The sequence below is a fragment of the Streptomyces sp. NPDC055025 genome, assembly GCF_053608565.1.
The window spans coordinates 1-113141 of record NZ_JBSGVS010000008.1 but is presented as its reverse complement, the minus strand read 5'-3'; the positions used below and the strand labels follow the sequence as shown (position 1 = coordinate 113141).

Below are 113141 nucleotides of genomic sequence, written 5' to 3'. Positions count from 1 at the left end.
CGCGATTACGGCCACGGTGTGCATGGCGAGAGGCTAGGGCAGGAACGGCTCACGGCCAAGGGCGCCGGAGCGGGGACGATGCGGGGGGCGTGTCCGTACCATGCCCGCCGTGCGGGGATGTGCGCCGGTGAGCGCCCATGGGTGCCGGTACCGCACCGGTGCCGCGCCTATGCCGTGCCGGTGCCGTATCTGTGCCGCGGGGACACGGTGTCCGCTTTCCCATGGCTTGCGGCTCCTGGCGAGAATCCGTTGAAACCTGGCACTCAAGCCACTACTGGACGGCGGAACCCGCGCCTAACGTCGGGCACGGCTTCCCGCGCGGTGGGCCTCCGCACCTCCTTCCGGTGCCGTCGCCCACCGCATGCCGCCCCAGCCGCACGCCTGAGAAAGCACCCACCTGTGACGAAATTCCTGCTCGCCGTTCATGTCCTGGCCGCGATCGTCGCGATCGGACCGGTCACCGTGGCCGCCAGTATGTTTCCGCCGACCGTCCGCCGGGCGCTGGCCGAGCCCGGCGACCGGCAGGCGGTGGCATGGGTGCGTCTGCTGCACCGGATCTGCCGCGTCTACGCCGTCATCGGTCTGGCGGTGCCCGTCTTCGGGTTCGCCACCGCGAGTTCGATGGGTGTGCTCGGGGACGCCTGGCTGATCGTCTCGATCGTTCTGACCGCGCTCGCGGCCATCGCCCTCGGCGCGCTCGTACTGCCCCGCCAGGAAGCCCTGTTGACCGAAATCGAGGCGATCGAGGCGACGGCGACAGAGCCAGCGACAGAGCCAGCGACGGTGCCGGCGACAGGCCATGACACCCCGGCTCCCGCGCCGGCCTCGCCCACGGGGCCCGCGGACCCCGCCCCCGAGCCGCCGGGACGCCGGGCGACCGCGCGACTGGCCATGGCCACCGGGATCTTCAATCTCCTCTGGGCCACCGTGACGGTCCTCATGATCATCCGCCCCGGCTCCACGACGGGCGCCTGACACACACCCGCCCTCGGTTCCCGAACGCCACCCGGGCCTCCGGGTGGCGTTCCCGTGCCCGGGAATCCGCGCGGCCTCCCTTCGCCCGCGATGCCCCGTCGGGCCAAAAGTCCTTCATGGCACGGTTCTTGATGTGGGGTCATTGCCAAGTCATTGCATGGCCATGTCATGTCGATGACATGGCCTCAGACCATCTTGTCGGCGCCCCCCACCCTCCGCGATCGTTCTGGCACAGGCGGTGCAGGAATCACTCGCACCGCCTCACGCATACATCCGTATGCGTCCCCCACATTTGCGCACGCACCCCCGCGCACACGTTGAGGAGGACCCCTCACATGGCAAGGATGCGTACCACCAGGACGCGGATCGCCGCCGCGATCACCGCGACCGCGGCGGTCACGGCTCTCGCGGCCGTCTCCGTTCCCGCCCAGGCGGCCCCCGCGGTCGGCACCGTCGTCGGCGCCGACTCCAAGGACGCCGTCCAGGGCAGCTACATCGTCACTCTGAAGGAGACGGCCGGTCTCAAGTCCGCCTCGGCCGCGGGCCGGAGCGTCGTGGCCGAGTACGGCGGTACGGTCGAGCGTACGTACACGGCGGCCCTCAACGGCTACGCCGCGAACCTCTCGCCCGAGCAGGCGCGGAGACTGGCGGCCGACCCCGCCGTGGACAAGGTCTTCCAGAACCGCACGGTGCGCGCGTTCGCCACCCAGACCAACCCGCCGTCCTGGGGCCTGGACCGTATCGACCAGACGGCGCTGCCGCTCGACCGGCAGTACACCTACCCCGACACGGCCGGTCAGGGCGCGACCGTCTACGTCATCGACACCGGGGTCCGGATCACCCACCAGGACTTCGGCGGGCGGGCCTCGTACGGTTACGACGCCGTCGACGGTGACAACACCGCGCAGGACGGCAACGGCCACGGCACCCATGTCGCCGCCACCGCCGCGGGCACCGCGTACGGTGTGGCCAAGAAGGCCAAGATCGTGGCCGTCCGCGTGCTCAACAACTCGGGCTCCGGCACGACCGCCCAGGTCGTCGCGGGCATCGACTGGGTGACCCGGAACCACTCGGGTCCCTCCGTCGCGAACGTGTCCCTGGGCGGTGGCCCCGACGCCGCGCTCGACACCGCGGTGCAGAACTCCATCAACAGCGGTGTGACGTACGCGATCGCCGCCGGTAATTCCGGAGCCAACGCGCAGAACTACTCGCCGGCCCGTGTCGCCGCCGCCATCACCGTGGGCGCGACGACCAGCACCGACGCCCGCGCCAGCTACTCCAACTACGGCGCGCGCGTCGACCTGTTCGCTCCCGGCAGCTCCATCACCAGCGCCTGGAACACCTCGGACACGGCGACCAACACCATCAACGGCACCTCGATGGCCACTCCCCATGTGGCCGGAGCGGTGGCCGTCTATCTCACGGGCCACCCCACCGCGACCCCGGCGCAGGTCTCCACGGCCCTGGTGAACGGCGCCTCGTCGAACGTCGTGACCAATCCCGGCAGCGGCTCGCCCAACAAGCTCCTGAAGATAGTCCCGTAACGGACCGTCGCAGATCGTAACGGACTGTCGAGAAGCCGACAGCGCCGGCGCCCGTCGCCATCCAGGCGGCGGGCGCCCCGCGTTCGGCGGACCGTGCGGCCGTATACACGCGCGGAACACATCCGCGCGGACCGATCCGACCCGGACCGGCCCCCGCGGCGACCGGACAGGACCGGACCTTCAGCCCCGGTATGTCTCCAGCAGCCGCAGCCACACCTCGCTGATCGTGGGATACGACGGGACCGCGTGCCACAGACGGCTGATCGGGACCTCCCCGACGACCGCGACGGTGGCCGAGTGGAGCAGCTCGCCCACCCCCGGTCCCGCGAACGTCACACCGCGGAGGATCTCACGGTCGAGATCGACGATCATGCGCGCGCGGCCCCGGTAACCGTCCACGAAGAGCGACGCGCCCGCCACATTGCCGATCTCGTAGTCGACGGCCCGCACCCGGTGGCCCGCCCGCTCGGCCTCGGCGAGGGTAAGACCGACCGCCCCGATCTCCGGGTCGGTGAAGACGACCTGCGGAACGGCGCCGTGGTCGGCGGTGGCGGCGTACGGGCCCCAGGGCGCCGGGTCCGGTACGGCCGAGTCCCGGGCCCTGGCCGCGATGGCGGCGCCGGCGATACGGGCCTGGTACTTGCCCTGGTGGGTCAGGAGGGCGCGGCGGTTGACATCGCCGACCGCGTAGAGCCAGTCGCTCCCCTCGACCAGACAGCTGTCGTCCACGGTCAGCCAGGAACCGGGCTCAAGACCCACCGACTCCATACCGATGTCGTCCGTGCGCGGTGCCCGGCCGGTGGCGAAGAGGACCTCGTCGGCCTCGATCCGCTCGCCGCCCGCCAGCACGACCGTCACCGGGCCGGTACCGCCGTCGCGCTCGACCGCGGCGACCGAGACCCCCGTACGGATCTTGGCGCCCGCCTCGGTCAGCGCGTCGACCACCAGCTCACCGGCGAACGGTTCCATCCTCGGCAGCACTCCGTCGCCGCGCACCAGCACGGTGACCTCCGAGCCGAGCGCCCGCCACGCGGTGGCCATCTCCACGCCCACCACTCCCCCGCCGACGACCACCAGCCGCTCCGGGACCCGCTGGGAGCTGGTCGCCTCACGGCTGGTCCAGGGGTTGGCACCGGGGAGTCCGGGCAGGTCGGGCAGCAGGGCACGGCTGCCCACGCACACGGCGACGGCATGGCGGGCGGTCAGCACCCGCCGCTCGCCGTCGGGGCCGGTGACCACGACCCTCTTCTCGCCGGCCAGCCGGCCGTGCCCGCGTACGACGGTCGCTCCCACGCCTTCGAGCCATGCGACCTGGCCGTCGTCCTTCCAGTTCGAGGTGAACTCATCGCGGCGGGCCAGCACCGCGGGCACGTCCAGCGGGCCGTCCACTTCCTGGCTCAGCCCCGGCATCGCGCGCGCCTCGGCACGCAGGATCACCGGGCGCAGCAGCGCCTTGCTGGGCATACACGCCCAGTACGAACACTCGCCGCCGACCAGTTCGCTCTCCACGACCGCCGTGCTCAGTCCGGCGGCCCTGGCACGGTCGGCGACGTTCTCCCCGACCGGTCCCGCACCCAGCACCACCACGTCATATTCCATCGCTTCCGTCATGGGGTCAGTCTGGTGCGACGGTCGCCGCATGGCCACACGATCTTCGGGCAGGGGCCAAGGAATACCGCGATACCGCCGACGGTTGTCGCATGCGGCTGCCCACCGGAGAGCAGGAAGAGGTAACAGGACATGGCCACTGTGGAACTCACCAAGGACAACTTCGACCGGACGGTGTCGGAGAACGACTTCATCCTGATCGACTTCTGGGCCTCCTGGTGCGGACCGTGCCGCCAGTTCGCCCCGGTGTACGAGAAGGCCTCGGAGCGTCATGACGACCTCGTGTTCGCCAAGGTCGACACGGAGGCACAGCAGGAGCTCGCCGCCGCCTTCGACATCCGCTCGATCCCGACGCTGATGATCGTCCGCGACAATGTCGCGGTGTTCGCCCAGCCCGGCGCGCTGCCGGAGACCGCCCTGGAGGATGTGATCGGCCAGGCCCGCGCGCTGGACATGGACGAGGTGCGCAAGTCGGTCGCGGAGGCCGAGGCGAAGGCCAAGAACACCGAGAGCGCCTAGGTTCCGTCCGGTTCGCGCCGTACGGGCGTCTTGCACAGGCCGAGAACACGTGGCGCCGGGGGGATTCGTCGGCCCAAGCCCCCGGCGGTACGGGCCGGTTCGGCCGGACCGGTGCGGCCACGCGTGCGGTGGTGACGTGGTGAGTACGCGTCAGCACGCTGGGCGGACGCGTCTGTTCCGTCCTCAGGGCCCCGGGACGGCGATCACCCGGACCGACATCCCGTAGTCCAGTTCCGCGCCGTCGACCAGCAGCGCTTCCACCGTCAGGGTCTCCGGGTCGATGTCCGCCACCATGCCGTTGCCCGCGTACCTCGGATAGCCCGAGGCCCCTGTGTCACCGGTCGCCTCCACGACCGCCGAGCGCAGGGCGTTCGCCGCGCTGGGCGGGCCTTCGCCGGCCTCCGTGAACTCGGCGACCAGAAAGATCTCGAAGCGCTGCGGCACGGTGCTCATGCAGCCGACGCTAACCACCCCGCGACGGCACCGCATGTCGCCGCTGTCCGCCGCCCCCCGTCAGCCGTGCTCCGGTCCCCGCGCGCCCCGGCTCCGAGCCCCGGGCCCCGGGCTCAGGTGGACTCGCGGTGGACGGCCCGCGCCCCCATCAGATCGTGGCGCTCCGGCTCGCCGTCCGGGTCGCGGACGACCCGGTGCACGAGTTCGGCCAGCCGCTGTCCCGTCACCATGTCGATACGCACGGTGGAGAGCCGGGGCCGCAGCAGTCTGCCGAGCAGCAGATCGTCCGCACCGATCACGGCCGTCTCCTCGGGGACGCCGATCCCCTCGTCCTGGAGCGCCCGCATCAGGAGCATCGCGTACTCGTCGTTGTACGCGAAGACGGCGTCCAGGCCGAGTGCGCGCCAGCGGGCGGCGAGGGCCGCCGCCGACTCCTCCTCGTACGCGAGCGGCAGCGGCTCGATCCGGGCGCCGGTGCCTTCGGCGGCCGTACGGGCCCCCGCGAGGCGCGGGTCCGCGAACAGATCCAGGCCGGGTTCCTCCGGCATCACCACACCGATCCGGGCCCGGCCGCGCCCGAGGAGATGGGCCACCGCCGTGCTCCCGATCCCACGCTGGTCCATGACCAGCGCGTGCGCGCCGGCGACCCGGTGGGGACCGAGTGTGATCACGGCTCGCGCACCGGACCGTTTGAGCAGGTCCACGCCCTGCGGGGTCAGGGCGATCTCACCGAGCGAGACGACGGCGACGGGCCGCAGCTCGGCCCAGGCGCGGGCCGCCGTGTCCCCGTCCATGCCGAGACTGCCGTACTGCACCACGGTGTAGCCGAGCCGCCGCAGAGCCCACTGGAGCTCGTTGAAGAAGGCGCTGTACAGGGGCCCGACGGGGACATGGGCCGCGGGCAGCAGCACGATCCCGGTGTGCCCGGCGCGCAGACTGCGGGCCGCCGCGTGCGGTACGTACCCCAGCCGCTCCGCGGCCTCGCGCACCTTGCGACGGGTGGGCTCGCTGATCCGGACGGCCGAGGTGTTGTTGAGCACGTACGAGACGGTGGCACGGGAGACACCGGCCAGCCGTGCCACATCGGCGCTGGTCGGGACCGGGCGTTCGACCGGGACGGGACGTTCGGCGGAGTGTGCGGCGGACTGCTCGGGAAACGGGCTCATAGCTCCCGGTATCTTTCCAGACACCGCGCGGCAGGGTCCCCCGGATGCCCTCACCCGGCCCCGGCCGCCGGGGCGCCGCACGGACGTTCTAACGTCGTGCGGATGACGACCTTCTCCGACGCCTCCGGCGAACTTCCCGGCCGTGCCGGTCCCACCGCCACCACCGAGGCCGATCCACGTGCCGTGGGTCCGGTCCGCACCTCGTACGCCCCCGAGCACGACGGCGACCCGGACCCCGGCGAGATCGTCTGGACCTGGGTGCCCTATGAGGAGAACGACGGGCGGGGCAAGGACCGGCCGGTGCTGGTGGTGGCCCGTGAGGCGGCGGGCACGCTGCTCGCCGTCCAGCTCTCCAGCAAGCGCCATGACCGCGACCGCGAGTGGGTGCCGATCGGGGTGGGACCGTGGGACCGCGCGGGGCGCGAGTCCTGGGTGGATGTCGACCGGGTGCTGCGGGTCCATGAGCGGGGTATGCGGCGGGAGGCGTGCGCCCTGGACCGGGGGCGGTTCAATCTGGTCGTGAACCGGCTCAGGGAACGCTACGGCTGGAGCTGACACCGTTCGCACGGCGGCGGAGGAGGGATCTACGCGAACGCTCGCCGGAAGGCCCCCAGTGTGGTCGCTCCCGCCGTCCGGTCGAGCACCGCGAAGACCACCTCGTCGAAGCGGTCCGCGAACCGGCCGTCCCCGGTGAGCGGCGCGCGGAACGCCTCCGCGACCGCCGCCGGGTCGTTGCGGAAGACACCGCAGCCCCAGGCGCCCAGCACCAGCCGCCGGTAACCGCGCTCCGCCGCCGTCTCCAGCACACGCTCCGCACGGGAGGCGAGCGCGGCCGGTATCCGGTGGGCCTGCTCGGGCGCACGCCGCGCGATCACCCCCGCGTTCGGCGCGGCCGAGGTCAGAAAGCCCACGTGGTACGGCGTGCCGAGCAGCCGGCCCCGGTCGTCGCGGAAGACCGGCACACCCGGTGAGTGGATCACACGGTCGCTGTAGAAGGGGCTGCGGTCGGCGCGGTGGTGGGCGTAGAACCCGGGCACGCGCAGCAGTGTGGTGTAGAGGGCGGAGGCCCGGCAGAGCGCCTCCTCCTGGGCCTGTGCCCCGTTGAGATAGCCTCCGCCGGGATTGCGGGCCGAGGAGAAGTTCAGCACGGCCACCGGACCCGTTCCCGCCGCCGTCAGCCGTTCCGCCGCCTTGAGGCTGCTCTCACCGGTCACCTCGACCGCCGCCGTCACCCGGTTCACCGTACGACCCGCCGTGAGGCCGGTACGACCCGCCTCGGGACCGGCCGTTCGTCCCGCCGCCGACATGGCCGCCGCGGCCGGAACCGCGACCCCGACCGGTCCGGGGCCGTACATCCGCGTGCCCTTGAGCGAGGCGTCGAGTGCCGCGCGAATCACCACGTCACGGCCGTCCGGGGCACGGTACTTCCCCATTCGGACGATCTCCTCGGTTTCTTTCGCGATGCCCCGCAGCCGTGCGCTCATACGGCGAATCGTGAGTGGACGATCTCATCCGGGGCAACAGGTTTTCTGGCGAAACACCGGCCCCAGGGGCACTCTTGTGCGAAGCGGTGAGAGGGGCTTTAGGTTGGACGAAGCGCTCCGCCCCGAACCCGGGGTGGAGTGCGGTCCGGGGCCTGTCCTTTGGACCAGGCTGGATCAGGGAGCGGGGTCTGGTGCCGTGGATCGCAAGGCGGAGGAAGGAGCCCACGCGGAGCGTAGGCGACCGACGACAACACGGCGAGGCGCGGCACCGAGGCACGCGAGCCCAGCAGGGTCCGAAAGACAGGCCACAGGTCTTCGACAGGAGGATCCGGCCATGCCACCCGACAGTTTCAGCGACGAGGGACCAGCGATCGGCGAGGACGACGCCGAGGAGTTGCTGCGCGGCATCTGTTTCAAGACCGGCCCGCCCCGCACCGTGGGCGTGGAACTGGAATGGCTCGTGCACGATCTGCACAGCCCCGAACAGCCCGTCCCGGTCCGCCGGCTCAGGGAAGCCCTCGACGGACTGCGCACCTTGCGTCTCAGCTCGGCACTCACCTTCGAACCGGGCGGCCAGCTCGAACTGAGCTCGGCGCCCGCCGGGTCACTGATGGAGTGCGTCACCTCCACCGCCCAGGATCTGGCCCTCGTACGGTCGGCGCTCCGTACGGCGGGACTCGCTCTCGCGGGTCTCGGACAGGACCCCTGGCACTCTCCCGACCGGCTGCTGCGCGCCCCGCGCTATGACGCCATGGAGATCTATCTCGACCGGATCGGTCCGGCCGGCCGCGCCATGATGCGGACGACCGCCTCCGTCCAGGTCTGTCTGGACGCGGGCCACGAGGAGCCGGGCCCGCTCGGCTACGGCCGGCGCTGGCAACTCGCCCATCTGCTGGGCGCGGTGCTGGTCGCCGCGTTCGCGAACTCCCCGATGCGCGAGCGCAGGCCGACCGGCTGGCGCTCCACCCGGCAGGCGCTGTGGGCTCAGCTCGACCCCGCCCGTACCACCGCGCCGTCCGCGCGGCACGAGCCGCGCGCGGGCTGGGCCGCGCTCGCCCTGGACGCCCCGGTGATGTGCATCCGGGCGCCCAAGGGCCCCTGGACGGTGCCGGAGGGGCTGACCTTCCGCAACTGGATCCGCTCAGGGGCGCCCCGGCCGCCGGTCCGCGCCGATCTCGACTACCACCTCACGACGCTCTTCCCGCCGGTCCGGCCGCGCGGCCATCTGGAACTGCGGATGATCGACCAGCAGCCGGGCGAGGACGGCTGGCTGGTGCCGCTCGCCGTCACCACCGCGCTGTTCGACGATCCCGAGGCGTCGGAGACCGCCTACCGCACCGTCAAGTCCCTCGCGGAGACGGCGGGCTCGCTGCCCGCGCCACGCAATCTGCTCTGGGTCAACGCCGCGCGGTACGGCCTGGCCGACCCCGAGCTGCATCTCGCCGCGATGGCCTGCTTCGCCGTCGCGCGGGAAGCGCTGCCGCGCATCGGTGCCACTCCCGCCGTGCAGCAGGCCGTCGCCGACTTCTACGAACGCTATGTGGTGCCCGGCCGGTGTCCCGCCGACGAGCTGCGCGCCTCTCTGAACGGGAAGGACCCCAGGACATGACCGACTCAGCGGAAACCGTCGGGATACCGGTGGAACGGCTGCGGCAGCGGGCCGTCGACGCCCTGACGACCGCCCGGGACCGTACCGCGCTGCTGACCTCGTGCGTCGACGACCACGATCTGACCGCGCAGCACTCCCCGTTGATGTCGCCGCTGGTCTGGGATCTGGCGCACATCGGCAACCAGGAGGAGCAGTGGCTGCTGCGGACCGTCGCGGGCCGCGCGGCGATCCGCCCCGAGATCGACTCGGTGTACGACGCCTTCGAGCATCCCCGCGCGGCGCGGCCCACACTTCCGCTGCTGCCGCCCGCCGAGGCGCGGGCGTACGCGTCGGACGTACGGGGCCGGGTCCTGGACGTCATCGAGCGCACCCCGTTGCACGGCGGTCCGCTGCTGGACGCCGGCTTCGCGTTCGGCATGATCGCCCAGCACGAGCAGCAGCACGACGAGACCATGCTCATCACCCATCAGCTGCGCCGTGGGCCGGCCGCGCTGACCGCGCCCCCGCCGCCCGCCGGGGACATGACGGGGCTGCCCGCCGAGGTGCTCGTCCCCGCGGGGCCTTTCACGATGGGCACCTCCGCCGAGCCCTGGTCGCTGGACAACGAGCGGCCGGCCCATCAGCGGCTCGTGCCCGCGTTCTTCATCGACACCGTTCCGGTGACCAATAGCGCCTATCTCCACTTCATCGAGGACGGCGGATACACCGGCGAACGCTGGTGGGCGCCGGAGGGATGGGCCCAGATCCAGGAGCACGGCATCGGCGCCCCGCTCTTCTGGCGGCACGAGGGCGGGCAGTGGCTGCGCCGGCGCTTCGGTGTGGTGGAGCCGGTCCCGCTGGACGAGCCGGTGCTCCATGTGAGCTGGTACGAGGCCGATGCGTACGCCCGCTGGGCGGGGCGGCGGCTGCCGAGCGAGGAGGAGTGGGAGAAGGCCGCCCGGCACGATCCCGTCTCCGGGCGGTCGCTGCGGTATCCGTGGGGCGACGAGGAGGCCACCCCGGAGCGGGCCAATCTCGGGCAGCGCCATCTGCGCCCGGCGCCCGCGGGCAGCTATCCGCGGGGCGCGTCGCCGCTCGGTGTACGGCAGTTGATCGGTGATGTCTGGGAGTGGACGTCGAGCGACTTCCTGCCCTATCCGGGCTTCGCCGCCTTCCCGTACCGCGAGTACTCGGAGGTGTTCTTCGGCGGTGCGCACAAGGTGCTGCGGGGCGGGTCGTTCGCGGTGGACCCGGTCGCCTGCCGGGGCACGTTCCGCAACTGGGACCTGCCGGTGCGGCGCCAGATCTTCTCCGGCTTCCGCACCGCCCGTACGGCCGGGGCCGACGTGACCGCGGGTACCCCGGGGAGATCCTGATGTGCCGTCAGATCGCTTACCTGGGACCGCCGGTGGCGCTCGGCGAGGTGCTTGTGGCCCCTCCGCACGGGCTCTACCGGCAGTCCTGGGCGCCGCGCCACCAGCGGTACGGGACCGTCAACGCCGATGGTTTCGGGGTGGGCTGGTACGCCGAGGGCGATCCGGTCCCGGCCCGCTACCGGCGCGCCCTGCCGATCTGGGCCGACCCGGGCTTCACCGATCTGGCCCGGGTGGTCCGTACCGGCGCCCTGCTCGCCGCGGTACGTGACGCGACGGTGCCGAGCGCCGACGGCGAGGCCGCGGCGGCGCCGTTCGCCGACGGGCCGTGGCTGTTCGGCCACAACGGCTCGGTCGGCGGCTGGCCGGACAGTGTCGCGGCGACGGCGGCGGCCCTGTCCCTGACCGAGCTGCTCTCCCTGCCGGCCCGCAGCGACTCCGCGCTGCTGTGGGCGCTGGTGCTGCACCGGCTGCGGGCCGGGGACGAGCTCGGCCAGGCGCTGGCCGACACCGTTCACGAGATCGCGACGGCGGCCCCCGCGTCCCGGCTGAACCTGCTGCTCACCGACGGCGCCCGGATAGCGGCGACCACCTGGGGCGACACCCTCTGGTACCGCACCGGACCCGGCGACCGCACGGTGGTGGCGTCGGAGCCCTACGACGACGATCCGCGCTGGCGCGCGGTCCCCGACCGCACCCTGCTGGTGGCGACCCGCGCCGATGTTCTGCTCACCCCCCTCAAGGAGCCACCCGCGTGAGCCCGTTCGAACTGACCCGCACCCTGCCCGAGGACGCCACCGGCGCCGCGTTGCGCGCCGATGTGCTCCAGGGGCTGACCCGTACCCCCAAGACGCTGCCGCCCAAGTGGTTCTACGACACCCGGGGCAGCGAACTGTTCGAGGAGATCACCCGGCTCCCCGAGTACTACCCGACCCGCGCCGAGCGGGAGATCCTGCTGGCGCGCGGGCCCGCGATCGCGGCGGAGACCGGGGCGCGCACCCTGGTCGAGCTGGGATCGGGATCGTCCGACAAGACGCGTCATCTGCTCGACGAGCTGACCGCGCTCCAGCTCTACGTCCCGGTCGATGTGAGCGAGAGCGCGCTGAGCGGGGCCGCGCGGTCGCTGCTCACCGAGCGGCCCGCACTCCGGGTGCACGCGCTGATCGCCGACTTCACGGCCGGGCTGACCCTGCCGGAGACGCCCGGTCCCCGGCTGGTCGCGTTCCTCGGCGGCACGATCGGCAATCTGCTGCCCGCCGAGCGCGCGGCGTTCCTGACATCGGTCCGCGCGCTGCTGGCGCCGGGCGACACGCTGCTGCTCGGCACGGATCTGGTCAAGGACGAGTCCGTACTGGTCAGGGCGTACGACGACGCGGCAGGGGTGACAGCCGCGTTCAACAGGAACGTCCTCTCCGTCATCGACCGGGAGCTGGGCGCGGACTTCGACCCGCGCGACTTCGGCCATGTGGCGCTCTGGGACGCCGAGAACGAGTGGATCGAGATGCGGCTGCGGGCCCGCCGGGCCCTGACCGTGAAAATCCCGGAACTGGATCTGGTGGTGCATTTCGAGGCCGGTGAGGAGGTACGGACCGAGGTGTCGGCGAAGTTCCGTCAGGACGGGGTACGGACGGAGCTCTCGGCCGCCGGGATGGAGCTGACACGCTGGTGGACCGATGAGGCGGGGCGCTTCGCGCTCTCGCTCGCGACGGCGGTCTGAGCGGCGGCGGACAGCGCGCGGCGGTCGGTGTGGCGTCCGGCGGGGATCACCGGCAGGACCGTGATCTCCGCCGTCAGCCCGCCGGCCGTCACCACCCGCCACAGCGAGACCCCCAGCGAGTCGTTCCCGATGAAGGCCGGCGCACCGGACGGCTCCCCGCCGGGACCCCGGTAGGTGAGCCGTACGGGCCGGACATCGGCGTGCGCGTCCAGCGCGGCCTGGAAGACGGCGGTGGTGAACCGGCCGTGGTCCTGGCCGCACCAGGTGCAGCCCTCGGGAAAGACGACCACCCGGGAGCCCTCGCGCATGGCCGTGGCCAGGGTCCGTACGGTGCCGGGCAGCGCCCGCAGCCGCTCGCGCTCCACGAAGACCGTGCCGCCCTGGGTCGCCATCGCGCCCAGGACCGGCCAGCCCCGTATCTCGCTCTTGGCCAGATTCCGCCCGGGGAAGACGGCGGCTATCAGCGGGATGTCCAGCCAGGAGATGTGGTTGGAGACGACCAGGAATCCGCTGCCGCGCGGGGGCGCCGGCTCGCCCACCACGCGCACGCGCAGACCGAAGCTCCGGACCACCGCCCCCGCCCAGAGCCGGGTCAGCCGGTCCCGGTGCGCCCCGCGCAGCAGCGAGACGAGCGGGGTGAGCAGCACCCCCGCCAGCACGAGGGGAATCCCCACCAGCAGCCGGGCGATCCCGGTGAGCGGGCCGGCGAGGGGTCCGCTGTGGGTGGCGCACTCCGGCGAGACGCAGGGCGCGGTGGGCAGCCAGACACTCATGCCGAGGGAACGAGAGAGAGGAAGTGCTTCAGATAGCGCGGGTTGGTGCGCTTCATCGACAGCAGGACATAGAGGTCCGCGCAGTCGAAGTCCGGGTCGTGCGCGGGCGCGCCGCAGACCCAGGCACCGAGCCGCAGATAGCCGCGGAGCAGGGGCGGCAGCTCGGCGGCGGAGGCGGCCTCGGCCTCGGAGGCCGGCGTCCAGAGCCGGTGCGGGGTGACCCAGTACTCCTCGGGCGCGAGGTGCTTGGCCTTCACGGTGCTCCAGGTGGAGGCGGCCAGGGCGCCGCCGTCCCCGAGCGGGATCGAGCAGCAGCCCGCGAGCCAGTTGTGGCCCGAGGTGGTCATATAGCGGGCGAGTCCGGCCCAGATCAGGGCGATGACGCCGCCGGTGCGGTGCAGGGGGTGGACGCAGGAGCGGCCGACCTCGACCAGGTCGTCCCGGATCGGGCCCAGCCTGGAGAGGTCGAACTCGCTGTCGGAGTAGATCCGTCCCGCGGCCCTGGCGCGCTCGGGCGGCAGCAGCCGGTAGGTGCCGACCACCTCGCCGGTGATCTCCTCACGTACCAGCAGATGGTCGCAGTACGCGTCGAACTCGTCGATGTCCAGGCCGGGCTCGGGGCCGTCGAGCCGGGCGCCGAGTTCTCCCGCGAAGACGAGATGGCGCAGCCGCTGCGCGGCCCGTACGTCCTCCTGGTTACGGGCGAGGGAGACCACATAGCGCGTCTCGGTGTCGGCGTGAGCGGGAACGCCGACGGGCGAGGGAGCGGGAGCGGTCGTGAGCGGTGCTGGTGCGATGGCGGACATGGCTGTCTCCTGTGCCGGTGGGGAAGGCGGCTGCCGGAGTCCGTCGCTCGCGCGGCGGGTCCGGCACCTTGTTTCTTCCTTGACCGGCTGGATTTGACATGACCACACGGCGGAGTGCGGATGTGAGACGGTTGAATGGCCGGGACCGGGGCGCACACCGGAGTGTCTCGTTCCGGGTCCTGTTCCGGCCGCGTGGACGCCACCACGTAACCTATCGGCACTGTCCCGCGACGGAGAAACCGGTGAATGCCCCGGCGAGGAGCCGTGCGGGGCCGGGGCCGGACGGGCCGGGTTCAGCCGGAGACCAGCGCGGCGGTGATGTGCTCGGAGGCCGCCCTCGCGGACTCCTCCGGGTCCTGGCCCTCCAGGACGGCCGTCATATAGGGCTTGATCGGGTTGTCCGCCTCGACACTCGCCCACTGCGGGGAGTTGGGGGTGGCCCGGCCCCTGGCGGCCCCCACGGCCATCGCGGCCGTACCCTCGTCGCCGTCGATGACACCGGCGAGCGTCACCTTGTTCGGCACATAGCTCATGGTTCTCGCGAGATCCGTCTGCCACTTCCGGCCCGCCAGCGCCTTGACGACCTCGACGGCGGCCGAGTGGTGGCTGGAGTTCTTCGGGACGATCAGATCGGAGCCGCCGGTGAAGACGCGCCCCGGTCTGTCGGACGTCTTGCCCGGTATCGGGAAGAAGCCGAGCTTGCCCTCCAGCTCCGGGTTCTGCTCCTGGATGAGCCGCGCCGAGCTGGGGGTGGAGATGATCTGGGCGACATCGCCCTTGGCGAAGACCTCCGCCTGCGGGGGCTTGGCCTCGTCGGAGTTCTTCGGTCCTTCGCCCAGCGACTGGAGGTCCTTGTAGAAGGACATGCCTCTGAGCGCGGCGGGCGAGTCGAGCGTGCCCTGCCACTCACCGCCCGCCTCGACGGCCAGTTCGCCGCCCTCGTCCCAGATGAACCCGGCGAGGGTGTACCAGTCCTGGCCCGCGAGATAGATGCCCTGGTTGCCACCGCGGTTGAGCTCCTCGGTGTCCGCGAGCCATGCCTCACGGGTCTTGGGCACCTCGTCGATCCCGGCGAGCGCGAACAGCTCCTTGTTGTAGATCACGACGCGGTTGGCCGCGTACCACGGGATACCGAACTGCGCGCCGTTGATGCTGCCCGGCTCGGCGAGACCCGGCAGCCACTCCGCGCTGCCCAGGTCCCGTACGGACTCCAGGGTGAGATCACGCAGATTCCCGCTCTCCGCGTACTGGGCGACCTGGGTGTTGCCGACCTCGATCACATCCGGGGCGTCCTCGTCGTCCAGCGCGGTCAGCACCTTCTCACCGATCCCGGTCCACTCCTGGATCCTGATGTCCAGCTCGACGGAGGGGTGTTCGTCCTCGTAGTCGGTCACGAAGCGGTCGAGGAAGGCGTCCGAGACGCTGTCCTTCATCAGCCAGACGGTCACCGTGGTGGAGCCTCCGCCTCCGCCCGGCATCATTCCGCAGCCGCCGAGCACGACACAGGAGACAAGAGCCACGGAACAGGGAAGACAGCGGTTCTTCACGTAGGTCAACCTTCTGGCTTAACGGCACGAAAGGGAGCCCGGCGTGGGGGGAGCGAACAGCGTTCGCACGGGTGTGTGGGATTTTGGTATGGACCAAGGGGAGGGTCAAGTCCCGCAAGGGGACGGAGAGGAACGGGCGCCTGAACGGCGCCCGTTCCTCCGATGATCCGGGCCGGTCACTGACCGCCGGGCACCGTGTCCTCGAAGGTGGTGCCCGCCGCCCGGTAGGCGTTGACCTTCGCGCCGACCTGGGCCGGGGTCAGCACCTGGTCCTTGACATGCAGGACGTAGTCGACCTTCTGGTCGTACGCCCGCGGTGTGGTGCTCGGCTGCCCCGCCAGATCGATCAGCCACTGGTTGAAGTTGATCGACATGGGGCGCTCGGGCAGATAGCGGGCGTCGTGCGTGCCGAAGGTCTGCCCGTCGACGTAGTAGGTGATCGCGTTGTTGTCGATGGTGACCACGAGGTCGTGCCAGCCCGCGTAGCTGATCCGGGATTCGGAGTGCTGGTTGACGGCCTCCCAGGGATCGGGCCGGTAGGTCTCCCACGAGGTGGTGTAGAGGATGTTGGCGGGCTCGCCCCAGCCGCCGTTGGGCAGATACTCGAAGTCGTACTCGGCGTAGTCGTCCGCCATCGGGGCCTTGAGGTCGTTGATGGTGAAGAACGTCTGTACGAGACGGTCACCGTCCGGGCCCGACTTCGGGGTGTCGGAGAACCTCACCCGGGCCGCGTAGGTGCCGTTCCTGAACTTCATCGCCTTGGTGAGGACCTCGGTCTGCTCGGTCGTACCGCTCGTGCCGGCGGTGGACGTCTCCAGATTCATGATCGAGTTCGTCCCCTCCTTGGCGAAGGTGACGTTCTCGGGTGCCCAGGCCGCCCCCGGCACCCCCGGTCCGCCGGAGTTCGCGCGCACGCTCCAGCCATGGGAACCGATCGCGGGATCGGTGTGCGAGGTGTAGTCGAAGTCGTCGAAGAGCGCGGCACCGCCGGTGGGCGGGTCGGTCGGGGGGTCGGTGGGCGGGTTCGTCGGGCCGCCCGGGTCGTTGCCCTCCGGGGCCGTTCCCCAGACGAGCGTGCCGCCCACCGTGGCGGTGGTCTTCGTCCAGTCGCCGTAGGCGGTCTGCGAGGGGCCGAAGGAGTAGTCGTCGCTCTGGTTGAGCGAGGCCCAGTTGGAGCGGTAGAAGCGGAGCTGGAGGTCGCCGGTGTCGGCGCCGGGGGCCAGGGAGCCCGCGCCCGCGGTGAAGCCGATCTCCAGATAGCGGTCGGCGGTGGCGGTCGGACGGGCGAGGGTGCCGAAGGTGCCGGTGATATTGGCGCACCCCTTCACCGCCCAGGAACAGGCGAAGGTGTACGAGGCGCCCGCGTCGGCCTTGAAGTAGTAGCGGACCTTGACCGTGCCGAGGGAGACGGCGGAGCCCGAGGTGTTGACCACCTTGAACCAGGGCTCGGCCTGGTCGGAACCGGTGGAACTCTGACGGTACTGGACCTTCAGCGACGGGTCGGCGGCGGCGGCCGGCAGCGCGGTGAGCGCGGCGCAGCCGAGTCCGGCCGCCAGGCCCATGGCGACGGCGGTCCGCATCCCCGCGCGGCGGGCGCGGCGCACGGTGTCCGCCGGTGAGGTGGTGTCCGCCGGGGCGGCGGTGTTCATCGGGGCGGCGGTGTTCATCGGCGCGGTGCTGGCTGTCGGCGCGGTGGTGTCCGCCGGGGGTGTGGGGCTCGTCGGCGCGGGGGCGTTCTCCTGTGTGGTCATCGACCGGTTTCCTCTCCTGGTGGGGGGCCGAGCGGGGAGTGCTGCGGAAGGCCGTGCGAGGGGTCGTGCGGAGGACGGCTCGGCACACGGAGCGCGTCGAGCCGGGTTCGGTGGTGGATCAGCCGCCGCTGGAAGCCCGGCCAGTCCCGGTGCGCGGACCAGGCGGTCTCGGCGAGCGCGCAGAGCCGGGGGAACGCCAGATACTCGGCGTGCGCGGCGGTGGGCACGTACTCGCTCCAGAGCTGTGCCTGGGTGCCCAGGACCCGGGCGGCGGCGTCCGGTTCCCACGCGGCGGGCGCGGGTTCCAGGTCGTACACATCACGCAGGGACACCACACCGCCCGGCTGGCCGGGCGGCTCGTCGGGACCGTCGCTCTGCGGGTAGTCGAGATAGGTCGAGCGGTACGGAGCCATGATCACGTCCTGGCCCCGGCGGGCGGCGGTGAGTCCGTGCTCGGCGGTCCGCCACGGCACGGCGGTGAACCCGACGGGCAGATCGCTCCCGGACTCGGTCCAGCCCAGCGGCCGCCGGCCGTTCTCGGTGAGGAAGGCGCCGACGCGTCCCATGAACCAGCCGTGCAGCGCCTCGGGGCCGGAGAGCCCCTCGTCCGCGGCCCGCCGGCGCGCGTCGGGCGAGCGCTCCCACTCGGTGGTGGGGCACTCCTCGCCGCCCACATGCACATGCGGCGAGGGAAAGGTCTCCATGACCTCGTCCAGTACGGTGCGGCAGAAGTCGAGCACCTGGTCATGGACGCCGAGGACGTTCTCGCACACGCCCCAGCGGTCCCACACGGTGAGTCCGCGCGAGGGCACATTGCCGAGTTCGGGGTACGCGGCGAGCGCCGCCCGCGCGTGACCGGGCATCTCGATCTCCGGTACGACGGTGACGCCGCGGGCCGCGGCGTAGGCGACCAGACCGCTCAGCTCCTGGCGGGTGTAGGCGCCGCCGTGCGGTTCCCCGCCCACCTCGGTGAGCTTCGGATAGGCGGCGACGGGCATCCGCCAGCCCTGGTCGTCGGTGAGATGGAGATGCAGCACATTGAGCTTGTGCAGGGCGAGCAGATCGGTGAACCGGCGCAGGAAGGAGACCGGCCGGAAGCGCCGGGCCACATCGAGCATGGCGCCGCGCCAGGCGAACCGCGGTACGTCCGTGATCTGTACGCACGGCAGCGCCCAGTCCGTACCGCGCGCCGCCTCGTGCGACAGCGCCCCCGGCGGCAGCAGCTGACGGATCGTCTGGACACCGCGCAGCAGGCCCGCCCGGCCGCCGGCGCGCAGCAGTACGGCGTCGGTGCCGATGGTCAGTCCGTACCCCTCGTCGCCCAGTCCGCCGAGGGCGGGATCGAGGACGAAGACGATCCTGCCGTCGTCGGCGCCCGGCAGCGGCAGGCCGGTGGCGGGGGCGAGCAGTGTACGGAGCAGGGCGGCGGCGTCCTGGGCGCCGCCGGGGGCCGCGCGTACCGCGGTGTGTTCGTCGAGTGTGAACCGTCCGGGAAGCGGGGTCAGTTGGGAAGGCCGTGGAATGAGCTGGAGTCCGGCGCGGTGTACCGCGGTCATGGGGGGTTGGTCTCCTATCCCTTGACGGCGCCGCTGGTCATCCCGGAGGCGACCCGTCCCTGAAGGACGAGGAAGAGCACCAGAACGGGCAGGGCGAAGAGAGTGGAGGCGGCCATGGTGGCGCCCCAGTCGGTGCCGAAGACATTGGAGAACGAGGACAGCCAGACGGGGAGGGTGCGGTCGTCCTGGTTCTTGATGATCAGCATGTTGGCGAAGGCGAACTCGTTCCAGGCCGTGATGAATCCGAAGAGCGAGGTGGCGAGCAGTCCGGGGGCGAGCAGCGGCAGGGTGATCCGGCGGAAGGCGACCGCGCGGGTGCAGCCGTCGACCTGGGCCGCCTCCTCCAGTTCGACGGGGATGGCGGTGAGGAAGCCGCGCAGGGTCACGATGGTGAAGGGCAGCGTGATCATGAAGTAGATCAGGGTGAGCATCGACAGCTTGTCGAGCATGCCGGTGTCACGGGCGATGACATACATCGGGATCAGCAGCGCCTCCCAGGGCGCCACCTGCGCGATGAAGACCATGAGGATGAATCCCCTGCGGCCCTTCCAGCGCAGCCGGGCCACGGCGAACGCGGCGCCGAGGGCGACGACCAGCGCGAGCAGCACACACCCGGCCGTGACGGCGAGGCTGTTGCGCCAGAAGAGCCAGAACCCGTCCGCCTGGACGGCCTTGGTGAAGTGGTCGAGGGTGAGCGACGTCGGCAGGAACAGCGGGGTCTCGGACTGGATGTCCCGGGTCGGCTTGAAGGCGGTCAGCACCATCCAGTAGACGGGGAAGACGGAGAGGACGAAGACCACCAGCGCGGCGGCGTGCAGCGGTATCCGGCGTATCCGGGCGCGGCGCGCGGCGCCGCCTGCCACGGGACTCACAGTTCGGCCTCCTGCCGGAACATCTGACGGAAGTAGACGACCAGCACCGCGACGAGCAGCAGCACGGTGATGGTGGACGCCGCCGCTCCCAGGTCGTAGCGGTGCAGGGACTGGGCGGTCCGGTAGGCGTAGACGGGCAGCGTGGTGGTCGCGTCGCCGGGGCCGCCCTTGCTGATCGCCCAGATCTGGGCGAAGCACCGGAAGACCCAGATGACTTCGAGACAGAGCACCAGCGCGAAGAGCGGCCGCAGCACGGGCAGGGTGACGGAGCGGAAGATACGGGCCGCGCCCGCGCCGTCGATCCGCGCCGACTCGTACAGTTCGGCGGGGACGGTGAGCAGCGCGGCGTGCAGGGTGATGGCGGCGAACGGCACGGACTGCCAGACGACGAGCAGGACCAGGATGACAAAGGTGGCGGTGCCGTCCGCGAACCAGGAGTAGTCCTCGTACGACTCGAATCCGAGCGTGACGAGCAGCCAGTTGACCACTCCGAGCCGGGACGAGAACAGCCACTGGAAGACCGTGGTGGTGGCGATGACCGGGCTGGCCCAGGCGAGCACCAGACCGCTCATCACCAGCAGCCGCGTCCGCCGGCCGAGGTGCTGGAGCATCAGCGCGACCAGCGTGGCCAGCACCATGATCAGGACGACATTGACCGCGGTCCACCAGAAGGTCCGCCGTACGACCTCCCAGAACACGGTGTCGTCCAGGATCTCCCGGTAGTTGGCGAGGCCGGCGAACGGTGCCCCGCCCCGGATGAGTTCGCCCATCCCATAGGTCTGGAGCGAGATGACCAGATTGCGCACGAGCGGATAGACGAGCAGATACGCGGTGCCGAGCACGGTGGGCGCGATCAGCAGATACGGCCACAGGGCCCTGGGTATCCGGCCTGCTCCGGGTGCCCGGCGGGGCCCGGCTGCCGCGCTCATGAGCCGAGCGTCTTGGTGATGCTGTCGGACGCTTCCTTCGCGGCCTTCGCGGGATCGGCTCCGGTGAGCACCGCGGTCATGTACTGCTTGATCGGGTTGGTGGCCTCGACGGCGGCCCACCGCGGTGAGTTGGGGGTCGCCCGGCCCCGCGCGGCGCCCGCGGCCATCGCGGCGGTGCCCTCGCTGCCCTTCACCGCGCCCGCGAGCGAGGTCCTGTTGGGGACATAGCTCATGGTCTTCGCCATGTCGGTCTGCCAGGTGTCGCCCGCGAGCGCCTTGATCACCTGGTAGGCCGCGTCCTGATGGGCGGAGGCCTCCGGGACGATCAGATCGGAGCCGCCGGTGAATACCGCGCCCGGTTCGCCCGCCGTCCTGCCCGGCACGGGGAAGAAGCCGATCTTTCCCTTCAGCGCGGGGTTGGTCTCCTCGATGATCTTCGCTCCGCCGGGTACGGAGATGATCTGGGCGACATCGCCCTTGGCGAAGACCTCCGCCTGCGGGGGCTTGGCCTCGTCGGAGTCCTTGGGTCCCTTCCCGAGGGCCTGGAGGCGCCGGTAGAAGTCCATCCCGGCGAGCGCCTCGGGGGTGTCCAGCGCGCCCTTCCAGTCATCGCCGGACCGGACGGCGAGATCGCCGCCCCCGTCCCAGATGAAGCCGGCCAGGGTGTACCAGTTCTGGCCCGGCAGATAGATGCCCTGGACACCGCCCTTGTCGAGCTTCGCCGTGTCCGCGAGCCAGTCGTCCTGGGTGGCGGGCGGCGAGGTGATACCGGCCTGGGCGAAGTGGTCCTTGTGGTAGAGGACGACCCGGTTGGCCGCGTACCAGGGGATTCCGTACTGCTTGCCGTCGATCCTTCCCGGTTCCGCGAGCCCCGGCAGCCAGTCGGCGCCGGACAGGTCCTCCGTACGGCCGGTGAGATCCTTGACCCCGCCGCTGGCGGCGTACTGGGCGACCTGGGTGTTGCCGACCTCGATGACATCGGGGGCGTCGGTGGAGGCGAGGGCCGCGGTGACCTTCTCGCCGATGCCGTCCCACTCCTGGATCTGGATGTCCAGGGCGATGTCCTCGTGCCGCCGCTCGAAGTCCTCGGAGAACCGGGTGAGGAAGTCCTCGGTGACGCTGTCCTTCATGATCCAGACAGTGAGCTTCTCCGGTCCGTCGGCGCTGCCGGAGGAGGAGCCGCACGCACTGACGGCCAGGGTCGCCGCGAGTGCCGCGGCGCCGGCGATGAAGCGGATCTTCACGGGCCACCTCGATAAGGGTTTTACCAATTGGTCAACTGGTAAGGTGTGTGCCCAGAAGGTGGCATGGACCAATGGTGGCGTCAACCCCCCGGAAATTACTGCCTGGAAGGCACCGCGCAGAGACCGCACCGGGTACCGCCCGGGGTGAACATGCCCTCCACTGGTTACGATTGTGTTTACCAGTTTCCCCGGCGGGCCGGTTGACCAGTCGGAGTCACGGGACGGAAGCACGAGGGACGGAAGAGGTCATGCCCATGGGGAGCGGCTCGTCGGGTGCCGTACTCAAACGTGAACGCGTACGGGAGTATCTGCTCGGCCTGATCGAGGCGGGCCGCGCGGGCGACGCGATCCCTTCCGAGCGCACCCTCTGCGCCGAACTCGGCGTCTCCCGCCCGACCCTGCGCACCGCGGTGGACGAACTCGTCGCCACCGGGCAGCTCGTCCGCGAACACGGCCGCGGCATGTTCGTCGCACCCGCGAAGATCACCCAGGAACTCACCCCGGAGGACACGGCGTTCGTCGTCCCCCGGGCCTCCGGCACCTGGTCGAGCACCATCCTGGAGCGCACCACGTTCCGGGCCGGCGCCCGGATCGGCCGCAAGCTGCGGGTCTCCCCCGCCGCGGAGCTGATCTACATCGCCCGGCTGCGGCTGGTGGACGGCTCACCCATCGCCATCGAGCATCTGCACATCCCCGCCGAGCTCGCCCCCGGCCTCACCCCGCAGGAGCTGGAGTCGGGCGAGCTGTACGACCATCTGCGGGAGCATCACCAGCTCTATGTCCACGAGGCCACCCAGTCCATCGAACCGACGGTGGTCAGCGAGTCCGAGGCAGCGGTGCTGCGGGTCCCGGTGCTCTCCCCCGCCCTGCTCATCGAACGCCTCACCCTCGACACCTCGGGCCGTCCCGTCGAGTACGTCCACTCCCTCTACCGGGGCGACCGCTACCGGATCGTCTCCCGGCTGGCCCTGGGCACCCGGCCGCCCCACCCCCGCCCCGACGGCCACCATCCGGGCATCCCCCCGGGGGACTTCGCCCACGACGGCATCATCACCTCGTCCACGACCGGTGATGCATACTGACCGCAGCCTCCGACGGCTCATCCGACGGCTCAGCGGGAGGGCCCGTGCGCGACACCCGTTCCCCCCACCCGGTGCTCAAGCGGGAGCGGGTACGGGACCATCTGCTCGGGCTGGTCGACACCCGCCGGCCGGGCGACGCGATTCCGTCCGAGCGCACGCTCTGCGCCGAGCTGGGTGTGTCGAGGCCCACGCTGCGGACGGCGGTGGACGAACTCGTCGCCACCGGACTGCTGGTCCGCGAACACGGCCGCGGCATGTTCGTCGCACCCGCGAAGATCACCCAGGAACTGGGCCCTGTCCGGCCGATCTTCGTGGGCCCGGAACGCCTGGCACGGCACCTCGCCGCGTTGTCGGAGTCGTCCAAGTACGTCCAGTACGAGGACGATCCTCCGCCTTGCGATGCACCGCACCAGCCGCCCCGGGCTGATCCACGAAGATCCGCCGGACAGGACCTGGTCGCCGAGGACCGCTCCGCCGTGGCGCCCCGGGCGCCGGGCGTGTGGTCGGCCCGGGTGCTGGAGTTCCGTACGGTCGGCGCCGGGGCCCGGGTGGGGCGCAGGCTGGGGCTCTCCCCCGCCGCCGAGGTCGTCCATGTGGCCCGGCTGCGGTTCGTGGACGGCGGGGCCGTCGCCCTGGAGTATCTGCATCTGCCCGCCGAGCTCGTCCCGGGGCTGACACCGGCGCGGATGGAGTCGGGGTTCTACGCGTATCTGCGCGAGGAGCGCCGGATCACCCTGACCGAGGCCGTGCAGTCGATCGAGCCGACGGTACTGAGCGAGGACGAGGCCGAGCTGCTCGGGGTACCGGTATTCTCACCCGCGCTGCTGTTCGACCGGATCACCTCGGACGCGTCGGGCCGTCCCGTGGAGTATGTGCGCTCGCTGTACCGGGGCGACCGCTACCGGATCGTCTCCCGGCTGGCCCTGGGCACCGCGGCGGAGGACCGGCCCGCGCCGGACGCCTCGCGGAGCGCCGCGTGGTGGGGCACGGTGGAGTGACAGCCGCGGCACCCGCGGCGCCTGACACGACCGTACGCACGCGTGACACGACCCTATGGACGCGTGACACGACGTACGGACACGTGGCGCGGCGTACGAGTGAGGAGAGCGAGCCCATGTCCCACCACACCCACCACACCTACCGGGTCACCGAGATCGTCGGCACGTCCCACGAGGGAATCGACGACGCCATTCGCAATGGTGTCAACCGCGCGGCCGAGACCCTGCGCGGTCTCGACTGGTTCGAGATGACGGAGGTCCGCGGCCATATCGTCGACGGTGACATCGAGCACTTCCAGGTCGGGCTGAAGGTCGGGTTCCGTCTCGAGGACGGGTGAGCGGGTGCCGGACGGACGGCCGGTCAGTCCCCTTCCGCCGCCTCCTCCTCGCGTCGGCTCCCCTCGTGTCAGGTCCGTCCCTCACTCCCCTGGGCGTCCTTGAGCGCCTGTGACGTACTGGCCCAGCGGGCGCGTACGACCCGGAAACCCGCGCGTTCGGCCGCGGCGCAGACCAGTTCGTCGTCGTCCACCAGCATCCGGATCCCGCGGTTCGCGCTCAGCCGGCGCAGGATCTCCAGCTTGGTCGTACGGGCGGGCCTGCGGTCGCCGTCACGGCGCATCCAGATCCGGCCCTCGGGCAGAGCGTGCTCGGTCAGCCAGGCCGCGGTGTCCGCGCGGCAGCGCTCGGGCCGGCCGGTCAGATACATGACCTCGCACTCCTCGGCCGCCTTCAGCGCCAGCCGTACGCCCTCGGCCAGGGGCGTGTCCTGCCCGGCCGCGGCGAAGAACCCGGACCAGTCGCGGGGCGCGCGCTCCAGGAAGTGCTGGCGGTGGCCGGTCTCGGCGAGGGTTCCGTCCAGATCGAAGACGGCCAGTGGCCTGCTGCTGCGGGGCATGGAGGTCAGCCTATGGTCCCGGGGAATCCTGGCGCGGGCAGGGCGTTGAAAGCTGTGTGAGCACCGCAGCGGGCATTCCGTTCTCCGTACTCGACCGCTCCCGTACCCGGCAGGGCCAGGACGGGCCGACGGCACTGCGCGACACCGTGCGGTTCGCGCGGCGGATCGAGGCGCTCGGCTACCACCGGTTCTGGGTCTCCGAGCACCACAGTGTGCCGGGGGTCGCCGGTTCCGCGCCGACCGTGCTCGCGGCGGCCGTCGCCGCCGCGACCTCGACGGTCCGGGTCGGCACCGGCGGTGTGATGCTCCCCAATCATCAGCCGCTGGTCGTCGCCGAGCAGTTCGGGGTGCTGGAGTCGCTCTTTCCCGGCCGGATCGACATGGGGCTCGGCCGTTCCGTGGGATTCACCGACGGGATACGCGCGGCGCTGGGCCGGGACAAACGGGACGCCGAGGACTTCCCAGGGCAGCTCGCCGAGCTGCTCGGCTACTTCACCGGGACCCAGACCGCCCACCCTCAGGTCCATGCCCGCCCCGCCGAGGGACTGCGGGTGCCCGCGTTCGTCCTGGCCACCGGGAAGGGTGCGCGGGTCGCGGCCGGGGCCGGGCTGCCGCTGGTCATCGCGGCGGTACGGGGCGAGGACGCGATGCTGCGGGCGATCGACGAGTACCGCCGCGACTTCCGCCCGTCCCTCTGGGGCGAACGCCCCTATGTGGTGCTCTCCGGCACGGTCGCGGTCGCGGCCACCACCGAGGAGGCCCGCCGGCTGCTCCTTCCTGAGGCCTGGTCCACGGTGTACTCCCGTACCCGCGGGGTCTTCCCGCCGCTGGTCCCCGTGGACACCGTCCTCGCCACCGCCATGACCGACCGGGAGCGCACCCTGTTCGAGGACGCGTCCCGCGGCCAGCTCCACGGCACGGCGGACGAGGTGGCGGCCGGTCTGGAGAAACTGATCGCGCGCAGCGCCGCCGACGAGTTCCTGGTCACCACGAGCACCTTTGACACCGGGGCCCTTGTGGACTCGTACGAGCGACTGGCGGCCCTGCTGGGGCTCGGGAGCACCGGCACGTGAGGCCCCGCGCGATCGGGTAACGTCGTCGGACCACGCCGACGGTGTTTCCGGCGTCGCGTCAACTGTTCATCGCGGGGGCCTCATTGCACAGGAAAGCGGGAGTCCGGGACACACCCACGGTCAAGGTGCTGTCGATCGGGGTGGGCTCTTTCGACGACGGGGTGGACTGGGACGATCTGGGCTTCGTACGCACACGCGTCGACGACATCAAGGCGGCGTTCGAGCGCTTCGGCGCGGAGGTCGAGGACCATGCCGACCCGACCGAGGAGGAGACCGAGGCCCTGCTGCGGTCCTGGATCATCTCACCCCGGAAACCCGACGCCGATGTGGTCGTCGTCCATCTCATCGGGCACGGCCGTACGGACCGTGCCGGACGGCTGCTCTTCATCCCCCGGGACGGGCGCGAGGTCGACCTGGACCGGTGGATCGCGACCGCGCAGCGCGAGGCCGACCGCGGCGCCCATGCCCAGCGGGTCGTGTTCCTGGTGGACACCTGTGACGCGGGCACCGCGACGGGGCGGCAGTCGCTGACGGATCTCGGTACGGAGCGCGGTGTCTGGTCGCTGGGCGCGGCCGTCAGCGGCTCGCCCACGGAACGTGGCCGCTTCAGCGGATGGATCGCGACGGGGCTGCTGCGGCTCTGGGACAAGGACTTCGCGCTGGAGGCGGACTCACTGGACTTCGCGGAGTTCGTCCGTGAGGTGCTCCAGGTGGTCAGGGCCGAGAGCGACTGGCGCGTCTCGGCCGGGTTCAGTGTGGAACAGGGCGACGGGGAGTGGCCGTTCCTGCCGAACCCCAAGACGTTACGGCTCTCGCAGGAGCAGATCGAGGAGAAGCGGGGGTCGTTCTGGTATGTGACCGGCCAGGATCTCGGCACCCAGATCGCGGCCGGCGAGGAGATCGGTGACGCGGACTACTTCCTGGACCGTGCCTCGGGGCGCGGACTGATCCCCGTCGGCAGGACGTCCGGCTTCTTCTCCGGCCAGGCCGAGCCGCTGGCGGCGTTCCGGAAGTGGCTGGCGGACGACAGCGGTCCACTGCTGATCGTCACGGGAGCGGCGGGCTCGGGGAAGTCGGGGCTGCTGGGCCTGGTCGTCTGCGCGGCCCATCCGCAGCTGCGCCAGCGCTTCCGGCAGGTGTGGGAGAAGGCCGGCGGCGATCTTCCGGAGTCGGCGGACATCATCGCTCTGCATGCCCGGCAGCGGACGGCGCGTCAGGTGACCGAGATGATCGTGTCGCAGGCGGCCCTCGCCCCACCCACGTCCGACGAGCGGGAAGAGGACACCGGGAACGAGGACCGGGAGGAGCGGAACCGCCCGAGCGGCACCCGCTGGACGAGCTCCCTGCTCCGTACGGCCCTGGCCGAGGAGGGGAAGCGGCGGCTGATCGTCATCGACGCGGTGGACGAGAGCACCCAGCCCGACGCGGTGATGGAGCTGATCGCGACCCTGGTCACCCCGTCCGGGGACGACGAGCACCCCGCACTGCCCTGCCGCGTCCTGATCGGCAGCCGCCGTGAGGCGATGGAAGCACTGCCGACCGCGGCGGAGGACCCGTCCCCCGCCGTCCTGCTCGATCTGGACAAGGCCGAGCACACCGTCGTCGAGCGGGACATCCGCCGGTACATCGTCGCGCTGCTGCGGGCGAGCGAGCCCTATGCCACGGGAGCCGCGGCGGGGTATGTGGAGACGATCGCCACCATCGCGGCCAGACGCATCACCGGGCAGCGGCCCCCGGGCGCCTCCTGGGGACCCTTCCTGCTGGCGGGGATGTTCGTGCACTACCTGGTCACCCTGGCGACCCCGCCCCAGAACAAGGCCGACGCGGAAGCCCACGCGTCACGTGCGGCAGGGGATCTTCCGACGATCCTCGAAGCCGTACTGACCGCCCGTGGCGAGGACTTCCCGCTGCTGCGGCCGGTGCTGGCCGCACTGGCCCGGTCCAAGGGCGACGGTATGCCGCTGACGGTCCTGCGCCGGTGCGTGGAGGCGTTCCGTACCGGTGCCCCCGGCACCGGTACGGACGCCGACTTCGCCAAAACCCTCCGCGAGGCCTCGCCCTTCCTGCGGACCGCCAGGGATCCGTCGAGCAAGGTGGCGCTCTACCGGCTCTTCCACCAGGGGCTGACGGACTATCTCCGGGCTCATCCGCGCACCGGTCTGGAACTCGTCGGGGCGGCGGAGAGCACGGCGCTCGAAGGGGAGGTGCTGAACGCGGTCGTCGCGCCGTACACGGGCGCCGCCGAGGGCGAGGATCTGTGGGCGGAGGCGGAGCCCTATGTGCTGCGCCACGCGCTGGAGCATGTCATGGAGGCGGAAGCCCCCCGGCACGCCGAGGCGTTCTTCACGGATCCCTACTTCCTGGTCCGCTTCGACCCGCGGCAGGATCTTCGCGCGCTGGATCTGACCGGCTCGGCGCGCGCGGCCGAGTACCGCCGGCTGCTCGCCATGTCGTGGGCGGCTCATACGCGCTTCACCGCCGCCGCCGACCGGGCGGCGGTGCTGGCCTATGACGCGCACCGGCTGAACCTGCCGGAGCGGCAGGTGGAGTTCGCCGCGGTCGGCCGTTCTCCCTCCGTCTACCGGCACAGCGCCGGCCATCCGGTGATCTGGGCCAGGGGAGGACGTGTCGACACCAGCGCCCGGCTCATCGAGGGCACCGGCGGGATGGTGCAGGACGTGGTGTTCTCCCCCGATGGCGAACTGCTCGCGGCGGCCACGAACCAGGGCGTGGAAATCCGGGACACCAAGGCCTGGCGGCTCGTCACACGCCACTTCGGGAACACCGAGGGCTGGGTCTCCGCCGTCGCCTTCGCTCCCGACGGCAAGCGGCTCGCCTTCAACACAGCCGAGGACGGACAGTGTCTCCGGCTCTGGGACGTGACGGAGCGTGCCCTGCTGGGAGAAGCGTGGCCCGCCCACGGCAAGCGGGTGAACAGCGTGGCCTTCTCCCCCGACGGCCGGCTGCTCGCGGCCGGGAGCGATGACGGCCGGATCTCCGTCTGGGACGTCGATACGGCGCCTCCCGTCGAGATCGCCAGGCTGGAGCACGGAAAAGAGGTACGGGATGTGCTGTTCAGCCCGGACGGGCGGCTCATGGCATCGGCCGGTCGCAACGGACTGGCGCTCTGGGGCACGGACGACTGGCGGAACAAGAAGTGGCTGACGGGCAAGTGGACCAGCGGCGCGGCCTTCTCACCGGACGGATCGCTCCTCGTCGCGCTCAACTCCTCAGGGGACATCGAGTGGTGGTCCTGTGCGACGGAGGAACTGGTGCACACGGTGCCGACCGGCGATGTCGCCGTGTTCGGAGCCCTGTCCTTCTCCCCCGACGGCACGCGCCTCGTCGTCGGCGCGGGCGGTGTGTCCAGTTCCCTGGCCGTGCTCGACGTGACATCGAGGGAGATCGTCCGCCGTCTCCAAGGGCACGGCAGCTATATCCAGAGCGTCACATTCCACCCGGCTTCACCACTCCAGTTCGTGAGCTGCGGCGAGTTCTCCGGCAGCCTGCGCCTGTGGAAAGGGTTCGAGCAGGCCCCCGCGACGGAACCGCTGGCCCACTACGACCGGAAGCTCGTGGCCTGCTCCCCCGACGGCCGGCTGCTCGCCGTCGCGAACAACGACGAGCGGGTGCTCGCTCTGTACGACCCGGCCGGCGGAGAGGCCCTCCCCGGTGTACCGCTGGGACGGCACAAAGTGGCCCAGGTACTCGGATTCTCTCCCGGCGGTGATCTCCTGGTGATGCTCAGCGAGAAGAAGAACCTCCTCGTGGTACGTACCGGAGCGCTCACGCCCCCGGTGATCGAGACCGTACCGATCGGAGAATCGCAGGGGGTGGTGCAGAACTGTGCCTTCTCCCCCGACGGGGGACTGATCGCTCTGGTGATCACCCAGGGGCGCGGCGGGCTCGACCGCAACGCCTCGGTGATCCAGGTCTGGGAGACCCGGGGGCTGCGGCTCACCGGCCGCATTCCGCTTCCCGGACAGCCCGACGGCTTCAGTTTCACCGGCCCCAGCCGTCTGTTCGTCTCCCTCGACGGCGCCATGGCCGTATACGACTGCTCCGGACCCGATGAGGAACCCGTATGACCCGCGTCCTCGGTTTTCACGGCGTACGCAACTACAAGGCCGCCGACACCACCTTCAGACGGGGCGGCGCGCGGCTGACGGCCGACTGGCTGGAGGCCCTCGGGCCCGCCGGGGCGGGGCTCGACCTCCAGCACGCCTACTACGCCGACCTCCTGCGCGACGAGCGCCAGGGCGGCGAGCCGACCGAGGACGAGCTGGCACTCGTCGGCGACTGGGCGGCGGCCTGGGGCGTGGAGCTCGACGGAGTCCAGGGCCGGGCGACCGGCTGGCTGCGCTGGGTGTGCGGACAGATCGCCCAGCGCACCGGTGAACGGCCCGCCGTCGTCGAGCGGACCGTCAAGCTCTTCTTCCCCGAGGTCACCCGCTACTTCGCCACGGGCCGTACGGAGGTGCGCAAGCGGGTACGGGAGGCCCTGCTGCGCCATCGGCCCGAGATCGTCGTCGCGCACTCGCTGGGCAGCGTCGTCGCCTACGAGGCCCTGCACGAGATCGGCACGGAGCTGGAGGTGAGGCTGCTGCTCACCCTCGGGTCCCCGCTGGCGCTGCCGAACGCGGTCTTCCACCGGCTCGCCCCGGGGCTGAGTGAGGGCCGGGGCTCGCGGCCCGCCGGGGTCGGGCGATGGGTGGACATCGCCGACACCGGGGACTTCGTGGCCGTTCCCAAGGGCGAGCTGGCCCGGCTCTTCTCCGGGGTGGAGCAGCGGCCCGACATCACCATCGCGCCCCTGTGGCCGCACTACGCCCACGACTATCTGCGCCATCCCGACGTAGGGCACGTCCTCACGAGCGCTCGCTAGATCCTGTCCGGACAGGGTCTAGATCCTGTCCGCACAGGAACCTAGCGCGCCACTTTCCGCGTGGCGCGCAGCCATTCCTTGTTCATCGCGGCGATCGACGGGAGCGGGATGCCCTTCGGGCAGGCCGTGGCGCATTCACCGGTGAGGGTGCAGCCGCCGAAGCCTTCCTCGTCCATCGTGGCGACCATGTCGAGGACGCGGGTCTCACGTTCGGGCGCGCCCTGGGGCAGGACGTTGAGGTGGTTGACCTTGGCCGAGGTGAAGAGCATCGCGGAGCCGTTGGGGCAGGCCGCGACACAGGCGCCGCAGCCGATGCACTCGGCGTGCTCGAAGGCGAAGTCGGCGTCGGGTTTGGGGACCGGGGTGGCGTGGGCTTCGGGAGCGGCGCCGGTCGGTGCGGTGATGTAGCCGCCCGCGCCGATGATCCGGTCGAACGCCGAGCGGTCCACCACCAGGTCCTTGACCACCGGGAAGGCCCCGGCCCGCCAGGGCTCGACATCGATGGTGTCGCCGTCCTCGAAGTGCCGCATATGGAGCTGGCAGGTGGTGGTGCGTTCGGGGCCGTGGGCGTCGCCGTTGATGACCACACCGCACGCGCCGCAGATGCCCTCGCGGCAGTCGTGGTCGAAGGCGACCGGCTCGTCGCCCTTGAGTATCAGCTCCTCGTTGAGGGTGTCGAGCATCTCCAGGAAGGACATGTCCTCCGAGATGCCGTCGATGCCGTAGGTGACCATGGCACCGGGGGCGTCGGCGTCCGGCTGGCGCCAGACGCGCAGGGTGAGCCTCATGCGTAGCTCCGCTGGGTGGGGTGGACGTACTCGAAGACGAGGTCTTCCTTGTGCAGGACGGGCGCGGTGCCGGGGCCGGTGCTGTGCCCTGCCGTGGGACTGCCCCCGGATCCCCGGAATTCCCAGGCCGCGACATACGCGAACTCCTCGTCGCGGCGCGCCGCCTCACCGCCCTCGGTCTGCGACTCCTCACGGAAGTGACCGCCGCAGGACTCCGCGCGGTGCAGCGCGTCGAGGCACATCAGCTCGGCCAGTTCCAGATAGTCGACGACGCGGTTGGCCTTCTCCAGCGCCTGGTTGAGCTGCTCGCCGGTGCCCGGCACCTTGATCCGCCGCCAGAACTCGTCGCGGATCTGCGGGATCCGGTCCAGCGCCTTGCGCAGGCCCTGTTCGTTGCGCGCCATACCGCAGTGGTCCCAGAGGAGTTCACCGATCTCCTTGTGGAACGAGTCGGGCGTACGGTCGCCGTCGACGGCGAGCAGCAGCCGCAGCCGGTCCTCGGTCTCGGCGACGGCCTCGGCGACCACCGGGTGGGAGTCGTCGATCCGGTCGTGGTGCGGATTGCGGGCGAGATAGTCGTTGATGGTGGACGGCAGGACGAAGTAGCCGTCGGCCAGGCCCTGCATCAGCGCGGACGCGCCGAGCCGGTTGGCGCCGTGGTCGGAGAAGTTGGCCTCGCCGATCGCGAACAGGCCGGGCACGGTGGTCTGGAGGTCGTAGTCGACCCAGAGTCCGCCCATCGTGTAGTGGATCGCCGGATAGATCCGCATCGGCACCTCGTAGGGGTCCTCGGCGGTGATCCGCTCGTACATCTCGAAGAGATTGCCGTACTTCTCCTCGACGGCCTTGCGGCCGAGCCGGGCGATGGCGTCGGCGAAGTCCAGATAGACGCCCTGGGCGCCGGGGCCGACACCGCGCCCCTCGTCGCAGACGTTCTTCGCGGCCCGCGAGGCGATGTCGCGCGGCACGAGATTGCCGAAGGAGGGGTAGATCCGCTCCAGGTAGTAGTCCCGCTCGTCCTCGGGGATCTCGGCCGGCGGGCGCCGGTCCCCGGCCGCGAGGGGCACCCAGATACGCCCGTCGTTGCGCAGCGACTCGCTCATCAGCGTCAGCTTGGACTGGTGCTCACCGGAGCGCGGGATACAGGTGGGGTGGATCTGGGTGAAGCAGGGGTTGGCGAAGAGCGCGCCGCGCCGGTGGGCCCGCCAGATCGCGGTGGCGTTGCTGTTCTTGGCGTTGGTGGACAGGTAGAAGACATTGCCGTATCCGCCGGAGGCGAGGACGACCGCGTCGGCGAAGTAGGTGGAGATCCTGCCGCTGATCAGATCGCGGGCGACGATGCCGCGGGCCCGTCCGTCGACGACGATCAGATCGAGCATCTCGGTGCGCGGACGCATCTCGACGGCGCCCGCGGCTATCTGCCGGGACAGCGCCTGGTAGGCGCCGAGGAGCAGTTGCTGGCCGGTCTGGCCGCGCGCGTAGAACGTACGGGAGACCTGGACGCCGCCGAAGGAGCGGGTGTCGAGGAGTCCGCCGTACTCACGGGCGAAGGGGACGCCCTGGGCGACGCACTGGTCGATGATCTCGACCGAGACCTCGGCGAGCCGGTGGACATTGGACTCACGGGCCCGGAAGTCACCGCCCTTGACGGTGTCGTAGAAGAGCCGCTGGACGGAGTCGCCGTCGTTGCGGTAGTTCTTCGCCGCGTTGATCCCGCCCTGCGCGGCGATGGAGTGGGCACGGCGCGGTGAGTCCTGGTAGCAGAACTGCACCACGTGATAGCCCTGTTCGGCGAGAGTGGCGCCCGCCGCGCCGCCCGCGAGGCCCGTCCCGACGACGATCACGGTGTGCTTGCGGCGGTTGGCGGGGTTCACCAGCTTCGCCTCGAAGCGGCGCCGGTTCCAGCGCTCGGCGACGGGGCCGTCCGGCGCCTTGGTGTCGGCGATCGGCTCGCCGACGGTGTACGCGGTGTGATCGGCGTAGAGAGCGGTCCCGTCCATGCCCTGCTCGTCCCTGTCCATGCCCTGCTCGTCTCTGTCCATGCTCAGCTCACCACTCCGGTCATCACGGCGACGGGTATGGAGACGAATCCCGCGGTCAGCGCGAACGCCAGCACTCCGGCCGAGGTCTTCAGAACGCGTTCACGGGCGGCGCTGCCCACGCCCAGGGTCTGGGCCGCGCTCCAGAAGCCGTGCAGGACGTGCAGGCCGAGCGCGAGCACCGCGACGATGTAGACGACGTTCCCGTACCAGGTGGAGAAGGTGTCCACGACGTTCTGGTACGGATGGCCCGGCTGGAAGCCCCCGGGGTGCGCGGTGCCGGTCGTCAGATCGAGGATGTGCCAGACGATGAACAGGGCGAGGATGATCCCGCCCCAGCGCATGGTGCGGGTGGCGTAGGTGGCACGCGCCCGCTTGTGCGCGTAGCCGACCGGACGGGCCGCGAGATCGCGGCGGCTGAGCTGGTACGCGCAGACCGCGTGCAGCGCCACCGCGGCGACCAGCACCACCCGGAGGATCCAGAGCGCCCACTCGTAGTGCAGGACCGGTTCGCCCAGGGTCCGCAGCCAGTGCGCGTATCCGTTGAACTCCGGCGCCCCGAAGAAGATCTTGAGATTGCCGAGCATATGCGCGACCAGGTAGCCGAGCATGATCAGGCCGCTCACGGCCATGACCGTTTTCTTCCCGATCGTCGATCCCCAGAGGGTGCGGGTCATGGACGGCCGTTGGTCCGTCCCCCGCGTTGCCAGCGCCATGGACAGAACGCTAGGCCGCCCCCTGCCCAGTGGTCCAAGACATGGTCCGGCTGATGTCCATAGCCCCCGCCTATCATGCGATCTACCCTGGCTCTTATGCAGTTCCAGCAGCTTCTCTACTTCGTGGCCGTCGCCGAGACCAGGCACTTCACCCGCGCCGCGGAACGGGTCCATGTGTCGCAGCCCTCCCTCTCCCAGCAGATCAGAGCGCTGGAGAAGGAGCTGGGCGCCGAGCTGTTCAGCCGCGCCCGGGGCAATGTGGCCCTCACCGACGCGGGCGAGGCGCTGCTGCCGCTCGCCCGGCGCATCCTCGCCGACACCGAGACCGCCCGGCACGAGGTGCAGGAGCTGGTGCAGCTCCGGCGCGGCCGGGTCAGGCTCGGGGCGCCGCCGAGCCTGTGCACGGGGCTGCTCCCCGATGTGCTGCGCGCCTTCCACGATCTGCACCCGGGCATCGAGCTGCTGATCGAGGAGAGCGGTTCACACGATCTCGTACGGGAACTGGCCCGGGGGGCGCTGGATCTGGCGCTGGTGGTGATGCCCCTGCCGGCCGCGTCCCCCGCGCTGACCACGGTCGAGCTGCTGCACGAGGATCTGGTGGTGGTCTCGTCGGCCGCCGCCCCGGCCCCGCGCCGCCCGCTCAGGATCGCCGATCTGGAGGGCGAACCGCTGGTGATGTTCCGGCACGGCTACGATCTGCGCGAGCTGACGGTGGCCGCCTGCCGGGCCGCCGGGTTCGAGCCGTCGTTCACCGTGGAGGGCGGCGAGATGGACGCCGTCCTCGGTTTCGTACGGGCCGGTCTCGGTCTGGCGGTCGTACCGAGCATGGTGGCCGGGCGGGCGCGCGATCTACGGGTCACCGCCCTGGCCAGACCGGGACTGCGCCGTACGATCGCGCTCGCCCACCGCAGCGATGTCGCCCCGCCGCGCGCCGCCCGCGAGCTCCAGCGGGTGCTGCTGGCCACCCAGTCCGCGGTCCCGGCGGGAGCCGGGACCGCGGCGGTCGCGAACGGTCAGACCGCGTCCGCGAGCGACAGCTCGTGAAGCTGCTCCGGCGGCCCGGGTCTGGCGTAGTACCAGCCCTGCGCGGTGTCGCAGCCGAGCCGGCGCAGATGCTCCGCCTGCGCCCCGGTCTCCACACCCTCCACCGTGACGGCCAGCTCCAGGCTGTGGGCGAGCGACACGATCCCCTCGACGATCTTCAGATCGACCGGGTCCGCGGGATGCTGCTGCATCCCCTGGGTGAACGAACGGTCCAGCTTGAGCACGCTCACCGGCAGCCGGCGCAGATTGGCCAGGTTCGAGTAGCCGGTCCCGAAGTCGTCGAGCGCGATGTCGACGCCCATCTCGGCGAGCTGGCGCAGCGGCTTGAGCAGATCCTCGTCGGCCCCGATCAGTCCCGATTCGGTGACCTCCAGACAGAGTGAGCCGGGCGGGAGACCGACCCGCTCCAGCACCTCCATCGTGTCGGAGACCAGCCCGGGGTGGTGGAGCTGCGTCGGGGAGAGATTCACATTGATGCGCAGCGGTCCGCCGAGTGTCCCCGCGGGCAGTGTCTGCTGCCAGAACATGGCCTGCCGTACGGACTGTTCCAGCACCCAGCGGCCGAGCGGCACGATCAGTCCGGTGTGCTCGGCGAGCGGGATGAACCGGTCGGGACCGAGCACCCCGTGCTGCGGATGCGACCAGCGCACCAGCGCCTCCGCGCCGTGCACGGAACCGTCGTCGAGATGGACCAGCGGCTGGTACTCGATGAAGAACTCACCGCGCTCCAGGGCCGCCGGCAGCGCCGTGGTCAGCCCGTGCCGGGTGATGGCGCGGGCATCGGCCTCCGCGTCGGCCAGCTCATAGCGGTTGCCGCCCGCGGCCTTGGCCCGGTACATGGTGATGTCCGCGCTGCGCAGCACCTCCGCGGGGCTGTGTTCGGCGGCGAGTCCCTCCACGATGCCGATGCTGCCGCGTACGGTGAACTCCCGGCCGTCGAGCATGATCGGGGTGGCCAGTACACCGAGGATCCGCGAGGCGAGATCGGCCACCCCGCGCTGGGTGTCCGGTCCCGTGGTCAGCGCCACGAACTCGTCGCCGCCGAGCCGGGCCACCATCTCACCCGGCGCGGTGGCGCAGCTCTGGAGCCGGTCCGCGACCTCGACGAGCAGCCGGTCCCCCGAGGCGTGGCCGAGGCTGTCGTTGATCGCCTTGAAGCCGTCGAGATCGAGATAGCAGAGACCGAAGCGCGCGCTCCCCGCGGCGGAGAGGGTCTTGTCGAGACGCTCGAAGAACAGGGTCCGGTTGGGGAGTCCGGTCAGGGCGTCATGGGTGGCCTCGTACCGCAGCCGCAGATTGAGCAGCCGCCGCTCGGTGGTGTCCTCCATCAGCGCGAGCTGGTACTGCGGGGCGCCCTCGGCGTCCCGGAGCAGCGAGACCGTCAGATTGGTCCAGAGCACGGTGCCGTCGTTGCGGAAGAACGGCTTCTCGACCCGGAAGTGCTCACGCTCCCCGCGCACCAGTTCGCCGTACATCCGCCAGACGTGCGGCACGTCCTCGGGGTGGACCCACTCGCTCACGTTCCTGCTGCGGACATGGTGTTCCAGTCCGCCGAACATCTCGGTGAGGGTCTCGTTGACCTCCAGCACATTGCCGTCGAGGTCGGCGATGCCGATACCGACGGCCGCGCCCTCGAACACCGCGCGGAACCGTGTCTCGGTGGCGTGCAGCGCCTCCTCGGCGTGGCCGCGGGCGGCGAGCGCGGAGCGCGCGATGGCCTCCTGCTCGGTGAGGGTGCGCTCACGCAGGGCCTGGGCGAAGCCCGCGGCGAGGGAGTGCTGGAGGCGGGCGCAGCGGGCCCGGCCCTCCTCGACCGGCAGATCGTCCGTACCGCAGTACAGGACCAGATAGTCGTCGATGACCCCCAGCGTCCTGGCGAGGGCCTCGGGGTCGGTGCAGTGCGCGGTGACCAGTTCGGCGCCGACGCGTCCCGCGGGCACGGTGTCGAAGGGGCGGGCGTGCAGCGCGTCCCGCAACTCCCTCGCCAGCGGGATCAGATGTGTCTCGAACTCGGGGCGGGTCAGCGGCGTGGCCGTGGCCGGGAAGATCGCCCGGCTCCAGATGGTCGCGAACCGCCTCAGTCTGTCGTCCAGACCGTCCGGGCCCTCCGGCTGCGACGGCACCATCACGCTTTGCGTCCCACACCGGCGATGCCCGAGTAGGCATACGGATCCTCCTGGGCGGCGGGGCAGTCCGGCCGCCACTGGGGCATGAACACCAGGCCGGGCTCGACCAGTTCGAAGCCGTCGAAGAAGCGGGCGGTCTCCGCTCGGGTCCGTATCACCAGCGGATTGCGGATGTTCCGGTAGACGCCGACCGCGCCGTCCGCCTCCTCGGGGGCGAGCGGCAGACGGTCGTACGAGGCGTGCGTGAGGACGAGCAGACTGCCGGGCGCGAGCGCGTCGCGCAGCTCGGCCACCGACCGGTACGGCTCGTCCTCGTCCTCCAGGAAGTGCAGTACCGCGACGAGCAGCAGCGCCACGGGCCGGTCGAGGTCGAGCAGGTCGAGCGCCTCGGGACTGGAGAGTATCTGACCGGGTTTGCGCAGATCGGCGCTGACGATGGCGGCGTTGGCGTTTCCGTCGAGAACGGCCCGGCTGTGGGCGACGGCGACCGGGTCGTGATCGACATAGAGCACCCGGGCGTCGGGGTTCGCGGCCTGGGCGACTTCATGGACATTGCCGAAGGTGGGAATACCGGAACCGATGTCGAGGAACTGCGAGATGCCTTCGTTCAGGGCGAATTCCACCGCACGGCGCATGAACGCCCGGTTTGCCTTCATGATCTTGGGAAGCCCCGGCATGAACTCCATTGCCCTGCGCGCGGCTTCCCTGTCCACCTCGAAATTGTGCGAACCGCCCAGATAGTAGTCATAAATGCGGGACACGCTCGGCATCGATATGTCGATGCCTCGCGGAGCCCAGGCGGGACGCTCCATCGATGTCTCCAACAAGTCGCCACGGATCGCGGCCATGTACCTGGCCGGTTGTTCGAGCCGAGGCTACTGATCGACCGCCAAGAGGGCGAGCCCAAACGGAAATTAGCGATCCGTTCTTGGTCACACACCGATGGCATGTGCGACCGGTCCGCCGTCACACGGAGGGGCGTGACGGCGGACCGACGGGCCGGAAGCGCGGCGTGGGGACTACTTGGGCGCTCCGACCAGCTTGGCATTCGGGGAAACCGCGAACCAGGTGCCGCCGACGCCCTGACCATTGGTGTCGCCCGGCTTTGTGTCTCCGCTGAAGGTGTAGATCGGCCAGCAGTCGATGCTCTGCTGCTTGATTCCGTCGGGCCTGTCGAAGGTCACGAACCCCTTCTCGATGATGCCTTCGGTGTCATTCTTGTCGACGGGGGCGACAACCGGCCACTTCTCCAGGCAGTCGCCGGTGCAGGCCGACGACATCGGCCACGCGGTGTCCTTCTTGAACCGGTACACCGTCATTCCCTTTGAATCCACCACAATGTCGCCGAGCTTGGGGTCCTTGCGGACGGACAGGCCCGGAAGGTCACCGGCGGTCACACCCGAGCCCGCGGCGCCCGCGGGAGCGGCCTTCTTGCCGTCGGGCGCGGAGGCGAACCAGGTGCCGCCCACTCCCTGGCCGTTGGCGTCGCCGGGGCTGGTGTCCTCGGCGTACCGGTACATCGGCCAGCCGGCGATGGTGAGCTGCTTGGTGCCGTCGGCCCGGGTGACCTCGCCCAGCAGGGAGGGGTCGGTGCCCGGCGCGGCCTTGGCGTCGCCGGCGGCCACCACGGGCCAGGCGGTCGCACAGTCGCCCTCGCAGTTCGACTTGGGCGGGTTGGCCGTGTCCTTGTCGAAGCGGTAGAGCGTGAACCCCTCGCTGTCGGTGACGACCTCGCCGAGTTCCTTGCTGTCCCACACGGCGAGTTGACCGGCCGGCTCGGCCGCCGCCGCGGCGCCCGTGTCGCTGCCGTAGCCGCTGTCCGCGCCGTAACCGGCGTCGGCCGGCTTGGCGGCGCCGACGGACAGTCCGGTCTCGGTGCCCTGGTCCTGACCGCACGCCGTCGTCAGGGCCAGTACGGCCGCCGCGGTCACCGCGAGCGAGGCGTTCCGCCAGGTGTTCATGTCAACTCCTGTTGTTCGTAAGCCAGTTGCTGCGCCTGGGTGCGCCTTTCATGGCCCTAAGTACGGGCCGGGACCACCGCCGCGTTCAACGCGACCCGAAAAAACTTCGGGCGGTCTCGCGACGGCCTTCCGGCGGCCAAACCTCCGGCGGCCAAAAAGCCCCTATCCGGGGGAATCCGAGCAACTTCCGGCGTGCCGCGCCGAAATGGGGAACAGTCTCCTGCCGTGTATGGATCACTCGTCGGACGGCTGCTCGCGGCCGCCGCGCTCATATCGCTGTCGGCCGTCCCCGTACCGGCCGCGGCTCATAGCCGCGCGTACGCCTCGCTCGGTCCCGGCGGACCGGGCACGGTGGTGTCCGTGTCGGGCAGCGGCGACTGCCCGCCGACTCCTCCCCCACCGCCGACACCGCCGCCACCACCGCCGCCGCCCACTCCTCCGACACCCCCGCCACCTCCGCCCCCGCCACCTCCGCCGACACCGACACCACCACCGACACCACCACCGACACCGACTCCGCCGCGGACCGTCGCGCCGAAGCCGCCGCCACCACCGCCGACGGTCCGGCCGGCTCCCCGGCCGCCGCGCCCGGCCCCACCACCGCCCGCGCCCCCGCCGGAGCCACCGCCCGCTCCGGTCCCGAGCCCGAGCCCGGCGCGGCCGTCGCCGGCCCCGTCCGCGAGCCCGTCGAAATCCCCGCCGCCCCCGATCGCCCTGCCCGCCTATCGCAAGGCGACCCGTGAGCAGCCCGCCGGCGGGCCCTCGATGGTCTCGTTGATGCTCCTGATCACGGCTCCGGCCGTACTCGCCGTCGCCATCCTGCGTCCGCGCTCCCGCTGATCCACGGAGGATCCATGTCGGAATGGCTCGTTCTGAGCATCGCGATGGCCGCCGCCTGCGCGGTCGTCCTGACCATCGTGGTCATCAACAACCGCCGTATCCCCGTCGACGACGATCCCAGCGGGACACCCGACGTCATGGAGTACATGACGATGATGATCGGCGTGATCTACGCGATCGTCCTGGGCCTCGCGATCGCCGGTGTCTGGGAGGGCCGCAGCGCGGCCCAGGAGTCCGTACGGCAGGAGGCGCAGTCGCTGCACGAGATCCAGCAGCGGGTCCAGGTCTACCCGGCCGAGGTCAGGGACCGGATCCGGGGCGACATCGAGGCGTACGCCTCGTACGTCGTGCACACCGAGTGGCCGCACATGTCCGAGCACGAGGCCCTCAGCGCCGAGGGCACCCGGCTCTTCGACCGGATACGGCGTGATGTCACCCGGTACGCGCCACGCACCGAGCTGGAGGGCCAGGCCTACCAGCCCCTGGTCGACGAGGTGGCCACCGCGGACGACGCCAGAGGGGCCCGCGGACAGAACGCGGGGGCCACGATGCCCGGAGTCGTCTGGTTCGGCCTCATCACCGGCGCCGTGGTCACGGTGGGGCTGATCTTCGTCCTCCAGATCCGCCGCACCTTCCGTGAACTGCTGCTGGCGGGGCTCTTCAGCGCGCTGATCGCCTTCCTGCTCTTCCTCATCTGGGACTTCGACGCCCCGTACGGCCGGGGGATCGCCGCGACCGCGGCCCCCTTCCTCGATCTGTTCCCGCAGATCGGCTCCTGAGGGAGCCGCACGGCACCGAACGCGACACGGGTGTCCGCCGTCCGGGGGACACCCGTGCCCCATTCGCCCGCCAGCGATCGCGGGTGTGATAACGGGCTCCTACCGTTTCTCGCATCGAGGTGCATTCCCTGACATTTGCGGAAACAGGTTCCGCTGCTGCTCCTCGGGGACCCGGAGGATTCACCATGCGCGCGATACGTGCCGCGTCCGCCGCTCTGCTGGGAGTGGCCGCACTCGCCCTGACCGCTCCCACCGCCGTGGCCGCGGTCGACGGAAGTGTCACGCCGTTCGGATTCACGGTCACCCCTTCCACGATCAACCCCGGGGGAAAGGTGACCCTGGCCGTCACCAAGTGCAGCTCTCCCGCCACCGCCTCCTCGGGGGTCTTCGACACCGTCACCATCCCGTCCGGCAGCACCGCCGCGGCCACCGTCGACTGGGACGCCAAGGCCGGTGCCAGGTACATCGTGACCTTCACCTGCAACGGGGTGTCCGCGAAGACCACCCTCGCCATCTCCAGCTCCACCCGGACCCCCGTGCCCAACCCGGCCGGCACGACCAGTGGCAATGGCACCGCGACCCGGACCACGGCGGCTCCGGCCAGCTCCAGCTCACCCGGAGGTGTCAGGGGCGGCCTCGGCGGCAGCATCGGAGGTCTGAACGTCGCCGAGATCGTCACCGGTACGGCACTCGTGGTGGCGGGCGCCACCGGCAGTGTCTACGCCATCCGCCGACGCGCGCTGAACCGTGGGCACTGACCCCACCCGTCGCGTCCCGCCGCCCGCTCCACGGAACGCTCACCACCCCGGCTCCCCTCCCGGGAACGCCCATCGCCCCGAGTCCTCCGCCTGGACTCGGGGCGACGGGCGTTCGGGGCTCTCCGGCCCCCGGGACGGCAGGGCGGTCCGGACGGTCAGACTCCCGCACCGGTCAGCCGACGGCGCCGCGCGATGAACAGGGAACCGCCGACGGCCGCCGAGGCGACCAGCCCGCCGCCGACCGCCATCTCCGTGGAACTGGGGCCGATGGAGCCGCCGAGCCCGCCCAGCGCGCCCCGCCCCTGGAGCACCTCGAACTGGTGGGTCTCGACCCGGTTGTTGTCGCTGCACTTGACGGCGAGGTTGTAACGGCCCGGTGTGGCGTCGTCGTGGATCCGCGCGGTGGCCCTGGAGTGCCCCGACGGATTGACCGACAGCTCCACCCGCCGGAAGGCGTTGGACGTGACGGTCCCCCCGTGGCCGCAACCCTGGACGGTGATCTCGATCCTGCCGCCCTGATGGACCGAGAACGGGTTGACGGTGACATTCCTCGGACCGTCGGTCGCGGCGGCGAGTGGGGCGGAGAGCGCCACGGCCGCGCAGGCGGCCGCGGACACCGCGAGAGCGCGTGAAGCACGCATCGTTGAACCTCCAGCGGAAGACGCCCCAAAGCGGTGCTCCGGGAGATTCGACGAGTACGCCTTCCATGACGAACCATCACCGCGCGACCCCATCGCCGCACTTCGGCACTGGTCCACCCCGGTGAGCCGACACGCCGGACGAAGGCCGTCCGCCCCGACGGAGGCGCAGGTCACGGCCCGTCAGAAGTTTTTATATGCCGATTACTCGGATGGGTCAGCGCGGAAGGCACCGCCACCCGTTCGCCCGTCTCCGATCGCGGGCTCGGCGGACCGCGCCTACCGTGCCAGCAGACGTCCACGAAGGGAGAACTATGGCCAAGGACCATTACGCTCCGGAGTCGAGGATGCGCTCGCCCTGGGGGGTTCTGGCTCTCGTCATGCTCACCGGCATCGCCCTGATACGGAACGGGGTGGACGTACCGCTGGGGCCGCCGCAGCCCGCGGCGGCGGCGGGGCTGGGCAAGCCGGACCCGGCGGCCGCGGCCGCGCACTCGGTCCCGATCGTGAAGCCGCTGCCGTACGCCCCGATGTCACGGGTGCGGATCCCGGCCATCAAGGTCGACACCCCCGTCGTGGACGTGGGCCTCGACTCGGACGGCTGGATCGCGGCGCCGCCGCCACGGGATCCCAATCTGGCCGGCTGGTACCAGAACGGCGTCGCGCCGGGCCAGCGGGGCACCACGGTGGTGGTGGGGCATGTCGACAACCAGGCCGGACCCGCCGTCTTCTTCGCACTGGGTTCGCTGGAGAAGGGCCAGCGCATCGAGGTGACCCGGTTCGACAGCCGGACGGCCGTGTTCGAGATCTACGGTGTCGAGGTCTTCTCCAAGGACGACTTCCCCGGAGCCCGGGTCTACGGGGACACCGGCCATGCCGAGCTGCGGGTCATCACCTGTGGCGGCGGCTATTCAAAGGCCGGCGGCTACGCCGGCAATGTCGTGGTCTTCGCCCGGCTGGTCGAGACGCGCTGATCCGCGCCGGGCGCGAGGAAAGAGAAAAAGACTGGGGCCGGCCGGCTCGCTCGGGCCGGCCGGCCCTTCTGTACGGACATCTCATCGGTGCGGTCGTCTCATCGAACCGCCCGTCTCATCGGTACGGCACCGCGATGCGGTAGCCGTCCTTGAGCAGTTCGGGCAGATAGATACGGAGCGCCGCCACGCTCTGCGAGCGGTTGCCGCCCGCGTCGTGCGAGAGGACCACGACCCCCGGACCCGCGCCGTCCAGCACCCTGCTGACGATCGTCTTGGTGCCCGGTACGTTCCAGTCGAGGGTGTCGACGGTCCACGCGAGCGGCTCCATGCCCAGCTCCGCGCCGATCTCGAAGGAATGCTTGTTCCAGGCACCGTAGGGCGCCCGGTACCAGAGCGGCGGGACACCGATGACCTCCTCGATCAGGTCGCTGGTCCGTCCCAGCTGCTTGCGGATGGCGGACGGGGCGAGGCTCGGCACCAGCGGATGGCTCCAGGTGTGGTTGCACACGACATGCCCGTCGTCGGCGATCTCCCGCAGCAGATCGGGGTACTCCTCGACCATCTCGCCGCAGACGAAGAACATCGCGCGCACGTCGTAGGTTCTGAGCGTACGCAGGATGCCCGGTGTGAAGCGGGGGTCGGGCCCGTCGTCGAAGGTGAGCACCATGCTGCGGCCCAGGTCGGGCAGGGCCAGAAGAGGTTTCTTGCGTACCGGGGGCGCGGCTCTGCGGTAGCCGAGCGGAGCGCTCTCGATCATGGGCTGAAGCCGGTACGCGGAGGGCTTGAGGGGGGCACTGGCCTTCGCTCCCGCCGCCTCCACCGCGTCCTTGGAGCCCGCGGGCGGGGCCGGGACCACGGAGGGACCGGGCGTCTGAGCCTGTCCCGCGGTGATCATCCGGGCGGCGAGAGCGGCGCCGAGGCAGGCGGCGACCCGAAGGACGGCACGGCGCCCCGGAATCATCTGATCCTTTTTCATGACCAATGGCTCGCACGGCGGATGCTTCCGGCCGCTCAGCAACACCCCTAAGCCGGGGGAAAGCACCCGATGGGATGAGCACCGCCCGGTCCCGGGCCCCGCGCGCCGACGGGACCGGAAGTGTCTCACGGATGGCCGACCGGGTGACCATCGCGATCACCCGGCCACCCCCGTAACCAACGGCCCGACGTCTCGTTCCACGCTGCCGGACGGCCGGCTCTCCGCGCCCCCCGCGCTCTCCGCGCTCCCCGGGCGACCGTCCGGCCGTCCCCCGCCGTCCCCCGCCGTCGTGGACAGCGGTTTTGGGGACACCGTTCATGGACAGTCCACCGGGAACGGATAGCCTGCGTGGCGTGACGCAGCAGCCAACCAGATTCGAACGCGGTACCGACGGCCCGAAGGTGATCGTCGTCGGTGTGGACGGATCGCAGTCCTCGTTCCGCGCCGCCGCGTATGCCGGCGGTCTCGCCCGGCGGCAGAACGCGCTCCTCGCCGTCGTCTATGTACAGCCGGTCCTCGCGGCGGGCGCGGCCCTCGGCGCCCCGGTCTCGGAGACGACCGGGGAGATCGCCGAGGGGCTGGTGAAGGAGATCCGCGACGGGATCGAGCGGGTCAAGGACGTCTGGGACGTCCGCTGGGAGTTCCACACCTTCCACGGAGACCCGTACAACGGACTGGTCACCGCGGCCGACGAGTTGAAGGCCGACGCCGTGGTGGTCGGTGCCTCCGAGTCGGCGGGGCACCGGATCGTCGGCTCGGTGGCGGTACGGCTGGTCAAGGCGGGCCGCTGGCCGGTGACGGTCGTCCCGTGACCGGCGGCCCACGACGGACCCGCGGGACCGTACGGATCGCGGGACCCGGCGGGTCCCGCCGCCGCGGGGCCGTGCCCACCGCGCCCGCGAGGCCCGTGACCACCGTCCGCCGTCCGCTCGCGCTCTCCGGCGGACACGGGCACCCCGCCGGGCTCCCCGGCCTCCCGCGCGGCCCTCAGCGGCCCATCGTGAGCCCGTCCGCCGCGGCGCCCCGGCTGAGGACCGCCTCGCTGATGTCCGACTGGATCTCGCGGTAGTCGTCCCGTCCCGGATCCCGCCGCACGGCCTCCGGCAGATGGACCACCCGCAGGGTGTCCAGATCCATCATCTGCGGGATGAACTCGGCCTTCTTCACCTGCCAGCGCTCCCCCTTCGCGGCGGGCGGCGCGAAGGTGAAGCGGCCGATCGAGCCGTGGTTGCCCCGCCCGTCGAGTTCGCCGTCGTCGTTGGTCATCGTGCCGGCGACCTGGTCGCCCATCCCGTAGATGATCCACGTGCCGTTGACCTTCTGGTACGGCTGCGGCACATGCGCGTGGGTGCCGAGGATCAGATCGATGTCGGGCCGGTTCCCGCTGCGGGACGCGGTGAGTCTCTTGCCCAGTTCGAGCTGTTCCGCGTCGGGCTCCGTCTGCCACTCGGTGCCCCAGTGCACGCTGACCACGACGACATCGGCCCCGGCGCTCCGCGCGGCGCGCGCGTCGGCGATGATCTGGTCCTCGTCGAGAAGACCGACCGCCCACGGCTGGTCCTCGGGGAACGGCGCGTCGTTGGTGCCGAAGGTGTACGCGAGCTGGGCGACCTTGGCGCCGCCCGCCTTCATCAGGGCGGGGCGCATGGCCTCCGCGGCCGAGCGGGCCGAGCCCGCGTGTCTGACGCCCGCCTTGTCGAGGGCGTCGAGAGTACGCCGTACCCCGTCGGCCCCGTCGTCCAGGCTGTGGTTCGACGCGGTGGAGCAGGAGTCGTAACCGGTGTCCTTCAGCCCCTGGGCGATCTCCGGCGGGGAGACGAAGGCCGGGTAGCCGGTGTACGGGCCGCCCTCCTCGCCGTACACGGTCTCCATATGACAGATCGCCAGATCCGCGCCGGAGACAACGGGCTTGACGGCGGCGAACATCGGCGCGAAGTCGTAGCCGTCGCCCTCCGCGTCGGCCTCTCCCTGGGCGATGACGGAGTCGTGCGGAAGGACGTCGCCGGTGGCGACCAGGGTGAATCCGCCCTTCCGTGCGGCACCGTCCGCAGCGGCGCCGGCTGGGCCGTGGTGCGGCGGACGGTCGTGGGTGGCGGGCCGCCCGGGTCCCGCGCAGGCCGCCGCGGTTCCCAGGAGCACCGCGGCGGCGGCCATCGCTCCTTGTCGCATGCGCTTGGTCATGAGCCGTACTCCGTCTTTCGGGGATATCGACGCAATGAATCCATATAGTCCTATAAACGGATGTCAAGTAACCGAGCCGACAAGACCGGAGAAAGGGACCGAACGCCCCCACCGGACCGTTCATCGCACCACTCGTCGCAGTGAGCGACCGCTCGTCGCAGACCTCTGCGCTCCGTCTGTCCCTCGGCGCCGCCATGCGCTCGTATACGGCAGGCGGCAGCACCACCGCAGGACGGCGAACCCGACGGGAAAGGGCGTTCACGATGACCACCGCCACGGCCACGGAGACGACCGACGAGCGGGCGCTGAAGGAACTCCAGCGCGCGCACGGCCCGGCCCTGATGAACTTTCTGCTGGGGCTGACCTACGGCGACCGGCAGCGTGCCGAGGATCTGGCCCAGGAGACGCTGGTACGGGCCTGGCAGCACCCCGAGGCGTTCGAGGCGCCCTTCGACTCCATGCGGCCCTGGCTGTTCACGGTCGGCCGCAGGCTGGCGATCGACGCGCGCAGGTCCCGGATGGCCCGGCCCAGCGAGGTCAGCGACGGGATACTCGCCGCCACGCCCGATCCGGAGGACCGCACGGAGAGCGCGGTCGCGGTGCTCGACGTACGGGAGGCCGTGAAGACGCTGAGCCACGAGCACCGCGCGGTCCTGGTGCAGATCTACTTCCGGGGGCTGAGCGTCGGCGAGACCGCGCGGACGCTGGGGATTCCGGAAGGCACGGTCAAGTCCCGCTCGTACTACGCGCTACGGGCGCTGAGCCGCTCCCTGCCCGGCTACAGCAGGTCGTCCTCGTCGCAGAGCGCGAGCAGCGACGGCATGCCGGCCACCTCCTGATAGGCGGCGCCGCACAGGTCGCAGCCGGCGAGATGGTCCATGACCCGCCGGTCCTCCTCGGGTGCGAGCGCCCCGAGCGCGTAGGCGCCGAGCAGTACGCGCACATGCGGGTCGGCCGGACCGGGGACCGGATCGGGGACCGGATCGGGGTCCGGATCGACGCGCGGCTCGACACGCGGCTCGGCACCGGAGTCCGGGCACCGGTCCGACAACGGGCCGGAATCAGTCGTTCCGCCGCCGGAGTCCGCCGTTCCACCGCCGTCCGCAGTACCGCCGGCCACACCCGTCACAATCCGCTCCCGTCCGCCGTCGGATCCTGCCCTTCTGGCCACGCGAGGCGCCCTCCGCCGGTTCAATGCTCCCTGAAGCAGGCTTCGGGGGAAGGAAGGAAGGCGGAAAAGCGATGCGTCCGGAAAGTACCGAAGGGGTAGGCGGAGGCGGTCTGCTGGTGCCGATGGCTTGGATGTACGCCGAGTACATCGCCGACGAGCTGCTGCGCACCGGTGATCTGATGCCGCCGACGACACTGGAGTACCGGGCCGGCCGGGACGCGCTGGCCCTGACCATTTTCCTCTCCGACGGCCCGGTGAGCAGCCGGCGGTTCCAAGGGCTCGTGGCCCGGATGGACGAATGGCGCTCGCTCACGGCGTACGGCACGAGCTGGCGCGACTGGGTCTGCGCACGGCTCGACCGGCTGGAGGCGGCCGCCTTCGAAGCCGGCTCCCGGAACCGTGATCCGGATCTGGAGCTGGCGGGCGCGGCCTGGCGGTGGCTGGAGGAGACGGAACTGCTGGCGGCCGATCTCGACGCCGTGGGTCCGGTGGGCGGTGATCCGGCGGGCGGGGATCCCTTCATGGGCAAAGGGCACGGGACGGCCTCGGCGGAGCGGGGGTTCGGGGCGGGCGGAGAGGAGGAGGGTCCCCAGGTGTGGACGCCGGCGTGGCAGCTCGGGCTGCCGCTGGGTCATCTGGCGACACAGCTGTTCTGACCGGGCCGGAGCGGGGGCCTCAGGTGCCGTGTACGCCCGCCCGGTATTTGGGTATCCGTACGGTGATCTTCGTTCCGGCGCCCACTCCCGTCTCGATGACCAGCCCGTACTCGTCCCCGTAGACCTGGCGGAGCCGTTCGTCCACATTGAGCAGCCCGATCCCGGTGGACGCGCCGCCCTCACCGCGCAGGATCCGGCGCAGCCGGTCCGGCTCCATACCGACGCCGTCGTCCTCGATCACCACCTCGGCCTCCGCTCCGGCGTCGAGCGCGCTGATGGTGATACGGCTCCGGGTGACGGCTCCCTCAAGTCCGTGCTTGACCGCGTTCTCGACGAGCGGCTGAAGGCAGAGGAACGGCATCGCGACGGGCAGGACCTCGGGGGCGACCTGGAGGGTGACCGAGAGCCGTTCGCCGAAGCGGGCCCGTACCAGCGCCAGATACTGGTCGATCGAGTGCAGCTCGTCGGCGAGGGTGGTGAAGTCGCCGTGCCTGCGGAACGAGTAGCGGGTGAAGTCGGCGAACTCCAGCAGGAGTTCACGGGCCCGCTCCGGGTCGGTGCGGACGAACGAGGCGATGGCGGCGAGGGAGTTGAAGATGAAGTGCGGCGAGATCTGGGCCCGCAGCGCCTTGATCTCGGCCTCGATCAGCCGGGTGCGGGAGCGGTCCAGTTCGGCCAGTTCGAGCTGGACGGAGACCCAGCGCGCGACCTCTCCCGCCGCCCTGGCCAGCACCGCCGACTCGCGTGGCGCGTAGGCGACCAGGGTGCCGAGCACCCGGTGGTCGACGGTGAGCGGGGCCGCCACCGCCCAGCGCAGCGGACAGTCGAGATCGCCGCAGCCGCTGGCGAAGGCGGTGTCACGGCCGCTGTCCAGCAGCGCCCGCACATGGTCCATCACATGTCTGCCGTGGTGCTCGCCCAGACCGTCCCAGGCGAGGACCCGCTCCCGGTCGGTGAGACAGAGCGCGTCGGTGCCGAGCAGGGAGCGGAGTCTGCGGGCCGCCTTGCGCGCGCTCTCCTCGGTGAGCCCGGCCCGGAGCGGCGGGGCGGCGAGCGAGGCGGTGTGCAGGGTCTCGAAGGTGGCGTGCTCCACGGGAGTGCCGACATCGCTGGTCCGCTCGGGGCGCGCGGTGCGCCGACCGAGGACGAAGCCGCCCGCGAGCAGCAGCGGGCCGAGGACGATCAGTACGGCGAGGGCGGCGCCGCTCATCGGACACCTCCCGTACCGCTCGAACCACCGGCACTGCCCGTACCACCGGCACTGCCCGTACCGCCCGAACCACTGGCACCGTCGGCACCACTGGTGCCGGTCGGACCGCCCGCACCACCCGCACCGCCCGGACCGCCGCGCGCGCCCGGCATCAGGGCCTCCGGCAGATGGAACCGTGTCATGGCGGCGTTGGTGCCGGGCGGTATCCGGCCGCGCGTGGCCAGGGACACCAGGATCATCGCGAGGAAGCCGACCGGCACCGACCAGACGGCGGGCCAGGCGAGCAGCGCGTGCGGCCAGCCGGACCGTACCGTGCCGCTCACCGTGATCACCGTGGCGGCGAACGCCAGCCCTCCGCCGAGCAGCAGCCCGGCGATCGCACCCGGCGGGGTGAGCCGCCGCCACCAGATGCCCAGCACCAGCAGCGGACAGAACGAGGACGCGGAGACCGCGAAGGCCATCCCGACGGAGTCGGCCACGGGCATCCCGCTGACCAGCAGGGAGCCGCCGAGCGGTACGGCCATGGCGAGCGGGGTGGCCAGTCTGAAGTGCCGTACGCCACGCGACGGAAGGACATCCTGGGTGAGGACGCCCGCGACGGCCATGGTCAGCCCGGAGGCGGTGGACAGGAACGCGGCGAAGGCGCCGCCCGCGACCAGCGCGCCCAGCAGCGCCCCGCCGAGACCGCCGATCGCGCGCTCCGGGAGCAGCAGCACGGCGGCGTCGGCGTTCGCACCGTGGGGCAGTTCGGCCACGTACAGCCTGCCCAGCGCGCCGTAGACGGGCGGCAGCAGATAGAACGCGCCGATCAGCGCCAGGACGAAGACGGTGGTGCGGCGGGCGGCCCGGCCGTTGGGGCTGGTGTAGAAGCGGACGACGACATGGGGCAGCCCCATGGTGCCGAGAAAGGTCGCCACGATCAGTCCGTAGGTCGCGTAGAGAGGATGGTCGGCGCGGCCGGCGACGGCACTGGTCAGTCCGAGATCGACACGCGGCCGCCCGTCGCCCTGCCAGGCCAGCAGCAGGAAGAGCGCCGGTACGAGCAGCGCGGTGAGCTTGAGCCAGTACTGGAACGCCTGGACGAAGGTGATGCTGCGCATACCGCCCGCCGCGACCGCGACCACCACGACGAGCGCGACGAGCACCCCGCCGAACCAGTCGGGCGCACCGGTGAGAATCCTCAGGGTCAGCCCCGCGCCCTGGAGTTGGGGCACGAGATAGAGCCAGCCCGCGCCGACCACGAACACACTCACCAGCCGGCGTACCGCGCGCGATTCGAGCCGTCCCTCGGCGAAGTCGGGGAGCGTGTACGCCCCGGAGCGGCGCAGCGGCGCGGCCACGAAGACCAGCAGCACCAGATAGCCGGCGGTGTAGCCGACCGGATACCAGAGCATGTCGGGGCCGTGCAGCAGCACCAGGCCCGCGACACCGAGGAAGGAGGCCGCGGAGAGATACTCACCGCTGATCGCGGCGGCGTTGAGCCCGGGTCCCACGCTGCGGGAGGCGACATAGAAGTCCGAGGTGGTACGGGAGATCCGCAGCCCGAAGCCGCCGACGAGAACGGTGGCGAGGACGACGACGGTGACGGCCGTCACCGTATAGCTCTGGCTCATGGAACGGGCCGGCCCTTCACCAGCCGGGCGAAATCACGCTCGTTGCGCTCCGCGCGCCGTACGTACCACCAGGCGAGCAGCGTGAGCAGCGGATAGGCGGCGAAGCCGAGCACCACCCAGACCGCCGTGGTGTCCCGCAGCGCGGCGAAGGCCAGCGGCAGCGTGCCGGCGACCAGCGCGAGCACAGCGAACGCGGAGAGCCCGGCCCGTAGTTGACCGCGCATCAGGGAGCGGACATAGGCGTCGCCGAGGGCGGTCTGCTCCTCGATCTCCGCCTGGGCGCGGTAGCGGGGCAGCGGCCGTACCCGCCGGGGCTCGCCGGTGACGACCTCGCGCCGGGGCGCGGGCTGCCGGGACTCCCCCGTCATCCTCGCTCCTCCCCGTCCGGCCCGCGCCGGTCCCGTCCCGTCGCCGTAGCCGGAACCGCCCGGTACCCGGGCCCGGAGTGTACGCAGCCGGGCGATCCCGGGGGAAGGGCCTGGTCAGCGCCCGCTCTGTCGCATCAGGAGATCGCGCAGGGCGCGGGCGTGGCGCCGGCTCACGGCCAGCTCGGCGTCCCCGACGCGCACACTCATCGTGCCCGCGTCCAGCCGCAGTTCGTCGATCCGGGCCAGCGCGACCAGATGGCGGCGGTGGATCCGGACGAAGCCGCGGGCCCGCCAGCGCTCCTCCAGGGTGGTGAGGGGGACACGTACGAGATGGCTGCCGCTGTCGGTATGCAGTCGGGCGTAGTCGCCCTGCGCCTCCGCGTAGGCGATGTCGTCGACGGCGACGAAGCGGATCACCCCGCCGAGTTCCACGGGTATCTGATCGGCGGCGGGCACCTGCGCGGGGCCGCGCTCCCCCACCAGTTCGGCGACCCGGCGCACGGCCTCGGCGAGCCGTTCCCTGCGGACCGGTTTGAGGACATAGTCGACGGCCTTCAGATCGAAGGCCTGGACGGCGAAGCCCTCGTGCGCGGTGACGAAGACGATCAGCGGCGGCTCGGCGAAGCCCGCCAGCAGCTTGGCGACATCGAGCCCGGTCAGCCCGGCCATATGGATGTCGAGGAAGACCACGTCGACAGCGGCGGAGCCGTCGGGCCCCGCGTCGAGCGCGGCACCGATCCGGCGCAGCGCCTCGGTGGCGCTGGTGGCGCCCTCGGCGCTGCGGACCCGCCGGTCTGCCCTGAGCAGATAGAGAAGCTCTTCGAGCGCCGGTTCCTCGTCGTCCACGGCCAGTACGCGCAGCATGACGCCGGAGTGTAGGTCCTCGAACACACGATGGCTTCCCCGGCTTGAATGATTCCGCGCTCCGATGCGTACCAGACACCATGCGGACCTTGGACCTCCATCGTGATGCCGGCGCCTACACGCTGGGCGTGCTCGACGCCGCGGACGCCTTCCGCTTCGAGGACCATCTGATGGAATGTCCGCGGTGCGCTCTGCTGCTGGCCGATCTCGGTGGTGTGAAGGCGCAGCTCGACGAGTACGCGCGGCGGACGCCCGCCGGGGTGGCGCCGTTCGCCGCCGCGAGCCCGGAGCTGCTGGCCAGGCTGCTGGCCAGGACCGCCGCGGGGCGGCGCGCCGGCCGGGGACGGCGGCTCGCGCTGGTGGCCGCGGCGGCGGTGCTCGTCGTGGGCGGTCCGCTGGCCGCCCTGTGGCTGGCCCCGGGGCCGGACCCGGGCGCCGCGCGGGCCGTACGGTGGACCGCGTCGGACCGGGCGACGGGGACGGCGGCCGTGGTCACGGCCGCGGAGACGGGATGGGGCACGGATGTCGGGCTGGAGCTGGTACGGCCGGGCGCGGCCGGTGTCTGCGCCCTGATCGCGGTGGGGGTGGACGGTTCACGGGAGACCGTGACGACCTGGGCCGCGCGCGCCGGGGACGGGGCGGCGCTGGTCACCCGGGGCGGGGCGGCGCTGCGTCCCGATCAGATCGACCACTTCGAGGTACGGAGCGCGGACGGCCGCCGGCTGGTGACGATCGGCGGGGGGCCTGACCGCACGGCGCGTCCCTCCGCGTGAGCGATCGGACCCGCTCGCGCGGCGGGGACCGCTTCGGCGGCCGGACCGCTTGAGCGGCCGGGCCTGCTTCCGCGGGCGGACCTACTTGAGCAGCCGGGACAGTCTGCGGTCGGCGAGCGGTTTGCCGCCCGTCTGGCAGGTGGGGCAGTACTGGAGCGAGGAGTCGCTGAAGGAGACCTCCCGGATGGTGTCACCGCAGACCGGACAGGCCTCGCCCGTACGGCCGTGCACCCGCAGCCCGCTCTTCTTCTCCGCCTTGAGCCGCCCGGCGGCCACCCCGCGCGAGCGCTCCACGGCCTCGCGCAGGGTGGACCGCAGCGCTTCGTAGAGGAGGGTGATCTCGTCCTCGGAGAGATTCTGGACCGGTTTGAACGGGGACATCTTCGCGGCATGCAGGATCTCGTCGCTGTACGCGTTGCCGATGCCGGCGATCAGCCGCTGGTCCCTCAGCGCGCCCTTGATCTGCCGCCGTTCACCGGCGAGCAGCCGGGCGAACGCGTCCCGGTCGAAGGAGCCGTCGAGCGGATCGGGTCCGAGCCGTTCGATACCGGGGACCTGGGCCGGGTCGTGGACGAGATGGACCGCGAGCCGTTTGGTGGTGCCCGCCTCGGTCAGATCGAAGCCCTCTCCCCCGGCGAGGACGACCCGCAGCGCGAGCGGGCCCTTCCCGGGCCGGGGCGGCTGCGGCGGGAACGAGTCCTTCCAGCGGAGCCAGCCCGCCCGTGCGAGATGGACGGCAAGATGGAGCTCCGTGCCGCCGTCGGCGCCGGCCGCGACGATGTCGAGATACTTGCCGTGGCGGGCGATGGCGGTGACGGTGGCGCCCTCCAGGGCGGAGAGCGGCGGATCATAGGTCTTGAGGACATTGACCGTCAGGGGCAGGACGCGGACGATCTCCTTGCCCACGAGCTGGTCGTCGAGGAACTCGCGCAGCGCTTCGACTTCGGGTACTTCCGGCATGCGTCAAGGGTGCCGCAGTCCCCGTACGGCTGCCCGGTGAACCGTGTGTCGCCGGGACACGCGGGCAGACCACGCCCGTCCGGCTCCGCGGGACCGGGTCCGTACGACCGGTTCCGTTACGACCAGGTCCGTAGACCAGCAAGAGGGGCGCCCCACGTGGCCCCGCCCGTCGGAAGAGAGGCTCCCGCGTGTCCGTGAGCGATCGCCGCGCGTCCGTTCAGTCGGCCCTGGTTCTGGACAGGACCTCGCCACGGCCCCGCGCCGCCGTCCTGGTGCTGCACGGCGGACGCTCGAAGGGCGAGCGCCCACCGGGCCGGATGAACGCGCCCGGAGTGCGGATGTGGCCCTTCACCTGGGGGGTGCTGCGGGCCACCGACGGATACGACGTGGTCGTGGGCCGGGTCCGCTACCGCTACCAGGGGTGGAACGGCGGGCGGGCCGACGCGGCCCGTGACGCGCGCCGGGCGCTCGACGAGCTGGAGCAGCTCGCGGGCCCGGTGCCGGTGGTGCTCGTGGGGCACTCGATGGGAGGGCGCGCCGCCCTGGCCGTCGCGGGGCACGAGCGGGTCAGCGGGGTGGTGGGGCTCGCGCCCTGGTGCCCGCGCGGCGAGCCGGTGGAGCAGCTCGCGGGCCGCCGCACGGTGCTGCTGCACGGCGACCGCGACCGGGTGACGGATCCGCGCGAGAGCGTCGAGCTGGCGGCCCGCGCCCGGGAGGCGGGCGCGGAGGCCTGTGCCGTACTGCTGCCGGGCGGCGATCACGCGATGCTGCGCCGGGCGGGCACCTGGCACCGGCTGACCACCGGCTCGGTCACCGCGCTGCTGGGCATGGACCCCTATCCGGCGGCGGTACGGCGGGCACTGCGCCCCGGCTGACCCGCACGGGCCCGCCCGGCCGCCACCCGCCCCCGGCTGACCCGTACGGCCCGCCCGGCCGCCACCCGCCCCGGACGGCTCCGCCGGCCCGGACGGCCGCGCGGCCGGGAGCGCGCCCGGTTCACAGTCCGTAGACGCGCCGCGCGGTCGCGCCGAAGACGGCGCCGCGCTCGTCCTCGCTCAGTCCGTCGGTCACCACCCGCGCCGCGTCGAACACCTCGGCGTACGTCCCGGCCAGCCGGCACACGGGCCAGTCGGAGCCGAACATCAGCCGGCCGGGGCCGAAGGCGTCGAGGACCGTGTCCGCGTAGGGGCGCAGTCCGTTGGCCGTCCAGGAGTCCCAGTCGGCCTCGGTGACCATGCCGGAGAGTTTGCAGACGGTGTTGGGACGGGCGGCCAGCGTCTTGATGTGCCCCGCCCAGGGATCGAGCGCGCCGTCCGCGATCGGCGGTTTGCCGAGATGGTCGAGGACGAAGGTGAGCTGTGGCAGCAGCGCCGCCGCCTCCGCCGCGGCGGGCAGCTGGTGCGGGAGGACGACCAGGTCGTACACGAGACCCGCGTCGGCGATCGCGGCCAGTCCGCGCTGTACGTCCGGGCGCAGCAGCCACCTGGGGTCGGGCTCGCCCTGCACCTGGTGGCGTATCCCCACGAGCCGGTCGCCACCGGGCAGTTCGCGCAGCTCGGCGAGGGTGTCGGCGATCCCGGGCGCGGTGAGATCGGTCCAGCCGACGACGCCCGCGACCAATTCGCTGCCCCGGGCGGCGGCGAGGAACTCGGGGGTCTCCTCGGGGACGCAGACGGTCTGGACGAGAACGGTGGCCGTCACCCCCGCGGCGCGCGCCTCCGGCGCCAGATCGTCGAGCGTGAAGTTCCGGCGGATCGGTGCCATCGCGGGACCGGTGATCCACTCCTGGTCGCGTACGGACAGATCCCAGAGGTGGTGGTGGGCGTCGACGGCGTTCAGCGGTGTCATCGAGGTCACCGGTGTCAGAGCTCCCAGACGACGGGCAGTCCGGCGTCGGCGCCGGCCGCGGAGTAGTCGTGCCGGACATCGAGCAGTTCGGCCATCCTGGCCTGCCAGGCGACATTGACCGGCAGCTGGTCCAGCTCGGCGAGAAGGCGCGGATAGTCCTCGCACTCCAGCAGATGGAAGAGATCGGTGCCGCTGCGCCAGATCGTCCAGGAGGTGGCGCCCGCCGCGCGGATCGCGGCGGTGAGTTCGGCGGGCACCTCGCGGTGCGCGGCCTCGTACCGCTCGATCCGGTCCGCGCGGACCGTGGTGTGCAGGGCGACCCTCATGACTGCGCCCCGTCCCCGGCCGGCCGTGCCGCGGCCGCCGACTCCTTGCCCGGCGGGCCCTCTCCCGGCGGGCCCTCCGCCAGCAGTCCCTCCGCGCGCAGCTCGTCCCAGAGGTCCTCGGGGACGGTACGGGCGGCCAGTTCGGCCGCGTCCCGCACCTCCGCCGCCGACCGGGTGCCGACGAGCACGCTGGCGACGGCGGGGTGACGCAGGGGGTAGTGCAGGGCCGCGGCGCGCAGCGGGACCCCGTGGCGCCGGGTCACGGCGTCCATCCGCAGGGCCCGCTCCAGCAGGGCGGGCGGCGCCGCGGTGTAGTCGTAGGTCGCGCCGGGGCGCGGATCGGCGAGCAGCCCCGAGTTGAAGACCCCGCCGACGACGACGCTTTTGCCGCGGGCGGCGGCCTCGGGCAGCAGTTCGGTGAGCGCCGACTGGTCGAGCAGGGTGAAACGGCCCGCGCACAGGACGACATCGGTGTCGGTGTCACGGAGGAAGCGGGTGAGCATCGCCGTCTGGTTCATCCCGGCGCCGATGGCACCGACGACCCCTTCGGCACGCAGCCGCTCCAGCGCCGGATACGCCTGGTGGAAGGCCTCCTCGGCGTAGGCGTCGGGGTCGTGCAGATAGACGATGTCGATACGGTCGAGCCCGAGCCGTCCGAGACTGGCGTCGATGCCGCGGCGGATGCCGTCGGCGCTGAAGTCCCAGACCCGGCGGTGGGTGGCCGGTACGGCGAAGCCATGGGCCAGATCGTCCTCGACGGGGGCGCCTCCGGCGACGGGTTCGAGCAGCCGGCCGACCTTGGTGGAGAGGGTGTACTCGTCGCGCGGCCGCTCGCGCAGCGCCTCGCCGAGCCGCCGTTCCGAGAGTCCGAGCCCGTAGTGCGGCGCCGTGTCGAAGTACCGGATGCCCGCGTCCCAGGCCGCGTCGACCGCCGCCGTGGCCCGCCCGGGTTCGACCGGGGTGTAGAGATTGCCGATCCCGGCCGCCCCGAAGGACAGTCCGGTCACCCGGACCGCACCGCGTCCGAGCGTGGTGTACCGCATACCGCCGCCTCCCGATGTGCCGACGCCCACGTTCCGTCGTCGATCACGACGAATATTCATCGGATGACTGAGTGCCGTCAACACCCCCGAAGCAGCTTTCTGGGGTTCTTCGCCAATAATCTGTCCGATCTCTCCATCAGACCGGAACTACAGGGTGGCACGGAGAAGTTCATCCAGTTCATCGGTCATCCCGCGCGCCAGCCGGTCCAGGTCCGGTACGGCCTTGCCGTCGGCGACCAGTCCCACATGGACCCGCCCGCCGTAGGTGGTCAGCGCCACCGCCAGGGACTGTCCGCGTGCCAGCGGCGCCATCGGATACACCTCGCGCAGCGGGCAGCCGCCCAGCGAGAGGGTCGAGCGCGGCAGCGGCACACTGGTCACCAGGATGTCGAAGAGCATCCTGGCGGCACTGCCCGCCAGCGGCGCCGCGAGCCGGTGCGCCAGCGGCGGCAGCTGGTCCGCGAGGACGGCGACCGCGCCGGCGCCGCGTGAGGGACCGCCGGCCTTGTTGCGGTGCATCCCCCGGCGGACGAGGGCCAGCCGGACCCGGGGATCGGCCTCGGAAACCGGGAGGGCGAGGAGATACGCCGAGAGCTTGTTGCCGGATCCCGGCGGGCTGCCGGGGCGGCGCCGGGAGACGGGTACGAGGGCGCGCGGGGGCGCGGCGGGCAGCCGCTCGCCCCGCTCCAGCATCCAGCGCCGCAGCGCCCCGGCCACCGTCGCGAGCAGGACGTCGTTGGGCGTGCCGCCCGCCCCCCTGCGGATCCGCTGGATGTCCTCCAGATCGAGCACGGCGGTGGCGAGCCTGCGCGTACCGCTGGATCCGGCGGTCAGCGCGGGCGTGCCGCGCGGGTCGAGCCGGCTGGCCCGTACGACCGAGGCACCGATGCCGACCGCCCGGCCCAGCTCCTCGATCCGACCCCTGGCCAGCCCCGCCACCTGCCAGGGGCCCGGCAGCCAGGACCTCGGCGGCACCGGTCTGACCCGGCGGACCCCGGCCGCCCGCGCGTCGGCGATCTGGTCGAAGATGCCCGCGCCGATGGCCACCGCGCGCATCCCGTCTGCGAGGGCGTGGTGCAGTTTCACCAGGACGGCGAAGGGCCCGCCGCCCGCCCCCGCCGACCTGCCCGCACCCGACGGTCTGCCCGCACCCGTCGGCCTGCCCGCTCGCCGTCCCGCCCGTTCCCCGGCCGCGTCCCTCGGCGTCAGGAGATACATCTCCCAGGGCGGAATGCCGCGCTCCAGCGGACGCTCCATCAGCTCCCCCGCCAGCCGCGCGGCCTGGGCCGCGAACTCCCCCTCGGGCAGCGTCAGCCGCCGTACGTGCCGCCGTACGTCGAAGTCCTTGTCGGCCGCCCAGGCGGCGCCGCCGACCGGGAGCCAGACGTCCCGTACCCGCATCCGCAGCCGGGGAATGGCGGCGGCGCGCGCGGCGAGAAGTTCCAGCAGTCCCGCACCGCCCGCCGTACCGGGCGCGGCGGTGAAGACGGCGAGCGCACCGAGATGCATGGGATGGTCGGCGGATTCGAGATGCCAGAAAGCCAGATCGAGAGGTGCCAGCAGCTCGGTGGTCAAGGGAGCCCCAGATCGTAGAAGGCAATATTACGGTCAAGTATGATCACTTTGCATACAGTTAACGACCTATGTCCGACGGTGTGACGGTGTGACGGCCGTTCAGGGTGATGGCCGGTCCGGGACAATGAACTCGCACCAGACGCATTTCCCGCTGCCGCGGGACTCCACCCCCCATACGTCGGAGAGCTGGTCCACCAGCAGCAGCCCCCGGCCCGAGACGCCCGACTCACCGGCGTCGCGGCGGTGCGGCAGGGTGCTGGAGCGGTCCTCCACCTCGACCCGGAGCCGTCGCTCCGCGCCGGACAGCACGCGTACGGTCACGATCGCCCCGTTCTCCGTGTGCACCAGCGCGTTGGTGATCAGCTCGTCCGCCGCCAGCTCGATCTCGTCCGCGCTCTCCCTGGCACCCCAGGCGCCCACCGCCGCCCGGATCATGTGCCGGGCGGTGCGCAGACCCTCCGGGTCGCCCCGGGAGACCTGCTGCCGGAGCCGCCCGCCGGGGCTCGGGGCGCGTGCGCCGCCGCGCCGCAGCAGCAGTACGGCGACATCGTCGTCACCGCCACGCTCGTCCATCACCGCGCACAGCCGGTCGGCCAGTATCCGGAGGTCGCGCGGTCCGTCGCGGACCAGCGCGGTCAGAAGCCGCATCCCGTCGTCCAGATCCGCGCCGGGCAGCTCCACCAGACCGTCGGTGTAGAGCATCAGGGTCTGGCCCGGGTCGAGTTCGACGGTCTCGACCGGATAGTCGAGCTGTCCGAAGAACGCCGAGAGCCCCAGCGGCAGCCCGCCGGGTACGGGAAGTCTCCGGCAGTGGCCGTCGAGGTCCCGGATCAGCGGATCGACATGACCGGCCCGTACGAGCTGGACCACCCCGGTCGACAGGTCGGCCTCCGCGTAGGTGCAGGTCGCGAAGCGGTCGGTGTCCAGTTCATGGAGGAAGACCGAGGCGCGCGCCATCACGGTGGCCGGCGCGTGCCCCTCGGCCGCGTAGGCGCGCAGAACGATACGGAGCTGGCCCATCACGGCGGCGGCGTGGGTGTCATGGCCCTGTACGTCCCCGATCACCGCCCCGACCCGGCCGCCGGGCAGCGGGATGACGTCGTACCAGTCTCCCCCGATGTCCCTGCCGAACCGGGCGGAGCGGTAGCGGACCGCGATCTCGGCGCCGGGCACGGCGGGAATCCGGCGCGGCAGCATCGCCTGCTGGAGCCCCTCCGCCAGATCGTGCTCCTGCTCGAAGAGGACGGCGCGCTGAAGGCTCTGGGCGATGCTGCCGCCGAGAGCGACCAGCAGATTGCGGTCCTCGGCGGTGAATCCGTCCTTGTCCCGGTAGAGCAGTCCGAGCGCCCCGATGGGCCGCGCCTGGGCGATCAGCGGCAGATAGGCGGCGGCGTTGATACCGAGTTCGCTGATGTGCGGCCAGAGCAGCGGGTACGAGACGGCGAACTCCTCGGCGGACTCGATGAAGCGGGGAGCCAGTGTCCGCACCACCTCGCTCATCGGGTAGCCCTCGTCGATCCTCGTCACGCGGGTGCCCGGCACATAGGAGCCCTCGGGCCCCTCGGCGACCAGATGGATACGCCCCGACTCCAGCAGACCCATGACCAGACTGGTGGTGCCGAGCTGCTCCAGACCGCCGGACTCCTTGAGTACGTCGATGACGTCCTGGACGGTCCTGGCGTGGGCGAGCGCGGCGGCGGTGCTCTCGACGACACTCGTCCGCACCCGCCGTACCGCGGCCAGTTCGCTCCGCGCGGTGGAGTCGGCCAGTTCCTGGACGGCGTCGCGGACGATACCGATGACGCGCGTCGCCCGGCCGTCGCGGTCGCGGAGGATGCTGCCCTGGGTATGGGTCCAGCGCAGGGTCCCGTCCCGCAGCCGCACCCGGAAGTACGCGCCGTATCCGGTGCTGCCGTCGCCGAGCGCCCGCGACACCACCGCGTCCAGCCGGATGCCCTCCTCGCGCGGGACCCGGGGCCCCAGGCTCCCGGGCCGGCCGTCGTACTCGTCGGGCCGGGTACCGAGCACATCGAGGGCGGTCTCGTCCAGATACAGAAGTCCGCTGTCGAGGTCCCAGTCGAAGGTGCCCATCCCGTTGAGGGAGAGGCTGATGTCCGGCTGGGCGGGCCAGTCGTCGGGGAGCGACAACAGCCCCGCTGCCCGTTCAGCCATGGAGACACTCTGTCATCATTTGTCGGATTCTTCGACCGGTCCCGTCAGGTGTGGAACGTCCCCTCTCCCGTCCCCTCACGTCAGCCGTGAAAGGAGACGGGACCGATCAGCAGGCCCTGCATCTGCTGCTCGTCGGCGTCCGCCCCGGAGCCGCCGTCGGGCTGGAGATCGGGCTGCGCGTCCGGCTGGGACGGGGGTGTGAGCGCCCCGCCGCCCTGCCCGGGCGGCCCGCCGGGCGCCCGCCCCGGAGCCGGCGCCTCGGGAGCCGGGGCCTGCCGAGGCCCCCCGGGAATACCCGAGGACGGCTGCTCCGGCGTCCTGACGACATTCGGGTCCGTGATGTCGGCGTCCGGGCCGTAGGCGGGGGTGGCCCCGGGACGTCCGTCGGCCTCGCCATGGGTGCCGGTCAGCCGCTCGATCCAGTCGTTGTTGACCGTGTCGACGAGGATCAGACTGCTGAGGGGCTGGGTGGTGCGGTCGATGACGACGACCCGCTCGGGCCGGTATCCGGGCCATGGATTCCCGCGATGGGTCATGGAGCCCTGCGCGACGATCGGCGGACGCAGCGGGCTGCCGCCGGTGCAGCGCACCCTCGGCAGTCCATGACTGTCCACCAGGACGGCGGTGCCCGCCTGGAGTACGGACTGGAACTCGGCGGCGGCGCCGTCCCGGAAGCCGTGGTTCGACATCCGGATGTCGGCACGCAGGAAGACGGGCGTGAGACCGCGCAGGAACTCCGGCAGGGACTCCTGGCCGACCCGCGCGCCCTGGGCGAAGGCCCCGGCCTTGACCTCGTCCTCGGTGAGCAACTGGATCTGGCGCTCCACATCACAACTGGAGGCGGCCTGGACTCCGCCGTAGAGACCGGCCGTCGAGCCGGGCAGCGCCCGCGCCGTCCGCCCGCTGCCGCTCCCGTCGTACGAGTCCTCGCCCTCCGCCTCCGGAGAGGCCTCGGTCCTGGCGGCGCCCTTGGGCGGATCCATGGCGGTCGACGGGGTGAAGGGGTCGGGGCCCTGGTCCTCGGCCCGCTGGAAGTACAGCTCGTTGACCTGGGGACCCGACGTGTTCCCGCCGCCGCCGTCCCCGCCGCAGCCTGCTGTGATCAGAATGCCCGCGGTCAGCGCGGCAAGCGTGGCATGCCGACGACGGTTGGGTGAGCGCACCGTGATCTCCCGCCTCTTCCTCCATGGATGTCCTCCTTATGTCTGCCGGATGGCCAGCGCCCCCGCAAGCGGGAACGAGGCGGGCGGGCCAGGGACTTGAACCCGTTCAAGCGACGTCATAGGGTGATCGCGAGACTTGAACACGTTCAAGTCCAGAGGGCGGTGAGGGATGTCCGTGCTGGTCAGCCCGATCATGGCGGGTGGCGCGCCGTCGGTCGCACCGGGCGAGCCGCGTCCCGTCGGGCTGTCGCGCATCCCCGTCGCATCGGGTCCGCCCCGACTACGCCGCCGGTGGCGCCGGGCCGTCGTGCGCACCCGGCCCGTCGCGCGCACCCGTGCCGTCGTGCGCACCCGTGCCGAGCGGGGCACCCGCCGGGAGCACCCGCGCATCCTCCGTGAGGAGACCGCCGTATGAAGCCCGTCCTTCCCACCCGGTCACGGCCCGCGCCGGACGGCGGTGTCCTCAGCTACCGCGAGGTGGGCGCCACCCGGCTCGGCCCGCTCCCGGAGGGCTATCACCATCTCCACCACCGCGTCAGGATCGGCCGGGGCCGTGCGGTGTTCGAGGCGGCCGGGACCGCCGTCACCACCTGGCGGCTGCACCGCTCGGCGGGCGCGCGGATCCGGGCCGGATCACCCTGGGCGGAGCCCGGCACCGATGTGGAGGTCTCCGCCGGCCTGGGCCCGCTGCGGCTGAGCGCCCCGTGCCAGGTGGTCTGGACGGCGTACGAGAGGGACCGCACCGGCTTCGCGTACGGGACTCTGCCCGGCCACCCGGAACGCGGCGAGGAGTCGTTCGTGGTCGATCTGCGCGAGGACGGCTCGGTGTGGTTCACGGTCATGGCGTTCAGCCGTCCCGCCCGCTGGTACGCGCGGCTCGCGGGGCCGCTGGTGCCGGTGCTCCAGCTCGGCTACGCGCGATGGCTGGGCCGTACGCTGCGCCGGATCGCCGCCGGGGGCTGAGCCCGCCGGGGGCCGAGCCGGCGGAGGAATCTCCGCCGGACGGGAGACGTCCCGTACCCCGGGTTCACGGGGGTACGGGACGGAGGTGTCCGGTCAGTCGATACCGGGCAGGATGTGCGGCTCCGCGAGGTCGTCCTCGTATCCGGCGAGCCGGATGGGAGCCGATCTGGCCCACACTTCGAGGTTGCCGATCTTCTCGGGGCCTGGCTTGGACTTGTCGGCCTTCGCCGGTCTTTCTTCCTGCTTGGTCGGCTTAAGTGTCACCGCGCACTCCTCTGCGTCGTGTAACTCTGGGACAGGGGCAGTTCCGTCGCGGTGTCGCCGTTTCAGAGACGGGACCGCGGCCTTGGTGGTGGGCCTGTCCCAGGGGCGGCCGTGGGGATGGTGTATCCCGTGCGTGGCCGCCCGTACCTCCCAGAGTAACCAGATGAGCGGCTCCTCGCTCTCCCGGGTTCACGTTCTGGTGATGTTCCGGCCGAACGGCGGATCACCAGTTGGCAGGTGCGTAGTCCTTGAGGAAGCAGCCGTAGAGGTCCTCACCGGCCTCGCCGCGCACGACCGGGTCGTACACCCGGGCCGCGCCGTCGATCAGGTCCAGCGGGGCGTGGAAGCCCTCGTCGGCGAGACGCATCTTGTCCGGATGCGGGCGCTCGTCGGTGATCCAGCCGGTGTCGACGGCGGTCATCAGGATGCCGTCGGACTCGAACATCTCCTGGGCGCTGGTACGGGTGAGCATGTTCAGCGCGGCCTTGGCCATATTGGTGTGCGGATGGCCCGCGCCCTTGTAGCCGCGGCTGAAGACACCCTCCATCGCGGAGACGTTCACCACGTAGGTGCGCTTGGCCTCGGCGGCGGCCATCGCCGGACGGAGCCCGCTGATGAGGATGAACGGCGCGGTGGAGTTGCAGAGCTGCACTTCGAGCAGTTCGACCGGGTCGACCTCGGAGACCGTCTGCACCCAGCTATTGGTGTCGTGCAGATCGGGTACGAGCCCGCCCGCGTCGATCGCCGTGCCCGCCTCGATCCTGGCGAGCGTGGCGGAGCCGCCGACCAGGGCGAGCGAGGTGATGTCGGAGGCGCTCAGGGCCTCGGCGCCGGCGGCGGGCAGCACGGCCTGGGCGCCGCTGCCGAACGCGCCGATCACCTGCGAGGCCGGGAGCTCCCCGGCGGGCAGGGGCGCGGACTCGGCGGCCAGCAGTTCGCGGTACGCCTGCGGGGAGCGGCGTACCGTCTGCGCGGCGTTGTTGATCAGGATGTCCAGCGGGCCCTCGGCCGCGACGGAGCCGACGAGGGCGACGACCTGCGCCGGGTCCCGCAGATCGATACCGACGATCTTGAGCCGGTGGATCCAGTCGTCGCTGTCCGGCATCGCCTTGAAGCGGCGGACGGCGTCCGCAGGAAAGCGGGTGGTGATGGTGGTGTGGGCGCCGTCGCGCAGCAGCCGCAGCGCGATGTACATCCCGATCTTGGCCCGGCCGCCGGTGAGCAGCGCGCGCTTGCCCGTGAGGTCCGTACGGGCGTCACGGCGGGCGCGGTTCTCGGCGGCGCAGGCCGGGCAGAGCTGGTGGTAGAAGGAGTCGACCTCGGTGTAGCGGGTCTTGCAGATGTAGCAGGAGCGGGGGCGCCGGAGTATGCCCGCGATCTCCCCGGTGACCGAGGAGGAGGGCAGCAGGCCCTGGGTCTCGTCGTCGATGCGCTCGGCCGAGCCGGTGGCGGTGGCCTCGGTGACGGACTTGTCATGGGCGGTCTTGGCGGCCCGGCGCTCCTGGCGGCGGCGCTGCTTCACGGTCCGGTAGACACCGGCGGTGGCACGCCGGACCGCGATCGCGTCGGGGTGGTCGACATCCAGCGAGTCGAGTTCGTCCAGCACGCTCAGACAGATAGCCATCCGCTCGGGGTCGATACCGGGGCCGTACTCCCCGGTCCCGTCCGGCGACTCCGGCTCCGGGACGCCGTCCCGCGCGGAGGATCCGCCCTGTGCCGGGATCCCGCCATGGACGGGGCTCTCGCCGTACGCGGGGCCGTCCTCTGTCACCGTCATCGCCGCTGCCGTTCCTCGATCACTTGTACGCCTGAGTCCCACATGGGGGTATTTACCGACCTTGCGGACATCCCCGCAGGTCAGGAGCATACCGATGGGGTGGGAGTCAACAAAATCCCGCCATTCTATCCGGTCGCGGTGTGCCGGTGCTCCCCCTCCGGGGCCGTCGGGACGCGCACGGCGAGGAAGGCCGTCTCCTTGCGGAGCCGGAAGCCCAGGGACTCGTAGAGCCTGATGGCGTTCGTGTTGGAGGCGGCGGCGTGCAGGAAGGGCGTCTCGCCCCGGGCCCGGATCTCATGGGCGACGGCCAGGACGAGCCGGGCCGCGAGCCCCTGGCCGCGGAACTCGGGCGCGGTGCAGACCGCGCTGATCTCGGACCAGCCCGTCGGACGCATCCGCTCCCCGGCCATCGCCACGAGCGCGCCCTCGCGGCGGATGCCCAGATAGGTGCCCATCTCGACCGTGCGGGACAGAAAGGGGCCCGGCTGGGTGCGTTCGACCAGGTCGAGCATCTCCGGCACATCGGCGGGACCGAGACGCACGGTCTCCGGATCCGGTGCGGCGGCCACCCCGGCGTCCACGAGCTGGACCCCGCCGGCCCGGAAGGTGATCTCCCAGCCGTCGGGCGCGGGGCCGTCGAAGCCCACGAGACCGAGGGATCCGCCGGGTCCCGCGAGGGCGGCGGCGTCGGCCCAGTCCCGGGCGCCGGGGTCCTCGGGCAGGGCCGCCCACAGCGACACCTCGGTCGGATAGCGCAGCAGCCGGCCGCGCCGCTCGGCGAAGTGGGCGTGCGGCCCGGTGAGCGCGGAGCGTACAGGCTCGTCCAGCGGATGGCGGCGAGGCCGCCGACCGGCGGACCCGGGATCGCCGGTACGAGCACCCGGAGTACGGGGATCGGGCGTACGGGGATCGGGCGTACGGGGGTTCGCGGTACCGGGATCCGGGGTCAGGGGGGCGGCCGGCGGGGCATCCGGCGTACGGAGCCCCGAGGGCCGGGAATCCCGGGGATGGGGCCCGGTGGGACGCGGTGCGGAGGGACGGGTGCTCACGCGCCGACCTCGATCACGATCTTGCCCTGGACATGTCCGTCCTCGACGGCGCGCAGCGCCTCGTCCGCGCGCTCCAGCGGGAAGGTCCTTGTCACATACGGCTTCAGGGTCCCGCTCACCACGAGCGCGGCGACCTCGTCGAGGACCGCGGCGGTACGGGCCCGGACGACGGCCGCGCCGCCCAGCTCCGGGACCGTGCCCTTGTCGGCCGCGCTGATCAGTCCCTTGGGGTCGGTGAGCACGCCGGCCGCCTCGCGCAGGGCGGGTCCGCCGACCAGGTCCAGGACCGCGTCGACACCGTCGGGCGCCACGGCCGCCACCCGCTCGGCGAGACCGGGCCCCGGGAGTACATGGACGACGCCCAGGGACTCGACGAACTCCTTCTTGCCCGCGCTCGCCGTACCGAGGACCCGGATACCGAGACCGCGCGCGATCTGTGCGGCGGCCACCCCCACTCCCCCGCCCGCGCCGGTGATCAGCACCGTGGCGCCGGGCTCCAGATCGAGCTGGCGCAGGGCGTCGTACGCGGTCGCCGCCGCGACCGGCAGCGCGGCCGCGTCCGTGAACGAGAGCGCGTCGGGCTTGTGCGCGGTGACCTCGACCGGAAGCAGGGTGTACTCCGCGTAACCGCCGGTGAGGGTGGAGCCGAAGACCGCGTCCCCGACGGCGAAGCCCGCCACCCCCGGGCCGATCGCCTCGACCACACCCGCCGCCTCGCTGCCGAGGACGGCGGGCAGTTCAGCTGGGGCGGAGCCGGGCCGGCGGTAGCCGTTGCGCAGCTTCCAGTCCACGGGGTTGACGCCCGCCGCGCGCACGGCCACCAGAAGCTGTCCGGGACCGGGGCTGGGCACCGGCAGATCGGCGAAGGTCTCCACCTCCGGGCCGCCGTGCTCGGTGAAGACATACGCCTTGGAGATGGCCTGGGACATGAAAATGGACTCCTCGTTCCGACCGATGGCACCGGGGTCGCCACCCGGGACAACAGAGTGTCCAAGGCGGATCGGCGGACCACTATTCCCTGGACGGCCGGTCCCGGTCGAGCGCGATCGGGGCGGTGCGGCGGGGGCCCTTCACCGGTGGAGCTCCGTACCTCCGCGGTGCCCCCGCGCCCTCGCGGAGGGCTACGGCCGGTGCACGTGGCACCCGGTGTGCCGGCTCCGGACGGACATGCCCCGGCCCGCCCGACGCGCGGGCGGACCGGGGAGCCGGCCGGATCGGCCGGGTCAGGAGGTGGCGCACTCCATCGACGCCGGGTCGGAGGCGTCGCGTATCAGTGCTTCATGGGCCGCCTTGAGCCGCTTCGCGTCGGGTTTCAGCACTCTGCGGTCATAGGTGAGCAGCCCGTTCAACTCGCCCTCCACATCGGAGATCTGGGTGTAGACCGCGCCGTTGCCGCCCCGGCAGGCGAGCGTCCTGACGGTGTCGAGGTGGGCCAGATACTCGTCGGTGTACACGGTCTGGTCGACGCCGACATAGGTGTGCTGTACCGGCCAGGCATGGCCCGGCACCGCGAGTCCGAGTCCGCCGTACTCACCGCTGACCAGTGCCCGTACGCCGTCGGGCGCGGGCAGTTGCGGGCTCGGATAGCCGTGGGCGTCGGCGATGTCGCCGTTGCCGCCGTCGACCGCGCCGCAGCAGTTGAGGCCGCTCATATTGTTGATCAGCCGGGTCGGGTCCCAGGACTTGGCCCGGTCGGCGACGCGTGCCTGGTCGTACTGGCCCCAGCCCTCGTTGAAGGTGACCCACATGACCACCGAGGGGCTGCCGCCGTGCTGGTCGATCATCTCCTTCATCTCGTGTTCGTACTGGGCGCGGGAGGCCGCGTCCGGGGTGATCGTGTTCATGGCGGGCATGTCCTGCCAGACCAGCAGTCCGAGCCGGTCCGCCCAGTAGAACCAGCGGTCGGGCTCCACCTTGATGTGCTTGCGCACGGAGTTGAAGCCGAGCCGCTTGTGCGTCCTCAGGTCGTACGCCAGCGCCTCGTCGGTCGGCGCGGTGTGCAGTCCGTCGGGCCAGAAGCCCTGGTCGAGGGTGGCCATCAGAAAGACCGGCTCGCCGTTGAGGACCGTACGCGGCGCTCCGTCGACCGTCCCGACGCCGATCGAACGCATACCGAAGTAGCTGCCGACCCTGTCCTTCCCCGCCGTCACCTCCAGCCGGTAGAGATACGGATCGTCGGGCGACCAGAGCCGCGGACCGGGTACGGGCACACGCAGTGGCGCTCCGCTCCGGCCGGTGACCGTGCCCACCTCGCGCCCGCCCTCGTACGCGGTGGCCGTGACCGGCACACCGTCCCGTATCCCGCGCACCTCGACGGTGAGCCTCTCCCCGGGCACATCGGGGGTGAGCTTCAGGGAGTCGGCGTGGTCGGGTGCGACCGGCTCCATCCATACGGTCTGCCAGATCCCGGAGGACGCGGTGTACCAGATTCCGCTGGGGTCCAGACGCTGTTTGCCGATGGGCGGGTTCTCGCCGTCCCGGGCGTCGGTCGGGTCGTAGACGCCGACGATCAGTTCCTGGGTGCGGCCGGGCCGCAGCGCGTCGGTGACATCGGCGCCGAACCGGTCGTAACCGCCCTTGTGCTCGGTGACCTTGGCGCCGTTGACATAGACCTCGGCCTGCCAGTCGACGGCGTCGAAGTTGAGTTTCAGCCGCTTGCCGTCGCCGATCCGCCAGTCCGGCGGGACCGTGAAGGTACGGCGGTACCACATCCGGTCCTCGTGCCGTTCGACTCCGGAGAGCCGCGACTCGACGGGGTACGGGACGAGGATCCTCTCGGGGAGCGTGCGGCCGACGGGCGGGCTCTCTCCCGGCCCGGCGGCGGCGAACTGCCACCGCCCGTTGAGGTTCTGCCAGGCGTCACGGGTCAACTGCGGCCGGGGGTACTCGGGATGGGCGTTCCCCGGTCCCACGTCCTTGGCCCAGGGGGTGGTGAGCTGGTACTCGGAGATGTTGGGTCCGCTGCTCCAGAACGCCGCGACGGCCTTGCCCTGGCGCGCGGCAAGTCCGCCGGTTCCGTCGTAGCGCAGATCCGCGGTGCCGCCCCTGCCGACGACCGGCTCCTTCAGGCCCACCAGCAGCCGTCTGGCGTCCGCCGGATCGCCGGTGACCGTGGCCAGCGGCCACTCCGCGCCACCGATGACCGCGCTCAGATGGGCGGCGAGCCCGGCGGGCGGCGGGGCGAGGGGCTGGGCGAAATCCAGCCTCAGGGTGCGGCCGTCGGGCAGCACGGTGGCGGCGAGGGCGCCGTCGTACGCGAAGCCGTCGGGCAGCCGGAAGGCGGACTGGGGCACCGGCCGTTCCGTACCACCGGGCTCGGTCCACCTGAGATGCAGATTCGAGCCGCCGTAGTGCTCGAAGTACTCCACCTTGATGTCGTAGGACCGGCCTCCGGTCAGCTCGACGGGCGGGGCGGTCTGTTCGTTCTCCCAGTCGTCGACCCAGTGGTCGATGGTCAGCCGGCCGCCGACCCAGAGCCGGAACCCGTTGTCGCCGATCATCGAGAAGGTGTGCGGACCTGTGGTCTCCGGCACGATCTTCCCGGTCCAGCGCACGGTGGCGTCGTCCGCCCGTCCCGTGGTGGCGCTCAGCCGCGGATCGAGGTTGCCGAAGTCGATCGCGGGGTCGAAGACGGTGGCCTTGAGTTCATGGAAGTCGAAGGCTCCGGGGGCGGACTGGGTGTAGTACTCGCCCTTGAGGCCACGGGCCTCGGCCGGGTCGTCCACGGCCGAGGCGGCGGGGGCCGCGGTGAGTCCCGCGGCGCCGAGTACGGCGGCGAGCAAGAGGGCCAGTTTTCTTCGGATGCGCACAAGTCCTCCTTGAAGCTGAGGGTGGCGGCTCGTTGCGACGGTCTGTACAACGTTGGAAGGAACGGCAGTTGGCATGACAGCACGCCGTTCCTTCACTGTCCAGGGTCCTGACCGAGTCGGGACCGGCACCGTATATAACGTTGTACAAACTGGGCGGGGGCGGACCCGAGGGGCCACCCCGGAGGGGAAGTGCCGATGAACGTCAGCCTCAGGGATGTCGCGGAGCGCGCGGGCGTCTCCATCAAGACCGTGTCGAACGTGGTCAACAACTACCGGCATGTCACGCCCGCGATGCGGGCCCGGGTCCAGCGGGCGATCGACGAGCTGGGCTACCGGCCGAATCTGACGGCGCGTCATCTGCGCAAGGGGCGTACGGGCATTCTCGCGCTGGCCGTGCCCGAGCTGGGCAACCCGTACTTCGCCGAGCTGGCGGGCGCGGTGATCGACGCCGCCGCCGAGCACGAGTACACCGTGCTGCTCGACCACACCGGGGGCCGCCGTGAGCAGGAGCTCCTCGTCAGCCAGGGGTTCCGGGCGCGGGTCATCGACGGGCTGATCCTGAGCCCCATCGAGCTGGAGCCGGAGGATCTGCTCGGGCGTGACCACGACGCTCCGCTGGTGCTGCTCGGCGAGCGGGAGTACGACCTGCCGTACGACCACATCGCGATCGACAATGTCGCGGCGGCCAGGACCGCGGTACGGCATCTGCTCGCCCTCGGCCGCACCAGGATCGCCTTTCTGGGAGCGCGTACGGACCGGGTGAACGAGCCCTCGCAGCTCCGGCTGCGCGGCTGGCGTACGGAGCTGACGGCGGCCGGGGTGCCCGCGCCGGACTCGCTGGTCGCGCCGACGGGCGGCTGGGACCGCGCGGACGGCGCGGCGGCGATGGCGCGGCTGCTGGACTCCGGCGAGCTGCCCGACGCGGTCTTCGCGTACAACGATCTGATCGCGATCGGCGCCATGCGGGTGCTGTCCGAGCGCGGGCTCCGGGTACCCGGGGATGTCGCGGTGGCCGGCTTCGACGACATCACCGAGGGCCGCTACGGCACGGTGACGCTGACCACGATCTCACCGGACAAACAGACCATCGCCCGGCTCGCCGTGCAGTCGCTGGTGGAGCGGCTGCGGGACGGGGCGGAGGTCCGGGAAACCGCGTCGGCGCGTGAACTCCGCGCGGATTTCACCCTGGTGGAGAGGGAGAGCACCCGCGGCGGACGGTGACCGTGCCCCGCCGCACCGTTGCGGCAGGAGGGGTTTACAGGTCTCGTACAACGATGTAAAAACCTTCCGAACGATCTCAACGCACCAACTGACCGTACGAGTTGGCCTCCCGTGGGCGCTCAGCGCGCCGGGGCCGCGCCGAGATGGGGTTCCGCCATGAAGTCTTCCGCGTTCCGCCGCACCACGACCACGACCGCTCTCGCCGCCGGCCTCACCGCCGCTCTCGTCCTGACCGGATGCGCGAGGACCGAGGACGACGCGGCCGGTGACACGTCCTCCGCCGCCGGGGGCGACACGGGCCAGATCGTCGCCACTCCCGCCCCCGGGGGCGGCGAGACCTGCACCGTCGAGCAGTTCGGGGGCGCGAGGACCGATCTCGCCACCGCGACCGTCGGCTTCTCCCAGTCCGAGAAGGAGGCGAACCCCTTCCGGATCGCCGAGACCGCATCGATCAAGGCGGAGGCGGAGAGGCGGGGCGTCAAGCTCCTCACCGCCAACGCGCAGACGCAGTTCTCCAAGCAGATCAGCGATGTCCAGGATCTGATCGCCAAGGGCGCCGACCTGCTGGTGATCGCCCCGCTCAACTCCGACGGCTGGGGTCCGGTGCTGCGCGCCGCGGCGGCCAGGAAGATCCCCATCGTGACCGTCGACCGGAAGATCAACGCGACGCCGTGCCAGGACTATGTGAGCTTCATCGGCTCGGACTTCGTCGAACAGGGCAGGCGGGCCGCGGACCGGATGATCGAGGCGACCGGCGGCCGGGGCGAGGTCGCCATTCTGCTCGGCGCCGCGGGGAACAATGTCACCACCGAGCGCACCAAGGGCTTCAAGGACCGGATCAAGGCCGAGGCCCCCGGTCTCCGGGTGGTGTTCGAGCAGACCGGTGAGTTCGCCCGGGAGAAGGGCCAGCAGGTCACCGAGCAGCTCATCCAGTCCGACCCGGACATCACCGGGATCTATGCCGAGAACGACGAGATGGGGCTCGGCGCCGTCAACGCGCTGAAGGGCGCGGGGAAGAGGCCCGGTGACGTCAAGATCGTGACCGTGGACGGTACGCGCAACGCGGTGCGGGGCATCGTCGACGGCTGGATCTCCGGGGTGATCGAGTCCAACCCGCGCTTCGGACCGCTCGCCTTCGCGACCCTCGACGCCTTCACCAAGGGCGAGAAGGTCGCTCAGGACATCGTCATCCAGGACAGCGCGTACACGGAGGAGAACGCGAAGTCCGGTCTGGGCAAGGCCTACTGACATGCTGTCGGTCAGCGGACTGACCAAGTCCTTTCCCGGCGCGCGGGCCCTGGACGGCGTGGATCTCACCGTCGGGCCCGCCGAGGTCCACGCGCTGATCGGGGAGAACGGCGCCGGCAAGTCCACCCTGATCAAGGTGCTCACCGGGGTGTACCGGCCCGACGAGGGCGAGATCGTCCTCGCGGGCCGGCCGGTACGGTTCGCCACCCCGCTGGAGGCGCAGCACGCCGGGATCTCCACCATCTACCAGGAGGTCAATCTCGTCCCGCTGATGAGCGTGGCCCGCAATCTGTTCCTCGGGCGGGAGCCCCGCGGCCGGCTCGGGCTGATCGACTTCCGCCGGATGCACCGCGAGGCGGACGAGGCGCTGCGCGCGCTCGGGCTGCGGGTCGACGTACGGCGGCCGTTGCGCTCGCTCGGTGTCGGCGCCCAGCAGATGGTGGCGCTGGCGCGGGCCGTGGCGGCGGATGCCCGGGTGGTCGTGATGGACGAACCCACCTCCTCGCTCGAACCGCGCGAGGTCCGCACCCTGTTCGAGGTGGTCAGGACGCTCAGGGGGCGCGGGATCGCGGTGATCTATGTCAGCCACCGGCTCGACGAGCTGTACGAGATCTGTGACACCGTCACCGTGCTGCGGGACGGCAGACGGGTGCACACGGGCCCTCTCGCGGAACTCGACCGGCTGAAGCTGGTGTCGCTGATGCTGGGCCGGGAGATGGCCGAGGTGCGCGGCGAGGGCCGCACCGGGTTCACCGGCGCCCGCCGGACGGACGACGAACCGGTGCTCGAAGCAACGGATCTGACGGCGCGTCACTCCCTGCGCGGGGTGTCCGTGCGGGTCCGCCCCGGTGAGGTGGTGGGACTCGGCGGACTGCTCGGCTCCGGCCGCAGCGAGACCGCCAGGGCCATCGCCGGGGCGCTGCCGGCCGACTCGGGCCGGGTGCTGGTGGCGGGTGTTCCCGTACGGACCGGCTCCACGCCCGCCGCGATCAGGGCGGGCATCAGTCTGCTGCCCGAGGACCGCAAGGCCGAGGGCATCGTGCCCGGACTCTCCGTACGGGAGAACATCGCGCTGGCCGCGCTGCCCGGACTCTCCCGCTTCGGTCTGGTGGACGACGCCCGGATCGACCGGGTGGTGGACACCTTGGTGAAGCGGCTGCGGATCAAGGCGTCAGGACCGCATCAGAAGGTGGGTGAGCTGTCCGGGGGCAATCAGCAGAAGGTGCTGCTCGCCCGGTGGCTCGTGATGCGGCCCAAGGTGCTGCTCCTGGACGAACCCACGCGGGGCATCGACGTCGGCGCCAAGGCCGAGGTGCGGGGCCTGATCGACGAACTCGCCGGCGAGGGACTCGGGGTGCTGCTGATCTCGTCCGACATGGAGGAGCTGATCGAGGGCTCCGAGCGGGTCGTGGTGCTCCGGGACGGCGCGGTGGTGGCGGAGCTGACCGGGGCCGAGGTGACGGAGGAGCGGCTGCTGCGCGCCATCGCCTCAAAGGAGGGGGGACACGATGACTGAGCTGGCGGCGCTCCGGCGTGTATCCCCGGACCGGGCACGGGCGTCGGCCCTCCTCCAGGAGTACGGCGTCTACGCGGGCGTGGCCGTGCTGCTGCTGGCCAACATCCTCTTCACCCCACACTTCCTGTCCGCCGGGAACTTCCGCACCCAGGCGGTGCAGGTCGCTCCCGTACTCGTCGTCGCGCTCGGCATGGCGCTGGCCATCGGCAGCGAGGGAGTCGATCTGTCGGTCGGTTCGGTGATGGCGCTGTCGACCTCGCTGCTCTCGCTCTATCTCGGCTACGGCCCCTGGATCGCGCTGATCGCGGCGGTGCTCGGCGGCGCGGCGGTCGGTCTCGCCAACGGCTCGCTGATCGCGTTCATCGGGGTGCAGCCGATCGTGGCGACCCTGGCCCTGATGGTCGCGGGCCGCGGACTGGCGCTGGTGCTGCTCCCACAGCTCAAGGACGTACGGGACCCGGGCATGGCCTCGCTCGGGTCGGGCGATCTGCTCGGCGTCCCCTATCCGGTGCTGATCGCGGCCGTGCTGGCGCTCGCCGTCGCCTTCACCGTACGGCGTACCACCTTCGGCAGACAGCTCCTCGCGATCGGTGACAGCCGGCCGGCGGCGAGGCTCGCCGGGCTCCCGGTGCGCCGGGTGCTGATCCTCGTCTACATCTGCTCGGGCGTGCTCGCCGCCCTCGCCGGAGTGCTGGCCACGGCCCGTCTCGGGGCGAGCGATCCGACCTCGCTCGGGACGCTGATGGAGCTGTCCGCGATCACCGCCGTGGTGGTCGGCGGCACCCCGCTGAGCGGCGGACGGATCAGGATCGGCGGCACGGTGGCGGGCGCCGTACTGATCCAGTTGCTGACCGCCACGCTCATCAAGCACGATCTGCCGCCGTCCTGGACGCAGATCGCCCAGGCCGTGGTGATCGTGCTCGCGGTCTACGCGGCACGGGGACGGGGGAAGCGATGACCACGGTGGAGACCGGGAAGGGCGGGACGAGCGGTACGACCGGCAACGGCGGGACGACCGGGAGCGGCGGGAGGCGGGCGGGGAAGGACGGGAGGGCCGGGAAGGGCGGTTCCGCGCGGGTGGCGGAGGAACAGCCCGGCGCGGGCCGGGCCGAGCGGCTCAGCGCGTTCGCACAGCGGCACGGCGCTCTGGTGACGCTGATCCTGGTGGCGCTCGCCGCCTCGATCGGCTTCGACACCTTCGCGACCGGCGACAATCTGGCGAACATGGCGGTCTCCTCGGCGTTCCTCGCCGTGGTCGCCCTCGGCATGACCTTTGTCATCATCACCGGCGGTATCGATCTCTCGGTGGGCTCGCTGTTCGCACTCGGCGGGGTGCTCGCCGCCTGGGGTTCCCGGTACGGCACGGCCGTCGCGCTGCTGCTGCCGCTCGCGATCTGCGGGGCGATCGGCCTGGTCAACGGCTTGCTGATCGCACGGGCCCGGCTGGCGCCCTTCATCGTGACGCTGGCCGCGATGCTGCTGGCGCGCGGTGTACTGCTGTCGGTCACCGACGAGGGGTCCACCACCTATCTGGTGGACGAGACGTCCTTCTTCGCCCGGCTCGGCCAGGACACACTGCTGGGAATCGGTGTGCCGGTGTGGATCACGGCGGCGCTCTTCGTGCTGGGCGCGGTCGTGCTGCGCCGCAGCCGGTTCGGCCAGTATGTGTACGCGGTCGGCGGCAACGAGGACGCGGCGGCCCTGATGGGCGCCCCGGTGGCCCGTACGAAGATCGCCGTCTACACCCTCTCCGGGCTCTGCGCGGGACTCGCGGGGGCGCTCAACGCGGCCTGGCTGGTGTCCGGGGTGACCATCCTCGGCGCCGGTCTCGAACTGGAGGCGATCTCGGCCGTGGTCATCGGCGGCACCCTGCTGACCGGCGGGTTCGGCTTCATCAGCGGTTCACTCGTGGGCGTCCTGCTGCTGAAGGCCATTCAGAATGTGATCAATCAGATCGGTTCGCTGGACTCGGCGTACCAGCAGGTCGTCAGCGGAGCGTTTCTCGCGGTGGTGGTGATCGCCCAGACCTGGCTGGGCCGGCGGCGCCGGATGCTCTGACCGGTCGGCCGGTACGCCTGTACGGCCGGTCCGCGGCGGACCGGAAGGGGTGCCCGGATCGCCGGGCACCCCTTCCGGTCAGGTCAATTCAGCTCAGGTCAGGTCAATTCGGGGCAGGACTGGGCAGGGCAGGGCCGGTCAGACGACCCGCTGTCCCTTGCCCAGGGCGATGACCCCGTTCCCCGAGACCGTGTACAGCTCCCGGTCGCGCCCGGGATTGACACCGATCGTCGCGCCGGGCGGCACATCCACGTTCTTGTCGAGGATCGAGCCGCGCACCACCGCCCCGCGCCCGATCCGTACGTTGTCGTGCAGCACGGAGCCCTGGACCACCGCGCCCTCCGCCACCACCACACCCGGCGAGAGCACGGAGCCGGTGACCTGACCGCGGATCACACACCCGGGTCCGACGATGGAGTCGCTGGCGATCCCGCCCGCCACGAAGCGCGCGGGCGGCAGCTGGCCGGGGTGGGTGTAGATGGGCCAGCGGCGGTTGTCGAGATTGAACACCGGCTGGTGCGAGATCAGATCCATGTGCGCGTCGTAGTACGAGTCGAGCGTGCCCACATCGCGCCAGTAGCCGTGCTCCCTGGGGGTCTCGCCCGGCACATGGTTGTCCTGGAAGTCGTAGACCTGGGCCATCCCCCGCTCGGTGAGCATGGGCAGGATGGAACCGCCCATGTCGTGCACCGAGTTCTCGTCCTCCGCGTCCCGGTGCAGCGCGTCGACGAGGACCTTGGTGGTGAAGAGATAGTTGCCCATCGAGGCGAAGACACGGTCGGGGTCGCCCGGCAGGCCCGGCGGATCGGACGGCTTCTCCAGGAACCGTTCCACCTGGGTGCCGTCCGAGGCCGGGGTGATGACCCCGAACGACGAGGCCTCCGCGCGCGGCACCCTGATCCCGGCGACGGTGACACCCGCGCCGTTCTCGATGTGCTGCCGGAGCATCTGGCGCGGGTCCATCCGGTACACATGGTCGGCGCCGAACACCGCGATGTAGTCGGGCTGTTCGTCATGGACGAGATTGAGCGACTGGAGGATGGCGTCCGCGCTGCCCAGGTACCAGCGCGGGCCCAGCCGCTGCTGGGCGGGGACGGGTGTCACATAGTTCCCGAGGAGACTGGACATCCGCCAGGTGGTGCTGACATGGCGGTCCAGCGAGTGCGACTTGTACTGCGTCAGCACACACATCCGCAGGATGTCGCCGTTCACCAGATTCGACAGGACGAAGTCGACGAGGCGGTACGTACCGCCGAAGGTCACCGCTGGTTTGGCCCGGTCCGCGGTGAGCGGCATCAGGCGCTTGCCCTCGCCACCCGCCAGTACGATCCCGAGCACCGAAGGTCCGCCACGCATCGCCGCTCCCTCTATTCGGACTTGAGAAGCTCCTGGTACACCTCGTACGTACGGCGGGCGACCCGGTCCCAGCCGAACGCGCCGACGGCGCGCTCCCGGCCCGCCGCCCCCATCCGCGCCGCCGACTCGGGGTCGTCGAGCACCCGGTTGAGGGCCTCGGTGAGTCCCGACTCGAAGGCCTCCGGACGGCGTTCGTCGTACGGCACGAGCAGTCCCGTCGTCCCGTCGTCCACGACCTCGGGGATACCCCCGACCGCCGAGGCGACGACGGCCGTTCCGCAGGCCATGGCCTCCAGGTTGACGATACCGAGCGGCTCGTACACCGAGGGGCAGACGAACACCGTGGCATGGGTGAGGAGCTGGATCACCTCGGGGCGCGGCAGCATCTCGGGGATCCAGTGGACACCGTCCCGGGTCCGCCCCAGCTCCTCGACCAGCTCCCGGAACTCCCGGCCGATCTCGGGGGTGTCCGGGGCGCCCGCGCAGAGCACGAGCTGGGCGCCGGGGTCGAGCGCGCGGGCGGCACGCAGCAGATGCGGGACGCCCTTCTGCCGGGTGATCCGGCCGACGAAGAGCACGTAGGGCCGCTCGGGATCGAGACCGATCCGGTCCAGTACGGCGGTGCCGTGGTCGGGACGGTAGAGCCGGGTGTCTATGCCGTTGTACACGACATGCACCCGGCCGGGGTCCAGCGCGGGATAGCAGGCGAGGATGTCGTCGCGCATCCCCCGGGAGACGGCGATGACGGCGTCCGCGGCCTCCACGGCCGTACGCTCGGCCCAGCTCGACAGGGCGTAACCGCCGCCGAGCTGTTCCGCCTTCCAGGGGCGCAGCGGCTCCAGGGAGTGCGCGGTCACCACATGGGGGATGCCGTACAGCAGCTTGGCGACATGGCCGGCCAGATTGGCGTACCAGGTGTGCGAGTGGACCAGCTCGCGCCCGTCGAGCGCCGCCGCCATCGACAGATCCACGGAGAAGGTGCGCAGGGCGTCATTGGCCCCGTCGAGCGCGGGGGCGGCCCGGTGCCGGACCACTCCCCCGTCCCCCGCGGGTACGGGCTCCCCGCCCGTGCCCCAGCAGTGCACTTCGAGATCGGTCAGGGAGCGCAGCTCCCGGGCCAGGAATTCCACATGGACGCCCGCGCCCCCGTAGACGTCCGGCGGATATTCGCGCGTGAGCAGGCCGACTTTCACGCCATCCCCCGTTCCCAACCTGGCGGTCGCAGCCCTGTCATGGTCACCCGGATTCGGCCTGGACGGAAGAGCGCGACGGCGGCCGGTCGAAGACGCAGTCCCCGCAGAGCCCGCCCGCCGGGCAGCGGTAATAGAGACAGCAGCTGCGCCGTCTGAAGGATCCGGCCACCGTGGCACCGGTGGCGCGCAGATCGGGATGGCCGAAAAGCTCCGCCGCCAGGGCGCCGGTCCGCTCGGCCACCCCGGGCCGGCCGTTCCGCTCTCCCCAGGCGCTCAGCTCCCGGGCGGCGCCGGCGAGGGCGGAGCCCGCGTTGCCCCACAGAAGCCGGGGCGAGATCCGTCCGTCGCGCCGCAGGGCCTCGGCGAGAGGTACGAGATGGCCGTACTGCACCACCTCGCGCACGCTCGCGGCGGTGGCGGGCAGCGCCCGCGCCCCGGTGACGGCTCCGCTCACGGCTCCGGCCGGGACTCCGGTGAGGACGAGATCGTCGGGCGAGGTCAGATCCGGGTCCCAGGACAGCCCGCGCGGATCCAGATCGGGCACGGCGCCCGCCAGTACGGCGCCGCCGAGCGCGATCGACCAGAGCCGGGCGGCGAGACCGAGCTGTGCGACGGAGGCGGCGATCCGGCGTTCGGGAGCGCGCAGCCGGGCCGCGACCCGGTCGACCCGCGCCGTCAGCGGGGCGTGGTCACCCTCGTACACCTGGGCGAGCGGAACGTGCGCGGCACCGGGCGCACCGGTCCTCAGGGCGAAGAATCCGCCCACGGAGCCGATCTCCGCCAGTGCCACGGGACCGATACGGTCCGGCGGGTCCTGCTGATCCACTCCGCACCCTCTCCCTCACTGTCCGTGATTTTCTTCCCGGTGTCGCGACGGCCCGCGACCGGTCCCGGCGTACCGGGAACATCGTCGCCCATGGCCATCCATCCGGCGCTGACCTGGGCGACCCTCCATGGGAGGACATCCTCTTCCACCTCGTACTACGACAGCAGTACGCCGGATTGACCTCTCCAGGACGACGCCCTGAACACACGAACGAGAGATCGTGGGAGGCATGAGTGCCCTCGCCCTGTCCGTGCTGCTCTCCCTGGTCTCCGCGGTCGCGTACGCGACCGGCGCGATCCTCCAGGAGCGCGTCGCGGCGAACACCCCCGACCGCCCCTACGCGCCGCTGCACCACGGGGTGTGGTGGGCGGCCGTGGTGCTGAACGGTCTGGGTGCGGCACTCCATGTCGTGGCGCTGGCGTACGGACCGCTCAGCCTGGTCCAGCCGCTCGGCGCGCTCACCATCGTCTTCGCCCTGCCCCTGGCGGCGCTCTTCGTGGGCCGGAAGGCCGGCCGCGTGGCCTGGCGCGGCGCGCTCATGGCGAGCGTGGGGCTGGCGGGGCTGCTCGCGCTGACCTCGGGCAGCGACACCCGCACGCTGGACGGCGGGGAGCGGCTGGTTCTGGCCGCGGCCACGCTGGGCGCAGTGGGTGTGCTCTTCCTCGCCGCGCAGCTCGTGGGCCGGCCGGCCGTACGGAGCGTGCTGCTGGCGGGCGCGGCCGGGGTCGCGTTCGGTATCGCCTCGGTCTTCACCAAGACGGTCACGGTGGACTGGACCTCGGATGCACCGAGCGTGCGGCTGCCGAGCCTGCTGATCATCGCGGTCCTCGCGGTCGGCGGGCTGCTGCTCTCCCAGGCGTCCTACCGGGGCGCGGGGCTGGCCGCCCCGCTGGCGACGGTGACCGTCATGAATCCGGTGGTCGCCGCGACCGTGGGCCTGACGCTCTTCGGCGAGCAGTTCCGGTACGGCGTCCTCGGTACGGTGCTGGCGCTGGGTTCCGGTGTGGTCGCCGCGGGCGGGCTGATCATGCTCACCACGGAGCGGCTCGGGGCCTCGCGGGCGGGCGGACCCGGAGCGCCGTCGGCGCCGTCGGCCGCCCGGAAGGCCTCCGGTCACCCGAGCCGTCCCGGGGCGGGCCGTCCTGGGGCGGCCGGGGCAGGCGGCAGCACGGCGGCCCCGGCCCCGGACGCTCCCTCAGAGCCTGACGCCCAAGGCCCGCAGATAGGCGAGCGGATCGATGTCGGACCCGTAGTCCGGCCCCGTACGCATCTCGAAATGGAGATGCGGTCCCGTACTGTTACCGGTCGATCCTGACCGCGCGATCCGCTGGCCGCCGCCGACCTGCTGGCCCTCGCGCACATTGAGCGCGGAGAGATGCGCGTACTGGCTGTACTTGCCGTCCTCGTGCCGGATGACGATCTGATAGCCGTACGAGCCCGCCCAGCCGGCCGAGACCACGTGTCCGGCGGCGACGGCCTTCACCGAGGTGCCGGTGGGGACCGGGAAGTCCACACCCGTGTGGTAGCCGCTGGCCCAGGAGCCGCTCTGGCGGTACTGGGTCCCGGTGGAGGCGGAGACGGGGGCGGTGGCCGCGGCCGTCTTCGGCCTCTCGGCGCGGGCGGGTGCCTTGGCCTGCTGCTTCTTCTCCGTCTGCGTCGGCTTCTCGGCCTGCTTGGGTTTCTCGGCCTGCTTCGGCTTCGCCGCCGCCTGCCGGGGCTTCTCCGGCTGCTTCTGCTGGGCCGTCTGCTTCGGCTTCTCGGCCGGTACGGGCTTCGCCTTCTCCTCGGGCCGCGCGGTGCCGCCGCCCTTCGGGGGCGCCAGGACATGCAGGACGAGCTTCTGGCCCGGGAAGATCAGATCGGGGTCGGTGCCGATGAGCCGGCGGTTCTCCTCGTACAGCCGCTGCCAGCCGCCCTTGACGGACTCCTCGACGGCGATCGCGGAGAGCGAGTCCCCGCGCGCCACGGTGTAGCCCTCGCGCTGGGTCGGGACGGTGGTGGGCGACGCGGGCCTCTTCTGCCGGGTCTGCTCGGTCTGCCGGCTCTGCTCGCTCTTCGTCCGGAGCGGGCCGCTCGTCCTCTCGCTCGCGGCCTGGGGCGCGTTGCCGCCGTCGCCGGTCCGCTCGGGGCCGATGTCCGGCGCGTCGCCGCCCCGGGTCAGTCCGGCCGGGCCCGAGCAGTTGGGCCAGGCGCCGGGGCCCTGCCCCTTGAGCACCTTCTCCGCGACGGCGATCTGCTGGTCCTTCGTGGCCAGATCGGCGCGCGGCGCGTAGCTCCCGCCGCCGTACGCCTCCCAGGTGGACTGGGTGAACTGGAGCCCGCCGAAGTAGCCGTTACCGGTGTTTATCTGCCAGTTGTTCGTCGACTCACAGGCCGCGACCTTCTCCCAGACGTCCACCGACGCCCCGTGCGCCGACCCCGCGGCGATGAGCGGCAGTGCCATCCCCGCGCCGCTCGCCGTAACGGTCAGCGATGCGCGGTTGATTCGGCTCGGCTGATACCTGCGGTGCCGACCGTTTGCGGCCATGACTGGGCTCCCCCACTGGCTGTAGGACACGTCGCAACCGGACAACTTACGGGCTGGGTACGCACCGTGACAAGACCTCAACTACCGGCGACAGCAACCCGGTTCGGTCGACCGGTGTCCTGCCCGGTCAGCGGCCCGGACCGGGTCCGCCATTGACAGCGCGCAGGCCCTCCCGCGAGTCTTGGCCGAGCCAATGGGAGAGCGCTCTCCCGCTGGAGGGCGAAGGGGGTCACCCATGACCGAGGAAGAGATCGGCCATCTGCTGGAGAAGCTCGACCTCGGGCAGAAGGTGCGGCTGCTGACCGGCGCGAGCAACTGGCGTACGCATCCGGAACCGGCCCTCGGACTGCGCGCCCTCACCTTCTCCGACGGCCCCGCCGGGGTGCGCGGCGACGCCTGGGACGAACGGGACACCTCCCTCGTCCTGCCCTCCCCGAGCGCGCTCGCGGCTTCCTGGGACGAGGAGCTGGTCACCGAGCTGGGCGGGCTGCTCGCGGCGGAGGCCCGGCGCAAGGGGGTCGACGTGCTGCTCGCCCCCACCCTCAATCTGCACCGGTCGCCGCTGGGCGGGCGCCACTTCGAGTGCTTCTCCGAGGACCCGCTGCTGACCGGCCGTACGGGCGCCGCGCTCATCCGGGGCGTCCAGGGCGGTGGAGTGGCGGCCACCGCCAAGCACTTCGTCGCCAACGACGCGGAGACCGACCGGCTCACCGTCGACGTACAGGTCGGCGAACAGACCCTGCGCGAGGTGTATCTCGCGCCCTTCGAGACGGCCGTCGAGACGGGGGCCTGGGCGGTGATGTCCGCGTACAACCGGGTCAACGGGGTCACGATGGCCGCGGGACCGCTGCTGGACGAACCGCTCAAGGGCGAGTGGGGCTTCACGGGAGCGGTGATCTCCGACTGGGGCGCGGTCCGCTCGCTGCTCGACACCGCGCGCGCCGCGCAGGACCTGGCGATGCCGGGGCCAGGAAGCCCCTGGGCCGACGGGCTGCTCGCCGCCGTGCGGGAGGGGCTGGTCCCCGTGGCACGGATCGACGACAAGGTACGCAGACTGCTGCGGCTCGCCGACCGGGTGGGCGCGCTGGGCGAGCGGCCCGTGGCACGGCGGCCGTCGGCTCCGGCGGCGGACCCGCGCGGACTGCTGCGCCGTGCGGTCGCGGCGGGGACGGTCCTGCTGCGCAACGAGGGCGGGCTGCTGCCGCTCGACCCGGCGGGGACACGCTCCGTCGCGGTCATCGGCCCCCATGCCACGGCGGTCCGTATCCAGGGCGGCGGCAGCGCCGAGGTGTTCCCCGCCTCCGTGGTCTCGCCGCTGGCCGGTATCACCGCCGCGCTGGACGGATCGGCCGAGGTGACCCATGTCCCGGGGCTGCCGCCGGGCGCTCTGCCCAGGCCCCTGGAGCGGAACTGGACCCGTGATCCGCGCGACGGCGAACCGGGCGTGCTGGTACGCCTGCTGGACGCCGGCGGGAGCGAACTCCACGCGGAGCACCGGCTGTCGGGGCGGATCGTGGAGCCCGCCCGGGTGCCGGGGGCAAAGACGGTGGAGATCCGGGCGCTGATCCGCCCGGACCGGGACGGCGCCTGGACGCTCGCGGTCGGCGGCTGGGGACCCGTGACCCTGTCCGTCGCCGGACGCACGGTGCTGGACGGCACCTTCCCGCTGGACTCCGACGATCCGACGCGGATCCATGTCGCCCCGCCCTACCGCTCCGTACGGGTCGCGCTGACCGCCGGGACCGAGGTGGAGGTGGTCGCCCGGCGCGGGCTCGCGCCCGGCACGGGGGTGGCCACGGTGCTGGCCGCCGCCCCGCCGCCCGGCGACCCGGCGGCCGATCTCGCCGCGGCCGTCGCGGCGGCGCGGGACGCCGATGTCGCCGTGGTCGTCGTCGGCACCACCGAGGAGAGCGAGTCGGAGGGCCGCGACCGGGACTCGCTCGCGCTGCCGGACGGTCAGGACGAGCTGGTACGGGCCGTGGCGCGGGCCAATCCGCGGACGGTGGTGATCGTGAACGCGGGCGCTCCCGTCACCCTTCCCTGGCGTGCGGAGGTGCCCGCGCTGCTGCTCGCCTGGTTCCCCGGGCAGGAGGCGGGGGACGGTCTCGCCGATGTGCTCCTCGGACGCTCCGAGCCCGGCGGCCGGCTGCCCACGACCTGGGCGGCGGCGCGGGAGGACGTCCCCGTGCTCCGTACCCGGCCCGAGGAGAACAGACTCGTCTACGCCGAGGGGCCGTATGTCGGCTACCGCGCCTGGCTGAGATCGGACGCCGCGCCCGCGTACTGGTTCGGCCATGGACTGGGCTACACGACCTGGTCGTACGGCACGCTGGAGGCACCGGACACGGTGGGCGCGGGTGAGCCCTTCGACGTCCGTGTACGGCTGCGCAACACGGGCGGGCGGCGCGGACGCGAGGTCGTACAGCTCTATCTGTCCGGTCCCGGACCGGCGGAACCGCCGGCGCACAGGCTGGTCGGATATACGGCGGTCGTCGCGGAGCCCGGCGAGGAGGTGGTCGCGGTGGTACGGGTCGACGGCCGCGCGCCGGCGCGCTGGTCGACGGAGCACCACCGCTGGGAGTGCGCCCCTGGCGACTACACCCTGCACGGCGGACGCTCGGCCGGGGATCTGCCGCTCGGGGCGCCGGTCACACTGTCCCCGGCGCCACCGCGCTCACCAGGGGCAACCACGGAGAGCGCTCTCCGCTGATGCTATAAAGGGGGTCATGACGGAAGACCCGCGACCGGCAGGCGCACCCACCCTGGAGGATGTGGCGCGAGCCGCCGGTGTCTCCCGCGCCACGGTCTCGCGGGTCGTCAACGGCGTCCGCAATGTCGACCCGGCGATACAGGAATCCGTACGGCAGGCGGTGGCCGCGACCGGCTACACGCCCAACCGCGCGGCCCGCTCACTGGTCACCCGGCGCGCGGACGCGATCGCGCTGGTGGTCTCGGGAGCCGGGGACGACTCGGACGGGGAATCGGCGGACAGCGCGGCGAACGGCTCGGCCGGTGGCTCCGCCGCCGGACCGGCCCCGCGGGACACGAGAGACACCGCCCCCGGCGCGGCGGCGGACGAGAGCGAGGGCGCGGCCGGTCCGGACGGCGCCAACAGCTCTTTCACCGCACGGGTCTTCGCCGACCCGTTCTTCGGCCGGGTGGTGGCGGGGGTCGTCAACTACCTCCGGCCCCGGGGGATGTATCCGGTGCTGATGTTCGCCGAGACCTCCCGCACCCGTGACGAGGTCGTCTCGTATCTTCGCCAGGGCAACGCGGACGGCGCGCTCGTCGTGTCGACCCATGCCGAGGACCCGCTGCCCGCGCTGATCACGGACGCGGGGCTGCCCGCCGTCCTCTACGCGCGCCCGGCCCGGCCCGCCCGAATCAGCTATGTCGATCTCGCCCATCAGGACGGGGCGCGGCTGGCCGCCGAGCATCTGCTCGCACGCGGCTGCCGGCGGATCGCCACGATCACGGGTCCGCTGGACGTGCCCGCGGGCCAGGACCGGCTGGCGGGCTTCCGCGACACGATGGCGCGGCGGGGCCATCCCTACATCCCCATCGCCGAGGGGCGGTTCACCCAGGAGAGCGGGGAGACGGCGATGGAGCGGCTCCTCGCGGAACACCCCGATCTCGACGGTGTGTTCGCGGCGAACGACCTGATGGCGGTGGGCGCGTGCCATGTCCTGCGTGAACACGGCAGGCGGGTGCCGGAGGATGTCGCGGTGGTCGGTTTCGACGACAGCAGCGCGGCGCTCGCCTGCCGGCCGCCGCTGACCACCATCAGACAGCCCGTGGAGGAGATGGCGGGGGAGATGGCCCGGCTGTTGCTGGACCGGCTGGCGGGCCCGGACCACGCGGTCACGTCGGTGATCTTCGAACCGTCGCTGGTGGTGCGCGGCTCGGCCTGACCCGACGGCCTCCCACCCGCCCTGCCCGGCTCTCCGTCAGGCCATGGGTACGGATTCGGGCCGGATCAAACGGGCATTTCAACCAAAGTCGCCCAAGTTGTAGCATTTCATCGATCCGTCATAAACCCGGCGACGTCGGCCCACTCAGCCCGCCGGCTCCTCCGCCACCGTCGAAGCACGATGCCAGCGGCGGGACACGGAGATGCCGCCCGGGTCCGGTTCCTGGGACGGCCCCGGCAGCCTCGGACGGCTGCCGCCGCGCGCGAGGAACGCGGCGAGGGGCAGCGTCGCGGCCCCCACCGTCACCGCGTCCGGGCCGAGATGGCCCAGCTCAATGGTGGTGCGCTCCGCCGGGTGCCGGAGCGCGTACGCCTCCGCGTGGCGCCGGATCTCGGGCAGCAGATGCGGCCCGATCAGCAGTCCCGCCCAGCCGCCGAGCAGGATGCGCTCGGGCAGGAAGAGATTGATCAGATCGGCGACGGCCGCGCCCAGACATCTGGCGGTGTCGTCGAGGAGCGACACGGCCACCGGGTCGGGCTCGATGCCGTCGTCCTCGGGAAAGGCCGCTTCGAGCAGCGCCGCCAGCGCGGTCTCGTCGTCCGCGTCGTCCGGGAGCGGTCCGCCCGCTTCGTACCATCTCTCGCGCATCGCCTCCGCTCCGGCGTACGCCTCCAGACAGCCGATGGAGCCGCAGCGGCAGCGGCGTCCGCCCATGTGCACGGTGGTGTGGCCCCATTCGAGCGCGCTGCCACGGCCGCTCTCCTCGACCAGCGCGCCGCCGTGGATGACGCTCGCGCCGACCCCGGAGCCGATGAGCGCGATCGCGGCCGTGCCGGCTCCCCGGCCGCCGCCGAACCACATCTCGGCCTGTCCGAGGGTTTTGGCCCCGTTGTCGATGAAGAGCGGCACCTCGGACGGTACGTCCAGGACGGCGCGCAGCAGCTTCTCGAAGGGGACGGCGGTCCAGCCGATGGTCTGGCCGTGCACCACGGCCCCGTCCCGCCCACCGCGTTCGATGATCCCGGGGACCCCGATACCGATACCGAGGAGCCGCTCCGGATCGACGCCCGCGTCGCGCAGCACATCGGCGACACCGGAACAGACATGGGAGACGATCCGCTCGACGTCGTAGCCGTGCTGGGCCAGCAGCCGGTCGGTACGGGCCAGTTCCGTGAGGGAGAGATCGAAGAGCTCGACACGGACCCGTGTCTCACCGATGTCGATTCCGATGAGCAGTCCCCCGCCGGGGGCGACACGCAGCAGTGTACGGGGGCGTCCGCCGTCGGAATCGACGACTCCCGCCTCCTCCAGAAGGCCTTCGGCGGCGAGTTCGGCAACGACGTTGCTGATAGAACCTGAACTCAGTCCGGTGGCGGCACCCAGCTCCTGGCGGCTCAGCGGACCGTCGAAATACAACCGTTGTACAACCCTGGCACGGTTGTCCCTTCGCAGGTCACGCACCGTCCGTCTGCCGCGCTCTCCCATGGTGCTCCTTCCGTGGACGCAACATACCCCGGTCCCAGACCTTGACGCGACCTTCTCTCAGCTCTTAAATCACGTCATAAATTAAGTCATGGAGGCCGTTCGACTCTCGAACGCTGCCACCCCCGGAAAGGGGCCATCTCACATGCGCACCATCAGAGCCGCAGCAGCAGTAGCCGTCGCCAGTGCCCTCACCGCCGTCGCCGGCTGCGGTGGCGGTTCCTCCAGCGAGGGTGGAAGTAACGAATCACCCAAAACCCTGACGTACTGGGCATCCAACCAGGGGCCCAACATCGAGGCGGACAAGAAGATACTCACTCCCGAACTCAAGAAGTTCGAGGAGCAGACCGGGATCAAGGTCAAGCTCGAAGTCATCCCGTGGTCCGATCTGCTCAACCGGATCCTCGCCGCCACCACGTCGGGCGCGGGCCCCGACGTGCTGAACATCGGCAACACCTGGTCGGCCTCCCTCCAGGCCACGGGCGCGCTGCTGCCGTGGGACCAGAAGAACTTCGACGCGATCGGCGGCCGGGACCGGTTCGTCGACTCGGCGGTCGCCTCGGCCGGCGCGGAGGGTCAGGACCCCGCCGCCGTGCCGCTGTACTCGCTGTCCTACGCGCTCTACTACAACAAGAAGATGTTCGCGGACGCCGGCATCACGCAGCCTCCGGCCACCTGGGACCAGCTTGTCGCCGACGGCAAGAAGATCTCCAAGGACGGCAAGTGGGCACTGGGCGCCGAGGGTGGCAACCTGTCCAACAACATCCACCAGGTCTTCGTGCTCGGTAAGCAGCACGGTGTCGACTTCTTCGACAAGGCGGGCAAGCCGACCTTCACCTCCGACGGCGCCGTCGCCGCGGTGAAGCAGTACGTCGACTTCATGGCCAAGGACAAGATCATCGCTCCGGGCAACGCGGAGTACGCCCAGAACCAGTCCCTCCAGGACTTCTCCAAGGGCAAGACCGCCATGGTGCTGTGGCAGGCCGCGGCCTCGACCTTCGCCTCCCAGGGCATGAAGCCCGAGGACTGGGGCGTCGCCCCCGTTCCGGTCCAGTCCGGTACCCCGGGCGCCGGCCAGAACACCAACTCCATGGTCGCCGGTATCAACATCGCGGTGTTCAACAACACCAAGAACGTCGACGGCGCCAAGAAGTTCGTCAAGTTCATGACGAGCGACGAAGAGCAGAAGCTGCTCAACAAGACGTTCGGCGCGATCCCGCCGGTGAAGGCCGCCCAGGAGGACCCGGCGTTCGCCGCGCCCGATCTGAAGGTCCTGCGTGACACGCTGGCCACCAGTGCCGCCCCGCTCCCCCAGGTCCCGAACGAGTCGCAGTTCGAGACGACCGTCGGTACGGCCGTCAAGGAGCTGTGGGCCGATGCCGCGGCCGGCAAGCCGGTGACCACCGAATCCGTCAAGGCGGCCCTGACCAAGGCCCAGCAGCAGATGGCACAGTGAGGCTTTCTCCATGACCGCCACCGTGACACCCAGTACCGGGCGCAAGGCGGGCACATCGGAGAAGACGGAGAACGGGGGTGCGCGCGGACCACGTCGTCTGCTGCGCATCCCCGACCGGATCCGTCAGGGCGGTCTGCCCTATCTCCTGCTGCTGCCCGCGGTCGTGCTCGAACTGCTCATCCACATCATCCCGATGGTGATCGGGATCTGGGTGAGCTTCCGGCAGCTCACCCAGTTCTTCATCAGGAACTGGGGCAATTCGCCCTCCGCCGGCTTTGACAACTACAAGATCGCCATCGATTTCGATGCCCCGATCGGTCAGGCGCTGCTCCACTCGTTCCTGGTGACCTGCGCCTTCACCGTGCTCTCCGTCGGACTGTCCTGGCTGTTCGGTGTGGCAGCGGCGATCATGCTCCAGGAGAACTTCCGCGGCCGGAGCATCCTGCGGACGATCTTCCTCGTCCCGTACGCCCTGCCCGTGTACGCGGCGGTCATCACCTGGGCGTTCATGTTCCAGCACGACAACGGCATCATCAATCACGTACTGCACGACCAGCTCGGCCTCACCGACGAGCCGTCGTTCTGGCTGATCGGCAACAACAGCTTCGTCGCGCTGGTCATCGTCTCGCTCTGGAAGTCCTGGCCCTTCGCGTTCCTGATGCTGATGGCGGCCCTCCAGAACATCCCGCGTGATCTCTACGAGGCCGCCTCCATCGACGGAGCGGGCATCTGGCAGCAGATCCGCAAGATCACACTGCCGTCGCTGCGCCCGGTCAACCAGGTGCTGGTGCTCGTGCTGTTCCTGTGGACGTTCAACGACTTCAACACGCCCTATGTGCTGTTCGGCAAGTCGGCCCCGGAAGCGGCGGATCTGATCTCGATCCATATCTACCAGTCGTCGTTCGTCACCTGGAACTTCGGTTCGGGATCCGCGATGTCCGTCCTGCTGCTGCTCTTCCTGCTGATCGTCACGGCGGTCTATCTGCTCGTCACCTCACGGGGAAGGAAGGGCTCCGATGCCTAGGCCCAGGTCTCCCATCGCACCGCCGCAGTCGTTCATCTGGACGCGCCGCGTCGTTCTCACACTGCTGGCGGCCTTCGCGCTGCTGCCCGTCTATGTGATGGTCAGCAGCTCGCTGAAGCCGCTCCAGGACGTGTCGGGCAAGTTCCAGTGGTTCCCGACGAACCTCACGATCCGTCCGTACTTCGACATCTGGAAGACCGTCCCGCTCGCGAAGTACTTCGTGAACTCGCTGATCGTGGCCGGTTCCGCGACCGTGCTCTCCGTCGTGATCGCGGTGTTCGCCGCGTACGCGGTGAGCCGCTACCGCTTCCGCGGCAAGCGGGTGTTCACCGTCACGGTGCTCTCGACCCAGATGTTCCCCGGTATCCTCTTCCTGCTCCCGCTGTTCCTGATCTTCGTGAACATCGGGAACAGCACGGGCGTCGAGCTGTACGGCTCGCGCGGCGGTCTGATCCTCACCTATCTGACGTTCTCGCTGCCGTTCTCCATCTGGATGCTGATCGGGTACTTCGACTCGATCCCCAGGGAGCTGGACGAGGCCGCCATGGTGGACGGCGCGGGGCCCATCCGCGCGCTCTTCCAGGTGGTGGTGCCCGCCGCGGTACCCGGCATCGTCGCCGTCGCCGTCTACGCGTTCATGACGGCGTGGGGCGAGGTCCTCTTCGCCTCCGTCATGACCAACGACACCACCAGGACCCTGGCCGTCGGTCTCCAGGGGTACGCCACCCAGAACGATGTCTACTGGAACCAGATCATGGCCGCCTCGCTGGTCGTCAGCGTGCCCGTGGTCATCGGGTTCCTTCTTCTCCAGCGCTACCTCGTCGCCGGCCTGACCGCGGGCGCCGTGAAGTGACCCATTCAGAAAGGCAGTCCGTGAACGACCTCAACGCCCTCCCCCACGATTTCACCTGGGGCGTCGCCACCGCCGCGTACCAGATCGAGGGAGCCGTGGCCGAGGACGGCCGTACCCCCTCCATCTGGGACACGTTCTCGCACACTCCGGGCAAGATCGACAACAACGACAACGGCGATGTGGCCTGCGACCACTACCACCGCGTGCCCGAGGACATCGGGCTGATGAAGCAGCTCGGTGTGGACGCGTACCGGTTCTCGATCGCCTGGCCGCGGATCGTGCCCGGCGGTGACGGACCGGTGAACGAGCGCGGACTCGCGTTCTACGACCGGCTGGTGGACGGTCTGCTGGAGGCGGGCATCACCCCGTTCGCCACGCTCTACCACTGGGATCTGCCGCAGATCCTCCAGGACCGCGGCGGCTGGCCCTCCCGGGACACCGCCGAGCACTTCGCGGCGTACGCCTCGGCCGTCGCCGAGCGGCTCGGTGACCGGGTGAAGGACTGGGCGACCCTCAACGAGCCGCTCTGCTCCTCCTGGATCGGCCATCTCGACGGCACGATGGCCCCCGGGCTGACCGATCTGACGGCCGCCGTGCGCACCTCGTACCACCTCCACCTCGGGCACGGACTCGCGGTGCAGGCGATCCGCGCGGCCTCCTCCGACGCCCGGGTCGGCATCGTCAACAATCTCAGCCCGATCGAGCCGGCGAGCGACAGCGACGCGGACCGCGCCGCCGCCGTCCGTGCCGACGGTCACACGAACCGCTGGTGGCTGGACCCGATCCACGGCCGCGGCTACCCGCAGGACATGCTCGATCTGTACGGGGTGGATCTGCCGGTGCGCGCCGGCGATCTGGAGACCATCGCGACGCCGCTGGACTGGCTGGGGCTCAACTACTACTTCCGCCAGATCGTCGAGGACGACCCGGCGGGCCCGGCGCCGTTCGCCCGTCAGGTGGACGTGCCGGACGCCCGCCACACCCACATGGGGTGGGAGGTGCACGCCGACGGTCTGGAGCAGCTCCTGCTCCGGCTGAAGGACGAGTACGGCGCGCAGCGGATCTTCGTCACCGAGAACGGCTCAGCCTTCCCCGACACCGTACGGGCGGACGGCACCGTCGACGACCCCGAGCGTGCCCGGTATCTGGACGAGCATCTCGCCGCCTGCGCGCGCGCCGTGGAGAAGGGCGCCCCGCTCGCCGGGTACTTCGCCTGGTCGCTGATGGACAACTTCGAGTGGGCGTACGGCTACGACAAGCGGTTCGGTCTGGTCCACGTGGACTACGAGACGCAGCGCCGCACCATCAAGGGCAGCGGCCACCGCTACGCGGAGATCATCCGCGCCCTGTCCGGCAGGAACCGCGAGGCGGCCTGACACGGTCACGGGCACCGCGCGCGTCGCGTGACGCCTGACGCCTGACGTGTGAACGGCTGGAGCCACCGCCCTGGGGAGGGGGACGGTGGCTCCGGCCGTTGGGGGGGTGAGGACCCCCGGTGTTATTGGTTCAGATAAGGGTGGATATCAATGTCTTTCGATGGTTCCGTACCGGTCTGGGCACACACCGAGGCGGCCACCTGGGAGGCGAAGCCCAGCATCCGCGCCACCTCGTCGGGCGACAGCGCGGCGGCGCCCCCCTCCCGGTGCGCCCCGGTGGCGATCAGCCAGTGGAGAACACCGGACATGAAGGCGTCTCCCGCGCCGATGGTGTTGACCACCTCGACGGGCACCGCGGGAACGGACACCGGCTCCGCGGAGCCCGCGTATCCCGTACTGCCCTTGGCGCCACGGGTGAGCACCACGAGCCTGCCCTCCGCGGCCAGCCGCCGGCAGGTCTCGTCGGGGCCGGTGCCGGGCCAGAGCCGTTCCAGATCCTCGTCGCTGGCCTTGACGACATCGGCCAGCGAGCACAGCTCGCGCAGCCGCCGGGCGCCCGTCTCCGGGTCGATGGTCCGGTCCTCGCGCACATTGGGGTCCACCACCAGCAGGGAGCGCGCGGCGGCGGCGCGCGCGGTGGACGCGACGGCCTCGGCGGCCGGTTCGACGACGGCGGCGACACCGCCCGCGTACACCGCGGCGAACCGGTCCGCCTCGGCGGAGTGGTCCGGCAGCCGGAAGGTCGCCGTGTCCTGGAGATGGAAGTGGTAACTGGTGCCCTCCGGGCCCGGGTCGGCGACCGCGAGCGTGGTGGGCAGCTCCGAGCGCGCGCAGAGTCCGAGCTCCGTACCGGCCGAGACCAGCCGCTGTTCGATCATCCGCGCGAAGCCGTCTCCGCCGAGCGCGCCCGCGAACCAGCTCGGCGTACCGAGCCGGGCGAGCCCCGTCGCGACATTGGCGGGGGCGCCGCCCGGTTCGGCGCGGTAGGCCGCCGGGTCCTCCGGTGACGGTACGAGGTCGATGAGCGCCTCCCCCATCACCAGGACGGCGCCCTCGCGGACCGGCCGCTCCCGCGTCACGGCTCGCGTCACGGCTCCACCACGATCTTGCGGCCCTGGCCCGCCTTGAACCGCTCGATGGCCTGCGGGTACTCCTCCAGCGGCATCCGGTCGCTGATGAAGACCGCGGGGTCGAGCACACCGGTGGCGAAGAGCGCGGCGGCCCGCTCGTAGCTGTGCAGCACCGCCATGGAGCCGGTGATGGTGATCTCCTGGTTGTAGATGCGGTACGGCTCGATGACCGCGGTCGTCGCGTAGTCGGAGACCCCGAACTGGAGGAAGGTACCGCCCTTGGCGACCCGGCCCAGACCGTCCTGGATGGCGCCCGCGTTCCCGGTGGCGTCGATCACGAAGTCCCAGCCGCCCGGCCGGTCGAACTCCTCCGCCGAGGCCGCGGTGCGCGAACAGCCGAGCTTGCTCGCCGTCGCCAGCCGCTCCGGGTTGATGTCCAGGACGTCGACGGCGGCGGCGCCGGTGCGCTTGGCGAGTTCGAGCATCATGAGCCCCATGGTCCCCGAGCCGTAGATCAGCACCTCGGCGCCGAGCGTGGAGCTGAGGACGTCGTATCCGCGAACGGCGCAGGAGAGCGGTTCGATCAGCGCCGCGTCCCGTACGTCGATGTGGTCGGGCAGCTTGACACAGTTGGCGACGGGCGCGACGGCGTACTCGGCGGCGCCGCCGGGCTTGCTGACACCGATCGCGTTCCACCGGTCGCACAGGTTGCCCCGTCCGGCCCGGCAGTAGCGGCACTCGTGGCAGTACAGCGACGGGTCGACGGCCACCTTGTCGCCCACGGCCAGTTCAGTGACGTCGGAGCCGATTTCCACGATCTCACCGGCGAACTCGTGACCGGGCACGATCGGCAGGGTGGGCGCGAACTCCCCCTGGAGAATGTGCAGATCGGTGCCGCACAGGCCGCACGACGCGACGGACACGACCACATCCCGGGGGCCCGGGGCGGGGTCGGGCACCGTCGTGACGGAGACCTTGCCGACGGCTTCGACGATCGCTGCCCTCATTACTTAACAGCTCCAAGAGAAAGGCCCTGGACCAGCTTGTCCTGGGCGGCGAAACCGGCTGCGAGCACCGGCAGGGAGACAACGACGGACGCCGCGCAGAGCTGGGCGAGGAAGAGCCCCTGGCTGGTGACGAAGCCGGTCAGGAAAACAGGTGCGGTCTGGGCCGTCACCCCGGTGAGCACCCGGGCGAAGAGCAGCTCGTTCCAGCTGAAGATGAAGCAGATCAGGGCGGTGGCCGCGATGCCGGGCGCGGCGACCGGCGCCACCACCCGGGCCAGCACCGTGGGCAGCCGGGCGCCGTCCACCTGGGCGGCCTCGATGATGGAGACCGGGACGTCGGCGAGGAAGGACTGCATCATCCAGACCGCGATCGGCAGATTCATCGAGGTGTAGAGGATGACGAGCAGCCAGATGTTGTCCAGCATGCCGACGTTCTTCGCGAAGAGGTACACGGGCAGCAGTCCGGCCACGACCGGCAGCATCTTCGTGGAGAGGAAGAAGAACATCACGTCCGTCCACTTCTCCACCCGCTTGATGGAGAGCGCGTACGCCGCGGGGAGCGCCAGGACCAGCACGAACACCGTGGAGAACAGGGACGCGGTCAGGGAGTTGATCAGCGGCGGCCAGGGGCTCGCGCCGCCTCCCGCGCCGAAGAAGACCCGGTAGCTGTCGAGGGTGAGCCCCGCGCCGAAGGAGGGCGGATTGGTCGCCGCGTCCGCCTCCGAGTGGAAGGAGGTGAGCAGCATCCAGAGCGCGGGCAGACAGAAGACGACACCGACGATCCAGGCGAGCAGCCCGAGCCCGGCGGAGCGCCGCCTGGCCCGCCGGGCGGCGGGCGCGTACGGATCGATCCTGGGGCGCGCGGCTGCCGTCCGCGGGGCGGAGAGGGTACTCATGCGCGGTTCGCCTCCTCACTGAAGAGGGACGAGACCACACGCAGGGCGAAGGTCGCGATCACGATCGTGCCGATCACGACGACGACTCCGGCGGCGGAGGCCAGTCCGTACTCGTGAGCCTGGTAGAAGGTCTGGTAGATGGTGTACGGGAGGTTCGCGGTGCCGAGCCCGCCCGAGGTGAGGGTGAAGACCGCGTCGAAGTTCTGCACGATGTAGATCGAGCCGAGCAGGACGCCCAGCTCCAGATAGCGGCGCAGATGCGGCAGCGTCAGAAAGCGGAAGGTCTGCCAGGCGGTCGCGCCGTCCAGCTTCGCGGCCTCGATGATCTCGGCCGGCCTGCTCTGGAGCCCGGCGAGCAGGATGAGCATCATGAACGGTGTCCACTGCCAGACGAGGGACGCCTCGACCGCGATCAGGGGCATGTCCGAGATCCAGTCCGGCTGGGCCGGGCCGCTCACCCCGAACAGTCCGGTGAACCACGCCCAGGCCCCGTTGAACAGGCCGTACTCGGGGTTGTAGAGCGCGTGCTTCCACAGCAGCGCCGCCGAGACGGGGACCAGCAGGAACGGGGTGATGAGCAGGGTGCGGACAAAGCCGCGGCCGAAGAACTTGCGGTCCAGCAGCAGGGCGAGCAGCAGTCCGAGGACCACGCTGACGATCACGACGGTCGCGGTGAGCAGGACGGTGGTGAACACCGACTCCCGCAGGCTCGCGTCGGAGAACACGGACCCGTAGTTGGCGAGTCCGGCGAAGCCGCGCTCGTCGGGGGCGAGCGAGTTCCAGTCGAAGACCGAGATCACCAGTGTCGCCACGAAGGGCAGCTGGGTGACCGCGATCAGGAAGACCAGCGCGGGCAGCAGCGGGGCCCGGGTCGCCCAGGCGCGGGCCCGGCCGGAGGCCCGCCGGCCGGCGCGCCGTGGGGCGCCGGGGCGCGACGCGCCGGCCGGGGAGAGCGGGGGTGTACTGACGGAGGTGCTCACTGCTGCTCCTTGCCGACCTTCTCGGCGAGCGCCTGCGAGGTCTTCAGCGCCTCGGCCACCGACTTCTTGCCCGCGATGGCGGCGCTGATCTCCTGCGAGACCTTGGTACCCAGATCGGTGAACTCGGGGATGTCGACGAACTGGATGCCGACGGTCGGGCGCGGCTGGGTGCCCGGGTCACGCGGGTTCGCGGTGGCGATGGCCTCCTTGGTGACCTCGGCGAAGGCCGCCGCGTCCTTCAGATAGTCGGGGTTGGCGTAGGTCGAGGCGCGCTTGCCCGCGGGCACGTTGGCCCAGCCGATCTTCTCGCCGACGAGGTTCTCGTACTCCTTGCTGGACGCCCAGGAGATGAACTTCCACGCGCTCTCGGTCTTGGTGGAGGCCTTCTGCATGCCCCAGGCCCAGGTGTAGAGCCAGCCCGAGCTCTCCGTCTTGTCCACGGGGGCCGGCACATAGCCGATCTTGCCCTTGACCGGGGAGCCCTTGGCCTCCAGCGATCCGGCGCCGGCGGTGGCGTCGTACCACATGGCCGAGTTGCCCTGCGTCATGTTGTTGAGGCACTCGGCGTAGCCGGACTGCGGAGCGCCCGCCTGGCCGTGGTCACGCACCAGGTCGACATAGAACTGGGTCGCCTTGGTGAACTCCGGGGAGGTGAGCTGCGCTTCCCAGTCCTTGGTGAACCAGGTGCCGCCCATGGTGTTGACGACGGTGGTCAGCGGCGCGATGACCTCGCCCCAGCCGGGCAGTCCGCGCAGACAGATGCCCTTCATGTTCTCCTGCGCGCCGTCGACCTTGGCGGCGAGGTCGGCGACCTGCTGCCAGGTGGGCTTCGCGGGCATCGTGAGCTTCTTCGCCTCGAAGACGTCCTTGCGGTACATCAGGAAGGACGACTCGCCGTAGAAGGGCTCGCCGTAGAGCTTGCCGTCCTCGGCGGTCAGGGACTCCTGGAGCGGCTTGAGTATGTCGGCCTGGTCGAAGGCCTTGTCCTTGGCGGAGTAGTCGTCGAGCGAATGCAGCCAGCCGTTCTTCGCGTAGAACGGCACCTCGAAGTTGCTGATGGTGGCGACGTCGTACTGACCGGCCTGGTTGGAGAAGTCCTGGGTGATCTTGTCCCGGACGTCGTTCTCCGGCAGGACCGTGAAGTTGACCTTGATCCCGGTCTCCTTGGTGAAGTTGTCCGCGGTGAGCTTCTGCAACTCCACCATCTGCGGGTTGTTCACCATGAGCACATTGAGCGTGTCGTCCCCCGAGGAGGAGGTGCCGCCCGCGCCGCTGCACCCCGCGAGCAGGGCCACCAGGGCGGCGCTCGCGGCCATACGTACACGGATTCCGCTGCTTCCACCGAAGCGCCGTTGCTGGAGTGGCTGGAGTGGCTGGAGTGGCTGGAGTGGCATGACGTTCTCTCCTGATCGTTTGATGCGGGAAGACAGATGTGGGAAGACATGGGGGTGCCGGATGGAAAGGCACCAGGGTTGCTTGAGGGGATGGAGGGTGGGACGGATATACGAAGGGGGTTACGGGTATGCAATGAAAAACGTGACCCGAGTGACCCGGTGGGGCGGGACGGGATGTGAGGGGACGCGAGGGGACAGAAGGACGTGGTGGGGTCAGACGCGAATGACCTGCGGCCCGAGCAGCGAGTAGCGCTGCGCCTCGGCCGAGGGCAGCCCCGCGTCCGTGACGATCGACTCGAAGTCACCGACCTCGGCGAAGCGGCAGAAGCTGACCGCGCCGAACTTGGTGTGGATCCCGGCGAAGACCCGGCGGCGCGCGCTCCGCATGGCCTGGGCCTTCACCTCGCTGACCGCCGGATCGGGGGTGGTCAGACCGTACTCACGGGATATGCCGTTCGCTCCGACGTACGCCAGGTCGATGACGAACTCCGCGAGCATCCGGGTGGTCCAGTGGTCGACCGTGGCCATCGTGGAGCCGCGGACCCGGCCGCCGAGCAGCAGTACGGCGATCTTCTCCGCGTCGGCGAGCGCGGTCGCCACCGCGAGGGAGGCGGTGACCACCGTCAGCGGGCGGTCCCGGGGCAGCGCCTCGGCGACGAGCTGAGGGGTGAAGCCCTCGTCGACGAAGACCGTCTCCGCGTCGCCGAGAAGATCCGCGGCGGCCGCCGCGATCCGGGACTTCTGGGGCACGAGCCGGGTGGTCCGTACCGCGAGAGTGGTCTCGAATCCGGCGCTCTCCACCGGATAGGCGCCGCCGTGGGTGCGCCGCACCAGCCCGTGTTCCTCCAGGGCGTGCAGATCGCGCCGAACGGTCTCCTTGGCGACCCGAAGTCTCCCCGCCAGGGCGGTGACCTCCACCGACCCGTCTCGTCGGGCGATCTCAAGGATTTCTCGTCGGCGCTCGTCGGTGTCCACGACAACACACTTCCCTGCTTTGCTGCGGCTCAGCACCCGTTCGGGCTCATGGGTCGTTTGTACAAGCAAGAGACCGGCTGCGACCAGCTTCTTCACAGCCTCGACTGTGCCCGTTCATGCCCGTTTCGGGAAGGGTGTTTGCGCTGATCACCTGAGCGACCGGGATGGCTGTTGCCCGGATCACTGCCCGATTGACGCGTCCTCGTGCCCGTTCGGCGCCCGGTGCGGTACACGCTTTTCCCGTAATCGGAACCGGTATACGGCAGCGCGCCACCCCTGAAGCCCGAGCCCGAGCCTGAGAACCGAGCCCGAGTCCGAGTCCGAAGCCCGAGGACCGAAGCCCCGCCCCCGCCCGGCGCGGACAGAGAGAATCCGCGGCGGGCCATGGGGGTCCATGGCCCGCCGCGGAGTGCCGCCCAGCGCCGCCGGCGGGGGAGGAGACGGCGCGGCCGGGGTCGGTGAACCGGGTCAGGCGCCTGGCCGGGCGCGTGGCCGGGCCTTCGCGCCGGACGTCCGGCCGGACATCCGGTCAGGTGTCCGGGTCAGGTGTCCGGGTCAGGTGTCCGGGTCAGCTGTAGACGCCGAACTCGTAGAGGGAGTAACCCCAGCCGGTTCCGCGCACCGTGGAATTTATCCTGACATAGCGCGCGTTTCCGGCGAGTTCATAATCATCGATCCCGCCGTTGCCATCGGTGACGGTCCTCAGCGTGGCCCAGTTCCGCCCGTCGTCGGAGGTCTGGACGGTGTAGCCCTTGGCGTACGCGGTCTCCCAGGCGAGCTGGACATGGCGGAACGCCGTCTTCTGGCCGAGATCGACCTGGATCCACTGCGGATCGCTCCAGTCGCTCGCCCACCGCGTGTCGAACGAGCCGTCGACGGCGTTGCCCGCGGGGCAGGGGCAGCCGGTGCCGGCCGCCTGCGCCGAGGACGCCGTCGCCGGCTTGCCCCTGGCGACATTGGTCCCGCCGACCGGCGGCGGCACCACCTTGAACGACTTGGTCTCGATACCCACATTGCCCTTGCCGTCGCTCGCCTTGACATAGACCTTCCAGACACCGAGCCGCTCGGGCGCGACGAGCCGGAACGTGCCGTTCCCCAGGGCGGTGAAGGGCGTTTCGACCAACTGCCCGGAGTTGTCCAGGTACTTGCCACCGAGGAGAAGTTGGTACGAGAGCGGATCGCCGTTCGGGTCCGTGACCGAGGCGCGTACGGTGAACTCCCGGCCCGCGGGCACCGAGGCGGCCCCGTCGACCGACATCGAGGAGATCACGGGCGGGGTGTTGTCCTGGGAGGTGTTCCCTCCGTACGCCCTCTTCACCGCGTAGTACGAGAGCCGCTTCTGGCCCGCGGGAAGCAGATTGAACCAGACTCCGCCGAAGTCGTACTCCGTGCCGTAGTGGAAGAGTGTCGCGCCGAGCGCCACGCCCCGGTGGCCGGTGACGCAGTCCCACGCCCTGGTGTAGCCGGCGGCCTTCGCGGTGTCTGCGGGCTCGTCGGGCACACCGTTGGCGTCGTCCGGCACCTCCCACTCACCGGCGGGACCGCCCTCGGTGACGATGTACGGCTTGGTGTAGCCGCCGTCCTGCCAGGTCCTCTGGATATTGCAGACGTCGCCGTACGAGTTCACCGCGTACAGATCGAGGTCGGGCGCGTTGCGCCGGTAGTACGGCCAGGCGCCCGTCCACGCGTCGGTCGAGGTCACCGGGTGGTTGGGGTCGACGGCGTGGATCCTCTTCGCGATGTCGTTGACGAAGGCCGTGTACGCGTTGCGCTGCTGCTCCAGCGCGTCGCCGCTGTAGCAGTTCTGGAGACCGAGGACGGACTCGTTGCCGACGTTCCACATCAGAACACCGGGGTGGTCCCGGTAGGTCTCCACCCAGCGGGGGAACTCCGCGAGCATATTGTTCTTGTACGTGGTGTCCGTCAGATAGTTGACACAGCCACCGCTCCCGGGACCGCCGCCCGGCTGGAGCCAGAAGCCCGCGATGACCTTGACGCCGTTGGCCGCCGCCGCGTCGAACAGCGGCCGGCTGCCGGCATCGGTGCCCCAGGTCCGTACGGTGTTGGCGCCCATCGACTTCACGTCGGGCATGTACCGCGCCGCGTCGGCCGCGGCGGGGCCCCAGGTCAGACCCTTGACCTGGTACGGCGCCCCGTCGACGGTGAGCTGCCAGGCGCCCTGCGTTCCGGTGACCTTGACGACGCTGCCCGCGGCGTGCGCGGCGGGGGCGGGGAGGACCACCACGCAGGCCGCGAACAGGGCGGCGACGGCGACCGGGGACGCGCGCCGGATTCCGACGGCCCGTCGCAGGACGGCGGAGAGCCGCGCGACTCGTCGGCGCACGGCGGGCAGGCGGCCGGCCGGCCGGTGGACGGATGGTCGATGTGCCAGTGGCTGGTGTGCGGGTGGTCGGCGCATGGGGTGCTGTCTCCTCGTGGGGGCGGCGGTGCGGGTGGGGATCCGGACGGGTGGGGATCTGCGACGGGCGGTGATCTGAACGGGAGAGCGCTCTCCCGTAAGGACGCGGTCCGCCCCTACGGGAGAGCGGCCCGGATCAGGGCAGTTCGTAGTTCGCGTTCAGCGCCGCGCCCGCCTCGGGGTGCGTCTGGTCGTACCCACGGGCGTCACACTGGAGCCCGCCGACGACGCAGTGCCGGACCAGGGCGTTCAGCGTGCGGTCGTCCCAGGCGTTGAAGAAGTCGTAGTGGAACGTGTGCCCCACCCCGCTCGCCAGCCTCACCTGTGACATATCACCGTTGACGGGCCAGGCCATCTTGAACTCGATCATCGGCAGCGCCACCGGATGCGAGGGCGGGCAGACGTCCTGGTTGGCGCCCTGCGCTCGCGGATAGGCCATATGGCTCTGGTGGTCCGGTGTGTCCAGATACCGTCCGTCCCAGCAACTCGGCGCCTGGAAGCGGAGATTGAGCTGGACATCCGGCCGGGCCGGGCAGGACGCGGGGAACTCGGTGTTCTTGTAGCTCTCCCCGCACTCCCAGCCCTCCACCCAGCCCCGGTGGTTGCGGAACTGCTCGGCGGTCTGCGTCGGACTGCCGACGACGAAGCGCAGTCCCTTGGGGAACGGCCGCACCGAGCGGTAGTCGGTGACGCCCGACTTGTAGTAGATGGTCTGCGGACCGACCGGCGCGATCGCGGTGTTCCCCTTGTACAGGGTCGGCATCCAGTACGCGGACTTGTCACCGGGCGCCTTGCACGCGGTGCCGCCGCCGCTCAGCGAAGCCGTGGTGCTGTTCGCGTCGGTCGTGTTGTTGCCCATGAAGGTGTGGTCGTGCGACCTGCCCGGCTGGCCGGGGTACACGATCGGGTCGTCCGGCCGGGTGTGCGTCATGGAACAGTTCGCCTGGAACTCGTGGAAATACCGGGTCGGCGGGATCTCCGCGGACGGCACGACACCGGTCACGGGCGGATTGGCCGGAATATATCCGTCCCCGTCGGGATCGTCGCCGGACGGTACGGGGACAGCCGGGGCCATTCGGTGACCCGCGTAGGCCGCCTGGGCCGCCGCGGGCGGATCGGCCGCCCGTGGAGTGGCCTCGGCGGTCGCGGTGTCCGGTATCGCGATGAGCCCGAACGCCACCAGAGCAAGGGCGGTGGCGACAAGCAACGCGGACACCAGTGCGGTACTGCGGAATTCGCGCAATCTTTCGGCCATGCGGACCTCCATGCCGCTCTTCAGCCGCACCCGTCGGAGGGCGCGGTGGGGGGAAGTGGAGCCGGAAGGTGCACCGCGGAGAGCCGGCCCCACAGCCGGTGAAGAACCCGGGATCACTGCGGGAGAGCGCTCTCCAAAGCGCTGTCAGTGTTACGCCGTCGCTGAGAGAGTGTCAATACTTCGTGAACGAAGCCCGGTCGAGGCACGCCGTACTCGTCTCGCGCTCGCGCGCAGAACACGGCACGATGCGTCAGGTCCGGAATGTATGAGGTCCGGGCCCGCTTGACGACTGATGAACGGCCATGTCCGGCGGTACGTACCGCTCCCCAGCGGGACCTACCGGCGGCGCGCGGCGCATCCTACGGATATCCAGGAGCACAGGACATGAGTGGAACTGCCCAGATCGGTGTCACGGGGCTCGCGGTCATGGGCCGCAATCTCGCCCGGAATTTCGCCCGCAACGGCTTCACGGTCGCGGTGCACAACCGCACCGCGTCGAAGACCCGTGCCCTGGTGGAGGAGTTCGGCGATGAGGGCACCTTTGTCGCCGCGGAGTCCGCGGCGGACTTCGTCGCGGCGCTGGAGCGGCCCCGCCGGCTGATCATCATGGTCAAGGCGGGCGCCCCGACCGATGCCGTGATCGAGGAGTTCGCCCCGCTGCTGGAGGAGGGCGACGTCATCATCGACGGCGGCAACGCCCACTTCGCCGACACCCGGCGCCGGGAGAAGGATCTGCGTGAGCGCGGTATCCACTTCGTCGGTGTGGGCATCTCGGGCGGCGAGGAGGGCGCGCTGCACGGACCGAGCATCATGCCGGGCGGCTCCGTCGAGTCGTACGCCTCGCTCGGCCCGCTGCTGGAGCGGATCGCCGCCAAGGCGCCCGACGGCGCCCCCACGGTGGCGCACATCGGTCCCGACGGCGCCGGCCACTTCGTGAAGATGGTGCACAACGGTATCGAGTACGCCGATATGCAGCTCATCGCCGAGGCGTACCACCTGCTGCGGGCCGTCGCCGGCTACTCCCCCGCCAAGATCGCCGAGACCTTCAGGACCTGGAACACCGGGCGGCTCGACTCGTATCTGATCGAGATCACGGCCGAGGTGCTCGCCCACACGGACGCGGCGACCGGGAAGCCGTTCGTGGACATCGTGACCGACCAGGCCGAGCAGAAGGGCACCGGCCGCTGGACCGTACAGATCGCCCTCGATCTGGGGGTGCCGGTCTCCGGTATCGCCGAGGCGGTCTTCGCGCGCTCGCTCTCCGGCCACGCCGGGCTGCGCGAGGCGTCCCGCTCGCTGCCGGGGCCGACGGCGGCGCCGCTCTCCGAGGCGGACGCGGCGCGCTTCGCCGACCAGGTCGAGCAGGCGCTGTACGCGTCGAAGATCGTCTCGTACACCCAGGGCTTCCACCAGATCCAGGCGGGCAGCGAGGAGTACGACTGGAACATCGACCTCGGTTCGGTCGCCTCGATCTGGCGCGCGGGGTGCATCATCCGTGCCGCGTTCCTCGACCGGATCCGCGAGGCCTACGACACCCAGCGCGAGCTGCCGAGCCTCCTCTCCGACAAGCAGTTCGCCGAGGAGATCGGCGCGGCGCAGGAGGACTGGCGCGCGGTGGTCGCCACGGCCGTGCACCAGGGGGTGCCGACGCCGGGCTTCGCAGCGGCGCTCTCGTACTACGACGCGCTGCGCGCCGACCGGCTGCCCGCCGCGCTCACCCAGGGGCAGCGGGACTTCTTCGGCGCGCACACCTACCGGCGCACGGACCGCGAGGGCTCGTTCCACACCCTCTGGGGCGGCGACCGCTCCGAGGTCTCGACCGACTAGTCAGCCGAGCGGCCCGGGTGCGGGCTCGGGTTCCGGCCCCGGTACGGGGTCGGGGCCCGGCGGCGGGCCCGGGATCGGGTCCGGCGGGGGCATGGGCGTGGGGCTCGGCGGCGGCGTCGGGTGCGGCGGCGGAGTGGGCATCGGGGGCGGACCGGGCGGCACCGGATCCGGGCCGGGCCCCGGCGGGACGGGTGCGGGCGGTACCGGATCGGGGTGAACGGGGTCCGGATTCGGGCTGGTCATGGCCTTGCCTCCCGTGGTGCGGGCGTTGTGCGTTCTCACTGTCTCCCGGTGCGCGTGCCCACGCGCGCCGGGTCCACGCGTGATCCGACCGGTACGGGCCGCCACCGCGCGTGGCGTCCCGCGCGGACGGACGGCCCACGAGACGCCGCCAGGACGCCCGTGGGCGGCCACACAGGCCGTACACGCCGTACACGCCGTCGTACGGGGCATCCCGGGTACCGGTGCGGCGCCCGGTACGGCCGGTGCGGCGCCCGGCCGCTTCGCGTCCGGCGTCAGATCGCGGCCGCCGCGGCGGCCGCCGCGTTCAGCCCCGGGCGCGGGCTGGAGAACACCGGAAGAGCGCAGGTCGTACGGTCCGCCGCGTCGGCCATCGAGGCCTGCGCCAGCACGACGACATCCGCGCCGGTGATCTCGTCCACCACCGCGGCCACCGCGTTCAGATAGCCGTCCTGGTCGCCCGCCTCGAAGCGCTCCCAGGCGCCCTCGACCAGCACCATGCGCAGGTCGACCGGGCGCCCCGCGGCCTCCTGGCGGATCAGCGCGGCCGTCGGTTCCAGTGTGCTCTCCAGGGCGGCGACCACGACGACCCGGCCGGCCGCGGCGGCCGCCGCGGCCATCGGCCGGTCGACCCGCAGGACGGGGATCCCGAGCGCCGCACCGGTCTTCTCGGCGACCTCACCGATGGTCGAGCAGGTGCAGAGCACGGCGGCCGAGCCCTCGGCGACAGCGGCGGTGAGCACCGCCTCGACATCGGCCGCCACGGATTCCGGGCCCTCGGCCCTCGCCCTGCTGAGCAGGGACTCCTCGACGACATGGCGCAGGACGAGTCCCGGATGGTCCATGTCCCGCAGGGCGTCGAAGACCGGGACATGGACCGGGGAGGTATGCAGCAGAGTCAGCATGATCGCGATGCTAGGACAGGACCGCACGCCGAGTCCGGCATTGTTCGCCCGACAGGACGAAGAGTGACAGAAGGGGTCTGCCGGAGAGATGTGAAGGCCGTCAGGCGCCCGCCGCCCCTCCGCCGCTCTCCCCGCTCTCCCGCGAGTCGAGCGCGGCCTTCAGCAGCTCCCGCGCGTTCTCGACCGCTTCGGCGGGAGCCTCCGGGGCCTCCTCGGGATGGCGCTGTGCCCATCGCGCGGCGTACGGGCAGATCGGGACGACCGGCACGCCCTCGCGCCCGGCCGTCGCGTACAGCTCCCGCACCAGCGCGCCCGCGATGCCCTTGCCCTCGTTTCCCTCCTCCACCACGGTGTGCACGGCTACCAGCGCTCCGGGCGACTCCTCCGTGGCCTCCATGGCGAGATACACGACGGAGCCGACGGCCCGGCCGTTCTCGTACGCCTCCAGACGCCCCTCGGACCGGTTGTCCCGGATATCGAGATCTGACATGACGGTGGGTTCTCCCTGCTCTGGTGGGGCGCCGCCGCTTCAGCCCGCGACGGCGTGCGGTGCGCGTACGGTACGGCCGCCCGGCACGGGAGCGGACGCGTCGCCGCCCACCGCCACCACACGGTTGTCCGCACCGACATGGACGACGCTCGGGGTGAACGCGCGCGCCTCGGCATCGTCCATCTGGGCATAGCTGATGAGGATCACCAGATCACCGGGGTGGACGAGATGCGCGGCGGCGCCGTTGATCCCGATGACCCCGGACCCGCGCTCACCCTCGATGACATATGTCTCCAGCCGGGCGCCGTTGTCGATGTCCACGATGTGCACCAGCTCACCGGGCAGCAGATCGGCGGCCTCCATCAGCTCGGCGTCCACCGTGACGGAGCCGACGTAATGGAGATCCGCGTGGGTCACCGTGGCCCAGTGAATCTTCGACTTGAACATGGTACGCACCATCGAGGCACTCCTGAATGTAGGCTCCCTGCCCGCGTTCTCGCAGGTCAAGGGCGACCCCACACTCTATAACGCATCGCGTTACCAGGCAGCTTCCCCGGGTACCCGTCGATGCGGTCAGCGGCGCCGCAGCGACGGGTCGAGCAGGGCGGGCGGGGTGTCGAACTTCTCGTGCGGAGCGAGGTCGGTACCCGGAGCGACGACGGCGTCGATCGCGTCGAGCACGTCGGCGGAGAGCACGGTGTCCGCGGCGGCGAGCTGCGAGCGCAGATGGTCCGGCGTGCGAGGACCGATGATCGCGCTGGTCACGGCGGGGTGCGCGGTCACGAAACCGAGCGCGAGCTGGATCATCGTGAGACCGGCCTCGTCGGCGACCTCGGCCAGTCGCTCGACCGCGTCCAGCCTGGCCCGGTTGGACGGGACGGTGATGTCGAAACGTTCCGGCATGAACGTCGAGCGGCTGGTGGTGATGTCCCGGCCCTCGCGGATCGCACCCGACAGCCAGCCCGAGGCCAGCGGGCTCCACACCAGCACACCGAGGCCGTACTCCTCGGTCACGGGCAGGACGTCGGTCTCGATCCCGCGTTGCAGGATCGAGTAGCTGGGCTGTTCGGTGACATAGCGGCTCAGGTGGTTCTCCCGGGCGGCCCACTCCGCCTGTACGAGGCGGTACGCCGGGAAGGTCGAGGAGCCGAAGTAACGTATCTTCCCCGCGCGTTGCAGGTCGGTCAGAGCCGACAGCGTCTCCTCGTCGCTTGTGCTCGGGTCCCACCGGTGGATCTGGTAGAGATCGACGTGATCGACACCGAGGCGGCGCAGGCTGTTGTCCAGCTCGGTGACCAGCCAGCGGCGCGAGGCGCCCCGGTGGTTGCGCTCGTCACCCATGGGCATGGCCGCCTTCGTGGCCAGCACGATGTCGTCGCGGCGTCCGGCGATGGCCCGGCCGACCATCTCCTCCGACTCGCCGCCGCTGTAGATGTCGGCCGTATCGATGAGGTTGATCCCGGCCTCGAGGGCTGCGTCGACGACAGCGGTGGCCTCGTCCTGGGTGGTGCGCCCGATGGCGCCGAAGTTCATCGCGCCGAGCGCGAGCGAGCTGACCTGTACACCGGTGCGGCCCAAGGTGCGGTACTGCATGGCAGTCTTCCTCCATCGCGGGTGAGGTGTGGTGGCAGTGTGGTGGCAGTGCGTGGCTTGGTCGTCCGCTTCCTGCACTGGCATCATGAGTAAACGGAACCTTGTTCCGATAAAGATACGGAACGTCGTTCCGTTTGGCAAACCCGGTGAGGGAGTGACGGCGCGGTGAACGACGGCGACGGGGGCGCGGGGCATGCGGCCCGGCCCAAGCGGGCGGACGCCCGGCGCAACAAGGAGACTCTGCTCGACGCGGCCGCCGCGATCTTCGTCACGTCGGGCGTGGAAGCGCCGGTACGCGACATCGCGGCCAGGGCCGGCGTCGGGACGGGCACGATCTACCGCCACTTCCCGACGCGGGCGGATCTCATCATCGCCGTCTACCGGCACCAGGTCGAGGCGTGCGCCGAGGCCGGGCCGACCCTGCTGGCGGCCTGCGCGACCCCGCACGCCGCACTGGGGCGATGGATCAACCTCTTCGTGGATTTCCTGGTCACCAAGCACGGACTCGCGGCCGCGCTCCAGTCCGACGACGCCGGCCTCGACACGCTGCACGCCTACTTCCTCGACCGGCTCGTGCCCGTGTGCGCCCAGCTGCTCGAAGCCGCGGCCGCCGCCGGCGAGATCCGGTCCGACATGGACGCCTTGGAACTCATGCGCGGCGTCGGGAATCTCTGCGTCGGGGCGGACAGCGATCCCCGCTACGACGCGCGCCGGCTGGTCGAACTCCTCATCGCGGGACTCCGTCTACCGCGCTAGGCCCTGGCCGGCACACATACCGGAACGCTGTTCCCGCGACCCTCTCCCACGCCTGCCGCATTCGCCATATGCGGAACCACGTTCCGGATGTCGGTCGGGCGCGCGGCGCACCGCCGCTTCGTGAAGGGGTTGTCGGCCGTCCGTCCACGGCGGACGGCAAAAAACAATGGAAAGGAGATCCGCTCTCCTTTCCATGCCCAACGTATAGCGCACCGGGGGGCTTGCGGCAAGGCCGGGGGCGTACCGCAGAATCGCCGACCGAAGCCGGAACCTGCGGAAACGGGGAGTCACGAAGTGCGTGTGCTGTTGTCGACGTATGGGTCGCGGTATGGGCCACCGGGTGCCGACGACCACCCGGGCCGGGGCGCCTCGGGTGGTCGTACCCCAGCCGGTGGACCAGCCATACTGGGCCCGCGGGATGGCCGGTCCGGGTATCGGCACGGCACACGACGGTCCGGTCCCGGCCACCGAGTCCCTGTCGGCCGCGCTCAGGACCACTCCCACCCCCGGGACCCGCGCACGGGCGGCCGCCGTTGCCACCACCAGGCTCGTCACACCGGTCCGGGCGTCTCGCCGCGCGCCATGGTCGCGAGCGACCTCAGATCGGAGCTGCCGACGTGAACCCGCTGACTGCCGGCGCGTTTGACCTTCCCGACCGCCTCTCCCCCAAGGCCGACCCGGCGCTGATCGCCGGCGACGAACAGCACTTCGCGGCCATCGCGGAGTGCCTCGCGCAGTCGATCGCCGAACTGTCCGACCGCCTCGATGCCGAGCGCAGGGCGCCCGGCGGCGCGGGGCGGCAGGCATTGGACCGGGATGTGGAGATCCACCGGCTGACCGCTCGGCTGCGCGCACTGCGCCGCTTCGGTCTGGACCTGTGCCTCGGACATATGGTCGGCGCGGACGATCCGGAGCCCCTGTACATCGGACGGCTCGGTCTTACGGACAGCGCGGGTCGCCGGCTGCTGCTCGACTGGCGCTCCCCCGCCGCCGAGCCGTTCTTCGGAGCCACCCACGCCAATCCGATGGGTCTGGCGAGCCGCCGCAGATATCGCTGGACCCGCGGCCGGATCAACGACTACTGGGACGAGGTGTTCACCTCGGACGGGTTCGCCGGGCATGCCGCGCTCGACGACCAGTCCGCCTTCATCGCCAGCCTGGGCGGCAACCGTTCGGCACGGATGCGGGACGTGCTCGGCACCATCCAGGCCGACCAGGACGCCATCATCCGCGCGGGATCGCGCGGCGCTCTCGTCGTCGACGGCGGTCCGGGTACGGGGAAGACCGTCGTCGCCCTGCACCGCTCCGCCTACCTCCTCTACTCCGACCCCCGTCTCGGCCACCGCCGCGGCGGCGTGCTGTTCGTCGGTCCGCACCAGCCCTACCTGGGCTACGTCGCCGATGTCCTCCCCAGCCTCGGCGAGGAGGGCGTGCAGACCTGCACCCTGCGGGACCTGGTCGCCGAGGGAGCCGCGGCGGCGACCGAGGCCGACCCGGAGGTGGCCCTCCTGAAGTCGTCCGCGAACCTGGTGAAGGCGATCGAGACGGCCGTCAGGTTCTACGAGGAGCCGCCCGCCAAGGGGATGACGGTCACGACCCACTGGTCCGACATCCGGCTGAGCGCCGACGACTGGGCCGTGGCGTTCGAAGCGGCGGAACCCGGTACTCCGCACAACGACGCGCGCGACCAGGTCTGGGAGGAGCTGCTCACGATCCTGGTGGACAAGCATGACGAGGACGTCTCGGCCGACCTGCTCCGCAAGTCGCTGGCGCGGAACAGGGAGCTGCTCACGGCCTTCAACCGCGCGTGGCCGCTGATCGAGGCGGCCGACCTCGTCGGAGACCTGTGGTCCGTACCCGCCTATCTGCGCAAGTGCGCTCCCTGGCTCGGCCCCGACGACGTCCGGCGGTTGCGGCGCGAGGACGCCCAGGCCTGGACGGTGTCGGACCTGCCGCTCCTGGACGCCGCACGGCAGCGGCTCGGCGACCCGCAGGCATCGCTGCGCGAGCGGCGGCGCAAGGCCGCTGTCGCCGCCGAACGCGAGCACATGGCCAAGGTCGTCGACTCCCTGCTCCAGGCCGATGACGACGGTGAGGGCGCGGTGACCATGCTGCACGGGCAGGACATGCGGGACACCCTCGTCGACGAGTCCGTGTCGCCAGGCATCGAACCGGATCTGCTCGCCGGCCCGTTCGCGCACATCGTCGTGGACGAGGCCCAGGAACTGACCGACGCGGAGTGGCAGATGCTGCTGCTCCGGTGCCCGTCCCGGAGCTTCACCATCGTCGGGGACCGTGCCCAGGCCAGACACGGGTTCACGGAGTCGTGGCGGGAGCGGCTGGAGCGGGTCGGGTTCGACCGGATCGACCTGGCCACCCTGAGCGTCAACTACCGGACGCCGGAAGAGATCATGGCGGAGGCCGAGCCGGTCATCCGGGCCGTGCTCCCGGACGCCAACGTGCCGACCTCCATCCGCGGCGGCGGCATCCCCGTCGTCCACGGATCCGCCTCGGATCTGAACTCGATCCTCGGCACCTGGCTCGCCGCGCACGCCGACGGGACCGCCTGCGTCATCGGCGATCCCGCGTTCCGGACGACGTCCCGCGTCCGGTCGCTGACCCCGGAGCTGTCGAAAGGGCTTGAGTTCGACCTGGTGGTCCTCATCGACCCGGAGACGTTCGGCGAGGGCGTCGAAGGAGCGGTCGACCGCTATGTCGCGATGACCCGGGCGACCAGGCAGCTCGTCATCCTCACCAGCTCCTGACGAGTCGCGCCCCCGCGCCTCGGACCGGGCGCCGTCGAACGGTCAGGCGGACGGGGTGGCGAAGTAGTGGCCCTTGTCGAGGTCTTCGACGAGTCCGGGCCGGGCCGGGCGCCACCCCAGCAGTTCGCGGGTGCGCGCGCTGGAGCTGGGGCTGTCCAGGCCGAGGAAGGCGGCCAGCCAGGTGAAGTGCCCGGCCGCGTCATCGGGGGAGACCGAGGCCACGGGCACACCGAGATGACGCCCGATCACCTCGGCGACGGTACGGATCGGTACGCCCTCGTCCGCCACCGCGTGCAGCGTGGAGCCGGCCGGGGCACTCTCCAGCGCCAGCCGGAAGAGGTGTGCGGCGTCGGACCGGTGCACAGCGGCCCAGCGGTTGGCGCCGTCGCCCAGGTAGCCGGAGACACCCTTCTCGCGGGCGATGGCGACCACGGCGGCGATGAAGCCCTGGTCCCCGTCGCCGTACACGGTCGGAGGAAGCCGTACGACCGACGAGCGGACACCGCGGTCCGCGAGGGCGACCGTCGCGCGCGCGTTGGCCTGCCGCTTGGCCGGGCCGCCGGTCAGATGGGCGTCTGCCGGGCCGGACGCCTGTCCGTCCTGCCCATCCTGCCCGTCCTGCTCGGTCGCGAGCCGCCCCGGCGCCAGCCCGAGCATCCCGGAGGCGATGAGGAACGGGCGGTCGGTGCCGGCGAGCGCCTCGCCGAACGTGTCGATGACGCGCCGGTCCGCGTCGGCGGCCTCCTCGAAGCCGCCGCTGAACGCGATGTCGTGCTTGAAGGCGAGATGGATCACGCCGTCGGACTCGGCGGCCGCGCCGCGCAGGGTGTCGAGATCGTCGAGCGTGCCGCGGCGCACCTCCGCGCCGGCCTCGGTGAGGGCGGCGGCCGAGGCGTCCGAGCGGGCGAGCCCGACGACCTGGTGGCCGGCACCGATGAGCTCCGGGACGACGGCTGAACCGATCCAGCCGGACGCGCCGGTGATGAACACACGCATGAGGAGAACCTCCGGGTAGGTCGGCCTGTCCTCGCCGCGGGTACCGGGGTAACGGGTACGGGGGTACCGGGACACGGAAGGTGCGGCGGAGAAGGCCATGTCAGTGACTGACATCAACCGTAACACTGGATGTCAGTCACTGCCATCACGTAAGGTCGGGGCTATGGCTCGATGGGAACCGAACGCGCGCGGGCGGCTGGAACAGGCGGCGCTGGACCTCTTCAGCGAGCGCGGGTTCGAGCAGACCACCACCGCGCAGATCGCCGAACGCGCCGGGCTCACCGAGCGCACGTTCTTCCGGCACTACGCCGACAAGCGCGAGGTGCTGTTCGGAGGATCGCGCGCGCTGGAGGAGGTCTTCGTGGACACCCTCGGCGGCACTCCGGAGACGGCCCCGCCGATCGACGCGATGGCCTCGACGCTGGAGACCGTCGCCGCCTTCTTCGTGGACCGCCACGAGTTCGCCCGGCGGCGTCAGGCCGTCATCATGGCCAACGCGGAACTGCGCGAGCGCGAGCTGATCAAGCTCGCGTCGCTGTCGGCGGCGCTCGCCGCCACGCTCCGTCGACGCGGCGTCAAGGATCCTGCCGCGAGCCTCACCGCGGAGGCGGGCATCGCCGTCTTCAAGGTCGGGTTCCAACGCTGGGTCGGTGAGAACGGGGAACGCGGTCTGGCGGACTTCTTCCGGGAGTCGCTCGACGAACTCAAAGTGGTGGCCGCGGGCGCGTGACCGGCTAAGCCCGGTGGGGCCGAGCCGGACGACGAGGGGCCGGGCGGAGGGGGCGGGATCAGTCGCTGTCCTCCCCGGCGGCGAATCGCCGGGCCTCGCGCCGGCCCGCGTAGCGCTCCCTGCGGTTGTCGGCGCGGTTCTTTTCCCCCAACTCCTTCTTGGCGGCACGCCCGTTGGGCCCCGAACAGCAGGTCCGGCCGAACTCGGCGTGTTCCCACCAGCAGCGTGTGCCCGCGTCCTCCCGCGTCGGGTCGGGCGGCAGATCGCAGCCGCCGTAGCGGTGATCGTGGGCCGGCCGGGGGTTGTGCTCCGCACGGCGCACCCACATCGGTTTCGTCCTGTCGGTACGGGACATCTCGTTCCTCACGGAACCCGCCGCCCTTGCTCCCGGACTCTCCGGGCGGGCGGCCAGGGTCTCTCGTTCGGATCTGGCTGGGTGAGGGAGCGGGGTCTGGTGCCGTGGATCGCAAGGCGGAGGAGGGAGCCCACGCGGAGCGTAGGCGACCGACGCCAACGCCGCGAGGGGCGGTGGCC

General features: G+C 71.1%; 102 protein-coding genes (1 of these 102 running past the window's edge). 41 read left to right on the top strand and 61 right to left on the bottom strand.

The annotated features are described in order from the left end of the window. Positions 1-24, bottom strand: partial view of a GlxA family transcriptional regulator gene (locus ACWGDX_RS07655; protein ID WP_453623201.1) — the 5' end (the start) only. The gene continues 927 nt to the left of window position 1, outside the view; the window shows 24 of its 951 coding nt (coding positions 1-24); the start codon lies at positions 22-24; its stop codon lies off the left edge, out of view. A gap of 375 nt (positions 25-399) precedes the next feature. Here ACWGDX_RS07655 and ACWGDX_RS07650 point away from each other — a divergent pair, with 375 nt between their 5' ends. Both ACWGDX_RS07650 and ACWGDX_RS07645 read left to right on the top strand, forming a co-directional pair. Continuing rightward, entirely contained in the window at positions 400-975 is a 576-nt protein-coding gene (locus tag ACWGDX_RS07650) for a protease (protein ID WP_453623199.1), read from the top strand. Positions 976-1310: 335 nt separating this feature from the next. Next, complete coding sequence (locus ACWGDX_RS07645; protein WP_453623197.1) at positions 1311-2519, top strand: S8 family peptidase; 1209 nt, start codon at positions 1311-1313, stop codon at positions 2517-2519. Between the two features lie 180 nt (positions 2520-2699). Here ACWGDX_RS07645 and ACWGDX_RS07640 read toward each other — a convergent pair whose 3' ends face one another. Further along, complete coding sequence (locus ACWGDX_RS07640; RefSeq protein WP_453623195.1) at positions 2700-4130, bottom strand: dihydrolipoyl dehydrogenase family protein; 1431 nt, start codon at positions 4128-4130, stop codon at positions 2700-2702. A gap of 129 nt (positions 4131-4259) precedes the next feature. Between ACWGDX_RS07640 and trxA the strand changes: the two genes are divergently transcribed. Continuing rightward, entirely contained in the window at positions 4260-4646 is a 387-nt protein-coding gene (gene trxA, locus ACWGDX_RS07635) for a thioredoxin (RefSeq protein ID WP_383032713.1), read from the top strand. Between the two features lie 183 nt (positions 4647-4829). Here the strand turns inward: trxA and ACWGDX_RS07630 are convergent, their stop codons facing one another. Together ACWGDX_RS07630 and ACWGDX_RS07625 are read right to left on the bottom strand one after the other, a co-directional pair. Then, positions 4830-5099, bottom strand: a complete 270-nt coding sequence (locus ACWGDX_RS07630) for a hypothetical protein (protein WP_382857580.1) — start codon at positions 5097-5099, stop codon at positions 4830-4832. 113 nt (positions 5100-5212) lie between these two features. Then, positions 5213-6265: a LacI family DNA-binding transcriptional regulator gene (locus ACWGDX_RS07625; RefSeq protein WP_453623192.1), complete on the bottom strand. Its 1053-nt coding sequence runs from the start codon at positions 6263-6265 to the stop codon at positions 5213-5215. A 102-nt stretch (positions 6266-6367) separates the two neighbouring features. On the opposite strand from ACWGDX_RS07625, the gene ACWGDX_RS07620 reads away from it, so the two are divergent. Continuing rightward, a complete protein-coding gene (locus tag ACWGDX_RS07620) occupies positions 6368-6820 on the top strand; it encodes a type II toxin-antitoxin system PemK/MazF family toxin (RefSeq protein ID WP_453623190.1) in 453 nt (150 codons plus the stop codon). A 29-nt stretch (positions 6821-6849) separates the two neighbouring features. Here the strand turns inward: ACWGDX_RS07620 and ACWGDX_RS07615 are convergent, their stop codons facing one another. Then, complete coding sequence (locus ACWGDX_RS07615) at positions 6850-7749, bottom strand: TIGR02452 family protein (protein ID WP_453623189.1); 900 nt, start codon at positions 7747-7749, stop codon at positions 6850-6852. Positions 7750-8083: 334 nt separating this feature from the next. Here ACWGDX_RS07615 and egtA point away from each other — a divergent pair, with 334 nt between their 5' ends. The 4 genes from egtA to egtD are packed head-to-tail and all read left to right on the top strand — an operon-like array spanning position 8084 to position 12427. Next, the gene (gene egtA / locus ACWGDX_RS07610; RefSeq protein WP_453623187.1) at positions 8084-9358 is read left to right on the top strand and encodes an ergothioneine biosynthesis glutamate--cysteine ligase EgtA; all 1275 of its coding nucleotides are present in this window, start codon (positions 8084-8086) and stop codon (positions 9356-9358) included. Next, a complete protein-coding gene (egtB, locus tag ACWGDX_RS07605; protein ID WP_453623186.1) occupies positions 9355-10713 on the top strand; it encodes an ergothioneine biosynthesis protein EgtB in 1359 nt (452 codons plus the stop codon). The genes egtA and egtB overlap by 4 nt, the downstream gene beginning before the upstream one ends. Next, positions 10713-11468, top strand: a complete 756-nt coding sequence (gene egtC, locus ACWGDX_RS07600; protein ID WP_453623185.1) for an ergothioneine biosynthesis protein EgtC — start codon at positions 10713-10715, stop codon at positions 11466-11468. The genes egtB and egtC overlap by 1 nt, the downstream gene beginning before the upstream one ends. Further along, positions 11465-12427 carry an L-histidine N(alpha)-methyltransferase gene (egtD, locus tag ACWGDX_RS07595; protein ID WP_453623183.1) on the top strand — a complete coding sequence of 321 codons (963 nt, stop codon included), beginning with the start codon at positions 11465-11467 and terminating at the stop codon, positions 12425-12427. Before egtC ends, egtD begins: the two co-directional genes overlap by 4 nt. Here the strand turns inward: egtD and ACWGDX_RS07590 are convergent. The 8 genes from ACWGDX_RS07590 to ACWGDX_RS07555 form a co-directional block, all read right to left on the bottom strand. Continuing rightward, a complete protein-coding gene (locus ACWGDX_RS07590; protein ID WP_453623181.1) occupies positions 12322-13200 on the bottom strand; it encodes a lysophospholipid acyltransferase family protein in 879 nt (292 codons plus the stop codon). The genes egtD and ACWGDX_RS07590 overlap by 106 nt on opposite strands. Further along, entirely contained in the window at positions 13197-14006 is an 810-nt protein-coding gene (locus ACWGDX_RS07585; protein WP_453623179.1) for a GNAT family N-acetyltransferase, read from the bottom strand. The genes ACWGDX_RS07590 and ACWGDX_RS07585 overlap by 4 nt, the downstream gene beginning before the upstream one ends. Before the next feature lie 293 nt (positions 14007-14299). Continuing rightward, entirely contained in the window at positions 14300-15553 is a 1254-nt protein-coding gene (locus ACWGDX_RS07580; protein WP_453623331.1) for an extracellular solute-binding protein, read from the bottom strand. Positions 15554-15729: 176 nt separating this feature from the next. Next, positions 15730-17133: a cellulose binding domain-containing protein gene (locus ACWGDX_RS07575; protein ID WP_453623329.1), complete on the bottom strand. Its 1404-nt coding sequence runs from the start codon at positions 17131-17133 to the stop codon at positions 15730-15732. A gap of 167 nt (positions 17134-17300) precedes the next feature. Then, positions 17301-18860, bottom strand: a complete 1560-nt coding sequence (locus tag ACWGDX_RS07570; protein ID WP_453623177.1) for a beta-N-acetylhexosaminidase — start codon at positions 18858-18860, stop codon at positions 17301-17303. A gap of 14 nt (positions 18861-18874) precedes the next feature. After that, positions 18875-19732, bottom strand: a complete 858-nt coding sequence (locus ACWGDX_RS07565; protein WP_453623175.1) for a carbohydrate ABC transporter permease — start codon at positions 19730-19732, stop codon at positions 18875-18877. Next, positions 19729-20661, bottom strand: coding sequence for a carbohydrate ABC transporter permease (locus tag ACWGDX_RS07560; RefSeq protein WP_453623173.1), 933 nt, complete (start codon positions 20659-20661; stop codon positions 19729-19731). The genes ACWGDX_RS07565 and ACWGDX_RS07560 overlap by 4 nt, the downstream gene beginning before the upstream one ends. Further along, positions 20658-21905, bottom strand: coding sequence for an extracellular solute-binding protein (locus tag ACWGDX_RS07555; protein WP_453623171.1), 1248 nt, complete (start codon positions 21903-21905; stop codon positions 20658-20660). Before ACWGDX_RS07555 ends, ACWGDX_RS07560 begins: the two co-directional genes overlap by 4 nt. 254 nt (positions 21906-22159) lie before the next feature. Between ACWGDX_RS07555 and ACWGDX_RS07550 the strand changes: the two genes are divergently transcribed. From ACWGDX_RS07550 to ACWGDX_RS07540, 3 genes are all read left to right on the top strand, one after another. Beyond that, positions 22160-22987: a GntR family transcriptional regulator gene (locus ACWGDX_RS07550; RefSeq protein WP_453623327.1), complete on the top strand. Its 828-nt coding sequence runs from the start codon at positions 22160-22162 to the stop codon at positions 22985-22987. A gap of 44 nt (positions 22988-23031) precedes the next feature. Further along, positions 23032-23985 carry a GntR family transcriptional regulator gene (locus ACWGDX_RS07545; RefSeq protein ID WP_453623169.1) on the top strand — a complete coding sequence of 318 codons (954 nt, stop codon included), beginning with the start codon at positions 23032-23034 and terminating at the stop codon, positions 23983-23985. A gap of 116 nt (positions 23986-24101) precedes the next feature. Beyond that, positions 24102-24323, top strand: coding sequence for a dodecin (locus ACWGDX_RS07540; RefSeq protein ID WP_363081803.1), 222 nt, complete (start codon positions 24102-24104; stop codon positions 24321-24323). Between the two features lie 68 nt (positions 24324-24391). On the opposite strand, the gene ACWGDX_RS07535 is transcribed toward ACWGDX_RS07540, so the two are convergent. Then, positions 24392-24880, bottom strand: coding sequence for a phosphatase domain-containing protein (locus ACWGDX_RS07535; protein WP_453623166.1), 489 nt, complete (start codon positions 24878-24880; stop codon positions 24392-24394). 56 nt (positions 24881-24936) lie between these two features. Between ACWGDX_RS07535 and ACWGDX_RS07530 the strand changes: the two genes are divergently transcribed. From ACWGDX_RS07530 to ACWGDX_RS07520, 3 genes are all read left to right on the top strand, one after another. Next, positions 24937-25953: an LLM class flavin-dependent oxidoreductase gene (locus ACWGDX_RS07530; RefSeq protein ID WP_453623164.1), complete on the top strand. Its 1017-nt coding sequence runs from the start codon at positions 24937-24939 to the stop codon at positions 25951-25953. 140 nt (positions 25954-26093) lie between these two features. Beyond that, entirely contained in the window at positions 26094-30041 is a 3948-nt protein-coding gene (locus ACWGDX_RS07525) for a caspase family protein (RefSeq protein WP_453623162.1), read from the top strand. After that, positions 30038-30838: a hypothetical protein gene (locus ACWGDX_RS07520; RefSeq protein WP_453623160.1), complete on the top strand. Its 801-nt coding sequence runs from the start codon at positions 30038-30040 to the stop codon at positions 30836-30838. Before ACWGDX_RS07525 ends, ACWGDX_RS07520 begins: the two co-directional genes overlap by 4 nt. Before the next feature lie 41 nt (positions 30839-30879). Here the strand turns inward: ACWGDX_RS07520 and ACWGDX_RS07515 are convergent, their stop codons facing one another. The 3 genes from ACWGDX_RS07515 to ACWGDX_RS07505 are packed head-to-tail and all read right to left on the bottom strand — an operon-like array spanning position 30880 to position 34381. After that, positions 30880-31626: a succinate dehydrogenase/fumarate reductase iron-sulfur subunit gene (locus ACWGDX_RS07515; protein ID WP_363081798.1), complete on the bottom strand. Its 747-nt coding sequence runs from the start codon at positions 31624-31626 to the stop codon at positions 30880-30882. After that, a complete protein-coding gene (locus ACWGDX_RS07510; protein WP_453623325.1) occupies positions 31623-33626 on the bottom strand; it encodes a fumarate reductase/succinate dehydrogenase flavoprotein subunit in 2004 nt (667 codons plus the stop codon). The genes ACWGDX_RS07515 and ACWGDX_RS07510 overlap by 4 nt, the downstream gene beginning before the upstream one ends. Before the next feature lie 44 nt (positions 33627-33670). Beyond that, positions 33671-34381 carry a succinate dehydrogenase gene (locus tag ACWGDX_RS07505; RefSeq protein WP_453623158.1) on the bottom strand — a complete coding sequence of 237 codons (711 nt, stop codon included), beginning with the start codon at positions 34379-34381 and terminating at the stop codon, positions 33671-33673. A 96-nt stretch (positions 34382-34477) separates the two neighbouring features. On the opposite strand from ACWGDX_RS07505, the gene ACWGDX_RS07500 reads away from it, so the two are divergent. Beyond that, entirely contained in the window at positions 34478-35425 is a 948-nt protein-coding gene (locus tag ACWGDX_RS07500) for a LysR family transcriptional regulator (RefSeq protein WP_382857645.1), read from the top strand. Here ACWGDX_RS07500 and ACWGDX_RS07495 read toward each other — a convergent pair. From ACWGDX_RS07495 to ACWGDX_RS07475, 5 genes are all read right to left on the bottom strand, one after another. Next, positions 35395-37554 (bottom strand): putative bifunctional diguanylate cyclase/phosphodiesterase, encoded by a 2160-nt coding sequence (locus ACWGDX_RS07495; RefSeq protein WP_453623155.1) that lies wholly within the window; start codon positions 37552-37554, stop codon positions 35395-35397. The genes ACWGDX_RS07500 and ACWGDX_RS07495 overlap by 31 nt on opposite strands. Next, entirely contained in the window at positions 37551-38363 is an 813-nt protein-coding gene (locus ACWGDX_RS07490) for an SAM-dependent methyltransferase (protein ID WP_453623153.1), read from the bottom strand. Before ACWGDX_RS07490 ends, ACWGDX_RS07495 begins: the two co-directional genes overlap by 4 nt. A 207-nt stretch (positions 38364-38570) precedes the next feature. Continuing rightward, positions 38571-39512, bottom strand: a complete 942-nt coding sequence (locus ACWGDX_RS07485; protein WP_453623151.1) for an SCO0930 family lipoprotein — start codon at positions 39510-39512, stop codon at positions 38571-38573. 268 nt (positions 39513-39780) lie between these two features. Next, positions 39781-40137, bottom strand: coding sequence for a hypothetical protein (locus ACWGDX_RS07480; protein ID WP_453623149.1), 357 nt, complete (start codon positions 40135-40137; stop codon positions 39781-39783). Positions 40138-40234: 97 nt separating this feature from the next. After that, entirely contained in the window at positions 40235-40357 is a 123-nt protein-coding gene (locus tag ACWGDX_RS07475; protein WP_453623148.1) for a hypothetical protein, read from the bottom strand. Between the two features lie 9 nt (positions 40358-40366). Between ACWGDX_RS07475 and ACWGDX_RS07470 the strand changes: the two genes are divergently transcribed. Both ACWGDX_RS07470 and ACWGDX_RS07465 read left to right on the top strand, forming a co-directional pair. Continuing rightward, entirely contained in the window at positions 40367-41131 is a 765-nt protein-coding gene (locus ACWGDX_RS07470; RefSeq protein WP_453623146.1) for a bestrophin-like domain, read from the top strand. 185 nt (positions 41132-41316) lie between these two features. Continuing rightward, the gene (locus ACWGDX_RS07465) at positions 41317-41889 is read left to right on the top strand and encodes a hypothetical protein (protein WP_453623144.1); all 573 of its coding nucleotides are present in this window, start codon (positions 41317-41319) and stop codon (positions 41887-41889) included. Positions 41890-42044: 155 nt separating this feature from the next. On the opposite strand, the gene ACWGDX_RS07460 is transcribed toward ACWGDX_RS07465, so the two are convergent. After that, positions 42045-42530, bottom strand: a complete 486-nt coding sequence (locus tag ACWGDX_RS07460) for a hypothetical protein (RefSeq protein WP_363086469.1) — start codon at positions 42528-42530, stop codon at positions 42045-42047. A gap of 311 nt (positions 42531-42841) precedes the next feature. Between ACWGDX_RS07460 and ACWGDX_RS07455 the strand changes: the two genes are divergently transcribed. Then, positions 42842-43501, top strand: a complete 660-nt coding sequence (locus tag ACWGDX_RS07455; RefSeq protein WP_453623142.1) for a class F sortase — start codon at positions 42842-42844, stop codon at positions 43499-43501. 115 nt (positions 43502-43616) lie between these two features. Here the strand turns inward: ACWGDX_RS07455 and ACWGDX_RS07450 are convergent, their stop codons facing one another. After that, on the bottom strand, positions 43617-44477 hold the full coding sequence (locus ACWGDX_RS07450; RefSeq protein ID WP_453623140.1) for a polysaccharide deacetylase family protein: 861 nt from the start codon (positions 44475-44477) through the stop codon (positions 43617-43619). Between the two features lie 317 nt (positions 44478-44794). On the opposite strand from ACWGDX_RS07450, the gene ACWGDX_RS07445 reads away from it, so the two are divergent. Continuing rightward, positions 44795-45289, top strand: a complete 495-nt coding sequence (locus ACWGDX_RS07445; RefSeq protein WP_453623138.1) for a universal stress protein — start codon at positions 44795-44797, stop codon at positions 45287-45289. Between the two features lie 175 nt (positions 45290-45464). Here the strand turns inward: ACWGDX_RS07445 and ACWGDX_RS07440 are convergent, their stop codons facing one another. Continuing rightward, positions 45465-46658 (bottom strand): CapA family protein, encoded by a 1194-nt coding sequence (locus tag ACWGDX_RS07440; protein ID WP_453623137.1) that lies wholly within the window; start codon positions 46656-46658, stop codon positions 45465-45467. Between the two features lie 263 nt (positions 46659-46921). On the opposite strand from ACWGDX_RS07440, the gene ACWGDX_RS07435 reads away from it, so the two are divergent. Then, positions 46922-47497, top strand: a complete 576-nt coding sequence (locus ACWGDX_RS07435) for a sigma-70 family RNA polymerase sigma factor (protein WP_363084960.1) — start codon at positions 46922-46924, stop codon at positions 47495-47497. Here ACWGDX_RS07435 and ACWGDX_RS07430 read toward each other — a convergent pair. Beyond that, a complete protein-coding gene (locus ACWGDX_RS07430; protein ID WP_453623135.1) occupies positions 47437-47778 on the bottom strand; it encodes a zf-HC2 domain-containing protein in 342 nt (113 codons plus the stop codon). The two genes, ACWGDX_RS07435 and ACWGDX_RS07430, sit on opposite strands and share 61 nt — an antisense overlap. A 122-nt stretch (positions 47779-47900) precedes the next feature. On the opposite strand from ACWGDX_RS07430, the gene ACWGDX_RS07425 reads away from it, so the two are divergent. Continuing rightward, positions 47901-48485: a hypothetical protein gene (locus tag ACWGDX_RS07425; protein ID WP_453623133.1), complete on the top strand. Its 585-nt coding sequence runs from the start codon at positions 47901-47903 to the stop codon at positions 48483-48485. A gap of 19 nt (positions 48486-48504) precedes the next feature. Here the strand turns inward: ACWGDX_RS07425 and ACWGDX_RS07420 are convergent, their stop codons facing one another. The 4 genes from ACWGDX_RS07420 to ACWGDX_RS07405 form a co-directional block, all read right to left on the bottom strand. Further along, a complete protein-coding gene (locus tag ACWGDX_RS07420; protein WP_453623132.1) occupies positions 48505-49695 on the bottom strand; it encodes a sensor histidine kinase in 1191 nt (396 codons plus the stop codon). Then, positions 49692-51308 (bottom strand): sodium/solute symporter, encoded by a 1617-nt coding sequence (locus tag ACWGDX_RS07415; RefSeq protein WP_453623131.1) that lies wholly within the window; start codon positions 51306-51308, stop codon positions 49692-49694. Before ACWGDX_RS07415 ends, ACWGDX_RS07420 begins: the two co-directional genes overlap by 4 nt. After that, on the bottom strand, positions 51305-51676 hold the full coding sequence (locus ACWGDX_RS07410; RefSeq protein ID WP_382857679.1) for a hypothetical protein: 372 nt from the start codon (positions 51674-51676) through the stop codon (positions 51305-51307). The genes ACWGDX_RS07415 and ACWGDX_RS07410 overlap by 4 nt, the downstream gene beginning before the upstream one ends. Before the next feature lie 114 nt (positions 51677-51790). Then, positions 51791-52540 (bottom strand): LytR/AlgR family response regulator transcription factor, encoded by a 750-nt coding sequence (locus ACWGDX_RS07405; protein WP_453623130.1) that lies wholly within the window; start codon positions 52538-52540, stop codon positions 51791-51793. 80 nt (positions 52541-52620) lie between these two features. Here ACWGDX_RS07405 and ACWGDX_RS07400 point away from each other — a divergent pair, with 80 nt between their 5' ends. Then, positions 52621-53313 (top strand): zf-HC2 domain-containing protein, encoded by a 693-nt coding sequence (locus ACWGDX_RS07400; protein ID WP_453623128.1) that lies wholly within the window; start codon positions 52621-52623, stop codon positions 53311-53313. Between the two features lie 81 nt (positions 53314-53394). Here ACWGDX_RS07400 and ACWGDX_RS07395 read toward each other — a convergent pair whose 3' ends face one another. Next, positions 53395-54273 carry an Fpg/Nei family DNA glycosylase gene (locus ACWGDX_RS07395; protein WP_453623126.1) on the bottom strand — a complete coding sequence of 293 codons (879 nt, stop codon included), beginning with the start codon at positions 54271-54273 and terminating at the stop codon, positions 53395-53397. Between the two features lie 188 nt (positions 54274-54461). Between ACWGDX_RS07395 and ACWGDX_RS07390 the strand changes: the two genes are divergently transcribed. Then, entirely contained in the window at positions 54462-55148 is a 687-nt protein-coding gene (locus tag ACWGDX_RS07390; protein ID WP_453623124.1) for an alpha/beta hydrolase, read from the top strand. A gap of 121 nt (positions 55149-55269) precedes the next feature. On the opposite strand, the gene ACWGDX_RS07385 is transcribed toward ACWGDX_RS07390, so the two are convergent. From ACWGDX_RS07385 to ACWGDX_RS07360, 6 genes are all read right to left on the bottom strand, one after another. Next, positions 55270-56121 (bottom strand): amidohydrolase family protein, encoded by an 852-nt coding sequence (locus tag ACWGDX_RS07385; RefSeq protein ID WP_453623323.1) that lies wholly within the window; start codon positions 56119-56121, stop codon positions 55270-55272. Positions 56122-56135: 14 nt separating this feature from the next. Continuing rightward, a complete protein-coding gene (locus ACWGDX_RS07380; protein ID WP_365905317.1) occupies positions 56136-56447 on the bottom strand; it encodes an L-rhamnose mutarotase in 312 nt (103 codons plus the stop codon). Next, positions 56444-57490: an aldo/keto reductase gene (locus ACWGDX_RS07375; protein ID WP_453623122.1), complete on the bottom strand. Its 1047-nt coding sequence runs from the start codon at positions 57488-57490 to the stop codon at positions 56444-56446. Before ACWGDX_RS07375 ends, ACWGDX_RS07380 begins: the two co-directional genes overlap by 4 nt. 147 nt (positions 57491-57637) lie before the next feature. Then, positions 57638-59065: a wax ester/triacylglycerol synthase family O-acyltransferase gene (locus ACWGDX_RS07370; protein WP_453623120.1), complete on the bottom strand. Its 1428-nt coding sequence runs from the start codon at positions 59063-59065 to the stop codon at positions 57638-57640. A 99-nt stretch (positions 59066-59164) separates the two neighbouring features. Continuing rightward, positions 59165-61237: a SpoIIE family protein phosphatase gene (locus ACWGDX_RS07365; RefSeq protein ID WP_453623118.1), complete on the bottom strand. Its 2073-nt coding sequence runs from the start codon at positions 61235-61237 to the stop codon at positions 59165-59167. A gap of 80 nt (positions 61238-61317) precedes the next feature. Further along, positions 61318-62400: a DUF6777 domain-containing protein gene (locus ACWGDX_RS07360; RefSeq protein ID WP_453623117.1), complete on the bottom strand. Its 1083-nt coding sequence runs from the start codon at positions 62398-62400 to the stop codon at positions 61318-61320. Between the two features lie 169 nt (positions 62401-62569). Between ACWGDX_RS07360 and ACWGDX_RS07355 the strand changes: the two genes are divergently transcribed. Together ACWGDX_RS07355 and ACWGDX_RS07350 are read left to right on the top strand one after the other, a co-directional pair. Beyond that, a complete protein-coding gene (locus ACWGDX_RS07355; protein ID WP_453623115.1) occupies positions 62570-62815 on the top strand; it encodes a hypothetical protein in 246 nt (81 codons plus the stop codon). Further along, positions 62812-63363, top strand: coding sequence for a DUF1990 family protein (locus tag ACWGDX_RS07350; RefSeq protein ID WP_453623113.1), 552 nt, complete (start codon positions 62812-62814; stop codon positions 63361-63363). The genes ACWGDX_RS07355 and ACWGDX_RS07350 overlap by 4 nt, the downstream gene beginning before the upstream one ends. A 93-nt stretch (positions 63364-63456) precedes the next feature. Here ACWGDX_RS07350 and ACWGDX_RS07345 read toward each other — a convergent pair whose 3' ends face one another. From ACWGDX_RS07345 to ACWGDX_RS07325, 5 genes are all read right to left on the bottom strand, one after another. Continuing rightward, complete coding sequence (locus tag ACWGDX_RS07345) at positions 63457-63627, bottom strand: hypothetical protein (RefSeq protein ID WP_363086094.1); 171 nt, start codon at positions 63625-63627, stop codon at positions 63457-63459. Positions 63628-63850: 223 nt separating this feature from the next. Then, complete coding sequence (locus tag ACWGDX_RS07340) at positions 63851-65251, bottom strand: SDR family NAD(P)-dependent oxidoreductase (RefSeq protein WP_453623321.1); 1401 nt, start codon at positions 65249-65251, stop codon at positions 63851-63853. A gap of 278 nt (positions 65252-65529) precedes the next feature. Continuing rightward, positions 65530-66231: a GNAT family N-acetyltransferase gene (locus tag ACWGDX_RS07335; protein ID WP_453623319.1), complete on the bottom strand. Its 702-nt coding sequence runs from the start codon at positions 66229-66231 to the stop codon at positions 65530-65532. 218 nt (positions 66232-66449) lie between these two features. Continuing rightward, a complete protein-coding gene (locus tag ACWGDX_RS07330) occupies positions 66450-67370 on the bottom strand; it encodes an NADP-dependent oxidoreductase (protein ID WP_453623317.1) in 921 nt (306 codons plus the stop codon). A gap of 306 nt (positions 67371-67676) precedes the next feature. Further along, positions 67677-70337 carry a PA14 domain-containing protein gene (locus ACWGDX_RS07325; protein ID WP_453623111.1) on the bottom strand — a complete coding sequence of 887 codons (2661 nt, stop codon included), beginning with the start codon at positions 70335-70337 and terminating at the stop codon, positions 67677-67679. Between the two features lie 120 nt (positions 70338-70457). Here ACWGDX_RS07325 and ACWGDX_RS07320 point away from each other — a divergent pair, with 120 nt between their 5' ends. From ACWGDX_RS07320 to ACWGDX_RS07300, 5 genes are all read left to right on the top strand, one after another. Then, entirely contained in the window at positions 70458-71483 is a 1026-nt protein-coding gene (locus ACWGDX_RS07320) for a LacI family DNA-binding transcriptional regulator (RefSeq protein ID WP_453623109.1), read from the top strand. A gap of 156 nt (positions 71484-71639) precedes the next feature. After that, entirely contained in the window at positions 71640-72731 is a 1092-nt protein-coding gene (locus ACWGDX_RS07315) for an ABC transporter substrate-binding protein (protein ID WP_453623108.1), read from the top strand. A gap of 1 nt (position 72732) precedes the next feature. Beyond that, a complete protein-coding gene (locus ACWGDX_RS07310) occupies positions 72733-74247 on the top strand; it encodes a sugar ABC transporter ATP-binding protein (RefSeq protein ID WP_453623106.1) in 1515 nt (504 codons plus the stop codon). After that, positions 74240-75205, top strand: a complete 966-nt coding sequence (locus ACWGDX_RS07305) for an ABC transporter permease (protein ID WP_453623104.1) — start codon at positions 74240-74242, stop codon at positions 75203-75205. Before ACWGDX_RS07310 ends, ACWGDX_RS07305 begins: the two co-directional genes overlap by 8 nt. Next, positions 75202-76305, top strand: coding sequence for an ABC transporter permease (locus ACWGDX_RS07300; RefSeq protein ID WP_453623102.1), 1104 nt, complete (start codon positions 75202-75204; stop codon positions 76303-76305). The genes ACWGDX_RS07305 and ACWGDX_RS07300 overlap by 4 nt, the downstream gene beginning before the upstream one ends. Before the next feature lie 138 nt (positions 76306-76443). Here ACWGDX_RS07300 and glgC read toward each other — a convergent pair whose 3' ends face one another. The 3 genes from glgC to ACWGDX_RS07285 are packed head-to-tail and all read right to left on the bottom strand — an operon-like array spanning position 76444 to position 79644. Beyond that, a complete protein-coding gene (gene glgC / locus ACWGDX_RS07295) occupies positions 76444-77661 on the bottom strand; it encodes a glucose-1-phosphate adenylyltransferase (RefSeq protein WP_453623100.1) in 1218 nt (405 codons plus the stop codon). Between the two features lie 11 nt (positions 77662-77672). Next, the gene (gene glgA, locus ACWGDX_RS07290) at positions 77673-78854 is read right to left on the bottom strand and encodes a glycogen synthase (RefSeq protein WP_453623098.1); all 1182 of its coding nucleotides are present in this window, start codon (positions 78852-78854) and stop codon (positions 77673-77675) included. Positions 78855-78897: 43 nt separating this feature from the next. Continuing rightward, positions 78898-79644: a (2Fe-2S)-binding protein gene (locus tag ACWGDX_RS07285; RefSeq protein ID WP_453623315.1), complete on the bottom strand. Its 747-nt coding sequence runs from the start codon at positions 79642-79644 to the stop codon at positions 78898-78900. Between the two features lie 265 nt (positions 79645-79909). On the opposite strand from ACWGDX_RS07285, the gene ACWGDX_RS07280 reads away from it, so the two are divergent. Next, positions 79910-80995, top strand: a complete 1086-nt coding sequence (locus ACWGDX_RS07280; RefSeq protein WP_453623096.1) for a DMT family transporter — start codon at positions 79910-79912, stop codon at positions 80993-80995. Here ACWGDX_RS07280 and ACWGDX_RS07275 read toward each other — a convergent pair. After that, positions 80876-82207 carry a transglycosylase family protein gene (locus ACWGDX_RS07275; RefSeq protein WP_453623094.1) on the bottom strand — a complete coding sequence of 444 codons (1332 nt, stop codon included), beginning with the start codon at positions 82205-82207 and terminating at the stop codon, positions 80876-80878. The genes ACWGDX_RS07280 and ACWGDX_RS07275 overlap by 120 nt on opposite strands. A gap of 235 nt (positions 82208-82442) precedes the next feature. Here ACWGDX_RS07275 and ACWGDX_RS07270 point away from each other — a divergent pair, with 235 nt between their 5' ends. Together ACWGDX_RS07270 and ACWGDX_RS07265 are read left to right on the top strand one after the other, a co-directional pair. Next, on the top strand, positions 82443-84917 hold the full coding sequence (locus tag ACWGDX_RS07270; RefSeq protein ID WP_453623092.1) for a glycoside hydrolase family 3 C-terminal domain-containing protein: 2475 nt from the start codon (positions 82443-82445) through the stop codon (positions 84915-84917). Between the two features lie 16 nt (positions 84918-84933). Then, complete coding sequence (locus ACWGDX_RS07265; RefSeq protein WP_453623090.1) at positions 84934-86118, top strand: LacI family DNA-binding transcriptional regulator; 1185 nt, start codon at positions 84934-84936, stop codon at positions 86116-86118. Positions 86119-86262: 144 nt separating this feature from the next. Here ACWGDX_RS07265 and ACWGDX_RS07260 read toward each other — a convergent pair whose 3' ends face one another. After that, positions 86263-87603, bottom strand: coding sequence for an ROK family protein (locus ACWGDX_RS07260; protein WP_453623088.1), 1341 nt, complete (start codon positions 87601-87603; stop codon positions 86263-86265). A gap of 142 nt (positions 87604-87745) precedes the next feature. On the opposite strand from ACWGDX_RS07260, the gene ACWGDX_RS07255 reads away from it, so the two are divergent. From ACWGDX_RS07255 to ACWGDX_RS07240, 4 genes are read left to right on the top strand one after another with little or no spacing between them, the layout of a single operon-like run. Further along, a complete protein-coding gene (locus tag ACWGDX_RS07255; protein WP_363085043.1) occupies positions 87746-89056 on the top strand; it encodes an extracellular solute-binding protein in 1311 nt (436 codons plus the stop codon). A gap of 10 nt (positions 89057-89066) precedes the next feature. Further along, on the top strand, positions 89067-90080 hold the full coding sequence (locus ACWGDX_RS07250) for a carbohydrate ABC transporter permease (protein ID WP_453623086.1): 1014 nt from the start codon (positions 89067-89069) through the stop codon (positions 90078-90080). Then, entirely contained in the window at positions 90073-90933 is an 861-nt protein-coding gene (locus ACWGDX_RS07245) for a carbohydrate ABC transporter permease (RefSeq protein WP_382857768.1), read from the top strand. The genes ACWGDX_RS07250 and ACWGDX_RS07245 overlap by 8 nt, the downstream gene beginning before the upstream one ends. A 20-nt stretch (positions 90934-90953) precedes the next feature. Continuing rightward, on the top strand, positions 90954-92309 hold the full coding sequence (locus ACWGDX_RS07240; RefSeq protein ID WP_453623083.1) for a GH1 family beta-glucosidase: 1356 nt from the start codon (positions 90954-90956) through the stop codon (positions 92307-92309). Between the two features lie 122 nt (positions 92310-92431). On the opposite strand, the gene ACWGDX_RS07235 is transcribed toward ACWGDX_RS07240, so the two are convergent. The 8 genes from ACWGDX_RS07235 to ACWGDX_RS07200 all read right to left on the bottom strand — a co-directional run bounded on the left by ACWGDX_RS07235 (position 92432) and on the right by ACWGDX_RS07200 (position 102305). Continuing rightward, on the bottom strand, positions 92432-93346 hold the full coding sequence (locus ACWGDX_RS07235) for a PfkB family carbohydrate kinase (RefSeq protein ID WP_453623313.1): 915 nt from the start codon (positions 93344-93346) through the stop codon (positions 92432-92434). A gap of 50 nt (positions 93347-93396) precedes the next feature. Beyond that, entirely contained in the window at positions 93397-94386 is a 990-nt protein-coding gene (locus ACWGDX_RS07230) for a zinc-dependent alcohol dehydrogenase family protein (protein WP_453623081.1), read from the bottom strand. Beyond that, positions 94386-95282, bottom strand: coding sequence for a carbohydrate ABC transporter permease (locus tag ACWGDX_RS07225; RefSeq protein WP_382857779.1), 897 nt, complete (start codon positions 95280-95282; stop codon positions 94386-94388). The genes ACWGDX_RS07230 and ACWGDX_RS07225 overlap by 1 nt, the downstream gene beginning before the upstream one ends. Beyond that, complete coding sequence (locus ACWGDX_RS07220; protein WP_453623079.1) at positions 95279-96262, bottom strand: carbohydrate ABC transporter permease; 984 nt, start codon at positions 96260-96262, stop codon at positions 95279-95281. The genes ACWGDX_RS07225 and ACWGDX_RS07220 overlap by 4 nt, the downstream gene beginning before the upstream one ends. Further along, positions 96259-97578, bottom strand: coding sequence for an ABC transporter substrate-binding protein (locus tag ACWGDX_RS07215; protein WP_453623311.1), 1320 nt, complete (start codon positions 97576-97578; stop codon positions 96259-96261). The genes ACWGDX_RS07220 and ACWGDX_RS07215 overlap by 4 nt, the downstream gene beginning before the upstream one ends. A gap of 291 nt (positions 97579-97869) precedes the next feature. Further along, on the bottom strand, positions 97870-98631 hold the full coding sequence (locus ACWGDX_RS07210; RefSeq protein ID WP_453623077.1) for a DeoR/GlpR family DNA-binding transcription regulator: 762 nt from the start codon (positions 98629-98631) through the stop codon (positions 97870-97872). Between the two features lie 568 nt (positions 98632-99199). Beyond that, complete coding sequence (locus tag ACWGDX_RS07205; RefSeq protein ID WP_453623075.1) at positions 99200-101050, bottom strand: discoidin domain-containing protein; 1851 nt, start codon at positions 101048-101050, stop codon at positions 99200-99202. 136 nt (positions 101051-101186) lie between these two features. Then, positions 101187-102305 (bottom strand): DUF1996 domain-containing protein, encoded by a 1119-nt coding sequence (locus tag ACWGDX_RS07200; RefSeq protein WP_453623073.1) that lies wholly within the window; start codon positions 102303-102305, stop codon positions 101187-101189. Positions 102306-102689: 384 nt separating this feature from the next. On the opposite strand from ACWGDX_RS07200, the gene gndA reads away from it, so the two are divergent. Next, positions 102690-104132, top strand: coding sequence for an NADP-dependent phosphogluconate dehydrogenase (gene gndA / locus ACWGDX_RS07195; protein ID WP_453623071.1), 1443 nt, complete (start codon positions 102690-102692; stop codon positions 104130-104132). Positions 104133-104647: 515 nt separating this feature from the next. Here gndA and ACWGDX_RS07190 read toward each other — a convergent pair. From ACWGDX_RS07190 to ACWGDX_RS07175, 4 genes are all read right to left on the bottom strand, one after another. Then, the gene (locus ACWGDX_RS07190; protein WP_383032760.1) at positions 104648-105277 is read right to left on the bottom strand and encodes an aspartate/glutamate racemase family protein; all 630 of its coding nucleotides are present in this window, start codon (positions 105275-105277) and stop codon (positions 104648-104650) included. A gap of 100 nt (positions 105278-105377) precedes the next feature. Then, complete coding sequence (locus ACWGDX_RS07185; RefSeq protein ID WP_453623068.1) at positions 105378-105767, bottom strand: GNAT family N-acetyltransferase; 390 nt, start codon at positions 105765-105767, stop codon at positions 105378-105380. A 39-nt stretch (positions 105768-105806) separates the two neighbouring features. After that, positions 105807-106226: an aspartate 1-decarboxylase gene (gene panD, locus ACWGDX_RS07180; protein WP_453623066.1), complete on the bottom strand. Its 420-nt coding sequence runs from the start codon at positions 106224-106226 to the stop codon at positions 105807-105809. A 114-nt stretch (positions 106227-106340) separates the two neighbouring features. Continuing rightward, positions 106341-107360 (bottom strand): aldo/keto reductase, encoded by a 1020-nt coding sequence (locus ACWGDX_RS07175; RefSeq protein ID WP_453623064.1) that lies wholly within the window; start codon positions 107358-107360, stop codon positions 106341-106343. Between the two features lie 165 nt (positions 107361-107525). On the opposite strand from ACWGDX_RS07175, the gene ACWGDX_RS07170 reads away from it, so the two are divergent. After that, positions 107526-108116 (top strand): TetR/AcrR family transcriptional regulator, encoded by a 591-nt coding sequence (locus ACWGDX_RS07170; protein WP_453623062.1) that lies wholly within the window; start codon positions 107526-107528, stop codon positions 108114-108116. A gap of 617 nt (positions 108117-108733) precedes the next feature. Continuing rightward, positions 108734-110881: an RNA polymerase recycling motor ATPase HelR gene (helR, locus tag ACWGDX_RS07165; RefSeq protein WP_453623061.1), complete on the top strand. Its 2148-nt coding sequence runs from the start codon at positions 108734-108736 to the stop codon at positions 110879-110881. Positions 110882-110923: 42 nt separating this feature from the next. On the opposite strand, the gene ACWGDX_RS07160 is transcribed toward helR, so the two are convergent. Continuing rightward, complete coding sequence (locus ACWGDX_RS07160; protein ID WP_453623059.1) at positions 110924-111877, bottom strand: SDR family oxidoreductase; 954 nt, start codon at positions 111875-111877, stop codon at positions 110924-110926. 163 nt (positions 111878-112040) lie between these two features. Here ACWGDX_RS07160 and ACWGDX_RS07155 point away from each other — a divergent pair, with 163 nt between their 5' ends. Further along, positions 112041-112607 (top strand): TetR family transcriptional regulator, encoded by a 567-nt coding sequence (locus ACWGDX_RS07155; RefSeq protein WP_453623057.1) that lies wholly within the window; start codon positions 112041-112043, stop codon positions 112605-112607. 58 nt (positions 112608-112665) lie between these two features. Here the strand turns inward: ACWGDX_RS07155 and ACWGDX_RS07150 are convergent, their stop codons facing one another. Next, a complete protein-coding gene (locus tag ACWGDX_RS07150; RefSeq protein WP_453623055.1) occupies positions 112666-112962 on the bottom strand; it encodes a hypothetical protein in 297 nt (98 codons plus the stop codon). Positions 112963-113141 lie beyond the last annotated feature (179 nt).

What these genes read in the sequence shown, in the direction of transcription:
- ACWGDX_RS07645 (WP_453623197.1), top strand. Translation starts at nt 1,311, where the DNA reads ATGGCAAGGATGCGTACCACCAGGACGCGGATCGCCGCCGCGATCACC.
- ACWGDX_RS07640 (WP_453623195.1), bottom strand. Translation starts at nt 4,130, where the DNA reads ATGACGGAAGCGATGGAATATGACGTGGTGGTGCTGGGTGCGGGACCG.
- trxA (WP_383032713.1), top strand. Translation starts at nt 4,260, where the DNA reads ATGGCCACTGTGGAACTCACCAAGGACAACTTCGACCGGACGGTGTCG.
- ACWGDX_RS07630 (WP_382857580.1), bottom strand. Translation starts at nt 5,099, where the DNA reads ATGAGCACCGTGCCGCAGCGCTTCGAGATCTTTCTGGTCGCCGAGTTC.
- ACWGDX_RS07625 (WP_453623192.1), bottom strand. Translation starts at nt 6,265, where the DNA reads ATGAGCCCGTTTCCCGAGCAGTCCGCCGCACACTCCGCCGAACGTCCC.
- ACWGDX_RS07620 (WP_453623190.1), top strand. Translation starts at nt 6,368, where the DNA reads ATGACGACCTTCTCCGACGCCTCCGGCGAACTTCCCGGCCGTGCCGGT.
- ACWGDX_RS07615 (WP_453623189.1), bottom strand. Translation starts at nt 7,749, where the DNA reads ATGAGCGCACGGCTGCGGGGCATCGCGAAAGAAACCGAGGAGATCGTC.
- egtA (WP_453623187.1), top strand. Translation starts at nt 8,084, where the DNA reads ATGCCACCCGACAGTTTCAGCGACGAGGGACCAGCGATCGGCGAGGAC.
- egtB (WP_453623186.1), top strand. Translation starts at nt 9,355, where the DNA reads ATGACCGACTCAGCGGAAACCGTCGGGATACCGGTGGAACGGCTGCGG.
- egtC (WP_453623185.1), top strand. Translation starts at nt 10,713, where the DNA reads ATGTGCCGTCAGATCGCTTACCTGGGACCGCCGGTGGCGCTCGGCGAG.
- ACWGDX_RS07590 (WP_453623181.1), bottom strand. Translation starts at nt 13,200, where the DNA reads ATGAGTGTCTGGCTGCCCACCGCGCCCTGCGTCTCGCCGGAGTGCGCC.
- ACWGDX_RS07585 (WP_453623179.1), bottom strand. Translation starts at nt 14,006, where the DNA reads ATGTCCGCCATCGCACCAGCACCGCTCACGACCGCTCCCGCTCCCTCG.
- ACWGDX_RS07575 (WP_453623329.1), bottom strand. Translation starts at nt 17,133, where the DNA reads ATGCGGACCGCCGTCGCCATGGGCCTGGCGGCCGGACTCGGCTGCGCC.
- ACWGDX_RS07570 (WP_453623177.1), bottom strand. Translation starts at nt 18,860, where the DNA reads ATGACCGCGGTACACCGCGCCGGACTCCAGCTCATTCCACGGCCTTCC.
- ACWGDX_RS07560 (WP_453623173.1), bottom strand. Translation starts at nt 20,661, where the DNA reads ATGAGCGCGGCAGCCGGGCCCCGCCGGGCACCCGGAGCAGGCCGGATA.
- ACWGDX_RS07550 (WP_453623327.1), top strand. Translation starts at nt 22,160, where the DNA reads ATGGGGAGCGGCTCGTCGGGTGCCGTACTCAAACGTGAACGCGTACGG.
- ACWGDX_RS07540 (WP_363081803.1), top strand. Translation starts at nt 24,102, where the DNA reads ATGTCCCACCACACCCACCACACCTACCGGGTCACCGAGATCGTCGGC.
- ACWGDX_RS07535 (WP_453623166.1), bottom strand. Translation starts at nt 24,880, where the DNA reads ATGCCCCGCAGCAGCAGGCCACTGGCCGTCTTCGATCTGGACGGAACC.
- ACWGDX_RS07520 (WP_453623160.1), top strand. Translation starts at nt 30,038, where the DNA reads ATGACCCGCGTCCTCGGTTTTCACGGCGTACGCAACTACAAGGCCGCC.
- ACWGDX_RS07515 (WP_363081798.1), bottom strand. Translation starts at nt 31,626, where the DNA reads ATGAGGCTCACCCTGCGCGTCTGGCGCCAGCCGGACGCCGACGCCCCC.
- ACWGDX_RS07510 (WP_453623325.1), bottom strand. Translation starts at nt 33,626, where the DNA reads ATGGACGGGACCGCTCTCTACGCCGATCACACCGCGTACACCGTCGGC.
- ACWGDX_RS07505 (WP_453623158.1), bottom strand. Translation starts at nt 34,381, where the DNA reads ATGGCGCTGGCAACGCGGGGGACGGACCAACGGCCGTCCATGACCCGC.
- ACWGDX_RS07500 (WP_382857645.1), top strand. Translation starts at nt 34,478, where the DNA reads ATGCAGTTCCAGCAGCTTCTCTACTTCGTGGCCGTCGCCGAGACCAGG.
- ACWGDX_RS07490 (WP_453623153.1), bottom strand. Translation starts at nt 38,363, where the DNA reads ATGGAGCGTCCCGCCTGGGCTCCGCGAGGCATCGACATATCGATGCCG.
- ACWGDX_RS07485 (WP_453623151.1), bottom strand. Translation starts at nt 39,512, where the DNA reads ATGAACACCTGGCGGAACGCCTCGCTCGCGGTGACCGCGGCGGCCGTA.
- ACWGDX_RS07470 (WP_453623146.1), top strand. Translation starts at nt 40,367, where the DNA reads ATGTCGGAATGGCTCGTTCTGAGCATCGCGATGGCCGCCGCCTGCGCG.
- ACWGDX_RS07465 (WP_453623144.1), top strand. Translation starts at nt 41,317, where the DNA reads ATGCGCGCGATACGTGCCGCGTCCGCCGCTCTGCTGGGAGTGGCCGCA.
- ACWGDX_RS07460 (WP_363086469.1), bottom strand. Translation starts at nt 42,530, where the DNA reads ATGCGTGCTTCACGCGCTCTCGCGGTGTCCGCGGCCGCCTGCGCGGCC.
- ACWGDX_RS07455 (WP_453623142.1), top strand. Translation starts at nt 42,842, where the DNA reads ATGGCCAAGGACCATTACGCTCCGGAGTCGAGGATGCGCTCGCCCTGG.
- ACWGDX_RS07450 (WP_453623140.1), bottom strand. Translation starts at nt 44,477, where the DNA reads ATGAAAAAGGATCAGATGATTCCGGGGCGCCGTGCCGTCCTTCGGGTC.
- ACWGDX_RS07445 (WP_453623138.1), top strand. Translation starts at nt 44,795, where the DNA reads ATGGACAGTCCACCGGGAACGGATAGCCTGCGTGGCGTGACGCAGCAG.
- ACWGDX_RS07440 (WP_453623137.1), bottom strand. Translation starts at nt 46,658, where the DNA reads ATGACCAAGCGCATGCGACAAGGAGCGATGGCCGCCGCCGCGGTGCTC.
- ACWGDX_RS07435 (WP_363084960.1), top strand. Translation starts at nt 46,922, where the DNA reads ATGACCACCGCCACGGCCACGGAGACGACCGACGAGCGGGCGCTGAAG.
- ACWGDX_RS07425 (WP_453623133.1), top strand. Translation starts at nt 47,901, where the DNA reads ATGCGTCCGGAAAGTACCGAAGGGGTAGGCGGAGGCGGTCTGCTGGTG.
- ACWGDX_RS07420 (WP_453623132.1), bottom strand. Translation starts at nt 49,695, where the DNA reads ATGAGCGGCGCCGCCCTCGCCGTACTGATCGTCCTCGGCCCGCTGCTG.
- ACWGDX_RS07415 (WP_453623131.1), bottom strand. Translation starts at nt 51,308, where the DNA reads ATGAGCCAGAGCTATACGGTGACGGCCGTCACCGTCGTCGTCCTCGCC.
- ACWGDX_RS07410 (WP_382857679.1), bottom strand. Translation starts at nt 51,676, where the DNA reads ATGACGGGGGAGTCCCGGCAGCCCGCGCCCCGGCGCGAGGTCGTCACC.
- ACWGDX_RS07405 (WP_453623130.1), bottom strand. Translation starts at nt 52,540, where the DNA reads ATGCTGCGCGTACTGGCCGTGGACGACGAGGAACCGGCGCTCGAAGAG.
- ACWGDX_RS07400 (WP_453623128.1), top strand. Translation starts at nt 52,621, where the DNA reads ATGCGGACCTTGGACCTCCATCGTGATGCCGGCGCCTACACGCTGGGC.
- ACWGDX_RS07395 (WP_453623126.1), bottom strand. Translation starts at nt 54,273, where the DNA reads ATGCCGGAAGTACCCGAAGTCGAAGCGCTGCGCGAGTTCCTCGACGAC.
- ACWGDX_RS07385 (WP_453623323.1), bottom strand. Translation starts at nt 56,121, where the DNA reads ATGACACCGCTGAACGCCGTCGACGCCCACCACCACCTCTGGGATCTG.
- ACWGDX_RS07380 (WP_365905317.1), bottom strand. Translation starts at nt 56,447, where the DNA reads ATGAGGGTCGCCCTGCACACCACGGTCCGCGCGGACCGGATCGAGCGG.
- ACWGDX_RS07375 (WP_453623122.1), bottom strand. Translation starts at nt 57,490, where the DNA reads ATGCGGTACACCACGCTCGGACGCGGTGCGGTCCGGGTGACCGGACTG.
- ACWGDX_RS07365 (WP_453623118.1), bottom strand. Translation starts at nt 61,237, where the DNA reads ATGGCTGAACGGGCAGCGGGGCTGTTGTCGCTCCCCGACGACTGGCCC.
- ACWGDX_RS07355 (WP_453623115.1), top strand. Translation starts at nt 62,570, where the DNA reads ATGTCCGTGCTGGTCAGCCCGATCATGGCGGGTGGCGCGCCGTCGGTC.
- ACWGDX_RS07350 (WP_453623113.1), top strand. Translation starts at nt 62,812, where the DNA reads ATGAAGCCCGTCCTTCCCACCCGGTCACGGCCCGCGCCGGACGGCGGT.
- ACWGDX_RS07340 (WP_453623321.1), bottom strand. Translation starts at nt 65,251, where the DNA reads ATGGCTATCTGTCTGAGCGTGCTGGACGAACTCGACTCGCTGGATGTC.
- ACWGDX_RS07325 (WP_453623111.1), bottom strand. Translation starts at nt 70,337, where the DNA reads ATGCCAACTGCCGTTCCTTCCAACGTTGTACAGACCGTCGCAACGAGC.
- ACWGDX_RS07320 (WP_453623109.1), top strand. Translation starts at nt 70,458, where the DNA reads ATGAACGTCAGCCTCAGGGATGTCGCGGAGCGCGCGGGCGTCTCCATC.
- ACWGDX_RS07315 (WP_453623108.1), top strand. Translation starts at nt 71,640, where the DNA reads ATGAAGTCTTCCGCGTTCCGCCGCACCACGACCACGACCGCTCTCGCC.
- ACWGDX_RS07310 (WP_453623106.1), top strand. Translation starts at nt 72,733, where the DNA reads ATGCTGTCGGTCAGCGGACTGACCAAGTCCTTTCCCGGCGCGCGGGCC.
- ACWGDX_RS07305 (WP_453623104.1), top strand. Translation starts at nt 74,240, where the DNA reads ATGACTGAGCTGGCGGCGCTCCGGCGTGTATCCCCGGACCGGGCACGG.
- ACWGDX_RS07300 (WP_453623102.1), top strand. Translation starts at nt 75,202, where the DNA reads ATGACCACGGTGGAGACCGGGAAGGGCGGGACGAGCGGTACGACCGGC.
- glgC (WP_453623100.1), bottom strand. Translation starts at nt 77,661, where the DNA reads ATGCGTGGCGGACCTTCGGTGCTCGGGATCGTACTGGCGGGTGGCGAG.
- ACWGDX_RS07280 (WP_453623096.1), top strand. Translation starts at nt 79,910, where the DNA reads ATGAGTGCCCTCGCCCTGTCCGTGCTGCTCTCCCTGGTCTCCGCGGTC.
- ACWGDX_RS07275 (WP_453623094.1), bottom strand. Translation starts at nt 82,207, where the DNA reads ATGGCCGCAAACGGTCGGCACCGCAGGTATCAGCCGAGCCGAATCAAC.
- ACWGDX_RS07270 (WP_453623092.1), top strand. Translation starts at nt 82,443, where the DNA reads ATGACCGAGGAAGAGATCGGCCATCTGCTGGAGAAGCTCGACCTCGGG.
- ACWGDX_RS07265 (WP_453623090.1), top strand. Translation starts at nt 84,934, where the DNA reads ATGACGGAAGACCCGCGACCGGCAGGCGCACCCACCCTGGAGGATGTG.
- ACWGDX_RS07260 (WP_453623088.1), bottom strand. Translation starts at nt 87,603, where the DNA reads ATGGGAGAGCGCGGCAGACGGACGGTGCGTGACCTGCGAAGGGACAAC.
- ACWGDX_RS07255 (WP_363085043.1), top strand. Translation starts at nt 87,746, where the DNA reads ATGCGCACCATCAGAGCCGCAGCAGCAGTAGCCGTCGCCAGTGCCCTC.
- ACWGDX_RS07250 (WP_453623086.1), top strand. Translation starts at nt 89,067, where the DNA reads ATGACCGCCACCGTGACACCCAGTACCGGGCGCAAGGCGGGCACATCG.
- ACWGDX_RS07245 (WP_382857768.1), top strand. Translation starts at nt 90,073, where the DNA reads ATGCCTAGGCCCAGGTCTCCCATCGCACCGCCGCAGTCGTTCATCTGG.
- ACWGDX_RS07235 (WP_453623313.1), bottom strand. Translation starts at nt 93,346, where the DNA reads ATGGGGGAGGCGCTCATCGACCTCGTACCGTCACCGGAGGACCCGGCG.
- ACWGDX_RS07230 (WP_453623081.1), bottom strand. Translation starts at nt 94,386, where the DNA reads ATGAGGGCAGCGATCGTCGAAGCCGTCGGCAAGGTCTCCGTCACGACG.
- ACWGDX_RS07225 (WP_382857779.1), bottom strand. Translation starts at nt 95,282, where the DNA reads ATGAGTACCCTCTCCGCCCCGCGGACGGCAGCCGCGCGCCCCAGGATC.
- ACWGDX_RS07215 (WP_453623311.1), bottom strand. Translation starts at nt 97,578, where the DNA reads ATGGCCGCGAGCGCCGCCCTGGTGGCCCTGCTCGCGGGGTGCAGCGGC.
- ACWGDX_RS07205 (WP_453623075.1), bottom strand. Translation starts at nt 101,050, where the DNA reads ATGCGCCGACCACCCGCACACCAGCCACTGGCACATCGACCATCCGTC.
- ACWGDX_RS07200 (WP_453623073.1), bottom strand. Translation starts at nt 102,305, where the DNA reads ATGGCCGAAAGATTGCGCGAATTCCGCAGTACCGCACTGGTGTCCGCG.
- gndA (WP_453623071.1), top strand. Translation starts at nt 102,690, where the DNA reads ATGAGTGGAACTGCCCAGATCGGTGTCACGGGGCTCGCGGTCATGGGC.
- ACWGDX_RS07190 (WP_383032760.1), bottom strand. Translation starts at nt 105,277, where the DNA reads ATGCTGACTCTGCTGCATACCTCCCCGGTCCATGTCCCGGTCTTCGAC.
- ACWGDX_RS07185 (WP_453623068.1), bottom strand. Translation starts at nt 105,767, where the DNA reads ATGTCAGATCTCGATATCCGGGACAACCGGTCCGAGGGGCGTCTGGAG.
- panD (WP_453623066.1), bottom strand. Translation starts at nt 106,226, where the DNA reads ATGGTGCGTACCATGTTCAAGTCGAAGATTCACTGGGCCACGGTGACC.
- ACWGDX_RS07175 (WP_453623064.1), bottom strand. Translation starts at nt 107,360, where the DNA reads ATGCAGTACCGCACCTTGGGCCGCACCGGTGTACAGGTCAGCTCGCTC.
- ACWGDX_RS07160 (WP_453623059.1), bottom strand. Translation starts at nt 111,877, where the DNA reads ATGCGTGTGTTCATCACCGGCGCGTCCGGCTGGATCGGTTCAGCCGTC.
- ACWGDX_RS07155 (WP_453623057.1), top strand. Translation starts at nt 112,041, where the DNA reads ATGGCTCGATGGGAACCGAACGCGCGCGGGCGGCTGGAACAGGCGGCG.
- ACWGDX_RS07150 (WP_453623055.1), bottom strand. Translation starts at nt 112,962, where the DNA reads ATGTCCCGTACCGACAGGACGAAACCGATGTGGGTGCGCCGTGCGGAG.